At 65.4% G+C, this 91,917-nt stretch carries 88 protein-coding genes, 2 tRNA genes and 1 pseudogene (1 of these 91 only partly in view); 53 read left to right on the top strand and 38 right to left on the bottom strand.

The annotated features are described in order from the left end of the window. Positions 1-433 precede the first annotated feature (433 nt). The gene (locus CXY78_RS18155; protein WP_104090510.1) at positions 434-727 is read right to left on the bottom strand and encodes a hypothetical protein; all 294 of its coding nucleotides are present in this window, start codon (positions 725-727) and stop codon (positions 434-436) included. A gap of 39 nt (positions 728-766) precedes the next feature. Then, positions 767-1,186, bottom strand: a complete 420-nt coding sequence (locus CXY78_RS18150) for a hypothetical protein (protein ID WP_140425492.1) — start codon at positions 1,184-1,186, stop codon at positions 767-769. A 228-nt stretch (positions 1,187-1,414) separates the two neighbouring features. On the opposite strand from CXY78_RS18150, the gene nadE reads away from it, so the two are divergent. Further along, positions 1,415-2,236, top strand: a complete 822-nt coding sequence (nadE, locus tag CXY78_RS18145) for an ammonia-dependent NAD(+) synthetase (protein ID WP_092339888.1) — start codon at positions 1,415-1,417, stop codon at positions 2,234-2,236. Positions 2,237-2,302: 66 nt separating this feature from the next. Here nadE and CXY78_RS18140 read toward each other — a convergent pair whose 3' ends face one another. Both CXY78_RS18140 and CXY78_RS18135 read right to left on the bottom strand, forming a co-directional pair. Then, positions 2,303-3,052, bottom strand: a complete 750-nt coding sequence (locus tag CXY78_RS18140) for a hypothetical protein (RefSeq protein WP_092339889.1) — start codon at positions 3,050-3,052, stop codon at positions 2,303-2,305. Positions 3,053-3,138: 86 nt separating this feature from the next. Beyond that, on the bottom strand, positions 3,139-3,414 hold the full coding sequence (locus CXY78_RS18135; RefSeq protein ID WP_104090507.1) for a DNA mismatch repair protein: 276 nt from the start codon (positions 3,412-3,414) through the stop codon (positions 3,139-3,141). Positions 3,415-3,570: 156 nt separating this feature from the next. Here CXY78_RS18135 and msrA point away from each other — a divergent pair, with 156 nt between their 5' ends. From msrA to CXY78_RS18100, 7 genes are all read left to right on the top strand, one after another. After that, positions 3,571-4,095, top strand: coding sequence for a peptide-methionine (S)-S-oxide reductase MsrA (gene msrA / locus CXY78_RS18130; protein WP_092339891.1), 525 nt, complete (start codon positions 3,571-3,573; stop codon positions 4,093-4,095). 207 nt (positions 4,096-4,302) lie between these two features. Further along, positions 4,303-4,833, top strand: a complete 531-nt coding sequence (locus CXY78_RS18125; RefSeq protein ID WP_134505303.1) for a single-stranded DNA-binding protein — start codon at positions 4,303-4,305, stop codon at positions 4,831-4,833. A 71-nt stretch (positions 4,834-4,904) separates the two neighbouring features. Further along, on the top strand, positions 4,905-5,417 hold the full coding sequence (locus tag CXY78_RS18120) for a hypothetical protein (protein WP_233197298.1): 513 nt from the start codon (positions 4,905-4,907) through the stop codon (positions 5,415-5,417). A 5-nt stretch (positions 5,418-5,422) separates the two neighbouring features. Further along, complete coding sequence (gene ettA / locus CXY78_RS18115; protein ID WP_104090504.1) at positions 5,423-7,105, top strand: energy-dependent translational throttle protein EttA; 1,683 nt, start codon at positions 5,423-5,425, stop codon at positions 7,103-7,105. 20 nt (positions 7,106-7,125) lie between these two features. Next, positions 7,126-7,596, top strand: a complete 471-nt coding sequence (locus CXY78_RS18110; protein WP_092339895.1) for a thioesterase family protein — start codon at positions 7,126-7,128, stop codon at positions 7,594-7,596. Between the two features lie 92 nt (positions 7,597-7,688). Further along, the gene (locus CXY78_RS18105) at positions 7,689-8,198 is read left to right on the top strand and encodes a sigma-70 family RNA polymerase sigma factor (RefSeq protein WP_092339896.1); all 510 of its coding nucleotides are present in this window, start codon (positions 7,689-7,691) and stop codon (positions 8,196-8,198) included. Next, positions 8,195-8,899, top strand: coding sequence for an anti-sigma factor (locus tag CXY78_RS18100; protein WP_104090503.1), 705 nt, complete (start codon positions 8,195-8,197; stop codon positions 8,897-8,899). The genes CXY78_RS18105 and CXY78_RS18100 overlap by 4 nt, the downstream gene beginning before the upstream one ends. Positions 8,900-8,904: 5 nt before the next feature. On the opposite strand, the gene CXY78_RS18095 is transcribed toward CXY78_RS18100, so the two are convergent. Next, positions 8,905-9,780 (bottom strand): acyl-CoA thioesterase II, encoded by an 876-nt coding sequence (locus CXY78_RS18095; RefSeq protein WP_174774980.1) that lies wholly within the window; start codon positions 9,778-9,780, stop codon positions 8,905-8,907. A gap of 68 nt (positions 9,781-9,848) precedes the next feature. Between CXY78_RS18095 and CXY78_RS18090 the strand changes: the two genes are divergently transcribed. Next, positions 9,849-10,526: a hypothetical protein gene (locus tag CXY78_RS18090; protein WP_104090501.1), complete on the top strand. Its 678-nt coding sequence runs from the start codon at positions 9,849-9,851 to the stop codon at positions 10,524-10,526. Here CXY78_RS18090 and CXY78_RS18085 read toward each other — a convergent pair. Beyond that, on the bottom strand, positions 10,516-12,099 hold the full coding sequence (locus tag CXY78_RS18085; RefSeq protein ID WP_104090500.1) for a PucR family transcriptional regulator: 1,584 nt from the start codon (positions 12,097-12,099) through the stop codon (positions 10,516-10,518). The genes CXY78_RS18090 and CXY78_RS18085 overlap by 11 nt on opposite strands. A 138-nt stretch (positions 12,100-12,237) precedes the next feature. On the opposite strand from CXY78_RS18085, the gene gabT reads away from it, so the two are divergent. The 8 genes and pseudogenes from gabT to CXY78_RS22210 form a co-directional block, all read left to right on the top strand. Continuing rightward, positions 12,238-13,617 (top strand): 4-aminobutyrate--2-oxoglutarate transaminase, encoded by a 1,380-nt coding sequence (gene gabT / locus CXY78_RS18080; RefSeq protein ID WP_104090498.1) that lies wholly within the window; start codon positions 12,238-12,240, stop codon positions 13,615-13,617. Next, positions 13,614-15,101, top strand: a complete 1,488-nt coding sequence (locus tag CXY78_RS18075; RefSeq protein WP_104090497.1) for an NAD-dependent succinate-semialdehyde dehydrogenase — start codon at positions 13,614-13,616, stop codon at positions 15,099-15,101. Before gabT ends, CXY78_RS18075 begins: the two co-directional genes overlap by 4 nt. A 23-nt stretch (positions 15,102-15,124) precedes the next feature. Next, positions 15,125-16,492, top strand: a complete 1,368-nt coding sequence (locus CXY78_RS18070) for an NAD(P)/FAD-dependent oxidoreductase (RefSeq protein WP_092339902.1) — start codon at positions 15,125-15,127, stop codon at positions 16,490-16,492. Then, positions 16,489-17,361 carry a universal stress protein gene (locus tag CXY78_RS18065; RefSeq protein ID WP_104090495.1) on the top strand — a complete coding sequence of 291 codons (873 nt, stop codon included), beginning with the start codon at positions 16,489-16,491 and terminating at the stop codon, positions 17,359-17,361. Before CXY78_RS18070 ends, CXY78_RS18065 begins: the two co-directional genes overlap by 4 nt. 7 nt (positions 17,362-17,368) lie before the next feature. Continuing rightward, positions 17,369-18,919: an APC family permease gene (locus CXY78_RS18060; RefSeq protein WP_092339904.1), complete on the top strand. Its 1,551-nt coding sequence runs from the start codon at positions 17,369-17,371 to the stop codon at positions 18,917-18,919. A 163-nt stretch (positions 18,920-19,082) separates the two neighbouring features. Then, positions 19,083-19,730: an FMN-dependent NADH-azoreductase gene (locus CXY78_RS18055; RefSeq protein WP_104090494.1), complete on the top strand. Its 648-nt coding sequence runs from the start codon at positions 19,083-19,085 to the stop codon at positions 19,728-19,730. A 380-nt stretch (positions 19,731-20,110) separates the two neighbouring features. Further along, entirely contained in the window at positions 20,111-20,485 is a 375-nt protein-coding gene (locus tag CXY78_RS18050) for a hypothetical protein (protein WP_104090492.1), read from the top strand. A gap of 1 nt (position 20,486) precedes the next feature. Next, positions 20,487-20,966: pseudogene (locus tag CXY78_RS22210) on the top strand (DUF222 domain-containing protein); the annotation flags it as partial. Between the two features lie 104 nt (positions 20,967-21,070). Here CXY78_RS22210 and CXY78_RS21775 read toward each other — a convergent pair. Continuing rightward, positions 21,071-21,331, bottom strand: coding sequence for a hypothetical protein (locus CXY78_RS21775; RefSeq protein ID WP_233197299.1), 261 nt, complete (start codon positions 21,329-21,331; stop codon positions 21,071-21,073). An 89-nt stretch (positions 21,332-21,420) separates the two neighbouring features. Here CXY78_RS21775 and CXY78_RS18040 point away from each other — a divergent pair, with 89 nt between their 5' ends. Both CXY78_RS18040 and CXY78_RS18035 read left to right on the top strand, forming a co-directional pair. Next, positions 21,421-21,732 (top strand): hypothetical protein, encoded by a 312-nt coding sequence (locus CXY78_RS18040; RefSeq protein ID WP_104090489.1) that lies wholly within the window; start codon positions 21,421-21,423, stop codon positions 21,730-21,732. A 136-nt stretch (positions 21,733-21,868) separates the two neighbouring features. Next, positions 21,869-22,858 carry an NAD-dependent epimerase/dehydratase family protein gene (locus tag CXY78_RS18035; protein ID WP_092339909.1) on the top strand — a complete coding sequence of 330 codons (990 nt, stop codon included), beginning with the start codon at positions 21,869-21,871 and terminating at the stop codon, positions 22,856-22,858. Positions 22,859-23,219: 361 nt separating this feature from the next. On the opposite strand, the gene CXY78_RS21110 is transcribed toward CXY78_RS18035, so the two are convergent. The 4 genes from CXY78_RS21110 to CXY78_RS18005 form a co-directional block, all read right to left on the bottom strand. Then, positions 23,220-23,840 (bottom strand): META domain-containing protein, encoded by a 621-nt coding sequence (locus tag CXY78_RS21110; RefSeq protein WP_158252795.1) that lies wholly within the window; start codon positions 23,838-23,840, stop codon positions 23,220-23,222. 1,382 nt (positions 23,841-25,222) lie between these two features. Continuing rightward, on the bottom strand, positions 25,223-25,591 hold the full coding sequence (locus CXY78_RS18015) for a VOC family protein (protein ID WP_092339911.1): 369 nt from the start codon (positions 25,589-25,591) through the stop codon (positions 25,223-25,225). 94 nt (positions 25,592-25,685) lie between these two features. Further along, on the bottom strand, positions 25,686-26,087 hold the full coding sequence (locus tag CXY78_RS18010) for a hypothetical protein (protein WP_104090485.1): 402 nt from the start codon (positions 26,085-26,087) through the stop codon (positions 25,686-25,688). A gap of 229 nt (positions 26,088-26,316) precedes the next feature. Then, on the bottom strand, positions 26,317-26,997 hold the full coding sequence (locus CXY78_RS18005; RefSeq protein WP_104090483.1) for a hypothetical protein: 681 nt from the start codon (positions 26,995-26,997) through the stop codon (positions 26,317-26,319). Positions 26,998-27,192: 195 nt separating this feature from the next. On the opposite strand from CXY78_RS18005, the gene CXY78_RS18000 reads away from it, so the two are divergent. Next, the gene (locus CXY78_RS18000; protein WP_092339914.1) at positions 27,193-27,834 is read left to right on the top strand and encodes a DNA-3-methyladenine glycosylase; all 642 of its coding nucleotides are present in this window, start codon (positions 27,193-27,195) and stop codon (positions 27,832-27,834) included. 12 nt (positions 27,835-27,846) lie between these two features. On the opposite strand, the gene CXY78_RS17995 is transcribed toward CXY78_RS18000, so the two are convergent. The 5 genes from CXY78_RS17995 to CXY78_RS17975 all read right to left on the bottom strand — a co-directional run bounded on the left by CXY78_RS17995 (position 27,847) and on the right by CXY78_RS17975 (position 31,032). After that, positions 27,847-28,425: a DUF488 family protein gene (locus CXY78_RS17995; protein ID WP_233206236.1), complete on the bottom strand. Its 579-nt coding sequence runs from the start codon at positions 28,423-28,425 to the stop codon at positions 27,847-27,849. Between the two features lie 48 nt (positions 28,426-28,473). Then, positions 28,474-28,944 (bottom strand): DUF1772 domain-containing protein, encoded by a 471-nt coding sequence (locus CXY78_RS17990; RefSeq protein ID WP_104090482.1) that lies wholly within the window; start codon positions 28,942-28,944, stop codon positions 28,474-28,476. An 81-nt stretch (positions 28,945-29,025) separates the two neighbouring features. Beyond that, positions 29,026-29,217, bottom strand: a complete 192-nt coding sequence (locus CXY78_RS17985; protein ID WP_092339916.1) for a hypothetical protein — start codon at positions 29,215-29,217, stop codon at positions 29,026-29,028. A 73-nt stretch (positions 29,218-29,290) separates the two neighbouring features. After that, positions 29,291-30,334 carry an LLM class flavin-dependent oxidoreductase gene (locus CXY78_RS17980; protein ID WP_104090546.1) on the bottom strand — a complete coding sequence of 348 codons (1,044 nt, stop codon included), beginning with the start codon at positions 30,332-30,334 and terminating at the stop codon, positions 29,291-29,293. A gap of 17 nt (positions 30,335-30,351) precedes the next feature. Then, a complete protein-coding gene (locus tag CXY78_RS17975) occupies positions 30,352-31,032 on the bottom strand; it encodes an NADPH-dependent F420 reductase (protein ID WP_233206233.1) in 681 nt (226 codons plus the stop codon). A 91-nt stretch (positions 31,033-31,123) separates the two neighbouring features. Here CXY78_RS17975 and CXY78_RS17970 point away from each other — a divergent pair, with 91 nt between their 5' ends. Continuing rightward, positions 31,124-31,654: a MarR family winged helix-turn-helix transcriptional regulator gene (locus CXY78_RS17970; RefSeq protein ID WP_092339918.1), complete on the top strand. Its 531-nt coding sequence runs from the start codon at positions 31,124-31,126 to the stop codon at positions 31,652-31,654. Here CXY78_RS17970 and CXY78_RS17965 read toward each other — a convergent pair. From CXY78_RS17965 to pepN, 5 genes are all read right to left on the bottom strand, one after another. Further along, positions 31,632-32,609: an epimerase gene (locus tag CXY78_RS17965; protein ID WP_092339919.1), complete on the bottom strand. Its 978-nt coding sequence runs from the start codon at positions 32,607-32,609 to the stop codon at positions 31,632-31,634. The genes CXY78_RS17970 and CXY78_RS17965 overlap by 23 nt on opposite strands. Positions 32,610-32,659: 50 nt before the next feature. After that, positions 32,660-33,082, bottom strand: coding sequence for a GNAT family acetyltransferase (locus CXY78_RS17960; protein ID WP_104090479.1), 423 nt, complete (start codon positions 33,080-33,082; stop codon positions 32,660-32,662). Positions 33,083-33,258: 176 nt separating this feature from the next. Further along, positions 33,259-33,666, bottom strand: coding sequence for a globin (locus tag CXY78_RS17955; RefSeq protein ID WP_369827350.1), 408 nt, complete (start codon positions 33,664-33,666; stop codon positions 33,259-33,261). Between the two features lie 93 nt (positions 33,667-33,759). After that, positions 33,760-34,896 (bottom strand): mechanosensitive ion channel family protein, encoded by a 1,137-nt coding sequence (locus tag CXY78_RS17950; RefSeq protein WP_092339921.1) that lies wholly within the window; start codon positions 34,894-34,896, stop codon positions 33,760-33,762. Between the two features lie 224 nt (positions 34,897-35,120). After that, positions 35,121-37,664 carry an aminopeptidase N gene (gene pepN, locus CXY78_RS17945; protein ID WP_104090545.1) on the bottom strand — a complete coding sequence of 848 codons (2,544 nt, stop codon included), beginning with the start codon at positions 37,662-37,664 and terminating at the stop codon, positions 35,121-35,123. Between the two features lie 90 nt (positions 37,665-37,754). Here pepN and CXY78_RS17940 point away from each other — a divergent pair, with 90 nt between their 5' ends. The 4 genes from CXY78_RS17940 to CXY78_RS17925 all read left to right on the top strand — a co-directional run bounded on the left by CXY78_RS17940 (position 37,755) and on the right by CXY78_RS17925 (position 42,543). Continuing rightward, positions 37,755-38,813 (top strand): DUF2332 domain-containing protein, encoded by a 1,059-nt coding sequence (locus tag CXY78_RS17940; protein ID WP_104090477.1) that lies wholly within the window; start codon positions 37,755-37,757, stop codon positions 38,811-38,813. Positions 38,814-38,817: 4 nt separating this feature from the next. Beyond that, a complete protein-coding gene (locus tag CXY78_RS17935; RefSeq protein ID WP_092339924.1) occupies positions 38,818-39,495 on the top strand; it encodes a metalloregulator ArsR/SmtB family transcription factor in 678 nt (225 codons plus the stop codon). A 71-nt stretch (positions 39,496-39,566) separates the two neighbouring features. After that, complete coding sequence (locus CXY78_RS17930; protein WP_104090476.1) at positions 39,567-39,929, top strand: DUF2249 domain-containing protein; 363 nt, start codon at positions 39,567-39,569, stop codon at positions 39,927-39,929. Between the two features lie 469 nt (positions 39,930-40,398). Further along, the gene (locus tag CXY78_RS17925; RefSeq protein ID WP_369827349.1) at positions 40,399-42,543 is read left to right on the top strand and encodes a multicopper oxidase domain-containing protein; all 2,145 of its coding nucleotides are present in this window, start codon (positions 40,399-40,401) and stop codon (positions 42,541-42,543) included. 89 nt (positions 42,544-42,632) lie between these two features. On the opposite strand, the gene CXY78_RS17920 is transcribed toward CXY78_RS17925, so the two are convergent. Both CXY78_RS17920 and CXY78_RS17915 read right to left on the bottom strand, forming a co-directional pair. After that, on the bottom strand, positions 42,633-44,192 hold the full coding sequence (locus CXY78_RS17920) for an ATP-binding protein (RefSeq protein ID WP_092339927.1): 1,560 nt from the start codon (positions 44,190-44,192) through the stop codon (positions 42,633-42,635). A 33-nt stretch (positions 44,193-44,225) separates the two neighbouring features. After that, a complete protein-coding gene (locus tag CXY78_RS17915; protein WP_104090474.1) occupies positions 44,226-45,338 on the bottom strand; it encodes a hypothetical protein in 1,113 nt (370 codons plus the stop codon). A 32-nt stretch (positions 45,339-45,370) separates the two neighbouring features. On the opposite strand from CXY78_RS17915, the gene CXY78_RS17910 reads away from it, so the two are divergent. Next, positions 45,371-45,706 (top strand): YlcI/YnfO family protein, encoded by a 336-nt coding sequence (locus CXY78_RS17910; RefSeq protein ID WP_199181899.1) that lies wholly within the window; start codon positions 45,371-45,373, stop codon positions 45,704-45,706. Between the two features lie 2 nt (positions 45,707-45,708). Next, positions 45,709-46,008: a type II toxin-antitoxin system PemK/MazF family toxin gene (locus CXY78_RS17905; protein ID WP_092339930.1), complete on the top strand. Its 300-nt coding sequence runs from the start codon at positions 45,709-45,711 to the stop codon at positions 46,006-46,008. 3 nt (positions 46,009-46,011) lie between these two features. Here CXY78_RS17905 and CXY78_RS17900 read toward each other — a convergent pair whose 3' ends face one another. Both CXY78_RS17900 and CXY78_RS17895 read right to left on the bottom strand, forming a co-directional pair. After that, positions 46,012-47,559, bottom strand: a complete 1,548-nt coding sequence (locus tag CXY78_RS17900; RefSeq protein ID WP_092339931.1) for an SDR family NAD(P)-dependent oxidoreductase — start codon at positions 47,557-47,559, stop codon at positions 46,012-46,014. 81 nt (positions 47,560-47,640) lie between these two features. Continuing rightward, the gene (locus tag CXY78_RS17895) at positions 47,641-49,215 is read right to left on the bottom strand and encodes an MFS transporter (protein ID WP_092339932.1); all 1,575 of its coding nucleotides are present in this window, start codon (positions 49,213-49,215) and stop codon (positions 47,641-47,643) included. A gap of 162 nt (positions 49,216-49,377) precedes the next feature. Here CXY78_RS17895 and CXY78_RS17890 point away from each other — a divergent pair, with 162 nt between their 5' ends. From CXY78_RS17890 to CXY78_RS17835, 12 genes are all read left to right on the top strand, one after another. Further along, positions 49,378-49,998 (top strand): DsbA family protein, encoded by a 621-nt coding sequence (locus tag CXY78_RS17890; RefSeq protein ID WP_092339933.1) that lies wholly within the window; start codon positions 49,378-49,380, stop codon positions 49,996-49,998. 9 nt (positions 49,999-50,007) lie between these two features. Further along, positions 50,008-50,499, top strand: a complete 492-nt coding sequence (locus CXY78_RS17885; RefSeq protein ID WP_092339934.1) for a ribose-5-phosphate isomerase — start codon at positions 50,008-50,010, stop codon at positions 50,497-50,499. A gap of 6 nt (positions 50,500-50,505) precedes the next feature. Continuing rightward, a complete protein-coding gene (locus CXY78_RS17880; protein ID WP_092339935.1) occupies positions 50,506-51,489 on the top strand; it encodes an Fpg/Nei family DNA glycosylase in 984 nt (327 codons plus the stop codon). Positions 51,490-51,536: 47 nt separating this feature from the next. Continuing rightward, on the top strand, positions 51,537-53,129 hold the full coding sequence (locus tag CXY78_RS17875) for a multicopper oxidase family protein (protein ID WP_104090473.1): 1,593 nt from the start codon (positions 51,537-51,539) through the stop codon (positions 53,127-53,129). Positions 53,130-53,282: 153 nt separating this feature from the next. Next, positions 53,283-53,474 (top strand): Flp family type IVb pilin, encoded by a 192-nt coding sequence (locus CXY78_RS17870; RefSeq protein WP_092339937.1) that lies wholly within the window; start codon positions 53,283-53,285, stop codon positions 53,472-53,474. Positions 53,475-53,535: 61 nt separating this feature from the next. Next, on the top strand, positions 53,536-53,988 hold the full coding sequence (locus tag CXY78_RS17865; protein ID WP_233197302.1) for a TadE/TadG family type IV pilus assembly protein: 453 nt from the start codon (positions 53,536-53,538) through the stop codon (positions 53,986-53,988). Continuing rightward, complete coding sequence (locus CXY78_RS17860; protein WP_104090470.1) at positions 53,976-54,995, top strand: pilus assembly protein TadG-related protein; 1,020 nt, start codon at positions 53,976-53,978, stop codon at positions 54,993-54,995. Before CXY78_RS17865 ends, CXY78_RS17860 begins: the two co-directional genes overlap by 13 nt. An 8-nt stretch (positions 54,996-55,003) precedes the next feature. Continuing rightward, positions 55,004-55,729 carry a Flp pilus assembly protein CpaB gene (locus tag CXY78_RS17855; protein WP_092339940.1) on the top strand — a complete coding sequence of 242 codons (726 nt, stop codon included), beginning with the start codon at positions 55,004-55,006 and terminating at the stop codon, positions 55,727-55,729. A gap of 41 nt (positions 55,730-55,770) precedes the next feature. Further along, positions 55,771-56,664, top strand: a complete 894-nt coding sequence (locus CXY78_RS17850) for an AAA family ATPase (RefSeq protein ID WP_158252796.1) — start codon at positions 55,771-55,773, stop codon at positions 56,662-56,664. After that, on the top strand, positions 56,661-58,115 hold the full coding sequence (locus CXY78_RS17845; RefSeq protein ID WP_198412807.1) for a CpaF family protein: 1,455 nt from the start codon (positions 56,661-56,663) through the stop codon (positions 58,113-58,115). Before CXY78_RS17850 ends, CXY78_RS17845 begins: the two co-directional genes overlap by 4 nt. After that, entirely contained in the window at positions 58,112-59,068 is a 957-nt protein-coding gene (locus CXY78_RS17840; RefSeq protein ID WP_092339943.1) for a type II secretion system F family protein, read from the top strand. The genes CXY78_RS17845 and CXY78_RS17840 overlap by 4 nt, the downstream gene beginning before the upstream one ends. A gap of 10 nt (positions 59,069-59,078) precedes the next feature. Further along, positions 59,079-59,957, top strand: coding sequence for a type II secretion system F family protein (locus tag CXY78_RS17835; protein WP_092339944.1), 879 nt, complete (start codon positions 59,079-59,081; stop codon positions 59,955-59,957). Positions 59,958-60,354: 397 nt separating this feature from the next. On the opposite strand, the gene CXY78_RS17830 is transcribed toward CXY78_RS17835, so the two are convergent. Then, positions 60,355-60,425, bottom strand: a tRNA-Gly gene (locus tag CXY78_RS17830). Positions 60,426-60,608: 183 nt separating this feature from the next. Between CXY78_RS17830 and CXY78_RS17825 the strand changes: the two genes are divergently transcribed. The 5 genes from CXY78_RS17825 to clpX all read left to right on the top strand — a co-directional run bounded on the left by CXY78_RS17825 (position 60,609) and on the right by clpX (position 65,022). Beyond that, positions 60,609-60,682, top strand: a tRNA-Pro gene (locus CXY78_RS17825). Between the two features lie 43 nt (positions 60,683-60,725). Continuing rightward, a complete protein-coding gene (gene tig, locus CXY78_RS17820; RefSeq protein ID WP_158252797.1) occupies positions 60,726-62,132 on the top strand; it encodes a trigger factor in 1,407 nt (468 codons plus the stop codon). A gap of 165 nt (positions 62,133-62,297) precedes the next feature. Continuing rightward, positions 62,298-62,900, top strand: coding sequence for an ATP-dependent Clp protease proteolytic subunit (locus CXY78_RS17815; RefSeq protein WP_092339946.1), 603 nt, complete (start codon positions 62,298-62,300; stop codon positions 62,898-62,900). A 27-nt stretch (positions 62,901-62,927) separates the two neighbouring features. Beyond that, a complete protein-coding gene (locus CXY78_RS17810) occupies positions 62,928-63,611 on the top strand; it encodes an ATP-dependent Clp protease proteolytic subunit (RefSeq protein WP_092339947.1) in 684 nt (227 codons plus the stop codon). Between the two features lie 133 nt (positions 63,612-63,744). Beyond that, positions 63,745-65,022 (top strand): ATP-dependent Clp protease ATP-binding subunit ClpX, encoded by a 1,278-nt coding sequence (gene clpX / locus CXY78_RS17805; RefSeq protein WP_092340195.1) that lies wholly within the window; start codon positions 63,745-63,747, stop codon positions 65,020-65,022. Positions 65,023-65,138: 116 nt separating this feature from the next. On the opposite strand, the gene CXY78_RS17800 is transcribed toward clpX, so the two are convergent. Then, positions 65,139-65,903 carry a hypothetical protein gene (locus CXY78_RS17800; protein ID WP_140425733.1) on the bottom strand — a complete coding sequence of 255 codons (765 nt, stop codon included), beginning with the start codon at positions 65,901-65,903 and terminating at the stop codon, positions 65,139-65,141. Positions 65,904-65,976: 73 nt separating this feature from the next. Beyond that, the gene (locus tag CXY78_RS17795) at positions 65,977-68,040 is read right to left on the bottom strand and encodes a M3 family metallopeptidase (RefSeq protein ID WP_104090467.1); all 2,064 of its coding nucleotides are present in this window, start codon (positions 68,038-68,040) and stop codon (positions 65,977-65,979) included. A gap of 62 nt (positions 68,041-68,102) precedes the next feature. On the opposite strand from CXY78_RS17795, the gene CXY78_RS17790 reads away from it, so the two are divergent. Further along, positions 68,103-68,936, top strand: coding sequence for a methyltransferase domain-containing protein (locus CXY78_RS17790; RefSeq protein WP_104090465.1), 834 nt, complete (start codon positions 68,103-68,105; stop codon positions 68,934-68,936). A gap of 14 nt (positions 68,937-68,950) precedes the next feature. Here CXY78_RS17790 and CXY78_RS17785 read toward each other — a convergent pair whose 3' ends face one another. The 9 genes from CXY78_RS17785 to CXY78_RS17745 form a co-directional block, all read right to left on the bottom strand. Further along, positions 68,951-69,343 carry a GntR family transcriptional regulator gene (locus CXY78_RS17785; protein WP_233197303.1) on the bottom strand — a complete coding sequence of 131 codons (393 nt, stop codon included), beginning with the start codon at positions 69,341-69,343 and terminating at the stop codon, positions 68,951-68,953. Further along, positions 69,318-70,271 (bottom strand): hypothetical protein, encoded by a 954-nt coding sequence (locus CXY78_RS17780; RefSeq protein WP_140425732.1) that lies wholly within the window; start codon positions 70,269-70,271, stop codon positions 69,318-69,320. The genes CXY78_RS17785 and CXY78_RS17780 overlap by 26 nt, the downstream gene beginning before the upstream one ends. 78 nt (positions 70,272-70,349) lie before the next feature. Beyond that, positions 70,350-70,619: a hypothetical protein gene (locus tag CXY78_RS17775; protein WP_104090462.1), complete on the bottom strand. Its 270-nt coding sequence runs from the start codon at positions 70,617-70,619 to the stop codon at positions 70,350-70,352. A 3-nt stretch (positions 70,620-70,622) separates the two neighbouring features. Next, the gene (locus CXY78_RS17770; protein ID WP_104090461.1) at positions 70,623-71,069 is read right to left on the bottom strand and encodes a GNAT family N-acetyltransferase; all 447 of its coding nucleotides are present in this window, start codon (positions 71,067-71,069) and stop codon (positions 70,623-70,625) included. 8 nt (positions 71,070-71,077) lie between these two features. Then, entirely contained in the window at positions 71,078-73,687 is a 2,610-nt protein-coding gene (gene valS, locus CXY78_RS17765) for a valine--tRNA ligase (RefSeq protein ID WP_104090459.1), read from the bottom strand. A gap of 122 nt (positions 73,688-73,809) precedes the next feature. Continuing rightward, complete coding sequence (locus CXY78_RS17760; RefSeq protein ID WP_199182634.1) at positions 73,810-75,498, bottom strand: ABC transporter ATP-binding protein; 1,689 nt, start codon at positions 75,496-75,498, stop codon at positions 73,810-73,812. Continuing rightward, on the bottom strand, positions 75,495-76,373 hold the full coding sequence (locus tag CXY78_RS17755; protein WP_092339957.1) for an ABC transporter permease: 879 nt from the start codon (positions 76,371-76,373) through the stop codon (positions 75,495-75,497). Before CXY78_RS17755 ends, CXY78_RS17760 begins: the two co-directional genes overlap by 4 nt. Beyond that, positions 76,370-77,311: an ABC transporter permease gene (locus tag CXY78_RS17750; protein ID WP_104090456.1), complete on the bottom strand. Its 942-nt coding sequence runs from the start codon at positions 77,309-77,311 to the stop codon at positions 76,370-76,372. Before CXY78_RS17750 ends, CXY78_RS17755 begins: the two co-directional genes overlap by 4 nt. An 80-nt stretch (positions 77,312-77,391) precedes the next feature. Continuing rightward, complete coding sequence (locus CXY78_RS17745) at positions 77,392-79,050, bottom strand: ABC transporter substrate-binding protein (protein ID WP_092339959.1); 1,659 nt, start codon at positions 79,048-79,050, stop codon at positions 77,392-77,394. A gap of 394 nt (positions 79,051-79,444) precedes the next feature. Between CXY78_RS17745 and ileS the strand changes: the two genes are divergently transcribed. The 4 genes from ileS to ndk all read left to right on the top strand — a co-directional run bounded on the left by ileS (position 79,445) and on the right by ndk (position 85,155). Further along, positions 79,445-82,852: an isoleucine--tRNA ligase gene (gene ileS / locus CXY78_RS17740; RefSeq protein WP_104090543.1), complete on the top strand. Its 3,408-nt coding sequence runs from the start codon at positions 79,445-79,447 to the stop codon at positions 82,850-82,852. 70 nt (positions 82,853-82,922) lie between these two features. Then, positions 82,923-84,293, top strand: coding sequence for a folylpolyglutamate synthase/dihydrofolate synthase family protein (locus CXY78_RS17735; RefSeq protein ID WP_092340197.1), 1,371 nt, complete (start codon positions 82,923-82,925; stop codon positions 84,291-84,293). Then, positions 84,290-84,736: a DUF4233 domain-containing protein gene (locus tag CXY78_RS17730; RefSeq protein ID WP_233197305.1), complete on the top strand. Its 447-nt coding sequence runs from the start codon at positions 84,290-84,292 to the stop codon at positions 84,734-84,736. The genes CXY78_RS17735 and CXY78_RS17730 overlap by 4 nt, the downstream gene beginning before the upstream one ends. After that, positions 84,733-85,155, top strand: coding sequence for a nucleoside-diphosphate kinase (ndk, locus tag CXY78_RS17725; RefSeq protein WP_092339961.1), 423 nt, complete (start codon positions 84,733-84,735; stop codon positions 85,153-85,155). Before CXY78_RS17730 ends, ndk begins: the two co-directional genes overlap by 4 nt. A gap of 59 nt (positions 85,156-85,214) precedes the next feature. Here ndk and CXY78_RS17720 read toward each other — a convergent pair whose 3' ends face one another. Then, positions 85,215-85,814, bottom strand: coding sequence for a vitamin K epoxide reductase family protein (locus CXY78_RS17720; protein ID WP_233206231.1), 600 nt, complete (start codon positions 85,812-85,814; stop codon positions 85,215-85,217). Between the two features lie 339 nt (positions 85,815-86,153). Between CXY78_RS17720 and CXY78_RS17715 the strand changes: the two genes are divergently transcribed. The 4 genes from CXY78_RS17715 to CXY78_RS17700 all read left to right on the top strand — a co-directional run. After that, positions 86,154-89,096, top strand: a complete 2,943-nt coding sequence (locus tag CXY78_RS17715; protein ID WP_369827348.1) for an Rne/Rng family ribonuclease — start codon at positions 86,154-86,156, stop codon at positions 89,094-89,096. Positions 89,097-89,187: 91 nt separating this feature from the next. After that, on the top strand, positions 89,188-90,162 hold the full coding sequence (locus tag CXY78_RS17710; RefSeq protein WP_233197307.1) for a permease: 975 nt from the start codon (positions 89,188-89,190) through the stop codon (positions 90,160-90,162). Then, positions 90,152-90,925, top strand: coding sequence for a TIGR03943 family protein (locus CXY78_RS17705; protein WP_104090454.1), 774 nt, complete (start codon positions 90,152-90,154; stop codon positions 90,923-90,925). The genes CXY78_RS17710 and CXY78_RS17705 overlap by 11 nt, the downstream gene beginning before the upstream one ends. Beyond that, positions 90,915-91,917 carry the 5' portion of a hypothetical protein gene (locus tag CXY78_RS17700; RefSeq protein ID WP_140425731.1) on the top strand. It continues 485 nt past the right edge of the window, so the window shows 1,003 of its 1,488 coding nt (coding positions 1-1,003); it begins with the start codon at positions 90,915-90,917; its stop codon lies beyond the right edge, outside the window. The genes CXY78_RS17705 and CXY78_RS17700 overlap by 11 nt, the downstream gene beginning before the upstream one ends.

Raw genomic sequence — 91,917 nt, 5'->3', positions numbered from 1 at the left:
CCCTGCGGCATCGAGCCGGCTGTGGCGGGCGGGGCGGTGAGGGTCATGGCGTCGGTGCCTCCTTCACCCACAATTATAGCCGAAATCGCCCCTAAAGGCGAGAGAATCTCAGTAAAATATAGATGAGACTTCAAAAGTTTCTTCTTATCCGCGAGAGTGAGTGAACGGATACTTCAGCAGTCCTGAAACAACCGTTCACCCGCTTTCGAGACCAGTCCGGACGGCGCAGACGGTTCTGCCGCGCGCTCTCCGCATGGCCTCCATCGAGGCGCTCAGAGATACCCGCCCCGTCATCGGCGGGGCCTTGGCGCTCTGCATCGAACGGGCTAGGCGATGACGTCGAGGCCCTGGTTCGTGTAGAGCTGGATATTTGAATTCATACCGATGACCTGATCGTTGCTGTCCAGGCCGAAACCCAGAACGGTGTTCCCGGTCATGATGAAGAACGAGTTGTCCGCCCGTCAAAGAGTTCGGGGTTGGAGGCTCGCAGAGCATCTGCGCTCTTGACGGGGTCGGCCGCGAGCACCAGCGCGACAATCTGGGCATCCGTCGCAACGAACGTGCTCGTTGAGCTGAATCTGAAGATGAGATTCAGCTCGCCTACGTCTGGCTCTTCGGCGTACACCCGATCCAGACGTACGACGGTGCTCGACGCGCGGGCGCCTCCGTCACGCGCAAGCGGGGCCGGCAGAATGTCGGTGACGACGAAGGCTGCCCTGCCGAGCACGGCACCGTCGTTCTCGATCGCATTCTGAAAATTGGGTTGTCAATCGGTGGTGATGTAATCGGAGTTCGCCGCAAACCACTCGGCCGGGGCGACGCTGTAGTTGTCGAGCCGACTGCTGTCCAGAACCTCTTCGGTGAGAATGCGCAGGGCGGCCGGCAAGGCTTCCCTGGCGTCGTCCTCGGTGAAGCCGAATTCGGCCAGGGTCTCGAAGTCGGTCTTGGTGGAGTCGTAGACGGCTGCCTCAGCGGTGGGGCTAATCGTGGTGTGGCAGTAGGTGCCGAACTCGTCGGTCACGTTTTCCAGGCCGACCACGTCGCCGTAGTCCAGTGCGAGTTCGGAACTGCAGCCTGCGCGTGCGGCGGCAGTCGGCTGCGCGATCTGCTCAGCAGGTGTGGCATCCGTTTCGTCGTTCGTGACGGCGGCGCACCCGCCGAGTCCGGCTAAGAGAATACCGGACACAGCGATTGCCAGTGCAGACCGGCTGATTCCGCGAACCGTTCTGCCGGATCGTGCTTCGCTGAACTCCTCGTGCATGCTGTACCTATTTTTAACAATCATTATTGCGTCCCCCCCCCGAGCGGTCTTTGTCCTACCGTACGGGAAGATTTCGCCACGATTCGCCGGTACCCTGGTGCTGATCTCGAGGCAGGCCGCAGCGCAAATTCTCGAGGATTGCTAGATTCAAGTATGCGAGAACTCCAGGCGCGAATCATCGCGGAACTCAACGTCTCACCAACCATCGACCCGGCCGCCGAAGTACGCCGCCGGGTGAAATTCCTCAAGGAATATCTCAAGCACACGGGTGCCCAGGGGCTCGTGCTCGGCATCAGCGGCGGCCAGGACTCTACCTTGGCCGGTCGGCTGTGCGCACTGGCCGTCGACGAACTCACCGCAGAGGGGTATCCGGCCACTTTTGTCGCCGTGCGCCTGCCCTACGCGGTGCAGCGCGACGAAGCGGATGCCCAACTCGCGTTGGAATTCATCCGCCCGCCCTCGCAGGCCACCTTCAACATTGAGCTCGCCGTCGATGGATTCGAGAGCGAATTCCTGGCGAGCCTCGACGTGGCCATGACCGACTTCACCAAGGGCAACGTCAAGGCCCGCTCCCGCATGATCGCGCAGTATGCGGTGGCCGGCCAGCTCGGCCTGCTCGTGGTCGGAACCGACCATGCGGCAGAGGCCGTCACCGGCTTCTTCACCAAGTACGGCGACGGCGGAACCGACATTCTGCCGCTCACCGGACTCACCAAGCGCCAGGGCCGCGCCCTGCTGATGGAGCTGGGTGCGCCCGGACAGCTCTACCTGAAGGACCCCACCGCTGACCTGCTCGACCACACTCCCGGCCAGACCGACGAGGCCAATCTCGGTCTGCAGTACGAGCACATCGACGATTTCCTGGAGGGTCGGCCCGTCGACGACGAGGTGGCCGAGGCCATCGAGGCGCGCTACCTCAGCACCGAGCACAAGCGACGGGTGCCGGCCTCACTGTTTGATGAGTGGTGGCAGTAGGCCCAACATAAAGAACGAGCCGGTCAGCGCTGGGAAGCGCCGACCGGCTCGTTTCTTGTGTCGCGACTACAGGGTCGGGGCCGCCGAGGAACGCGTGAGCGGGTCGGTGCCGCGAACCTCGAGCTTGTTGACGTCGTCGAGCAGACGCTGGGTTTCCGCCCCGGCGTCCGACGCGGATGGCGGCGTGCGATTGACGGCTGCCGGGGTGAGCGGCGCGACCCGCACGGGCGCCGGTGCCGAATCGGCGGCGTTGTACTGGTCGTGGTGCTGCTGCGCCACCCACGCTTCCTGCTCGGCGAGCAGGCTCTTCTCGGTGGAGGAATTCTGCGACTTCCAGCGATCGAGATCCCCCTGGAAGATCTTGCGGGCGCGAGCCGGCTTGTTCTGCCACTCGACCAGGCGGTCACGAAACTCGACCAAGGCCGGTTCCAACTGGTAGCCGAAGGTAGCTGAGGTGCGCTTGAGCTCGTAGAGCTCGTGAGCAGCCCAGTTGGCGGCAATTCCCGATCCGCGAATCGGCAGCAACCGCACCTGAATGTCGGCCTGGCCGACCGCCCGGTCGCTCATGACCTGCTCCTGCGGTGTCAGCGAATTCCAGACGGATGCCTCGGTCGCGGCATCGACGAGGGTCGCGATCGCCGCCACTTTGATCTCGCGATCTCGCTGGGTGATGAGCCGTTTGACGGCCCCGCGCGAGATCAACGCGGCCAGCACGCTGGCAATGACGATTGCGCCGATGAACACGACCGCGGTAAAAACCATCGGTTGGGTGCTCACGTCGGTAAACCAGGCTACGAAGTTATTCCACCATTCCATGTGCTGGATTTTATCCGCGCCAACCCCCGTTTTCGGGGATCAGACACGGCGTGCCCCCAACCCACTCTCTGGAACACGTAGCCTCGTCACCGGAAGCAGTCCACAGCATCGTCGATGCGACAGAACACACCGAGTTCGCGCGTGCGGGTCGCGAAGACGACGCGCCTGGCGCTGAACCGGTCGCCGTCAGCGCCGCTGGTATCAGCACCGCCTTTATCGGCACTAACCTCGCGTTCGATATAGCCGACGACAGCGCCGACCGGGTCGACGATGCGCCACAGCCCGTCGCGCACGAGGACGAACCGGCGGCCACGTACTGCTGGAAATGCTGAGTGAGTAACGGGTGCGATGAGAGTGGTCATGAGTGCTCCTTACGTACTGGTTCAGCGGTAACCCGGCGGGCCGCGGGTATTTCTCTTACCGTATGGACGACCACCGACATGCGCTTTCGGCGAACAGACGGCCAGGGTGCCGGATCAGCCTGTGGCTGCGGCGGGGGGAGGAGATAGGGTGGACGGGTGCAAACTTATGTGGTCGCAGGTGGATGTTTCTGGTGTCTCGATGCTGTGTATCGGGTGCTACGTGGAGTGAGCGACGTGGTGTCGGGGTATACCGGCGGCTCGACCGCCAACCCGAGCTACGAAGCGGTCTGCACCGGGCGCACCGGGCATGCCGAAGCCGTTGCCGTGACCTTCGACCCTGACGTCATTCCGGCCAGCGTCATTCTTGACGTGTTCTTCACGCTGCATGACCCCACCCAGCTCAACCGTCAGGGTAACGACGTCGGAACCCAGTACCGGTCGGCCATGTTCTACACCGACGACGCTCAGAAGCAGCTTTTTGAAACGGCCCGCGACCGGGCGACCGAATGGTGGGGCTCCGGCATCACGACCACGATCGAGCCGCTCGGCGACTACCACGAGGCCGAGGACTACCACCAGGACTTCTTCAACAAGAACCCCGGGCAGGGCTACTGCATGGCCGTCGCCGTGCCGAAGGTCAACAAGATCCGCAAGTCGTACTCCCAATACCTGGTCAGCTAGCCTCTCCTCCCCAATCGGTGAATAGCTGAATTCTCCACGGATTTCCGCGGTTTCAGTCGGGTCGTCGTTTCGGGCGGCACACTCACTGTGTGCGACCCGGGTTCAACGAAGACTGGCACGAGTTGTTGTTCCCGGGTCGTGTGCGCCGGCGGTTCGCATGGCGCCGCGAGTGTGCGTGTTCACGCGATCACCGTGCCGGGAGAAACCATGAGCGACAGCATCACAATATCCGGCGTTATTGGCACCGTTCCCCACCTGACCTTCGGCAAGAACGGGACCCCGATCACCTCCTTTCGGCTGGCCTCCCGCCAGAGCCACCGTGACAAGGCCAAAGACGAATGGATCGTCGACGAAAGCTGCTGGTATTCCGTCACGACCTTTCGACAGCTGGCCACGAATGCGGGAAAATCGCTCAGCAAGGGCGAGCACGTTGTCGTCACCGGACGGCTGGTCATTCGCCAATGGAACAACGCCGAAAAATCTGGGACGTCCGTTGAGATCATTGCTGATTCTGTCGGCCACGACCTCGCCTGGTACACCACGACGCCGGTGCGTAGCGGGGTACCGGCCCGTGACGCCGCGGACCAGACCGAGCCGGAACCGGTCGAATCCTTCACATCGGTCGAATCGGCCACGGCATATGAGACCGATCTTGGCCCCATCGACCGGTCCGGAGACGGGTTTGTCCCCGTCGACACCGATGCCGATCAGGACGCGTATGCGCGTTTAGACTCGTAGCATCGTCCACGCGCGTGGACCGGGGGAGGCAGTTCGTGAGCGTGGCACAATCAGCACGGCAGAATATGACCGTGAGAACAGCACGGTGGTCTGCACGCCGCCCGCGGTACACACTGGCAGTGGTTGGGGCCGTGCTACTGGTCGGAGTCAGCCTGACCGCGTGCACCGGTGCCCCGGCCGAACCCCCGACCAGCGGCACGGCGCCGGCCAGCTCCTCAGCGCCGGAGCCGTCGGCAACTCCGGTGCCCGACCCGGTACTGCTGCCCGACGGCACCGCGTCCGAGAACCTCGTCTACTTCAACTTTCTCGCTGCCGCTGTCACCAAGGTCAACCCCAGCGCTGACGGGCGCGCCTACATCGACGCGCTCGTGGCCGGTGGGTTCGACCGAGCGGCCATGGAAGTGTCCTTCGATCGAACCCAGGCCGACCTGGCCGCCGACTCGATCCAGTTCTCGGTGCGATTCAATGGCGAATGCCTGATTGGGCAGATCGGGCCGGCCAGTGACGGTTTCCACAGCGTGGTCGCACCGATTCTGTCTACTGGTTTGTGTCTCGTCGGGTCCACCCGGCAAATAGACTGGTAAACATTATGGCCGAATTTATTTACTCAATGGTCCGCGCTCGCAAGGCGATCGGCGAAAAGCTGATTCTTGACGACGTCACCATGTCCTTTTTTCCCGGTGCCAAGATCGGTGTGGTCGGCCCGAATGGTGCCGGAAAGTCCACGATCCTCAAGATCATGGCGGGCCTGGACACCCCCAGCAACGGTGAGGCGAGACTCTCGCCGGGCTACACCGTCGGCATCCTCATGCAGGAGCCGCAGCTCGACGAGAGCAAGACCGTGCTGGAGAACGTGCAGGAAGGCGTCGGCCCGATCAAGGCCAAGGTCGATCGCTTCAATGAGATCAGCCTCGCCCTCGGCGAACCCGACGCCGACTTCGATACCCTCCTCGCCGAAATGGGCGTGCTGCAGGAAGCTATCGATGCAGCCGATGCCTGGGACCTCGACTCCCAGCTCGAACAGGCCATGGATGCCCTGCGCACCCCGCCGGGCGACTCCGAGGTCTCCAACCTCTCCGGTGGTGAGAAGCGCCGGGTGGCGTTGACCAAGCTGCTGCTGCAGAAGCCAGACCTGCTCCTTCTCGACGAGCCCACTAACCACCTCGACGCCGAGAGCGTGCTTTGGCTCGAGCAGCACCTCGCCAAGTACCCGGGCGCCGTGCTCGCCGTCACTCACGACCGGTACTTCCTCGACCACGTTGCTGAGTGGATCGCCGAGATCGACCGCGGACACCTGTACCCGTACGAGGGCAACTACTCGACCTACCTCGAGAAGAAGCAGGAGCGTCTGCTCGTGCAGGGCAAGAAAGACGCGAAGCTGTCACGTCGTCTCGCCGACGAGCTTGAGTGGGTGCGCTCCAACGCCAAGGGCCGTCAGGTGAAGTCGAAGGCCCGCCTGGCCCGCTACGAAGAGATGGTCACCGCCGCCGAAAGCACCCGCAAGCTCGACTTCGAAGAAATCGTGATTCCGGTCGGCCCGCGCCTCGGCGCGCAGGTCATCGATGCGAGCAAGTTGGAGAAGGGCTTCGACGGGCGCATGCTCATCGAGAACCTCAGCTTCACGCTGCCGCGCAACGGTATCGTCGGCATCATCGGCCCGAACGGCGTAGGAAAGACCACACTGTTCAAGACCATCATCGGCAAGGAACCGCTCGACGGCGGCGAACTGCGAATCGGTGAGACGGTGGATATCTCCTACGTCGACCAGGACCGCGGCGGCATCGACCCGAACAAAACCCTGTGGGAGGTCGTCTCTGACGGCCAGGACTACATCCAGGTCGGCAAGACCGAGATACCCTCGCGCGCCTACGTATCGACCTTCGGTTTCAAGGGCCCCGACCAGCAGAAGAAGGCCGGTGTGCTCTCCGGTGGTGAGCGCAACCGCCTGAACCTGGCGCTCACCCTCAAGCAGGGCGGCAACCTGCTGCTCCTCGACGAGCCCACTAACGACCTCGACGTCGAAACGCTCGGTTCGCTCGAGAACGCGCTGCTCGAATTTCCCGGTTGCGCCGTGGTGATCACTCACGACCGGTGGTTCCTCGACCGGGTGGCCACGCACATCCTCTCGTACGAGGGCACCGACGACAACCCGGCCAACTGGTACTGGTTCGAGGGCAACTTCGAGTCGTATGAACAGAACAAGATCGAGCGGCTCGGACCGGATGCGGCCAAGCCGCATCGTTCCGCCTACCGCAAGCTCACCCGCGACTAACAAAAAAATAGGGAGACCGTGTGAAGCTGCACGTACCGATTCGCCTGCGTTGGTCCGACCTCGACGCGTACGGTCACGTCAACAATTCTGAGATGCTGCGCCTGCTCGAGGAGGCGCGCATTCTGGCTTTCTGGGTGACCGAAGACGACGGTGCGATCGGCGCGAGCACGGCTGTGCTCGATGGACGCCCGGGTGCGGCAACGCTCACGTTGATCGCGCGGCAGGAGATCGAGTATCTGGCGCCGGTACCGTACCTGCGTCAGCCGCTGGACGTGCGACTCTGGCTGGGCAAACTCGGCGGCGCCAGCCTCGACGTCTGCTACGAGGTGTGCAGCCCCGACGGCGTGACACCCGAGGTTCTGTACGCGCGGGCGAACACCACGATTGTGCTCGTTGATGCGGCGAGCGAACGCCCCCGCCGCATTAACGACACCGAACGCGCCGCGTGGACTCCGTACCTCGACGCGCCGATCGAGTTCGCCCGACGCTGACAATTCCCCGACTGAGCGGCCCGAGTTGCCGCGAAACCGGGTAGTACTGAACCGAACACGCGTCCGTCGCGTGTTAAGCCGGGGAGGTAGTCATGGCTGATGAGCGTGCCGAACTTCTGCAAGCCCTGCACGACGAACACGCGCCGCTCCTGTGGCGCTATGTTGTGCGGTTGACGCACGATCCGGCCTTTGCCGACGACGTCGTGCAGGAGACGCTCCTGCGCGCCTGGCGACGCCCCCGCCTGCTCGACCAGACCGAGGTGTCAGCTCGGGCCTGGCTGTTCACGGTGGCCCGCAACCTGGTGATCGACGATCGCCGCTCGGCCAGGGCCCGCCACGAGATCCCCACCGATCAGCTGCCCGAGGTACCCACCGACGACCAGACCGATGCCCTGCTCGACGCCTGGCTGGTCGCGGATGCCCTGCACGATCTCTCACCCGACCACCGGGCGGTCATTGTCTGCGCGTACTATCGAGGTCAGTCCGTGGCTGAGACCGCGCGGGATCTGGTCATTCCCGAAGGCACCGTGAAGTCCAGGCTGCACTACGGCCTGCGAGCCCTGCGGCTCGCACTGCAAGAGCGAGGAGTGACGGAGCGATGAACACTCCAACAGATCTGTACGCCGACTGGGACGGCGCCTACGTGCTCGGCGCCCTGTCACCGGCCGACCGCCGGGACTACGAACGTCACCTCAACGACTGTGTCGCCTGCAGCCAGGCGGTCGCTCATCTCGTGGGTCTTCCGGGGCTGCTGGCCCAGGTGCCGCTCGATCAGGCCCTGCAACTGGACCAGCCCGTTGATTCCCGAGCGTATGCTGCCCCCTCCGCCACCCCGCTGCCCCGCCTGGTGCAGGCGGCCAGGGCACACACCCGGCGCGCCCGCCTGCTCGCCGCTGGCGCGGTCGTGGCGGCCGCCGTGATCGCGGCATCCGCTGCCCTCGTCCTGCCGGGCTGGCTCGATCAGCCCGGCCAGAGCATCACCGAACCCGCCGTCGCCATGACCGCCGTGGTTCCCAGCCCGCTCACGGCCTCGTTTCGCCTGACCGGCGAAGAGTGGGGCACGCGCATCGACGCGAACTGCAGCTACGCGCGCGGCGGCGACGATTTCGGCGCTCAGCCCTACGCCCTGTTCGTGACCGACCGGGACGGCCAGGAGACCCTCGTGGCCAGCTGGATCTCCGGACCCGGCAGCACCATCAGCGCGGCCGGTACCACGAGCGTGTCCGAAAACGACATCGCCAGCGTGGATATTCGGTGGATGCCCGACGAGAAGGTGCTGCTCGAATCCAAACCCAGCTGGTAGCGCTGCTACTCGAGAACGATGGGCACGCGCAGCATGCCCTCCTGCGCCACGGTAGCCAGGAGCACGCCGTCGCGGCTGAAGATGCTGCCCGTGGCCAGGCCGCGGCCACCCTGCGCGCTCGGTGAATCCTGCACGTAGAGCAGCCACTCGTCGACCCGACCGAACCGGTGCCACCACATGGCGTGATCCAGGCTGGCAACTTTGAGACCGGGAGTCGCCCAGGCCACTCCGTGCCGGCGCATGATCGGTTCCATGATCGAGTAGTCGCTCGCGTAGGCCAGGGCTGCGCGGTGCAGGTCGGGGTCGTCGGGCAGCGGTAAGAACGTCTTCATCCACACGGCCTGGCGCGAGGTGTGCTCACCGTTGACCTTGAGAAAGATCGGCGAGGGAACGTGCCGCATGTCGAAGGGCCGCTCGTTGGCCCAATAACGCGCTACCGAGTGGTCGATGTGGGCCAGCGCTTCGGATGCCGTCGGCAGGCTTTCCGGATCGGGGATATCTTTCGGCATCTCCAGATGATGCTCCAAGCCCTCATCGGCGTCCTGGAAGGAGGCGATCATCGACAGGATCGGCACGCCGTCTTGATAGCACTGCGTGCGGCGGGTGGAGAAGGAGCGGCCGTCGTGAATGCGTTCGACCGAAAAAGTAATCGGCTGGTTGACATCACCGGGGCGCAGAAAGTAGCCGTGCATCGAGTGCACGTGGCGTTCGTCGGGCACGGTGCGCATCGCAGCGACGAGGGACTGGGCCAGCACCTGCCCGCCGAACACGCGGCCGAGCGGCATCCACTGGGACGGCCCGGTGAAGATGTCCTCGCTGGTGCGTGCACCGGTGTCGGTCAGATCGAGGACGGCCAGAAGGCTTTCCATGGGCTTGTGCATGCTGTCTCCTCGGGCAAGTTCGCGTTCGCGGCATGCGGTCGTGGCGCATCTTGGTAGTTTAGAAGACGATGAGCCAGTCATTCACTCTTACCGATTCCCAGTCCCTCAGCGATCTGATCGTATTTCTGTCACGATCCGGCCGCGTTCTCGACGGTTCCGTGCGCCTCATGGCGTCCGACGGCGTTCTGGCGGTGTACACCGCCATTTTCTATCCGCGCGGTCTGCTCGACGCGAGCCCGACCGTGCTCGGCCTGCGCACCTTCGCCCTGACCGAGCCGGTCGACCTCGACAAGGTCGTGCCGGTGCGGTCGCTGCTGGAACGCCTCAAACGCCTGGAGTCCACCGCGCGCGACCTGAGCCTGCCGGTCATCGTGACTGTTCCGCTCGAGGTGAACACCGTGACCTGGGCCGGCATCTCCCCGCCGAAGGGTGGCTGGGAACCACACGGCCAGACTCCGGCGTCGCACCTTGAAACCGCCGCTCGGGAGGGCATCGACGAGGTTGCCGCCGCCGTGCCGGAGGGCACCGGCGAGCTGATCGTGGAACGCGTGCGCTCCGAAGTGTGGGGCCGTCAGGTTGACGGGCTCGAATTCGTACCGACCGGGGCCGGTTTCGCGGCGTTCAGCCTGGGCTTTCTCTCCGATGACGAACCCGTGCAGCTGTTCGAGTCGGGCCTGTGGACCCGCCTCAGCACGAGTCGTGGCCATGTTCTGGTGCGGCGCAAGCCGTGGACGCTCACGGCCTGACCGGCTCCACAACGGCAGCGTCGGTGGCGAGCAGGGCCGCCCAGACATCCGCTCGAGCCGGAAACGACCCCAGGTCGCGGGCGAGCAGCTGCTCAGCCTGTTGAATGCGGGTGCGCACCGTGTGGCGGTGTACCCCGAGCTGCGCGGCGGCCTCGCCGAAGTGTCCGTTGCACACGAGCCACGCCCGCACGGTAGCCAGCAGCTCGCTGCCGTGTGCCCGATCGTGCGCCATCACCGGCGCGAGGGTGGCGAGGCCGACCTCGCGGGCATCCGTTCTGGCCAGCAAGGCCAGCACGCCCTGCCGGGCGACGATACTGAAATCGGTCACGCCCGATGCGCTCTCCCGTGCCCGGGCCAGCGCCTGATGGGCCTGATCGAGGGCGCGAGGTAGCTGGCGGTAACTTGTCGGCTCCGACAGTCCTGCGTGCAGTTCGAACAGTGCGCACAGATTTAAGAGGATGCCGTTGGCCGCGCGGTCGAGACACAGAACCACGGTGTCGTCTTGGCGGGCGAAGAAGAGCTGCCCGGGGGAATCGTCGACGCGTAGTTCCAGGTACTCGGTGATCGCATCCCGGCGAACGGCCGGCACATCCACGACGGCGACGAGCACCGGTGGGTCAGGGAGCGCGCCCCACATTTGTCTGGAGATCTGGTCGACCAGGGTCTGGTCCCCGGCGAGCAGGGTGTTCAGCAGGCCGGAGCGCAGCAGCCCCTGGGCACGATCCAGGGCATTGTTCTGCTCGAGGGCGAGACCGGCCAGGGCAATCACGCTCGTCACCACCTCAGTGCTGGCCTGGTCCAGGGCGAGTGCGCCGCCGAGGGCGAGTACACCGCGCAGGTGGTCGTGGCCGCCGAGGGTCTGCAGGGTAAGGGTTTCACCGCCAGCGTCAACGGTGCTGCTGGACCGCTGACCGCGGGCGAGCAGTCGCCGGGCTTCCTGCTGCACGGTGGCGAGGGCTGTGGGGGCCGCGGCGAACGTGGCGCGGGGAAACACCCGATCCAGGGTTCCGCTCGCATCGAACAGGGCCACCCAATGGCCGAGCTGGGCGGACAGCTCAGCGAGCGTCGCACTCAGGCCGTCCGGACGCAGGGCGGCGAGCGCGATCGCGCGCTGGGCCTTGAGCGCCCAGGTGGCGCGGGCATACCGATCCTCGGCCACGAGGTCGCCGGCCGCCCGCGCAACGGCGATGAACGGGGTGCGATAGGGAACCTCGAACAACGGCAGCCCGAGCGTTCGGCACGCGGCGATCAGTCCGTCGGGCGTGCCGTCCCGAACGACGTCGGTGCCGAATCCGAGCGCCGTGATACCCCGCTCGTGCAGGCGCTGCACGTAGGGGCGGTAGTCGGCATCCGCTGCCGGATCACTGCCGAACTGGGTGCCGGTCGTGAGCAGCACGTGGTCGGCGGAGAGGAACGGGGTCGGGTCGATCAGATCGGAGCTGTGTACCCATTCAACCGTGCGGTCGAGCCGTGCCGCCCGCGTGATCGGGTTGGCCTTGCCCGCATCAGCGTGCTCGAGCAGGGTGAGTCCCAGGTTCGAATCAGCGAGGAGCAGGCGCAGGGTGGGGAGCATGGGCTGACTATACAGCGTGGCGGGAAATTACGCCCCAACTATACAGCTAAGAGATAGTGCTGTCGCCGGGTTGTGCCTAGCATTGCCGCAGTGGCACCGTGGCCGCGGTACCACCCGTCGCATCGATCGGAAACACTCATGACACTCGTAGACACTCCTCGCTTCACCAGCACGCCGCTCGGTGGCCCCACGCTGGCCCAGGAACGCAGACTGGTCACGAGCATCCCCGGGCCGAAATCGCGCCGCTTGAGCGAACGCAAGGCCCAGGCGGTCTCTGCCGGAGTGGGTATCTCCCTCCCCGTGTATGTTGTGGCCGCTGGCGGAGGCGTTCTGGTCGACGTGGATGGCAACTCTCTGATCGACCTGGGGTCGGGCATCGCCGTCACCGGTGTCGGCAACAGCGCCCCGCGGGTGGTCGAAGCCGTCGCAGCCCAGCTGGCCCAGTTCACCCACACCTGTTTCACCGTTGCTCCCTATGACTCCTACATCGAGGTGGCCGAGGCCCTGAACCGTCTCACCCCCGGTGACCACGTCAAGCGCAGCGTGCTGTTCAACTCCGGCGCCGAATCGGTGGAGAACGCCGTGAAGATCGCCCGCCACTTCACCGGCAAGCAGGCCATTGTGGCCTTCGACCACGCTTACCACGGCCGCACCAACCTGACCATGGGCCTGACCGCCAAGAACCAGCCCTACAAGAACGGCTTCGGTCCCTTCGCACCCGAGGTGTACCGGGCACCCATGTCGTACCCGCTGCGTGACGGCGGTCTCGATGGCGTCGTGGCGGCGAACCGTGCCATATCGCAGATCGAGAAGCAGGTCGGCGCGAGCAACCTCGCCGCGATCATCATCGAACCCATTCAGGGCGAGGGCGGCTTCATCGTTCCCGCACCCGGCTTTTTGGCCACCCTGCTGGCCTGGTGCCGCGCCAACGAGGTCGTCTTCATCGCCGACGAGATCCAGACCGGATTCGCCCGCACCGGGCACATGTTCGCCTGCGAGTACGAGGGCATTGTGCCCGACATGATCTGCACCGCCAAGGGCATCGCCGGCGGCCTGCCGCTGTCGGCCGTCACCGGGCGCGCCGACATCATGGATTCACCCCAGGCCGGCGGCCTCGGCGGCACCTATGGGGGTAACCCGCTCGCCTGTGCTGCCGCGCTCGCCACCATCGACACCTACGAGGCCGAGCACCTGGTCGAACGCGCCGCCGCCATCGGCGCGATCATGGGTGACCGCCTCGGCGCGCTCGCCGCAGCCGATCCGCGCATCGCCGAGGTGCGCGGACGCGGCGCCATGATGGCCATCGAGCTGGTCGATCCCGCCACCGGGGAGCCGGATGCAGCCCTGACCGGCCGCGTCATCGCCGCCTCCCACGAGCAGGGCGTCATCCTGCTCGGCTGCGGAACGTACGGCAACGTCATCCGCTTTCTGCCGCCGCTCAGCATTCCCGACTCCCTGCTACTCGAGGGCCTGCAGGTTTTGGCCGAGGCCCTCGCTGCCGATTCGGCCGCAGTATGAGCACCGTGATCGAGGGCGCCGTGCGCTCCTACGGTCAGGTCGCACTCCTGGCCCGCGTACCCGACCAGCTCTACATCAACGGTCAGTGGGCGAACGGCACCGGGGAGCCGATCGTGGTGACCGACCCGGCCACCGGTCTGGTGCTGAAAACCATCCAGAACGCATCCGTCGCTGATGGCGCCCGCGCCCTCGACGCGGCCGTCGCGGCCGCGGACTCCTGGGCAGGAACTCCGGCCCGAGTACGCGCCGAGATTCTACGCCGCGCCTTCGATCTGCTCCAGGAGCGTCGGGGCGATTTCGCCACGCTCATGACACTCGAGATGGGCAAACCCATCGCCGAAGCCAACGGCGAAGTGAGCTACGGCGGCGAATTTCTGCGCTGGTTCAGCGAAGAGGCCGTGCGCATCAACGGTCGGTACAGTGTCAACCCGGAGGGCACCGGAACGATGGTCGTCACTCACCGGCCGGTGGGCCCGTGCTACCTGATCACACCGTGGAACTTTCCGCTCGCCATGGCCACCCGCAAGATTGCCCCGGCGCTCGCCGCTGGCTGCACCGTTGTGGTCAAGCCGGCCGAACTGACCCCCCTGACCACCCTGCTGTTCGTGCAGCTGCTGACGGATGCCGGAGTGCCGGCCGGTGTCGTGAACGTCATCACGACCACCGAGTCGCAGGCCGTCTCGGCCCCGATCATCGCCGACCCCCGGCTGCGCAAGCTGAGCTTCACCGGGTCGACCGCAGTGGGTCGGGCCTTGATCGCTCAGGCGGCCCAGAACGTGCTGCGTACCTCGATGGAGCTCGGCGGCAACGCCCCCTTTATCGTGTTCGCCGACGCCGACCTCGAGAAGGCCGTCAGCGGCGCGATGCTCGCGAAGTTTCGCAACACCGGCCAGGCCTGCACGGCGGCCAACCGGTTCATCGTGCACGCGTCGATCGCCGAGGAATTCGGCCGCCGACTCACCGAGCGGGTGAACGCCCTCGTGCAGGGCCCCGGCATCGACCCCGCGGTGAACTTTGGGCCGCTCGTGACGGAGACGGCCGTCGACAACGTTGACGCCCTCGTGCAGGATGCCCTCGCGCGCGGCGCCACGCTGCTCACCGGAGGCACCCGCCCCGACGGACCCGGCTCGTTCTATGCCCCCACAGTGTTGACCGATGTTCCCGCTGACAGCCGCATGGTGCGGGAAGAGATCTTCGGCCCGGTGGTCGGCATTACAACTTTCGAAACAGACGAAGAGGCTATTAAAATGGCAAATGACACCGAATATGGTCTGATCGGATACGTTTTCACCACCGATATCGCACGTTCACACCGTATGATCGACAGTATCGACACCGGAATGATGGGCCTGAATACCGGCCTGGTTTCCAACGCCGCGGCACCGTTTGGCGGCGTCAAGCAGTCCGGGCTCGGTCGTGAGGGTGGCCTGGAAGGCATCAACGAATACCTCTCGACCAAGTACACCCTCATTCCCGCGTCTTAACCCCACTCAACACAGGAGCAACCATGACCACGATTGATCGTGACGTCGTTATTATCGGCGCCGGGGCATCCGGTCTCACCGCCGCCACCGCACTGCAGAAAGCCGGCCTCAGCGTGGCCGTGCTGGAAGCCCGCGACCGCGTCGGCGGGCGCCTGTGGACCGACCAGATCGAGGGCGCCATGCTCGAGATCGGCGGCCAGTGGGTCTCGCCCGACCAGCATGCCCTCAAAGAGACCCTGGCCGAGCTGGGTCTCGCGACCTACCCGCGTTACCGGGCCGGTCGCAACGTCTACATCAATGCTGCCGGCGTGGTGAGCCGGTTCGACGGCGATATCTTTCCGGTCCCGGCCGGCACCGAAGCCCAGATCGTCGGTTTGATTGAGAAGCTCGACGCCCTCGTGGCCGAGATCAACCCGGATAGCCCGTGGGGTCATCCGCTCGCCAAAGAACTCGACGAGGTGTCCTTCAGTCGCTGGCTCGAGACCCAGACCGACGACCAGGAAGCCCGCGACAACATCGGCATGTTCATTGCCGGAGCCATGCTCACCAAGCCCGCGCACGCCTTCTCGGCATTGCAGGCCCTGCTCATGGCGGCCAGCGCTGGTTCCTTCAGCAACCTCGTCGACGCCGATTTCATTCTCGACGAGCGCGTCATCGGTGGGCTGCAGCAGGTGCCGCTACTTCTCGCCGAGAAGCTCGGCGCTGACGTGTTTCTTGATTCACCGGTGCGCAGCCTGGCCTGGAACGACAGCGGCGTCGCCGTCATAGCCGACGGCATGACGGTGACCGCTCGGCATGCCATCGTGGCCGTTCCGCCGCCCCTGATCAGCCGCATCAGCTTCGAACCACCCCTGCCGCGCCGCCAGCAGCAGCTGCACCAGCACCTCTCCATGGGCTTCGTGATCAAGGTGCACGCCGTCTACGAGACTCCGTTCTGGCGCGCCGATGACCTCTCCGGCACCGCGTTCAGCCCGTACGAGCTCGTGCACGAGGCCTATGACAACACCAACTTCGAGGACCCGCGCGGTACCCTGGTGGGCTTTGTCTCCGATGAAGAAGCGGATGCCGTCTTCGCGCTGACCGCAGACGAGCGCAAGACGCGCATCCTGGAATCCCTGTCGCACTACTACGGTGAGCAGGCCCTGCACCCGGTCGTCTATTACGAGAGCGACTGGGGTTCCGAGGAATGGACCCGTGGCGCCTACGCTGCGAGCTTCGACATGGGTGGACTGGCCCGGTATGGCGCCGAACTGCGCAGCCCCGTCGGCCCGATCTCGTTCTCCTGCAGCGATATGGCCGGCAAGGGCTACCAGCACGTTGACGGTGCCATTCGGGTTGGCCAGGAATCCGCTGCGGCGATTATCGCCCAGCGTGTCTTGGCCACCGTGTGAGGTTTCTGGTCGGCTATACCGCCACCTCGGCGGGAGCGGATGCCCTCGCCCTCGGCGTGCGCCTCGCCCGCGCGCCGGGCGCCGAACTCGACATCGTGCTCGTGCTCAATGCGGGGGAGCGTGCGACGCTCACCCCCACCGATCCCGGCCACGACCGGCTGCTGCTCGAAACGGCCGAGGTCTGGCTGGCCGAAGCGCTGACTCTGGTGCCCGAGGGTATTTCCGTGCACACCCACCTCGAACACGCCGACTCCTTCACGCGGGGGCTGCTCAAAGCGGCCGAACGGCTGCAGGCCAACCTGATCGTGGTCGGCGCGGCCACCCACGGCCTGCTGGGGCGCTTCGCCATCGGCAGTGTCGCGGGCGGTCTGCTGCACTCCTCCCACGTTCCCGTTGCGCTGGCTCCGGAAGGCAGCCGCGTGATGGGCACCGACGAACCGATCGGCCGAGTCACCTGCGCGGTCGGGACCAAACCCGGCGCCGACGGACTGCTGACGGCCGGCATCCGTTTGGCCCGTACAGTGGATGCTCCGCTAAGGCTGGTCTCCCTCGTCGCGATCGACCGCCCCGGCGCCGACGCCCAGACCATCCAGCTCGCCGCCGACCACGCCCAGGCCGTGCTCGACTACGCCACCGAACACCTGATGGACGGGCTCGAGGTCACCGCCAGCGTCGCTTCCGGCGGCAGCATCGAGCATGCCGTGCGCGGCCTGCACTGGGACCCGGCCGAGGTCTGCATCGTCGGCTCCAGCCGGCTGGCGCAACCGCATCGACTCTTTTTGGGTTCGATCGCGGCCAAAATGCTGCGCGAATTGCCGGTGCCGCTCATCGTGGTGCCGCGAGATTTCACCGAGACGGTGGGGAAGTAACCGAAACATGACACTAGAAATCAACGCCAGCGAAGCCGTTGAGAAAACGACCGGGGGAATCTCCAAGAAGGGGCTGAGCGCCGGCTCGGTCGGGCTGGTCGGGGCTGTCGTCATCGGCATCTCCTGCATCGCCCCGGCCTACACGCTCACGGGAGCCCTCGGCCCCACTGTCGCGGAGGTGGGATTACAGCTGCCGGCGATCTTCGTGGCCGGGTTCATCCCCATGCTCCTGGTCGCCCTCGGCTACCGCGAGCTGAACAAGGCGATGCCCGACAGCGGCACGAGCTTCACCTGGGCTACCCGCGCCTTCGGCCCGTGGATCGGCTGGATGTCCGGCTGGGGGCTCATCGCCGCCACGGTCGTGGTGCTGAGTAACCTCGCCGGCATCGCGGTCGACTTCTTCTACCTGATGCTCTCGCAGATCTTCGGCAACAGCGCCGAGATCGCTGGCCTCGCCGGCAATCCGTGGATCAACGTGGGCACCTGTCTGGTTTTCATTTTCGCCGCCACCTGGATCAGCTATCGGGACATGCAGACCACCCAGAAGGTGCAGTACTGGCTGGTCGGGTTCCAGCTGATCGTGCTGGTCGGCTTCGGCATCATGGCCTTCGTGCACATTGCCAGCGGAACGGCCTTCGACCCCACACCGGTGTCGCTGTCGTGGTTCAACCCCTTCGCCGTCACCTCGTTCTCCGCCTTCGCGGCCGGACTGAGCCTGTCGATCTTCATCTTCTGGGGCTGGGATGTCACCCTGACCATGTCGGAAGAGACCAAGGGCTCCCGCTCGACACCCGGCCGGGCCGCGACCCTCACCGTGATCATCGTCATGGTGCTCTACCTGTTCGTCGCCATCGCAGCCATCTCTTTCGCCGGTGTTGGCGGGGTGGGCGTTGGCCTCGGCAACCCGGCGATCCAGGGCAACGTGTTCTTCGCCCTGGCCGGCCCAGCGCTCGGCCCGTTCGCTATTCTCATGTCGATCGCTGTGCTCTCGAGCTCTGCTGCCTCGCTGCAGTCCACGTTCGTTTCGCCGGCCCGCACCCTGCTCGCGATGGGTCACTACGGCGCGTTGCCTCCGGCCTACGCCAAGGTCAGCCCGCGCTTCTTCACCCCCGGGTATGCCACCATCGCGTCAGCGATCGTCGCTGCCGGGTTCTACACGATCATGCGTTTCGTCAGCGAAGACGTACTCTGGGACACCATCACGACCCTCGGCATGATGATCTGCTTCTACTATGGCCTGACCGCGTTCGCCTGCGTCTGGTACTTTCGCCGCCAGTGGTTCGCCACCGTGCGCAACGCCTTCTTTACCCTCGTGTTTCCCCTGATCGGCGGCATTATTCTGGCGGTGCTGTTCTGCACGACCCTGGTCGACAGCATGGACCCGAACTACGGCAGCGGCTCCGAGATCTTTGGGCTCGGTCTCGTCTTCGTGCTCGGTATGGCCATCCTGTTGATCGGCGTGGTGATTATGATCGCGCAGTCGCGGGTGCGGCCGGCTTTCTTCCGCGGCGAGACGCTCAGCCTGGCCGCGCCGCGGTTCGGCGAGCACGAGGAGTAGGCGAACTGAGGCATCCGCCCGCACCCGCCCGCCACCGTCGCCGAGGTGTGAGTTTCGGGTCCTTGTAACGTTTCAATCGCGCTAAAACTCACACCTCGGCGAACGCGTGAGAACCTAAAGGCACGACACGAGTGGTTGTGCTCGCTGCACCTAGGCTGTGGGAATGCCCACACTGTTGCACCTCGACTCGTCCGCAGACCTCGTGACCTCGCGTTCGCGCGCGATCACCGCGACTTTCGCGGACACCTGGCGCAGTCTCGGCGGCGACCACACCGTCGTTCACCGCGACCTGCACCGTGAGCCGCTGCCGCACCTGACGGACGCCGCGCTGCACTTTCCGCCCCACCTCCGCCCCGAGGGTGCGAACCCCAGCGCTGAGCAGGAAGCGCTGCAGCAGCTGTTCATCGCGGAACTTCTCGCGGCCGACGTGCTGCTGATCGGTGTTCCGCTCTACAACTACTCGATGCCGTCGACGTTGAAGGCCTGGATCGACTACATCCACCTGCCAGCGGTGACGGCCCCGTTCGACGATCCCGCCCGTCAGCAACCGCTGGCCGGTCGCCCTGCCGTGCTCGTGTCGACCCGCGGTGGCGTCTACGACGCCGGAACGTCCACGGAGTTCGACGACCACGCGCTTCCTGCGCTGACGCTCATTCTGGCCAAGGCCCTGGGCATGACGGTCGAGACGATTGTCGCCACGCGCACACTCAGCGAACGATTCGGTGCCCCCGCCGACGAGGTCGCCAAGCAGCACGGGGAACTGGCCGCCGCCCACGAGTCTGCAGCCCGAGCTGCCCGCCGCCTCGGCTGACGCGCGCCGCCTTGAGTGGGCGATCACAAATGCGGTTCTGAGTCGGAGTAGGTTTCAGCCATGTCCTCGCTTACGCCGCTTGAGTGGGATGATCCCGTCGAACTCTGAATAGGAGAGCCACGGCATCCGCTTTTTCGCTGGCTGGCTGGCTGGCTAGCTGGCAGGCTCGCTCGTATTCGTGATGAAGAATCGCTCATTGCTTCGAGGTCGCAGGTTTCGCGCCGAAACGCTGCGGTAGTGAGAGTGATAGTCCCTGTCTTGTGGAAGTGGCGGTGACATAGACGAAATTGGATAAGTCGGTCAATTTCTTTCCCGAAAATAATGCTGAGTATCTCTCGCTTTTGTGTTCGATTCGAGGTAGAATCGGTGTGAAGGAGGCAATGGCGCCCATGTTCATGGAAAACCCCAGCGAGGCCAGTTCGAACACCGTCATTGTGGCGGTCGAGCAGGCGCGGGATGCGTTGTTGGCGGCGTTGGGCGGGGTGTCGTTCGGGTCGCTGGGCGATGAAGAATCGCTGAGCATGTTGCTCGCCCTGGAGAGTGTGGGCCGGGTTGTTGATGGTGCCCGGGTGCTCTCGACGACGGATGTGCTGCGCCGCTCCGAATATCTTGATAAGTCCGTTGCCGCGACTGCGGCGGAGGTGACGGCCGATCAGACCGAGCTGGCGGCCGCGGGGGCGGTGTCGCTGGCTCGTCGTCTCGGCTGCCGAAGCGGCCTCGTGCTGGTCTCTATTGGCCCGGTTGTCGCGCGGTGAAGTGCGGCAGCGTGCGTCGCTGGGTAAGAATGCCGGTGAGCGGATGCTGCTCGGTCGCCCTCTCGCGCCGACCTACCCCGTGGTCGGGGAGGCATTGCAGGGTGGGAAACTCGGTGTGGAGCAGGCCCGGGTGATCGTGAAGGTTCTCGACGAACTGCGCCCCTCCGTGTTGGTGGATGACCTTGACCGAGTGGAGCGTTCCCTGGTGGCGAGCGGGTCCGGTGCGATCACCCCCGAGACCGAGGGCCTGCCGGGCGCCGGCATCGCGTTTGCGCCGGAGTCGCTGCGACTGCAGGGTATTGCGTGGCAGGCGCGCCTGGCGCCCGACGGGTCGGCGCCGGGCGAGGCCGCGACGGAATGGCGCAGCTGGTTGGCCTTTGGTGGGCTGGCGAACGGCGGCTACAGCCTGAGTGGCTGGCTGACCACCCTCGACCGCGCCGTTATCAGCACAGTTTTCGACGCCTACCTCTCCAGCGCGGCGGCGAACCCGGTTCCGGGGCTGCGCCCCGTGCGAAAGTCGCGTTCCGTGAGACGGACCCCTGCGCCGACGGCACCGCGAGTGACGTCGCCACTAGTGGCAGCGCGTCAAGCGACAGCGACACAAATGACAGCAACACCATCGACCTTGACAGCGGCGCAGGCCTCACCGAAAGTGGAGCCTTCGGCGAGCAGGGCGAGCAGGCTGAGCAGGGCAGCGCGACCGTGCAGTACAGCCAAGCCGTGCAGGGCGCCGCGGGCGAACAGGCCGAGCCGAGCCACTGCCACGACGACGACGCACAGACCGAGCAGAACGGCCGGAGCGACGACTATGACGAGTCGGCGCGGGGCGAGAACGGCGACCTTCACGGCTCCGGCCCGCCACGCTCAGCCCGTGCCCGCAGGAATCGGCCGACGCCCGCTCCATCAGTGAGAAGCAGGCCGGAATCCTCCGCGCGGTGTTCGAAGCCGCCGCCCGGCAGCCGAGCACCCCAACCATGGGCGGGGCGGCACCGACGGTGCTCGTTCACATCAACATCAACGACCTCCTCGCCGGCCGGGGTGCCGGCTGGATCGACGACATCGACAACGCCGTTCTCCTCTGCAACCCGGCGCACGCGAGCATCGAAACATCCGGCTGGGACATCGACATGAGAGACGGCCGCCGCTGGCTACGCGGACCCCTCCTGTTCGACCCGACTCAAACCTGGCGGCCCGGCGGCCAAAACCGCGCTGCCAGTCCCGCCGAGAAACCCAACTGGGAAAAGTAGCGCCTCCGTCGCGATCCTCGCCAGATAGGAGCGGACAGATCAATTCGTCAGCACGTGCCCGGGCAGTCGTGGATACCCTCTGCGCTCAGGGCGAAACCACCGCCTTTTGAGTGGCTGTTGCGCTTGACTGGGTGCCATGACTCGCACACTCATTCTTGGCGGGACGGGCTGGCTCGGTCGCGAGATCGCCGAACAGTTGGTGGCGAACGGCGACGACGTGACGTGCCTTGCTCGAGGTGAGTCAGGAGCTGTCCCCAGTGGCGTGACGTTTATTCGATCCGACCGGCGAACACCGGATGCTTACGTCCTGGTCGCAGGCATCGCTTGGGACGAAATTATCGAGCTCGCCTACGAGGCTGACCTAGTCACCGGGGCTCTCGAGGCTCTGGCCGATTGCGCGCAGCACTGGACGCTGGTCTCCTCCGTCTCCGTGTACGCCAGTAACGCTGAAGCGGGAGCCGATGAAGAAGCCGTTGTCGTCGAGGCAGTCGACTTTGATGACTACGCGCAGGCCAAAGTTGCCGCTGAGCGCGTCACCACTGAAGCAGTTGGCGACCACCTACTCATCGCGAGGCCGGGACTTATCGTTGGGCCGGGCGACACGAGCGACCGGTTCAGTTACTGGGTCGCGCGACTGGCCCTGGCGTCGCACGAAGCCGTTCTCCTGCCGGAGGTTCGAGATCGTTCCGTGCAATTCATTGATGTTCGTGACCTGGCCGCGTGGCTGATCGGTGCTGGACATCGAGGCCTCACCGGAATTTACAACGCTGTTGGCAGCGAACGCGATCTCTCCACGGTTCTGCTGGCGGCCGCCCAAGTGGCTGGCCATACGGGCAATCTCATTTCGGTCGATGATGAATGGCTGATCGAACACAGCGTCAACTATTGGGCCGGACGTCGTTCGCTGCCGTTGTGGCTTCCCCGAAGTGACTCCGCATTTGCACAACGCAGCCGGGACCGATTCGTTGCCGCTGGAGGAACCGAGCGAAACCTGCACGAAGTCCTCGAGGACGTTCTAGCTGACGAACGAAAACGCGGACTCGACCGGGAGCGCAGATCAGGCCTCACTCGAGAGGAAGAGAACCTTCTTCTGGATGAAATCGCCCGGCAGCTGGCGAGTGTCTAGGGCTGCGCTGGTGATCGGCCGTCACGCCGTCAACGCGAAACTGGGCGCCGCACCAGTCGATAGACGAGGTATGACAGAGCGGCGAGACTGATGATCCCGATTGCCCACGCCCCGGGGATTCCCAGGAATGGTTCGCTCCTACAGGCGCTCACCGCCCCCGACTCGGCCGTGTAGTCCGTGCACTGGCCCGTGCGAGGTCCAAGAAGCACGACGTTGACGGCAATGATCAGGAGGCCCGCGACCACCCATCGAATCCGTGGTTCGGTCGTGCGCGACTTTGTGGACATGCCGAAAGACTAGGCCGCACACAATGCGACTGGTCGCGGTTTCGACCCATCGTGATCGAAACGTGCGTTACCGGCTAGTCGTGCTTGAGTTCGCCTAGCTCCGATCCGCCCGCGTCCAGTAGCCGTAGCACTCCGCCGTCGACGCTGGCCAATCGGGCCTCGGCCACCCAAAACGGCACAGGGGCGCCGTCGCACGCCATTAAGGTCGATGCCCCGGACGTCGTCAGCAGCCCTCCCGCACCGTCGGCTCCCCAGCGGCCCTGGCCTCCGTTGCAGCCGTCGGAGCCCGTCCACGTGCCGTCCGCCGCGAAAAGCACGTGCGGATCGGTTGCGCCGCTGATTGCAACGGGTAGCCACCGTCCAACCAGATTCTCGGGCGTGGCCGGCGAGGACCCTTCCGGCAGGGCAGCTGGTTGACGCAACTCCTCGCGCATCGCATCCGTGATGACGGGTGGCTCGGTGTAGAACTCGGCCGCCGTCGGAATCGCATCCGGCTTGCCATCTATGGTGAGCGTGGCGACCACCGCGCCGTTCGCATCGTTGAGTTCCCAGCCAGCACCCTGAGCCCGATACCCCGTGACGGATTCGAGCCAGGCGACGCGCGGCAGGGTCGCTCCCGTGACGCACTCACCGCTCGCGGCGTCGGTCGAGGCAAGAAACAGGCTTTCGCTCGCCCCCCACGAGCCTTGGATCATGCCGCAGTCTCGCCACAGCTGGAACTCCGGTGCGTCCAACCGCAACCAGGTATCGGTTGTCTCACCTTCGGCGCCCGAGACGCGCCAAATGTTGACCAATCCAATCGCGGCAGATTCCGCGCCGGCATGAGGGCTGGCCGGGAGAGGAGAATCCGAGCTGGGATCGACCTGTCCTCCCGGGACTTGGGCACACGCCGTTAGCACGAGCACGAACATGGCCGCCCCGCTCGATAGCCAATGCCCGCGCCGTCGTCCCATCGCGTAATCCGTTGGCCAGACCCGCTTCTGCCCCGACCCAGCCCGCTTCGAGGCGGTTGCCTTCGTAGTTCCTGACCTGATCCCCATGCCTTTGATCATGGCCGAGTGTCGGCGGGATTGTCCAGTGCAGCGGATGCTCGCGTCGGACAGCCGGCGTGGTGACACGATCGCGATTTTGGCGGTGGGCTGTTGGCTCCGGAATGCGGCCCGCAACCCATCCCGGTCAGTCGCCTCTAGGCCGCGGCCAACGCGCGGACCTGCCGCTGCTCCCGTTTGCCCGCTCCTACAGGACGTGTGCCTGGGTGTCGATGCGCCGCGTCAGACCGCGCAGTAGGGTGAGCTCCTGGGAGCTGAGTTCCACCACGAATTGCCCTGCCGTCGTCGACGGAGGCTCAGGCTCAATTGATGCGGGTGCGCCGCTGTAGTGCTCGAGAAGGAGCGCAAGACCCTCGCGCAGCAGATCGCTCTGCTTGCGATGTGTTGACTCAGTCAGCTTTCGCAGCGCGGAGCGATCCTCCTCGGGAACGCGGAATCGGAGAATCGGGGGTTCCTCGCCCGACCGTCCGAGCGCCGGCGGGCCCTCTCGCTTGGTTCGTCTGGGGGAGCGCTCCTGCTCGCCACGGTGATCATGGCGGGGCCCAATCGACGATTTCACAGATCCCCTTTGGCGGCAGAATTCGCACGATACTGTTCAGCGCGGCCCTGCTGTTCGCCTGGGGTATTCGAGGTGCCGGCAGCGTCACGGCTCGCCGTCCGCTGGGAACGGCCGCGCTGACGGGACAGGCCGCCTGGGTACTCCTGGGCTCGGTGCTGGAGGAGTTCATCGCTGAGAGCTTCTCGAATGATCCTGCGCGGCGTGCGCTGCTGGTTTTCGGCTACGTGACTCGTTCGTGCGTTCGCGCTGGCGGCATCCGCTTCATGGCTGTTTCTGTAGGCTTTGGTCGTCGGTGCCGCAGCGGACTACGGCATCTTCCCAGCGCTCCTGTTGAGCCTGAACGGTCTCGTGTGCGTCGGTGGCACCGTGTTACTCGTTGTTCTCGCGATAGTTCTCGCGGATCGGGCACAGCGCCCAACGGCGTCACCGTCGACCGGGGCGGAAGCCCGATATCGCACTGGAGGGCTCCCTAGCGCGAGATTTGCTGCAGCGCCCAGGAGTTACCGTCGGGGTCGCTGAAGAAGGCGTACCGCACGCCGCCACCCATGTCGTTGACGTCGGACACGGCAACACCGTTTTCGATGAGGGTTGCACGGGCAGCGTCGACGTCGTCGACCACGAGATGAAGGTTCTGCACCGGCGCGGCGTGGGGGGCGCTGAATCCCACTCCCATGGCGATGGAGCAGGCCGATCCCGGCGGTGTCAGTTGCACGACCCGCATGCCGTTGCCGGGTTCCACGTCGTGATCCAGGCGAAAGCCCAACTGATCGACGTAAAAGGCCTTGCTGCGGTCGACGTCCGTCGAGGGCAGCGGAACAAGTTCAAGTCGCATGTCCATGGTGCACTCCTTCGTGCCGCAGGTTGGGTGCCTGCACGAGAGTTAAGCATGCCACCACACCACACCACAACGCTCAGGCATCCGTTTGGAGCGCCTAGAAGTCGATCAGCGAGTCGAGGTCGGCGAGCGGTACGAGACCTTCGGCCGTGGCCGCCAGCGCCGGGTCGATGGTGATCAGTGCGTCGGCCTGAAGCGCCGTGACCGCGATGTATTCAGCCTCGTAGGTTGTCTCCCAGGCGTGGTCGCGGGCGAGGCGCCACGCCGTGCGGCGCGAGACCCGGTCGCCGAGCAGCCTCATCTTCAGCGCGGTAAGGCGCTCGTACTGCTCGAGGGCCTCGCCGTCGGTGAGGTCCCCGGCACGCACGGCCGCAAGCAGCAGGGCCAAAGCCTGCGAGCGGATGGTGCCCGGCGCGACGATCTGATGGCTCGGGTCGACACGGATGCCGGTGGCTACGATGTGCAGCAGGGTCGATGCGTCGATCACGAAACGAGTCATGCTGCACACCCTAGACCGGTCGATCTCGATCCCACGGAAGAGAACTGCGTGAGACGTTGCTGACGTTCATTTGGCGCACGTACATGCACCGAAGGAGCTTGGCCCGATGAAGCCCACGATTGGAAGACGGTGGCACCGGCCAGGCGGCCCTCGACCGCGACGTGGAGAGTCACCGCCGCACCGCGCTGGAACTCGTAATCCTCACGACTCCGTTATGCGTGGGAATGAACTAGGCCTGCGAGAAAAGAAAACTCGGCGCGACGATTTTGGTGATAGCGCTTGATCCCTGATCGGATTGGCCAATGACGCCGTAGGGCATTTCGATCCCGGGATCAACGACGATGCCCGGGAACGACGTCGTGAGGTCGAGCGCCACCGAGCGCTGGCCGAATGCGTCGTCCAGGTGCACTCGGTTCGCGTCCTGACCGGCAGAGACAGCGTCAAAGGCATCTCCGACGCTGGTGCCGTCGACCGAGGCGTTGGCGATGCCACCGGCTGTTGTGGCCGCCGTGGCCTGAACACTGAATGCCGGCAGGTATGGGATGGCCTCATCGGTGGACGGTCGCTCGCTCCGGTAACGGTTCACCACGATGTCGAACCCGCCCCAGGATGTCCCATCCATCTCGGGGTAATGATTCGAGCCGTCCTGATGATGCGTGGTCTGTGGCTCGCCGAGAATGTCGATGGCGGAAGCGACGGCTTCATCGCCGTTCTCGGAATAGCGGAGTGAGAGCAGCACGTTTCCGCCGTCGTCCACGATGTCGGCGGTCTCAGCTCCGATGAGGATGCGGGCTAGCTCTGGTGCTGGGGCCGCTGTTTCGGACGCTACCGGTTCGACGGTCGGTGGTGCTTGGGGTGATGCGGCGGGGCAGGCCGACAAGGTGCCGGCCAGAATGATCATGGCGATCACAGCACGTGGTTTACGGATATGAGCCCCCAAAAACAGTCGAGGTGACCAAGCCCGCTTCACCAGACTCCACGCTATGGTGCCCAGAACAGCCCTGGCCAGCTGCGACAAACGGTGAATCACGAGGTCGATGTACGTCGCGAATGCTCCGAACGTCGCGATCGAGCTCGGCTCGCGGGGAGTCGATAGACTGCGTGCGTGAACGTGCTGGAGGGGTTTCATCTCGCCGACCGGGCATTTTTTGCCCGTGAGGTGCTCGAACTCGCACCCGAAGTTCTCGGCTGCATCCTGCAACGCACGGATGACGATGGCACTGTGGCCCTTCGAATAACCGAGGTCGAGGCGTATGCGGGTGAACGCGACCCCGGCGCGCACTCTTATCGGGGCCAGACAAATCGGAATAAGACCATGTTCGGCCCCGCTGGGCACCTCTACTGCTACTTCACCTACGGAATGCACCACGCGCTCAACCTCGTCGCCGGACAACCAGCCGAGCCCTACGGTTGCCTTATCAGAGCAGGAGACGTGCTGGAGGGAGCCGACATCGCCCGCAGCCGTCGAGAAAGCAAACCACGAAAATTTCCCCTTCTCGATCGGAGTTTGGCGCGAGGCCCTGGCTGCGTCGCTCAAAGCTTTGGGGCAACCCTGACCAACGATGGTGATGATCTTTTCGGCGGACAGTGGACGTTCTTCGTGCCGGACGGTGGATTGGCGCTACCGTATCTGACCGGACCACGCGTCGGCGTCAGCGGACCCGGCGGCAGTGCGACGAACTTCCCCTGGCGATACTGGCTAGCGGATGCCTCGTCGGTCTCGGCCTACAAACCGGGCCGCCCGTAACCTGGCCCAGCATCATTCTTCGGGCGGGTACCAGACGCGGATGCCGTCGACCTTCGCGAAACTGGTCAGGGTGTGCGGCGTGGTGGAGATTCGGCTCATCACATTGGCAACCTGCAGTCCTCGAGCGAGCAGCGCGTCTCCGATCAGCGATCGGTGACAACGCCAGGGCACGGCCTCTGCGCACATGATCGCCACCGTCTGCGTGCTCGCCAGCGCAATCAACTCGTCGACGCCGTGAACGAATTCGGGGGTTTGCATGTAATCGGCGTAGTCACGAAAGCTCTTGTTGCGCCACGCTCCGTTGATCGTTGCGTCTGCCACCGGGGTGTGCCGTAGCCCGCCGAGCGCACTCAGCCGCTGATAGTCGATACCGGCGGCAGGCATGCTGGTGAGGAGCTCGCTTTCGCCGAATTGCGGGTTGTGACGAGACCCCGGCACGGTGCGCACGTCAATGAGCCGTTCGATACCATTTGCTCTCAACATTTCGACGAACTCATCAAGCGGATGAGTCGAATGCCCAATCGTGTACACACAGGTTCCTGCCATGGTTCCATTAAACGGCATCACGAATTCATGTCGAATCTGTTCCATGACCAAGGTCGTGTCCAAGCGGTGTCGACGGGTGGCGACCACGGCGGGTCAGGTGAGCGAAAAGATCAGAGCGACAGCGGCACCGACGGACACAGCCGCACGCGCATAGTTGGCCCGAGACCAGCTCCGGTCGAAGGACTGCCAGGCAACCGTCAGGCCGGATGAACTGGCGTCGGCGCGCACGAGGGCATTGTTCAATGGCACGTTGCGCACCACGGTGATCACGACCGCGGCCAGGGCGAGAACTGCTCCAAGAATACGGGTGGGTCCGGCAGGCGCCTCTGACGTGAGTTGCAGCACGATCACAACAACGGATGCTGCGGCGCCGCCAAAAAAGACCGTCATGAACGGCGCCCGAACCGCGCTCACATTGATGCGCTGCATGGCGGCCACTGCGGCGGCATCGGGAAGGGTGCGAAAGGCGGGCAGGACCAAAAAGGAGAAGGCCAGATAGACGCCCGCCGTCAGGCCGGCCCCGAGTGCTGCCGTGATAGTCAGGGCGATTTCGACCGCGCTCATCGGATGATCGCTCGGTGGTCGCTAGCCTTATGGCACCGAGTGTCCTTCACCGGGCGGGGAAGCGTCACGTAGTACCCATTCCTAATGGGATCTGCGCGACCGCATGGCCACGCCCCCGATGGGCACGAGAACCAGTCCCACAGCACAGAGGATGGCGATCCACTCGCTGGTCACCAGGCTCACCCACAGACCTATTCCGAGAATCACGACGCTGTACACGATTCCGAAAAACCAGATCCAGCGTTGTGATGGGTTGATCTGCGCCGTTGACATGACTTCAGGCTATCCGGCCGAGACCACGTGCCGACAGCCCCTCCCCGGAAAGGGGTGTCGGTGCTTCCGGTTACTACTTGGCGGCGAGCAGGCGCGCGACGCGCGGCTTGACCTCGGTGGCCAGCAGCGTGAGGGATTCGAGCAGGTGTTCCTGGGGGAGGCCGCCGAAGTCGCCCTGCAGAAAATGACGCATGTGGCCAAGGTGCCCGTGCAGGTCGACGATGCGTTGTGCGATTTCGTCGGGGGCGCCGACGAAATAGGCGCTGGGCGCGTCGACCTGGGCGAGAAAGTCGCGTCGCTGTGGCGCGGGCCAGCCGCGCAGCCGGCCCATTTCCACGTTGAGCCTGACCCACCCCGGGTACATCCGGTCGATCGCTTCCTGTTTCGTGGGCGCGACCAGCCCCAGGGTCGCCACCGACACCTTGATGTTGTCGCCGGTGTGCCCGGCCTGCGCTGCAGACTGCCGGTAGAGGTTGGCGAGCGGTGCGAACCGGTGCGGCTGCCCGCCGATGATGCCGTAGGAGAGGGGCAGGCCGAGGCGGCCGGCGCGGGCCGACGACGGCGCGCTGCCGCCGGTGGCGATCCAAATGAGAAGCGAACCGGTGACCGGGCGCGGCACCACGGCCAGGTCGCCGATCGCCGGGCGGGTGCGGCCCGACCAGGTGACGTTCTCGGTCGTGCTGTTGTTCAGCGTCAGCAGCAGGTCGAGCTTCTGGGCGTAGAGCTCGTCGTAGTCGTTCAGGTCGTGCCCGAACAGCGGAAACGTCTCGACCGAGGAGCCGCGGCCGGCCGTGATCTCGATGCGACCGCCGCCGGAAATGGCGTCGGCGGTGGCGAACTGCTGGAACACTCGCACCGGGTCATCCGTTGAGATGATGCTGGCCGCGCTGCCGAGGATGATCTGCGACGTGGCGGCGGCTGCGGCCGCGATCAGGGTGCCGGGCGAGGATGCCGGCATCGACACGGTGTGGTGTTCACCGACGCCGAAATAGTCGAGGCCCACTCGGTCGGCGTGCACGATGGCGTCGAACAGGTTCTTGATCGCCTCCGCGGTGGCACGCGTCGTGCCGTCGGGGTTGAGTTGCGTGTCGCCAAAGCTGTAGGCGCCAATTTGCATGGAGTTCTCCATTGTGTTTAGGCCGCGTCCGCGAGCGGACGGTTCTTCTGGATGAGGGCGCGAAGCTGGTTCGCAGTGTGGCTGCCGGTGAAAATCTCGGTGGCGGGCTGGAAGGCGCGGCCGGCGGAGAGCGGTCCGGCATCGACCGCGTCGTAGCCGAGGCGGTCGATGAAGCTCGAGACGAATGCCTTGGCGTCGGCGTCGTCACCTGCCAGCGCGAGCGCGCGCCGCGTCGGCACGCCGGCGGCCTCGTCGTCTTCTTCGAGCTCGTGATAACCGATGTGGTTGAGCGACTTCACGACCCGGGCGTACCGCAGAAACTCTTCGACGACCTCGCTGGAGGTGCGCGGATCGCTCTCGAAGTCGTCGAATACGCCGTCGACCGGCGCCCAATAGTTCATCGCGTCGATGACTATTCGGCCGGCGAGTTCGCTCGGGTGGAGCGTGCGGAACTTGTGCAGCGGAATCGCCAAAACCACCAGATCGGATGCGGCGGCCTGGCTTGATTCCACCGCTACCGCCCCTGGGGTCACAATATCGACCAGCAGGGCGTTCTCCGCCGCGGGTTTAGCAGTCGCGATCAGCACCCGGTATCCGGCTTTAACCGCCTGCCGGGCCAGGGCCGTTCCGACCCGCCCGGCTCCCAGAATGCCGATGGTGGTGTCGTGGTGACTGCTCAAGACATGTTGACCGCTCAAAGCGCTGCTCCCGTCGAAATATGATGCTCTGCAGATCATATGTTGAAAAGAATATCTCTGCCACATCACGCTCTCAGGTAAGCTGACCTGCATGACTGCCGAATTACGCCCGACCTCACCGGTGCCCGGTGACCTCGGGTGGAACCTCGCGATGGTTCTGCGCGGTTATCAGCGCCAGCTGGAGACCGCCGTCGAGGGGCTGCCCGGGGGAGTGCGCTGCTATCAGGTGCTCTCCACCGTCATTCACCGCGACCTGCCATCCCAGCAGGCCATCGGGGCGCACCTAGCCATCGATCGCACGGTGTTGACCTACCTGCTCGACGGCATGGTCGACGCCAAGCTGGTCGAACGCATTCCCGACCCGACCGATCGCCGGGCCCGAAAGATTCGGGCCACGGCGGAGGGAACCAGCGTTCTCACTCGATACGAGGCGCGCGTTGCTGCCGTGGAAGCCAGCATCCTCTCGGGCATACCAGCGGATGCCGCCTACCAGCTCGCGGGGCTCCTCGGCACGCTGGCCACGAGTGTGCACCGAGCCCACCCCACGGCCAGCCCCTGCGAGGCCGTCGAGTTGCTCGGGCGCCCTGACGCGCGCCCGCTTAGCGCTTCACAACATCGTTGATCGCCGGCTCGAGATCGGGCCAGGCAAATGTATATCCAGCTTGAAGCAGTCGCTCCGGTGTCACCCAGCGGCTTTTTAGAACCAATTCGGGTTCGGTGCGCAGTATCCACATGGCTGGTTCGAGCATCCACCTGAATGCCGGCAATCCCACGACAGCCCCAACGCGTCGTCGTAACGTCGACATGAGCGTGCGGTTGTCACTGATCTGCGGTGCCGACAGGTTGACCGGCCCGTCAAGAGCAGCGTTGTCGACGATGAACTTCACGGCGTTGACAACATCGTCGATGTGAATCCAGCTGAATTTCTGGCGTCCGTGGGAGTGGTGGGTTTGAGCCCCAGTGCTGGTCGGTTTCGTGCCGATCCCGCGATACCGCCGATGCGGGAACCACCAGCCGTCGAGCTGAGGACCTCCGAGCCCAAACCGTGCCAGCCGCACCAAGGCAGCCGTTGCGGGACCGTCTCCCAGCACGATCGCCATCCGCAGCGCCACCCGGCGGGTAGCGGGCAGCTCTCCAGCGAAGAACTCCACTTCCCACGCCTGCGCGATGTCCGCGGAGAATCCTGTGCCCAGGTCGCCGTTGGTTTCGGTCATCGGCCGGTCTAGGGAATAGCGGTAAATGGTCGCGGTACTCGCGTTGAGCCAGACCCGTGGGGGATTCGCGCTCGTTGCGATGGCCTGGCGGAACGCACGGGTGGTGTCGATGCGTGAGCGCAGGATTTCGTCGCGGTTCCGGTCGGTGTAGCGACAGTTGACGCTTTTCCCCGCCAAGTTCACCACGAGCTTGGAACCATCAATCAACGTCCTTACAGCGGATGCATCGTCCCACCGGGCATCCGGCCCGTTCCGACCGATGCGGGCAATGTCGTAACCCTGGTCGCGAAGCTCGCGAACAAGTCGCTGCCCGATGAATCCCGTTGCCCCGGCTATTACTGCGCGTCCTCGAATGTTCCCCACTGGTCAAGCATACGAGGCAACGGTCACGGGATGCTCGCGGCCGGCGTTTTCTATGACGTTGGCTGGACGAGCCATTTGGAGCGCACCTGCACGCTGGCGTCCTCGTAGCCGAGGTGCTCGTAAAATCCCAGAACGGAGTCGTTGCCCGCACGCACCATGAGCTGAACCTTCACAACACCGTGCGTGCGCAGCCAGTTTTCTGCGGCAGCCATCATGCGCTTGCCCAACCCGGTTCCGCGCTGGCCCTCGTCAACTGCAAGGTAGTGTACCCACCCGCGATGGCCATCGTGGCCGACCATGACCGTGCCGACCAGCCGCTCGTCGTCGACTGCGCCCAGAACCGTGGAGGTGTCGCCGTCGAGGGCGCGCTGCGCGTCAAGCCCGGGTGAATTCCACGACCGGGTCAGCCCGGCCCGGTGCCAGAGCGCAGCCACCGCGTCGATGTTGCCCGGGGTCAGGTCGCGGATTGTCATGTCTTTAGTATCGGCGGTTCTGACACACGCCGTGAGATTGCGGTTCCGCGGCGATGGGGCCGAAGATGGCATCTCGCGGTGTGGGTGTGGGTGTGGGTGTCATCGGCGACACGACATCTTCAGCCCGATGGGTCTGTGCGACCAGCCACCAGACGATTTCAAGGGCTGCAGTAGAGCTACTCGTCGAAGCTGTTCACCATGGCGAAGGCGGCGCGTTCCAGATAATCCCAGAGGATGCCCCGCTGCAGCGGCGGCAGGTTGGCTGCGTCCACGGCGACTTTCATGTGTCCGAGCCACCGGTCGCGGGCATCCGGATTGACCTTGAACGGCACGTGCCGCTGGCGCAGACGCGGGTGACCACGCTGTTCGCTGTAGGTGCCTGGACCACCCCAGAACTGCTCGAGGAACATGACCAGTCGGTGTTCGGCCGGGCCCAGGTCGTCTTCGGGATACATCGGCTTCAGCACCGGGTCGGTGGCCACGCCGACATAGAAGTCGTGCACGAGCTTCTCGAAGAACGGGGTTCCGCCGACCTCGTCGAAGAACGTCGGCACCACGGCTGGGCCGTTTTCGGCCTCGCGCAGGTGGACGCCGGCGCGGACGGTCGGCTGGTCGGTCGGGTGTCGTTCAGAGGTCACGTGGTGCGGCTTTCTACTGTGTGCTGGAGTTATTTCAGGCTAGTCAATGCCGTCGCTGCGGGTTTCAGGGTCTGGCGTCTTCATCGGAACAGGAACGTCCTTGGGCTTGGGCTTGGCCTTGCGCGGTCCGCGGGGCTTGCGCACCGAGACTGGACCGGTGCGCACACCGGCAACGACGTCGGGCACGGCGGCCGCGGCCTCTTCGGCTGCGTCAACGGCTCCCTCGATTGGTTCAACGGTCGAGCCGTCGATGGTGCCGTCGCCGGTGGTCATGACGACGCTGTTGAGTGGGGTGAGCGGCACGCCCATGCCGTCGAGGGCCTTCTTCATGTGCAGGCGCAGGTCACGGGCGAAGTCCCACTTGGCCGAGACCCGGGTCTTGACCACGAGACGGGTGACGAGGGCTTCAGCGCTAATCGACTCCAGGCCCCAGATTTCGGGCTTCTCCAGAATGAATGCGCGCCACTTGCGGCTCGAGGCGAGGGCGCTGGCCACGCGCAGCAGCTCGTCTTGCACGGCTTCCACGTCTGAACTGTACGGAATGGCGAGGTCGATGATGACGCGCGCCCAGCCCTGCGACATGTTGCCAACGCGCAAAATCTCACCGTTGCGCACGAACCAGAGGGTGCCGTCGACGTCGCGCACCTGCGTGATGCGAATTCCGACCGTTTCTACGACACCGGATGCGAATCCCACGTCGACGATATCGCCCACACCGATCTGGTCTTCCACCACCATGAACAGGCCGTTGAGAATGTCCTTGACGATGTTCTGCGCGCCGAAACCGAGGCCGGCACCGATCGCCGCCGTGAGCAGGGCGAAGGAACCAAGGATGTCTTTGTTCAGGGTAGTGACGATGAGCAGCAGGGCCGTGATCAGAATGAAGACGTTGACGATGTTCGCCAACACGGCCCCGAGGGTACGGGAGCGCTGCACGACGCGAACGGCGGCCATCGGCGACACGTTCAGCGCCTGCGTGTCATCGACCTTCTGGGTTTTCTTCACGCCGGAGACGATCTGCTGCACGACCCGTCGAATCACGTATTGCAGGGCCCAGCGCACGGCGAAGGCGACGGCGATGATCATCGCCACGGCGAAGATTTTCTCCAAGTAAATGGTCCACGTAATTTGAGCGAAGTAGGCGCCGAGGTCGGCCCAGAAAGTATCCCAATTCATATCCAAGCCAGTCTACCGAGGGGTCTCAGCGGCACCCGGAAACCGGCCACGGTCGCTGGCATTGCGCCCAGGCTGCCGGGGCACTCAGCCGGGCCCGGGCAGGCAGGCAGTGGCATACCGGCGGTTTGTGTGGAGTTTGCTGTGAACGTGCGGGGTGCTCGGGCGGGCAGACGCGAAAACCCCGCGCCCAGGGCTGGGTGCGGGGGTTTGCTGTCGCTGACTACTTAAGCGTCGCGCGCCTGCACCTTCAGGGAACGCTCAACCCCGGCCAAGTTCTCGACCACCAGGCGGCGCAGGGCGGCCGGCTCGGGGTTGGCATCGAGCCAGGCCTGCGTCGCGTCGGCGAGGGCCTGGTTGTTCAGCGGCGCCGGGTAGAGGCCGATGACGAGCTTTTCGCCGATCGAGAAGCTGCGTGCCGCCCACACCGACTGCAGCATGTCGAAGTAGTTCGCGACGAACGGCTCGAGGAGTTTCGAGTCGTTCACGCGCAGGAACCCGGCGGCGGTCGTGCGCACGATTGTCGTCGCGGCCGTGTCCACGTCGATCAGTGATGACCAGGCGGCGAGCTTGCCCTCGGCCGTGGGCAGGGCAGCCCGGGCGAGGGCGGCGGACTGGGCGCCGGTGGCGGTGTTGTCGGCTTCGAGCGCCGCATCGATCTCGGTCGCGGTGGCACGGCCCCCGGCCACGAGGGCGGTGAGCAGCTCCCAGGCCAGGTCGGTGTCGACCTCGAGGCCCTGGAGTACCGTCGCGCCGGAACGCAAAGCAGCCACGTTATCGAGCTGCGCGGCGGTGGCTGCGATGGAGGCGAAGAACTTTACGAATTGGAACTGGGCATCGCTGCCGCCCGCCGCGCCCTGTGCGAGCGTCCAGAGTGCGTCGGCGACCTCGGTCGCGACCGCCTCGCGGTGCGGCTCGGCCACGTAGTAGCTGGCGGTGAGCACGACCTGGCCGAGCACCGTGCGCAGCGTGGTCGACTCGGTTTCCGTGGCGACATTGTTCAAGACCAGGCGCACGAAGTCGCGTGCCGTGGTTTCGGCGTCCCGGGTGGCGTCCCAGACCGAACCCCAGACCAGGGCGCGGGCGAGCGGGCTCTCGATCGCGGCGAGGTGCTGGAGCGCGACGGCCTCCGAGGCCGGGTCGAGGCGCACCTTGGCGTAGCTCAGATCGTCATCGTTGAGCAGAATCAGGTCAGCGCGTTCGCGGCCGACGAGAGCGGGGACATTCGTTCTGGGGCCGTCAACGTCGAGCTCGACCCGGTGGGTGCGCACCAGCTTGCGGGCGTCGTTGAAGGTGTAGAAGCCGATCGCGAGGCGGTGCGGGCGAATGGTGGGCCAGGAGGGCGCCGCGCTCTGCAGCACGGTGAAGGCGGTGATGACGCCGTGGTCATCAACGGTGATCTCGGGGCGGAGGGTGTTGACGCCGGCCGTTTCGAGCCAGAGCGCTGCCCATTCGCCGAGGTCGCGGCCGCTGGCGAGTTCGAGTTCGACCAGCAGGTCGCGCAACTCGGTGTTACCCCATTGGTGCTTCTGAAAGTAGGAGCCGACGCCGGTGAAGAAGGCGTCGATGCCGACCCAGGCGGCGAGCTGCTTGAGCACCGAACCGCCCTTGGCGTAGGTGATGCCGTCGAAGTTCACGAGAACGTCGTCGAGGTCGCGGATAGTCGCGACGACCGGGTGGGTCGAGGGCAGCTGGTCCTGCTTGTAGGCCCAGCTCTTCTCCATCACGGCGAAGGTAGTCCACGCTTCGTGCCACTCGGTGGCCTCGGCCGTGGCAATGGTCGACGCCCACTCGGCGAAGCTCTCGTTGAGCCAGAGGTCGTTCCACCAGGTCATGGTGACCAGGTCGCCGAACCACATGTGGGCCAGCTCGTGCAGAATCGTCACTACGCGGCGTTCCTTGATGGCGTCGGTCACCTTGGAGCGAAAGATGTACGTTTCGGTGAAGGTGACCGCGCCGGCGTTCTCCATGGCGCCGGCGTTGAACTCCGGCACGAACAGCTGGTCGTACTTGTCGAAGGGGTAGGCGTAACCGAACTTCTCCTCGTAGTAGGCGAAGCCCTGGCGGGTCTTCTCCAGGATGTAGTCGGCGTCGAGGTACTCGCTGAGGCTCTTGCGGCTGAATACCCCGAGTGGAATGGTGCGTCCGTCGCTCGACGTGAGCTCGCTGCGCACGACGGCGTACGGGCCGGCGATGAGCGCAGTGATATAGCTCGAGATGGTGTGGGTCGGTTCGAACGCCCAGGTGCTGGCACCATTGCCGGCATCGATCGGGGTGGGCGTGGTGGAGTTGGAGACGACCTGCCACTGGCTGGGGGCAGTGACGGTGAAGGAGAATTTTGCCTTCAGGTCGGGCTGCTCGAACACGGCGAACACGCGGCGGGAGTCGGGTACCTCGAACTGGCTGTACAGGTAGACCTCGTTGTCGACCGGGTCGACGAAACGGTGTAGTCCCTCACCGGTGTTGGTGTACAGCGCGTCGGCGACGACGACGAGCTCATTGTCGGCCTGCAGGCCGTCAAGCGCAATGCGGATGCCGTCACTCACGACGGCCGGGTCGAGCAGGGCGCCGTTGAGGGTGACCGAGTACACCCGCGCCGTGATGGCGTCGATGAAGGTCGAGGCTCCGGGGGTGGCGGTGAAGTGCACGGTGGTGGTGCTGCCGAACGTGGTGGGACCGCTGGTGAGGTCGAGCACAACGTTGTAGCTCGCTACGGTGACCAGCGCAGCGCGCTCGGTCGCTTCAATGCGGGTGAGATTTTCTCCAGGCAACAGATTCTCCAATTCGATTCACGATTGTGAAGCTTTGGCACTCGTGGCGCCATCGCACCCCGCAAGCCTAACCATGATTACGATGTGGGCATGAGAGCAAGCACCGACCCACTGGTCCCCACCGCCGAACGCTACCGAGCCTTCGCCGAAGTGGAAGCTCGCGGAATGAGCGCCTGCTACGAGGCCTGGGCGGCCGGTGTCGCGGCCGATCCCGCTACCGTTGCCCTGATCGACCAACTGCCCGCGGTCAAGCGCCAACCGAACCTGGTGTTCAGCGCGGCACGGCTGCACGGTGCGTCGGTGGGGAAGTACCCCGAGTTCGCGGCCTGGCTGCGTGAGCACTGGACCGACGTGGCCGCGACCTGCTTGACCCACGCCACCCAGACCAACGAGCCCGGTCGTTGCGCCGTGCTGTTGCCGGCCCTGGCGGCGCTCGCCGGGCCGCTCGCGCTGATCGAGGTGGGGGCATCCGCTGGTCTGTGCCTGCACCCAGACCGGTACAGCTACCGGTATCGGTTGGCTGATGGCAGTGAGCGGATGCTGCACCCATTCGACGGTCCGAGCCCGGTCGTTCTGGACTGTGACGTCACCGGCCCGGTTCCGTTGCCCGAGCGGATGCCCGAGATCGTCTGGCGCGCCGGCATCGACCTGCACCCGCTTGACGTGTCGAGCGAGACGGATGTGGCCTGGCTCGACGCGCTCATCTGGCCGGAGCACGATGACCGGCGGGCCCGACTGGGCGCCGCGGTTGCCGTGGCCCGCCGGGAGCCGGCCCCGATCGTGTCGGGTGACCTGGGCGAACAGATCGAAGCACTCGTTGCCCGGGCTCCAGCCGGGGCGACCGTCGTGGTGTTCCACACCGCGGTGCTCGCCTACCTCAACGAGGCTGATCGTAACCGGTTCGCCGAGCAGATGACCCGGCTGCCGGTGCGCTGGCTGTCGAACGAGGGACAGAGCGTGGTGCCCGGGGTGCTGGAGCGACTTGCGGAGGTGCCGGCGCTGTTAGAACACATGCCGGCATCCGCCTTCATTCTTGCGCTGGACGGCGAGCCGATCGCCCTGACCCAGCCGCACGGCCGGTCACTGCACTGGCTCACGCCGGCGGACGAGTGCCACAACCGCAGGTTTAACCGCACGCTGCTACTCTAAAATCATGGTTCCGCCCACGCAGAATGAAGCCAGGCACGCTGCCCTGGCCAGTGAGCCGCGCCGTCGTGCCCTGGCGCTGCTCACCGAATCCGCTGTGCCGCTGGGCGTTGCCGCCGTGGCCGACGCCCTCGGACTTCACATCACGACGGCACGGTTTCACCTTGAGCACCTCGAGGCGGCCGGGCTCATCGAGCGCCAGGTCGCCCGGGCCGGGCAGCGCGGCCGCCCACACGTGTTGTTCAGCGCGGTCGCGGCGCCGCTGGCGGCAGAGAACGCCCAGCAGCAGCTGATCGAGACTCTCGCCGGGGTCATTGGCGAGGATGCCGACGGCGGCCGCGCCCGTGCGATACGGGCCGGCGATCGCTGGTCGGCGCAGTACGCGGCCGCGGCCGCTGGGGTGGCGACCGATGGGCCCGCTGCCGACGTGGTGCCTCCGCTGTTGAGTGTGCTCACCGAGATCGGTTTCGAGCCCGAACTTCGAGCTGATGAAGCCGTAATCGCGCTGAAGGCCTGCCCGTTCCGGGCCGAGGCGCGATCGAATCCCGATGTGGTCTGCTCGGTGCACCTGGGCCTGATGAAAGGCCTCGCCCGCTCACTTGGCCACGACGCCGAGGACATCAGCCTGGAGCCCTTCGTGCAGCCGACGCTCTGCCTCGTGCACCTGTCCCCACAGCACTCGTGAGCTGATTGAAAGGAATAAAGTCCTCTAAACTGGTCACGAGGGTCATTCGACCCGGTGAAAGGGGATTTTTTATGACTGCCGAACCGATCAACCTGTCTGCCAGCCGGCCCGGTGCCGCAGATGTCGACGCTCCCGCCGCGCACGCGTGCGCCTGCGGTCACGACGACACCGAGACCATCGTTCTCGACACTCGCCCCATCCCACACGCCATTCGCCACGCCACGATCTTTGGCGCACTCGGTGTTATTCAGCCCGGCTTCGCCCTCGACCTGGTGGCCTCGCACAACCCGCTGCCGCTGCTCGGACAGCTCGAAGCCAGCCGCCTCGGCGACTTTGCCGTTTCCTACCTCGAGAGCGGACCCGAAACCTGGACCGTGCGCCTCACCCGCACTCACTCGTCCGACAGCCGGGTTGATCTGACCCAACGCCGCTGATGACCACCCTATGAAAGACAAGCTCTGGCACATCGTCTCCGGCAGTTTGGTGCCTGCCTGGCTGGCCGCCGCGGTGATTCTCACTCTGCTGCACCGCCAGGTGCCGTCGTCGGGCTGGCTGCTCGTGCACCTGCTGCTGCTCGGCGCGGTGAGCACGGCAATTCTGATCTGGAGTCAGCACTTCGCCGACACCCTGCTTCGCCACAAGGCCCTCGGGGACCGCCGCTCACTCGGCCTGCGTCTGAGCGTGCACACCGGGGGCGCGATGGCGGTTATGACCGGCATGGTCGCCGAGTGGTACCCGCTCGTGCTGGTCGGAGGCAGCCTGGTCGGACTGAACGCGCTGGTCCACGCCGTGGTGATCGTGAGCCAGACCCGTGGAGCGATGCCGGGTCGGTTCGCCCCGCTGGTGCGCTACTACATTGTCAGCGCAGTGATGCTCTCCGGCGGCGTTACCCTCGGCATTCTGATGGCCAGGCTCGACGGCGGAGGCGAGGCCTACGAACGCCTGTTCATCGGCCATCTCGGCCTCAACCTGCTCGGGTGGGTGGGCCTCACCGTCATCGGTACCGTTGCGTTGCTCTGGCCCACGGTGCTGCATACCCGTGTCGAGGGCGCCACAGTGGCGGCCGGAAGCACCCTTCCGGTATTGGCGGGCGGCCTCGGGCTGCTCCTCGTCGGTTGCCTGGCCGACCAGCGGATGCTCGTGGCGCTCGGCGTTCTGATCTACCTCGTTGCCCTGGGTCGAGTGCTCTGGGAGGGTATCGGGCACCTGCGCCGGGCGCCCGCCGTGACCTTCGCCGCCTGGAGCCTCGGTGCCGCCCAGATCTGGTTTGCCCTCTGTACCGCCGGTTTCGGGTTGCTGGTGGCTCTCGCCCCCAGCTGGGCGGCCGCGGCCGCCGGCGTCGAAACCCTCGTGCCGTACTTCGCGATCGGCTTTGCGGCCCAGATTCTACTCGGGGCCCTCAGCTATCTGGTGCCCGTCGTGCTCGGTGGAGGCCCGGCCGCCCTCAAGGCAACCGCGGCCGAGCTCGACCGTGGCGGCCTCTTTCGGGTCGTGGTCGTCAATGGCGCCCTCGCCCTGTCGTTGCTGCCCATCTCCAGCACTCTCACGGTGGCATTGTCGGTGCTGATCGTGGCCACCCTGGCCGGTTTTCTGGTGCTGTTCACCAGGGCCCTGCGGGTCAACCGGCGGGTGCGCGTCCTGCCGCTCGTGCGCGTGGTGCCGGGAGAACGAACGGCCGTCGATCGACCGCGTGCCGCCGGGCGGATGCTCGCGGCGGCGAGTGTGCTGCTGCTCACGGTTACCGTCGGCATCGTGCTCGATCCGGCCTCGGCTGGCCTCTGGACGGTGTCGACCCAGGCGGCCGGCTCCTCCGCGGCCGGCGCCGCCGCGACCGGACACACCACCACGGTGGCGGTCGACATGGTCGACACCCGCTTCGTGCCCGACCGCATCGAGGTGCCGGTCGGTGATGAACTGGTCATCACCCTCACGAATAGCGACGAGATGGTGCACAACTTGGTCCTGCAATCCGGTCTGGTGTCGGGCTCCCTCGAGCCGGGCGCCTCCGAGACCGTGAACGTTGGCGTGATCGGCGCGAGCGTGGCGGGCTGGTGCTCCATTGCCGGACACCGGCTGCAAGGTATGGAGATCAGCATCGTCGCCGGGGGCGCCGCGAGCGGAACCCACTCTGACCACGGTGCGGCCGCAGCCGGGGCATCCGCTGCTGAGGATCTCGACCCGATGGCTGAACCCGACGCCGGTTTCGAGGCGAGGGACGCCGTGCTGCCGCCCGCCTCGTCCGCCAAAGTCCACCGGCAGACCTTGACCGTGCAGAACATCGAGACCGAGGTGACACCCGGCGTCACCCAGATGCTCTGGACGTTCAACGGCACCGCGCCAGGGCCCACCCTGCGCGGCACCGTGGGCGACGTATTCGAGATCACGCTGGTGAACGAGGGCACGGTCGGGCACTCGATCGACTTCCACGCCGGCGATATCGCGCCAGACGCCGTGATGCGCACCATCGCACCCGGAGAATCCTTGTTCTACACCTTCACCGCCACACGGTCGGGCATCTGGCTCTATCACTGCTCCACCATGCCCATGTCCGTGCACATCGCCAACGGCATGTTCGGCGCGGTGATCATCGACCCGCCGGGCCGGGCGGAGGTGGACCGCGAGTACCTCCTCGTACAGTCCGAGCTGTACCTCGGCGCTCAGGGCGGTGAAGTGGACGCCGTGAAGGTGGCGACGCAGATCCCCGACATCGTGGTCTTCAACGGCTACGCGAACCAATACGCTGCCCGGCCGCTAGAGGCGACGGCGGGCGAGACCGTGCGCGTCTGGGTGCTGGCGGCCGGGCCCAATGTGGGCAGTGCCTTCCATGTCGTGGGCGGTCAGTTCTCCACCGTGTATAAGGAGGGCGACTACCTGTTGAAGCACGGCGGCAGCACCGGTAGCGGCGGCTCCCAGGTGCTCGATCTCGCCGTTGCGCAGGGCGGGTTCGTCGAGCTCAGCTTCACCCAGCCGGGCGACTACCCCTTCGTCAGCCACATCATGTCGGATGCCGAGAAGGGTGCCCGCGGTATCTTCGAGGTGCTGCCGTAATCGCCACCGGGCATCCGCTTTAATCCGGCGCTGGACGGTAGGGCGCTGCCCGGGCGGCCATCGTCGTGACGTCTACGAGCGCTGACCGGTCATTGGGGCTCGTCGGTTTGCTCGGGGTCGCCTTCAGCGGCGTCCACTGCTGTGACCGGCCCTGTCGGGCCGCCCCACCCGAAGGAGAATTGGCGCGTCACCACGGGCGCCGTCTCCTGCATCGGAACGTAGCTGCCGCCATTCGGCCCATGGCCCGGCTCCTCATCGGGTTGCCAGCGCGGGATTTCACCACTGCTCGTGCCGAGGAGCCGTCGGGTGAGGGATGCGCCCGCCGACAGCAGATCGTCGAGGGACGCCTGCAGGTCGGTGTCGTTGACGGTGCCGGCACGGAGGGCAGCGCGGAGCACGCCCCGACGAATGAGCTCCTTGGCGAAGGATCCGGTCACGCCCTCCGCTCGGCCGGCGGCGGCATCGAGGGCGGCCGGGCTGAACGGCAGCCCGCCCGCATAACGCCGGAACAACCGCTCGCGTTCAGCCAGCGCGGGCAGGGGCACTTCCACGGCGAGATCGACCCGGCCTGGCCGTTCGGCGAGGGCACTTTCGAGTACCTCGACCCGGTTGGTGGTCATGACGAAGGCCACATCGGCGTCGCCGTCGAGCCCATCGAGGGCGTCGAGCACCTCGAATAAGAGTGGCTGCGGAGTCGTGTTGCGTTGCATCGCGACCAGGTCGATGTCTTCGAGCACGACGATGGACGGCGCGAATGTGCGCGCGATTTCGGCGGCGGCAGCGATGTGCACGATGCTGGTGCCGGTCAGGAGCACGGCGGTGATGCCCGGGGTAACGCTCAGCAGGTGGCGTACGGTGAGGGTTTTGCCGGTACCGGGAGGACCGTAAAGCAATACGCCGCGCTTCAAGTGTTGACCGGCGGCGAGCAGTGCCTGGCGCTGCTCGCCGATTCCGATGACGTGGTCGGTGATCGTGCTGAGGATGCCGTCCGGTAGCACGATGGCGGCCGCCGGAACGACGGGTCGTTCCAGAAAACTGATTCCGGCACCGGCCCCGTATTCGGTCTGCACGAACGAGAGCACCTGCCCGCGCAGCACGCTGTGCTCGATCATGAGCGCGCGCAGGTGCTCGAGAAAGCCGGTGACCGCCTGCGGTGATGTGGCCATGATCTCGAGTTCGGCCGTGTTGCGCCCGAATTGCGGGTTCGCGGCGCGTTGCAGCACCGCAATCGGCTCACCCTCAAAGCGGATGAGCCGCAGGCCGAATGAGACCACCTGACGGGTCGATGTCGGTCCGGTCGCCCGGGCCGAGTAGTCCACCGGCCCGGGAGCGAAACCCTGGAACGGGCTGGCCACCAGTTCGGACAGGCTTGAGTGAAAACGCTGCTGCCCGCCAGAGACGCCGAGAAGCGCGGCCGGATCAGTTCCGGCCAGGGCAGTCAGGGCAATGTCCGCGTCGACCAGGCGATGATCGGCGAGAGTCTCGGATACGACCGGCAGGGTCGATGCGTTCGCGCCGAGAAACTCGGTGATCGCGTCGCCGAGCGGCGACTGGCCCGACGGGTTTTGGGCATCCGCCGTTGCCACGACGCGTTCCATGAATTTCTTGAACGAGCGCATGACGTCGCGGTCGAAAGTATCCTCGGTCATCTCGTGCTCCTGTCGTTGTAGCGCAGTAGGAGGTTAGCGGGCCTGGGCGATGATCGCCTCGGCGACAGCCACAGCCTGGGAGACAGATTCGACCGAGTAGGCCGATTCGCCGAGCGAGAAAATCACGGTGCAGTAACCGGAGGGGTCGGCGCAGACCTGCACGGCGTGCTCACCTTCGACGGCTCCCTCGAGCACGATCGGCGACAATGCGGCCTGACTGTCCGGCTCCGTGATCATCGTGTCAACGATCCCGGCGAGACCATAGCCGACATGGATCGAGGTGCCCAATACGCCGTCGGCACGCACGTCGCACCGAAACAACCCGGCGGCCTGCGACACGAAGCCGTCGAAGTAGACCGGGTTCATGTTTGACGAGTCGAAGATTTCGTACTCGAGCGAGTCGACGCCGAGGGCCATGGCGATGCCCTGCGGCTTGAGCGCGCCGGTGCAGGCCGGTTCACGCGGGGTCAGGGCGACCGCCGGCCAGGCTACCTGGCTGGGTTCGGCATCCGTCAGAGTGGAATAAACGGATGCCGCGAGCGGCGTCATCTGCGCTACGATCGCGTCGCTCGTCATGCCGTCAAAGCGCACATCGCGGGTACCGAATGAGTTCGTGCTCAGCGTGATTTCGACCCAGGCGTCACCGACGGGTGCTGAGATGAAACACCCGGGGTCGCCGCATCCGGTGGCCGCTTCGATGCCGCCGATGCTGGTGAGCGGGTCGGCCGGACCGGCGCCGGAATCGTTTGGCGCCCAAGTGTCGGCCGCGCCGGGCAGTACCTTGACGCTCAGGTAGGCCCAGTCGGAGTCGGATTGGTGATCCATCGGATTGCCCGCTGCCGCGCCGACTCGCCAGGAGCAGGACAGCCCGCCGAGGGCTGGAACGGAGTACTCGACCAGGAATGTCGACGGCTGCATCGCGGCAACCGGGGTTGGCACGGTGCCGGCGGGATCCGCGAAGACGTTGGCAATGTCGCCCGGGGCCGCGATATCGTCGCAGCTGAGCGGGCTGGTGGCTGCGGCAGGCGTTGCGGTTGGCGAAGTCGTTGACGTGGCCGACGGTTCCGGCACGGGTTCGGCTGCGCATCCGCTGAGGGCGACGAGAGCGAGAGAAACGATCGGCAGGATCAGGGTGCGGCGCAGCATCCGGTCAGCCTAGCAGGGGAGATTTTTGTCCCGTGACCTTTGCTTTCCTCGCTATCGCGCTGCTGCTGCTCGACGTCGCACAGCCCGAGAATCGCATACCAAATCGGGTTCTAGAACGGTATGCTGCAGGTATGAGTCGACAAATTGCGGTGCGCCTCCCCGACGACATCGTTGATTATCTTGACCTCGCCGTAACGGAGGGCCGCGACAGCAGCCGCGCCGCAGTGATCACGCGGGCCCTCGAACGAGAACGTCGTCGCGAGGTTGCACTGCGTGACGTTCGTATTCTCTCCGAGAAGTCGACAGACGTCGATGACCTGGACGAACTCGCACGCTACGGCGCGACCCTCCCGACTGACGTCCCGTGACGATGCGCGCGATTCATATTGCGCACCTCGACAAGGCACGGCCGGTTCTTGTGCTCACCCGCGAGCTCGTGCGCCCGTACCTCACGCGGGTCACGGTCGCACCGATCACCAGTTCGGTGCGGGGGCTGTCCACCGAAGTGCCGGTCGGCCCGTCGAACGGCCTCGACCAGGACTGCGTCGTGAGTTGCGACAACATCGTGACCATCCCGGTAGCGAGCCTCGGCCGCCATATTGGTTTTCTGCTGCCCAGCCAGGAGTCACAACTCAGCGCCGCCATCCAGACGGCGTTCGAGCTCGACTGACGACTACCAGGCGCCGGGCTGGTAGTCCTTGAGGAAGACGCCGTAGAGGTCTTCGCCGGCCTCGCCGCGCACGATCGGGTCGTAGACCCGGGCCGCGCCGTCGACCAGGTCGAGCGGAGCGTGAAAGCCTTCCTCGGCCAGGCGAACCTTCGTGGGGTGCGGGCGTTCGTCGGTGATCCAGCCGGTGTCGACGCTCGTCATGAGAATTCCGTCTTCGAGCATCTCCTTCGCGCTCGTGCGGGTGAGCATGTTCAGCGCGGCCTTGGCCATGTTGGTGTGCGGGTGGCCTGGCCCCTTGTAGCCGCGACCGAACACCCCCTCCATCGCCGACACGTTCACGATGTAGGTGCGCCGGGCAGCGGATGCCGTGAGCGACGCCCGCAGACGGCTCACCAATAAAAATGGTGCGGTCGTATTGCACAGCTGTACTTCGAGCATCTCGAGCGGATCGACGTCCTCGACATTGGCCGTCCAGCTATTCACGTCGTGCAGGTCGGGAACGAGGCCGCCGGCGTCGATCGCGGTGCCGGCGGCGAGCTTTTCGAGCGAAGAGGACCCGGCGGCGAGGGCCAGCCGGGTGAGGTCATCCGCTGTGAGCGCACCCGCGCCGGAGGCGGCCGCGAGTAGCGGATGCCCCGACACCGACGCCGCCAGGGCCAGCGGATGCGCGTCGTTGGTGTGCCCGAACGACACGATCTCCGGCAGCGGGCCATCGGGCAGCGGCGAATCCTCGGCCTCGACCAGGGGGGAGTACGAGCCGCGTGATCGACGCACGGTCTGCGCGGCGTTGTTGATGAGAATGTCGAGCGGGCCCTGGGCGGCGACGGAATCGGCCAGGGCGATCACCTGGGCCGGGTCACGCAGGTCGATGCCGACGATGCGCAGGCGGTGCAGCCAGTCCGTGGAGTCGGGCATGGCGGCGAAGCGGCGTACGGCATCGCGCGGAAAGCGGGTGGTGACGGTGGTGTGGGCTCCGTCGCGCAGCAGACGCAACGCGATATACATGCCGATCTTGGCCCGGCCGCCGGTGAGCAGGGCACGCTTGCCGGTCAGGTCGGTGCGGGCGTCGCGCTTGGCGTGGCTCGACAGTGCGCAGCTCGGGCAAAGCTGGTGGTAGAACGCGTCGACCACGGTGTACTTCTGTTTGCAGATGTAGCAGGCGCGGGGGACGAGTAGTTCTCCGGCGGTGGCCGCGCTGGTGCCGAGTGACAGCTGCGCGCCGCGGGTCTCGTCGTCGATGCGGGTGGGCGCGCCGGTGGCGGTGGCGGCGATGACGCTGCGATCGGCGTCGGCGATGACCGCACGCTTCTCCAGGCGGCGCGCCATTTTGACCGACTTGAACATCTTGGCGGTGGCCTGGCGCACGGTGACAAAGTCGGCGCTGTCCGGGTCGACGTCGCTGAGGGAAGCGAGAACCCGCAGGGTCACCGCGAGGTCGTGCGGGTCGATGTCGATGAATTCCGGATCGGATGATTCGAAGTCAGCGGTCGACACGCCCGATTCTTCTGGTGCCGAGCCGGTGGGCGCAGTGGTGGAGGGCGCGGTGGTCATTCGAGGATTCTACGCGGGGTGACTGTGAGCATCCGTTTGTGGGTGCGTGACCGAAAGCCGGCCACGCACTCACGCGAGACGTTAGATCTTCGCCGGCTCCTGAATGGGGATGGCGTAGGTCGGCGGCTCGAAGGTATGGTCGAACGGCATTTCGTCGGTGTCGAGCAGCGGGTTGTCGTCCTGGGTCTTGACCAGTTCGTGCGCCTCTTCGTGGGTGTTCACACTCGGCATGGAGCCGGGCAGCGGACGGTTGGCCGATTCGCGCAGGAAGAAGATGGCGATCGCCCCGATGAACGAGGTACCCATGAGGTAGAACGCCGGCATCATGTCGTTGCCGGTGCCCACGATGAGGGCCGCGATGATGAACGGCGTGGTACCGCCGAAGATGGCCACCGCGAAGTTGTACGAGATGCCCATGGCGCCATACCGGCTCGCCGTCGGGAACAGGGCCGGCAGGGCCGAGGCGAGGTTCGAGACGTAGAACGTGACCGGGAATGCGATGAGCGCCAGGCCGAGCAGGGTCGACCAGATGTCGCCGATACCGATCAGCAGGAACGCCGGGGACGACAGCACGACCGTGCTGACGGCTCCGATCCAGAGCACCGGGCGACGCCCGATGCGGTCGGAGAGCCGGCCGGCCAGCGGGATGCACAACGCCATGACTACAAGAATCGGAATGGTCAGCGCCGTACCGTGCAATTCGTCGTACCCCTTATTCTCCGTGAGGTAGGTGGGCATATACGAGGTCAGCGCGTAGCCGACGGTGTTCGCGGCGGCGACCAGAATCATCGCGATGATGATGTTGCGCCAGTACGCCTTGAAGATGGCGATCGGGCCCTTGGGAGTGTCGGCCGTGGCACCGATGGGGTTCTTCTGGGCTTCCTCCTGCGCGTCGAGCGTGGCCTGGAAGGCGGGGGACTCGTCGATCTTCATGCGGAAGTAGATGGCGATCAGGCCGAGCGGCCCGGCGATGAGGAACGGCACACGCCAGCCCCACGCCTCCATCACGTCCTGGCCGAGGGTGAGCTGCAACACAGAGACGAGTGACGCGCCGATGGCGAAACCGAGGTAGCTGCCCATGTCGAGAAAGCTCGCGAAGTAGCCGCGCTGCTTGTCGGGCGCGTGCTCGCTGACGAAGGTCGTCGCCCCGGCGTACTCGCCACCGGTCGAGAAACCCTGCACGAGCTTGACGAACACCAGCAGCACCGCCGCCCAGACCCCGATCTGCGCGTAGCCGGGCAGCAGCCCGACGGCGAAGGTCGACGCGGCCATCAGAATCAGCGTGGTCGCGAGCACCTTCTGCCGACCGATGCGGTCACCGAGCCAGCCAAAGAACACGCCGCCGAGCGGGCGGGCGAAGAAGGTGGCCGCGAAGGTGCCGAGCAAAAACAGGGTTTGAACGGATGCGTCCGCCTCCGGCAAAAAGACCGGACCCATGGTGGTGATGAGGTAGCCGAAGATTCCCACGTCGTACCACTCCATGGTGTTTCCCACGATCGTGCCGCCGAGGGCGCGCTTCATGATGGGCTTGTCGACGACGTTGACGTCGGACACGGCGATACGGCGGCGGCGAAGAGACTTCAGGGGCTTTGCCCGGGCTGCCGAGGCGCTCCGGGCGCTGGACGTCGGGTTGGATGTGCTTCGGTCAGTGAGCATAAGAATTTCTCCCGTGGAGATATTGTGCTGCGAAGACACAGCTGTACTGCGTGGTGCAGATTTTTTTCAACCCACCCACAATACCCCCTCACGGGGGGGCATCGCCCAAATGTTGGGTCTAACTTTCGGGGATGACTCAGGAGTGCTGCTTAGGCTGGGGGCATGACTGATTCTGTAGATTTCTGGTTTGACCCCTCGTGCCCCTGGGCCTGGATGACGTCGCGCTGGGTTGACGAAGTGGCACACCTGCGCGAATTTGACGTGACCTGGCACGTGATGAGCCTCGCCGTTCTCAACGAAGACCAGGACGTCAGCGAGGAATACGCCGCCTTCTTCCCGCGGGCACTCAAGTACACCCGACTCGTGGCCGCGGCCAACGAATTGCACGGCCAGAAGATAGTCAAGGCGCTCTACGACGCGCTCGGCACCCAGATTCACCTTGGCGGCAACCGCAATCCCGACGAGGTCATCCCCGCCGCGCTCGCCGAGGTGGGCCTTCCCGCGAGCTTCGCCGCCTTTGCGGACAGCGACGAGTACGACGCTCAGATGCGTGCCAGCCACTTCGACGGCATCAACCGGGTCGGCCAGGATGTCGGCACCCCGGTCATCGCGGTCAACGGCGTGGCCTTCTTCGGACCCGTCATCTCCCCGGCACCCATGGGCGACGACGCTCTCACGCTCTGGGACGGCGTGGTCGCGCTCGCGAGCTACGACGGGTTCTTCGAGCTCAAGCGCAGCCGTACCCGCGACCCAATTTTCGCCGAGGTCGTCGGCACTAAATAGGATGGTGACATGCGCATCCACATCGCCACGGACCATGCCGGTCTCGACCTCAGCCACCACCTGATCACGCACCTGCGTGCGGCGGGCCACGAGGTCATCGACCACGGGCCCCAGACCTACGACGCCCTCGACGACTACCCCGCGTTCTGCATCAATGCCGCGCAGGCCACCGTCGACGACCTTGAAGGAGGCATTGAAGCGCTCGGTGTCGTGTTCGGCGGCTCCGGCAACGGCGAGCAGATGGCCGCCAACAAGGTGACCGGCGCCCGCGCCGCCCTGGTCTGGAACCTCTCTACAGCCAGGCTCGCCCGAGAACACAACGACGCCAACGTCATCTCGATCGGTGCCCGCGAGCACACGATCGAGGAGGCCACCGGCTTTATCGACGCGTTCATCGCCGAACCGTTCAGCGACGAGGAGCGCCACGTGCGTCGCATCCGTCAGCTGGGTGAATACGAGATCACCGGAACCATTGCCGGCAAGAACGTCGACGGCAAGTGAGCTGAGGTGCCCGAAGGTCATTCCGTTCATCGCATCACCCGACAATTCCAGCGCAACTTCGTCGGGCACCGCGTCACCGTCTCGTCGCCGCAGGGCCGTTTTGTGGTCGGCGCCGCCCAGCTCAGTGGCCACACCATAACGGATGCCCGCGCCGTCGGTAAGCAGATGTTTCTGGAGTTCGACCACGGACTGTGGTTGCGCATCCACTTAGGAATGTACGGCGCCTGGGACTTCAGCGGCGAGATTCTGATGGATGCCACGATGGCCTCGGCCAACGGGAGGATGGGTCAGACCAACCAGCACGGCACCGACCTCGCTACGTATGACTCGGCCGGGGAAAACTCGATCTTCAGCATCGGAGCGCCCCGCAGTACCCGGGTGCGGATGTCCGAGCAGGAGAAGGAGATCGACCTGGCCGATGCCTTTCCGCCTGAGCCGGTCGGACAGGTGCGGGTGCGCCTCTTGAGCGACACGGTGTGCGCCGACCTGCGCGGCCCGACCGCTTGTGAGGTTCTCGACCCGGCCCAGGTCGACGCCGTGATCGGTAAGCTCGGCCCCGATCCGGAACAGGGCAACACGCCCGAGGCCGAGGAACGTTTCGTGAGCGTCGTGCGCAAGAAGCCCACGCCGATCGGCCGGCTGCTAATGGACCAGAGCGTGGTCAGCGGCATCGGCAACGTCTACCGCGCCGAGATGCTCTTTCGTGCCGGCCTCAACCCGCACGCCCCCGGCAAGTCGCTCAGCGATGACACCGTGCGCGCGCTCTGGCAGGACTGGGCGCACCTGTTGCACATCGGCGTCGCGACCGGTCAGATGATGACCATGGACAAGCTCGAGGGCGACGAGTATCGCCTCGCCATGAAGAGGCGCGCCGACCGGCACTGGGTCTACAAGCGCGAAGGCCTGCCCTGCCGGGTCTGCGGCACCCACATCGTGCTCGAAGAGATGGCGGCTCGCAAACTGTACTGGTGCCCGCGCTGTCAGGCCTGAGCACCGCCGTGGTGTGAGGGCGCCCGGCACACTGCGAAAATAGGGTAATGATCCAGAGTCGACTTGCCCGGCCGCGCCGTCGTGTGGCAACCATCATCAGCGGCACGGTGGTCGCCGCCGTGACACTCGCCGTGGGCCTGACCGCCTGCACCAGCGACACCGGTGCCGGCGTGATCGATACCGTCGGTACCATCGATTTCGTGAACCCGCTCGCCATCCCGCCATTGGCGGAAGCGACCGTGAATGCTGCCGGGGAGCGAGTCTTCGACCTTACGGCCGAGGAGGGCACGACCGAGTTCACTCCCGGCGTCGCCACTGACACCTGGGGTTACAACGGCAGCTATCTCGGCCCGACCCTCGTCGCGAAGCGCGGCGACGACGTGCGCATCAATGTCGGCAATGACCTCGATGAGGCCACGACCGTGCACTGGCACGGCATGAACCTGCCCGCCGAAATGGATGGCGGCCCGCACCAGACGGTCGAACCCGGCGCCAGCTGGAGCCCGAACTTCACGATCGACCAGCCCGCAGCGACCCTCTGGTATCACCCGCACCCCACCGAAAAGACCGAACACCAGGTTGAGATGGGGTTGGCCGGCCTGTTCCTGCTGCAGGACGACGAGGAGTCGGCGCTCAACCTGCCGCGCAGCTACGGGGTCGATGACATTCCCGTCGTCGTGCAGGACCGCCGCTTCGACGACAACGGCCAGTTTGTCACTGACGTGCGTGGCTACATCGGGCCGATCGGCGACCAGCTGCTGGTCAACGGCACCCTCGCGCCCTATCTCGACGTGACCAGCGATGTCGTGCGGCTGCGACTGGTCAACGGGTCCACCGCGCGCCTGTACGACTTCGGGTTCAGCGATGGGCGCTCGTTCGACCTGATCGCAACCGACGGGGGACTGCTCCGCGAGGCGGCACCGATGGACGGCATCCGCTTGTCACCGGGGGAACGTGCTGAAATTCTCGTGAAAATGACCCCGGGTGAGACCGTGAAACTGCAATCCACCCCGCCCGATCTCGGCACGTCGGCCAGCGCAGCGACGCGCAACGCCGGCGACGACACCCTCGACGTCATGGAACTGCGCGCGGCCGACGCGCTCAGCAGCATCGGCGCCACGCCGACCACCCTGGCCAACATCGTGCCGCTGGACAAAGCGGATGCCACCACCGACCGTTCCTTCACCCTCAACGGCTACACGATCAACAACCGGCTGATGGACATGACCCGCATCGACGAGACCGTCGAGGCCGGCGCCACCGAGGTGTGGACCGTCGACAACGCCATGCCGCTTCCGCACAACTTTCACGTGCACGCCGTGCAGTTTCAGGTGTTGCGGGTGGGGACCGAGTCGCCGCCAGCCGAACTCTCCGGGTGGAAGGACACGATCTATCTCGAACCCGGCGTTCGCTACGAATTGATCATGCAGTTTGCGGAATATACCGATCCGAACTTTCCGTATATGTTCCACTGCCACATGCTCGCGCACGAAGATGCCGGAATGATGGGCCAGTTCGTGGTCGTCGGGCCGGGCGGGCAGGCCGGAACGCCACCGACCGCTCACGACGCGATCATTTCGCGGGAGAACCTGGCCGTCGGAAATGGCCCGCGCGTACTGACGCCAGACCACGGGCATTGACGTAACGCACTCTCTTTCGGACCCATGAGTATGGTCTACGGCCCAGCGCCTGACCAGCCCCAGTTTTGGTATTTGTGAGCAAAACTCGTGTCGAATATATTTCAGCTACCGATCGGCACTCAGGCTGATTTCTCACAGAATGGACTACCCGACATGAAGTTCTTCACCCAGATTTCCGCATTCGTCAACAGCCTGCGTTCAGAAGAAAAGGGTGCTACCGCGGTGGAGTACGGCCTCATGGTCGCGCTGATCGCCGTCGCCATCATCGTCAGCGTCACCCTGCTCGGGACCAACCTTGGCACGCTCTTCACCAGCGTCGCCGGCAAACTGCCCGTCATTAAGTAGCCAGCGATAGAACTCGGTCGGCCGGTCGGTCGACCGAACGGCACAGTGACAGCGGTAAAAGGTGGCGGCTTCCGCAGGGAAGCCGCTGCCGCTCAAGCTGAAGGGACCTCCGATGTTGGGGTTACGTCGACGACTGATGCGCCTGCACTCTGGTGAACGTGGCGCGGCAGCGGTGGAGTTCGCGCTGGTACTGCCAATTCTCATCATTCTTATCTTCTTCATCATCGAGTTCGGTCGGCTGTACAACATCCAGATCTCCATCACCGGAGCCGCCCGCGAGGGTGCCCGGTCGATGGCGATTCACAACGTCGTGGACGACGCGAAGACGGCCACCCTTAATGCCGCCCCGTCAGTTCCACTGACAGCTGGGGAAGTCACAGTCAGCCCGACCATCTGTGCGACCGATTCGACCATTACGGTTACGGTCAAACACACGGTCGATCTCATCTCGGGCTACCTTCCATACACATCAATGGTGCTCACCGGAAAGGGAGTCATGCTGTGCGGTGGCTAAATCATCTGCTCCGCGCCGAGCGCGGCGCCAGCGCCGTCATGGTCGGCATCCTCATGATTCCCCTGCTGGGATTCCTGGCGATCGCGATCGACGTCGGCGCCCTCTACGCCGAAAAAGCGCAACTGCAGAACGGGGCGGATGCAGCAGCCATTGCCATCGCCCGCAACTGCGCCGTCGACGGCCTGTGCAACTCCCCGACCACGGTCGCGAACCAGGCTCGAGACTTTGCGAATGTCAATTCAAACGACGCAAAATCCAATGCCTCAGCGGTCGTGCCCGCGCCGTCACCCGCGCCTCCCAACAGCGTTCAGGTTGTAGCGACGACTTTGGAGGCATCTGGAGCGTCCGCGATTAGGCCGTTCTTCGCCATCGGAGCTGCTCCAACGACAATGAGCGTGGTAGCGCAGGCGGAGTGGGGTTCGCCCGAAGCCGCCAACGTGTTGCCACTCGCTATTTCTTACTGCGAATTTCGGCCGGCTCTCGACGGCAAACTACAGCTCATTCGCTACGATCGGAATCTGGAGTGCGCTGGCCGCGACGGGCACCCTATTCCGGGAGGTTTCGGCTGGATTGACCCGATCGCCGACACCTGCGAAGCTGCCGTCAGCCTTACCAGCGAGACCGTACCCAGCGACCCGGGAAACGACCCGCCGACGAGTGACTGCGACACGTACTTCAACGCCATGCTGAACACCACGATCTTGGTGCCCATCTTCGATCGCGCCTACGCCAGCAACGGCAACGACGCCGTGACGGGAGCCGTGGGCAGCTACCACATCTATGCCTTTGCCGCCTTTCGCATCACCGGGTGGAAGTTCAGCGGAAACAATAATCTTCCGATGACCAGCCTCGATCCAGTTGCGCAAGCCTCGCCGGCGACGAAATGCACCGGAAATTGCAGGGGCATTCAGGGATATTTCGACCACTGGGTGTCGGTTGACTCGGCAGAAGTACAAGAGCTCGGCGGACCGAATCTCGGCGCAGAGTTTGTCAGACTCATCAAATAGGAGATCCCATGAAAACCCGACTTATCGGTGCGATCGTCGCGATTATCTTGGCCCTCGTGGGCACCTTCGCGCTCACCGGCTACGTGCGCGGTGCCGATGCCCGAGCGGCAGACGGCGCAGCCTTGGTCTCCGTGTTCGTCGTGACGACTCAGATTCCGCAGGGCACCAAGGCTGAAGACATCACCACGTTCATTGAACAGAAGCAGATTCCTGCGGTAGCCGCCGTTCCGGGTCGGGTGACCAAACTGAGCGCGCTTGCTGGCACGGTAGCGGATGCCGCGCTCGTACCCGGCGAGCAGCTGATCAGTTCTCGTTGGGTCGAAGCGGCCGACCTCGCCGCCCGCGGTGACGTCAAGGTTCCCGACGGCATGCAGGTGCTCACCCTCGCGTTACCGCTGGAACGAGTCGTGGGCGGCGTGCTCAAAGCCGGCGACACCGTGGGAGTGGTGATCACCGCGACCAAAACCGTCGACGGAACGGAAATGCTGCTGAGCAAGCAGGTCTTCCACAAGGTGCTGGTCACGGCCGTGCAGGCCGGCACCACGACGACGCCCGACGCTGGCGCCGATGCCACCCCGGTGAGCGTCATTATGGTCACTCTGGCCCGCACCACCCCCGACATCGAGTCCCTGGTCTGGGGCCAGCAGTTCGGAACGGTCTGGCTCACGATCGAACCCGACAAGGCTACCGAGGCCGGCTCCCGGGTCGTCGACGGGTCGGAGATGTTCCGGTGAGGCAAATGCAAAGTTTCGGGCCCCTGCCGCAAGGTAGCCCAGTGGGGGCAAACCCCGTATCCGACCAGGTGATTGTCGAAATGCCGGATGGACCGGTCGGCCTGGCAGCGGCGACGAGTACCCAGCCAGCGGCACAAGACCTTCCTCCGACTGGCAGCCCACCAAGACGTCGCATCATCGCGGTCGTCGCGGCGAAAGGCGGCCTCGGCAAGACCACCGTCGCCACGAACCTCGCCGTCGGACTCGCCCGGCTGGCCCCGCACTCCGTCGTGCTCATCGATGCTGACGTGCAATTCGGAGACGTTGCAATGGCGCTTTCCCTGGAGCCGGCGCTGACCCTGCCCGATGTCGTCTTGGGGAACGCCGTCGACGATCTCATGGTGCTCAAGTCCTCGCTGACCGCACATTCGAGCGGCTTCTACACGGTGTGCGGTTCCGACCAGCCGGATGCCGGCGATCGCGTCACCGGCGATCAGCTCGGTCATCTCATCAATCAACTCGCCGACGTCTTTCAGTACATCATCATCGATACAGCGCCGGGGCTCGGCGATCATGCTCTCGCTGCCTTGGAGCTAGCCACCGATGCCGTCTTCCTCTGCGACATGACTGTACCCAGTGCCAGGGGGTTGCGCAAAGAGCTCGCCGTGCTCGATCGCATTGGCATCATGCCGCCCGCGCGTCACGTCGTGCTCAACCTCGCCGATCGGCGCAGTGGGCTGAGCGTTCGAGATGTCGAGGCGACCATCGGTGTGCCGGTCGACGTAGCAGTGCCCCGTTCCACCCTGGTCTCGGTGTCGACAAACCGGGGCGTACCGGTGTTGCAGGAGGGCGGACGAAGTCCCGTCGCCCGCGCCCTCGACAGGCTGGTCGCCCGGTTTGACGCCGGTGCCCCCAAGAAAACCTTTCAGCTGCACAAGAGGGTGGATATCTCATGAGACTCAATGAACGAATGGACGCCGCACTGCGCGACGGTCCGCTGGCCCGCGTTGACCGCACCGCACCGCTGCATCCGCTGCCAAGCGTGCCTGACGACGGCGTCGTACCGGCAGCCCGTACCGCCCCACCAGCGGCGGCGCCGCCGATCGTCGTCGATCCGCTTGCCGACATTAAGGAGCGGGCGGCCCAGGAACTGTTCGAGCGCATCGGGTTTCGCCTGAACGACTCAAGCCTGACCGAGGAACAGCTGCACAGCTACGCCAGAACCGAGCTGGGCAACATCGTCACCGACGAGCAGGTGCCACTCAATTCTGACGAACGGGCGCGCCTGATCAATGAGATCGGCGACGACGTGCTCGGCTATGGTCCGCTGGAATCGCTGCTCGACGACGACACCGTGACCGAGATCATGGTGAACGGCCACGAGCAGATTTGGGTGGAACGCTTCGGCCGGCTGTCCCGCAGCGATACCCACTTCACGAGCGAGGCCCAGCTTCGCCGGGTGATCGAGCGCATCGTGTCCAAGGTCGGTCGCCGCATCGACGAATCGTCTCCGCTCGTCGATGCCCGCCTGGCCGACGGTTCCCGGGTGAACGCCATCATCCCGCCGCTCGCTGTGGACGGCTCCTCCCTGACCATCCGCAAATTCGCCCGGGAACCGTTCACGGTGACCGACCTCATCCGCTTGGGAACGATGAGCATCGAAATGGCACAGGTGCTCGACGCCTGCGTCAAGGCACAACTGAACATCATCGTGTCGGGTGGAACGGGGACTGGTAAAACGACCCTGCTCAACGTACTGTCCGGGTTCATTCCAGAGCGAGAGCGCATCGTGACCATCGAGGATGCGGTCGAGCTGCAACTGCAGCAGGAACACGTCATCCGCCTCGAATCCCGCCCAGCCAACATCGAGGGCAAGGGCGAGGTCACCATTCGTGACCTTGTGCGCAACTCCCTGCGCATGCGGCCCGACCGCATCGTCATCGGTGAGTGCCGTGGTGGCGAGACCCTTGACATGCTTCAGGCCATGAACACCGGGCATGAGGGGTCGATTTCCACGGTGCACTCCAATTCGCCGCGCGATGCGATCGCGCGCATGGAGACACTCGTGCTGATGGCGGGCATGGACCTGCCGGTGCGGGCGATCCGCGAGCAGATCTCTTCCGCCATCGACGTGATCGTGCAGATCAGCCGTATGAAAGACGGCTCTCGGCGCATTACCCATGTCACCGAGGTGCAGACCATGGAGGGGGAGATCGTCACCCTTCAGGAGGTGTTCGTGTTCGATCACCACGCCGGGGTCGATCCTGCGGGAAACCTGCTCGGTCGCGCGATAGCCACTGGCGTTCGGCCACGTTTCGCCGATCGCTTCGCCGACCTCGGTATCGTTTTGGACCCGAGTGTGTTCCAGGCCGACCTGCTGACCCGCAGCGCGAAGGCACTGCGATGAGTACCGCGATCTTTGCGTTCGGTGTGCTGTGCGTTGTTGCCGCACTGCTCGTGGTCGTGCTTCTTGTCATTGCGCCGCCGATGCTTCGCGTGCCGCTGGATCGTCGCCGCGCTCCCGGCGCGGTAGAGGTGTCCGGGCTGACCCGGCTCACCGACCGCACCGTCGGAGCAATCGACCGAGTGATCCGGCGACGCAACGTGGTGCCGTTCACCGCAGCCGAGCTGGAGCAGGCTGGGATCCGAATGCAGCCATCCGCTTTTGTGCTCATGGTGATTTCCGCAGCGGCGGTGGCAGCCCTGCTCGGCCTGCTTCTCGGTGACGGCACCGTTTGGATGGTGCCCCTCATGATTTTGTTCGCGGCACTCGCCGTCGTCGGCGCCAAGGTCTGGCTCCGGTTGCGCACAGGGCACCGCCGCGCCAAATTCGCCGATCAGCTTGACGAATCACTCGGGCTGCTGGCCGGCGGACTGCGCGCCGGGCACAGCCTGATGCGGGCAGTGGATGCCGTCAGCCACGAAACCGAACAGCCCACGTCCGATGAATTTGCGCGCATCGTGAACGAAACACGCATCGGCCGTGACCTGAGCGACTCGCTCGAGAGTACGGCAGTGCGCATGCGCAGTGAGGATTTTCAGTGGGTCGCCCAGGCCATCTCGATTAACCGCGAGGCTGGTGGCAACCTCTCAGAGGTGCTCGACCAGGTGGGTCACACCATTCGGGAACGCAATCAGGTTCGGCGTCAGGTCAAATCCCTCGCCGCTGAGGGAAAGCTCTCGGCTTGGGTGCTCGTGCTCCTGCCGATCGGAGTGTTCGCGTTCCTGCTCATCAGCCAGCCCAATTATTTCAACGGGTTCCTCGGCAACATCATCGGAATCATCGCGATCATCGTGGCCGCCGTTCTGCTCATCGTCGGTTCGCTCTGGATGATGGCCGTCGTCAAAGTGAAATTCTAAGGAGAAGCGGATGCCCCCGATACTCACCTTTTTCGCCGCCCTTGCTGTGGCCGGCGGCCTCGCCGCTGTCGTAGCCATTCTGGTCGGAGCCCGCCGAACCGACCCGGTCGCCGACGCGGTCATTGTGCTGCCCGGATTGGGTCGGCCGGGCCTGCTGCCTCATCGCTCGGGACTGCTCGCGGCCAGTCGTGAGTTGGCACCAAAGGGGTACGTGGGCTTTCTTGACCACCGCCTCGCCCTGGCCGGCCGCCCCGCCGCCTGGACCATCGATAAGATCTTCATCGCCAAACCAGCCCTGGCCGGAGCCGGCCTGCTGCTCGCGGTGCTGTGGATCACCAACGACCCCGTTCCGCTGCGCATCCTGGTCGGAAGCCTGCTCGTGGTGATCTGCTTCTTCGTGCCCGACCTGCTGCTGTACAGCCGTGGTCAGGAACGCCAGGCAGCCATGCAGAACGCGCTCGCCGACACGCTTGACCAGATGACCATTTCGGTCGAGGCCGGCCTCGGCTTTGAGGCGGCGATGAGCAAGGCCGGAACCAATGGGTCCGGGCCGCTGGCTGAGGAGCTCATCCGCACTCTGCAGGACATGAGCATCGGCCGCAGCCGCAAGGATGCCTACCTCGCGCTCGCCGATCGCACCGATTCCGCCGATCTGCGCCGCTTCACACGGTCGGTCATCCAGGCCGACACCTACGGCATCGCAATCGCCGACGTCCTACGGGTGCAGGCGGGGGAGATGCGTCTGCGCCGCCGTCAGCGTGCGGAGGAGCAGGCGATGAAGGTGCCGGTCAAGGTCATCTTCCCGCTCGTGTTCTGCATCCTGCCGGTGCTGTTCATCGTGCTGCTGACGCCCGCGGTGATCAACATCATGAAGGTCTTCTCGCTCTGAGCCCGGGGAGATCGTGACCAGGCGTGGACAGAACCGCCTCCGCTGCAGCAGGGGAGGCGGTTCTGTGTGGGTGGGCCCTGGATCAGGCGAGGTTGCAGGTCACCTTACTGTTGCCGGGGTAGACCGTGGCGAGATAAGTTGCCGCCGGTGCCGTCCAGTTGGTGAAGTGCCGAGCGGCCACGACGATTGTGAAGCCGACGCCACGTAGCCGTCGTCGGTGAACAGCGCAAAAGTCATTACGGCGCTCAGCCCAAGAACGGCGCCAGCCGTGAGAACGGCTTGGGCACGTACCGGGGACTTCTTGGGTGGAAAACTACGGTGCTAATCACGGGTTGCGCCTCACCTTGCGGGAGACACGCAGAACCGAAGCCATCTGGCTTCGGTCCCTTCAATTGGGAGGGGTCGACGGGAATCGAACCCGCGTCATAAGTTTGGAAAACTCAGGCTCTACCATTGAGCTACGACCCCACGCCCAACATTCGGACACTGGAACAGCGTAGTACAAGAAACCGGGCACCGGATGCCAGTGCGGGCGTATCCGCTCGAATGCCGTGCATTAGACTGACTGAGGTCAATCCGGCTGTCGCAAGCTTCTGCCTGCGCCGACAGATTGATTCCCCAACAAAAGCAGTACCAGCGGATCGAACGATCCGGGGCGTAGCTCAGCTTGGTAGAGCGCTCGTTTTGGGGGCGAGAAGTCGCAGGTTCAACTCCTGTCGCCCCGACATTACCCGCAGCACACCGTTTCAATACACAGGAGAGTCTCGAGTGAAGTCCACGGTCGAAAAACTGAGCCCCACGCGCGCCAAGCTCACCATCACGGTGAGCCCCGACGAGCTGAAGCCAGCCATCACCCACGCCTACGGCCACATTGCCGAAGACATCAACATCCCCGGTTTTCGTAAGGGAAAGATCCCGCCCGCGATCATCGACCAGCGCGTCGGCAAGGCTGCCGTTCTGGAACACGCCGTCAACGAGGGCCTCGACGGTTTCTACCGCGCCGCCGTCGAAGAGAACAAGCTGCGCCCGCTGGGTCGCCCCGAAGCCGACATCGTCGAATGGCCGAGCAACACCGACTTCTCCGGTGATCTGCTTCTCGCCATCGAGGTTGACGTGCGCCCCGAGATCGACCTGCCCGACTACGCCGGCCTCAAGCTCACCGTCGATGCTGTCTCAGTCTCCGACGAAGAAGTCGCGGAAGAACTCGACAAGCTGCGCAGCCGTTTCGGCACGCTTATCACCGTTGACCGCCCCGCCAAGACCGGCGACTTCGCCCAGATCGACCTGAACGCCGCGATCGACGGCGACGAGGTTGACACCGCCAGCGGAATTTCCTACGAGGTCGGCTCCGGCGACCTCATCGACGGCATCGACGAGGCGCTCGATTCGCTCAGCGCCGGCGAGACCACCACCTTCAACTCCGACCTCATGGGCGGAGACCACGAGGGTGAGACGGCCGAGATCACGATTACGGTCATCGCTGTCAAGGAGCGCGAACTGCCAGAGGCCAACGACGACTTCGCTCAGATCTCGAGCGAGTTCGACACGATCGCCGAGTTGACCGAGAGCCTCAAGGTTCAGGTCGAGAATTCCAAGGCCTTCGGCCAGGGCAGCCAGGCCCGCGAGCGTCTCATTGAGACGCTGCTTGGTTCGGTCGACGTTCCGATCCCCGCCGCGATCATCCTCGACGAGGTGAACCGTCACCTCGAGGGCGAAAGCCGACTCGAAGACGACACCCACCGCGCCGAGGTCACCGAGGCTAGCGAGAAGACGTTCCGTCAGCAGATTCTGCTCGACACGATCGCCGAAGCGGAGCAGGTCAAGGTCAGCCAGGACGAGCTGACCCAGTACCTCATCCAGGGCGCCAGCCAGTACGGCATGGACCCGAGCGAGTTCGTACAGACGCTCAACACCAACGGTCAGATTCCGTCGATGGTCGCCGAGGTTGCCCGTAACAAGGCCCTCGCCATCGCCCTGGGCAAGGCCGAGGTCGTTGACTCCAACGGCAAGCCGGTCGACCTGAGCGAATTCACCGGCCCGGTCGCTGATGATTCCGCCGACGACGCCGCTGTCGAAGCGGATGCCGCCACCAGCGACGACGACGCCCCCGTCGTCGAAGCCGACGCCGAGGTTGAAGAGAAGCCCAAGAAGAAGAAGGCCGCTGCCAAGAAGTAGCGGTTGTTTGCGTGAAAGGGCCGGCTGGAATCTTCCCAGTCGGCCTTTTGCATGCTGAGGGAGCCGTGTGCGCGGCCCGGTAATCTGCCGAGGGCGAACAGAGCCGTTTTCGCTCGCGCGCTCCGATAGATTCATTGAGAAGCGACAACTGAAACGGAGCACGACATGGCCGACCCGACACCCACCAACGGTGTATTTGACCGACTGCTGAAGGACCGCATCATCTGGCTCGGCTCAGAGGTCCGTGACGAAAATGCCAACGAGATCTGCGCCAAGATCCTGTTGCTGGCAGCCGAAGACTCGAAGCGAGACATCTACCTCTACATCAACTCACCCGGTGGTTCGATCACCGCCGGAATGGCAATCTACGACACGATGCAGTTCGTACCCAACGATATTGTCACCGTCGGTATCGGCATGGCCGCCTCGATGGGGCAGTTCCTGCTGACCAGTGGAACCAAGGGCAAGCGGTACATCACCCCGAACGCCCGGGTGCTGCTGCATCAGCCGTCCGGAGGATTCGGCGGCACGGCTGCCGACATCCAGACCCAGGCGCGCCTCATTCTCGACATGAAGCAGCGACTGTCGGAGATCACGGCCGCGCAGACCGGCAAGACGCCAGAGCAGATCAACGCCGACGGTGACCGCGACAACTGGTTCAGCGCTCAGGAAGCCCTCGAATATGGTTTCGTCGATCACCTCCGCGCATCCGCTTCGGATGTCATCGGCGGCGGCGGCACTGACCCCGACGCGGCAGTCACCAAGTAGTCCACCGAAACTGAACAGGAAGAAATCATGACTATCCCCACATTCGGTGGAACGGCCTACAGCTCGATGGGCGGCTCGACCAAGAACGCTCCTGAATCTCGCTACATTCTCCCCACCTTCGAAGAGCGCACCGCCTACGGCTACAAGCGCCAGGACCCTTACGCCAAGCTGTTCGAAGACCGCATCATCTTTCTCGGTGTGCAGGTCGACGACGCCTCGGCCGATGACGTCATGGCCCAGCTCCTCGTGCTCGAGAGTCAGGACCCCGACCGCGACATCACCATGTACATCAACTCGCCCGGCGGTTCGTTCACCGCTATGACGGCGATCTACGACACCATGCAGTACATTCGCCCGCACGTGATGACCGTGTGCCTCGGCCAGGCGGCATCCGCTGCCGCAGTGCTGCTTGCCGGTGGTACAGCGGGCAAGCGTCTCGCCCTGCCGAACGCGCGCATCCTCATTCACCAGCCCTCGGTTGGTGGCCAGGGCGGCGGCCAGGCCTCGGACATCGAGATTCAGGCAGCCGAGATTCTGCGCATGCGCGTTTGGCTTGAAGAGACCCTCGCTCACCACTCCAACCGGAGCGTGGAGCAAGTCAACAAGGACATTGACCGCGACAAGATCATGAGCGCGGCCGAGGCCCTCGAATACGGCCTGATCGACCAGGTTCTGACCAGCCGCAAAAACCTTCCGATGCTGGTCAAATAGCCTGTGACCTGAACCGGTACGACCGGCGCGTCGCCTGCGGGCGGCGCGCCGTTTCGGTTTATGGCGTGCTGCACGTAACTGTCACACGCACAGGCTAGGCTCAATTGCAGCGAGACCAATGGAGGAGGCTGACATGGCCCGAATCGGTGAAAGTGCCGACCTGCTCAAATGTTCCTTCTGCGGAAAGAGCCAGAAGCAGGTGCAACAGCTCATCGCCGGCCCCGGCGTGTACATCTGCGACGAATGCGTCGAGCTGTGCAACGAAATCATCGAAGAGCGACTGGCTGAAGCCGGCTCTGAAGCCATCGCCGGCGAGTTCGACCTCCCCAAGCCCAAAGAAATCTTCGGCTTCCTCGAGGAATACGTCATCGGGCAAGAACCCGCCAAGCGTGCCCTCGCCGTCGCCGTGTACAACCACTACAAGCGCGTGCGGTCACGAGCCACGCTCACCGCCGCTGAGGCCATTCACGACGACGTTGAGATCGCCAAGTCCAACATCCTGCTGATCGGCCCCACCGGCTGCGGCAAAACCTATCTCGCCCAGACTCTGGCCAAGCGCCTCAACGTCCCCTTCGCCGTAGCGGATGCGACGGCCCTCACCGAAGCTGGCTACGTCGGTGAAGACGTCGAGAACATTCTGCTGAAGCTCATTCAGGCCGCCGACTACGACGTCAAGCGGGCCGAGACCGGCATCATCTACATCGACGAGATCGACAAGATCGCGCGCAAGGCCGAGAACCCGTCCATCACCCGCGACGTGTCGGGCGAGGGCGTGCAGCAGGCGCTGCTGAAGATTCTCGAGGGCACCATCGCGTCGGTCCCCCCGCAGGGCGGGCGCAAGCATCCGCATCAAGAGTTCATTCAAATCGACACCACGAACGTGCTGTTCATCGTGGCCGGTGCGTTCGCCGGGCTCGAAGACATCATCTCGTCCCGCGCCGGCAAGAAGGGCATCGGCTTCGGGGCACCCCTGCACATCAAGGGCGACGACATCAACCTGTTCAGCGAAGTGCTGCCCGAAGACCTGCACAAATTCGGGCTGATCCCCGAGTTCATCGGCCGACTTCCCGTCGTCACGACCGTCACCCAGCTCGACCAGGTGGCCCTCATGCAGATTCTGACCGTTCCCAAGAACGCCCTGGTGCGTCAGTACCAGCGCATGTTCGAACTCGACGGGGTGGAGCTCGAGTTCGAGCAGCCGGCCCTCGAGGCCATCGCCGACCTCGCCGTGCTGCGCAAGACCGGTGCCCGTGGGCTGCGAGCCATCCTCGAAGAGGTACTCGGCCCGGTCATGTTCGAGGTGCCGTCCAGCACCGACGTGGAGCGGGTCATCATCACCCGCGACACCGTGCTGAACAACGCTCCGGCGGAGATGGTGCTGCACAAGACCCGCCAGGTCAAGTCCGCCTAGCAGCGTACGCGTTCAGGTGCGTCAACCTCCGGGTTGAGCGAGGCCGGCACTGTCCTGCCGCCGCGGTGGGCAGGGCATAGTGCATTCGGTGTGTGTGCCGTAGTCTGCGGGGGTGCTCAGTCGACATTTGAGGTGTTGCGGCGTATCTGGCTGACCTCGAATCGGGTACGCACGACGATGCCGGCCGTGGTGCGTTCGATACTGAGCGCGGCAAGAGTTGCGGCGAGGGCCAGCAGCGCTCCGGCTGCCTCAAGACTCTCCTCAACGCCCAGCAGGACGTGGTATTCGAGGCTCGCACGAGCGAGGTCATCCTGGCGCCCGCCAACGATGTACCCGCTGAGTGCTTCGATTCCGACCGCGCCGAGCAGGTAGATCGTGCCCGCGACGATGAGCCGCCGCCGAAGACGGCGGTCAAGTCGTCGAGCAATCCACAACACCACCAGGCCAGCGGAAATGGCGAGCGGCACCCCGAGGGTGAGCCACGCGAACGTGAACGACGAACCGAGATTGAACCGGGCCAGCTTCTCATGCAGCTGGGCGATCTCATCGGCAGACATCTCAAGTGCGACAGCGCCGAGGAGGAAGTACGGCAGCGCGGCCCTGCCCTCGTGTCGTGCGGTGAATCCGACGACGCCGAGGGCGACGCCGACGCCCGCCAGGAGAAGGCCGGAAATCCAGGCCCACAGGTTGGCTTCACCATCGGCGTAGAGCAGAATCGCCGTTCCGCTCAGAAGAGCCCAGCCCGGTGCGGAGCTGTCGATGTTCTCGCGGATGAAATGCAGCACCAGTCCGGCCAGCAGTATCCCGGCCAAAACGATGGCGGCGATCCACAAGAAGCGCCGCCGGCCCGCGCCCTGGCGTGACGGTTCCGGAGTGTCCATGGTCATGGAGCTTACGGCCAGACCGAGCCGGGCACATCCTCAATCCTGAGGGTGCAGGGTTCACCTGCAGGCCCTAGTTGAGGCCGCGGCGGTCGAGCAGCGGCTGCAGCTCGGCATCGCGGCCGCGCCAGTGCCGGTAGGCCTCCAGCGGGTCCTTGGTGCCGCCGACTCCGAGAAGTCGGTCCCGAAAACGATCACCATTGGCACGAGTGAGGCCGCCGTTCTCCTTGAACCATTCCACGGTGTCGGCGTCGAGGACTTCACTCCAGATGTAGGAGTAGTACCCGGCGTCGTACCCGCCCGAGAAGGTGTGGGCGAAGTAGGTGCTGGCGTAGCGGGTGGGAACTGCGGGGTTGTCGAGACCGACGGAAGCGAGGGCATCCGCTTCGAACCTGGCAACGTCAGTGACGGTCGTGTCGGCATCGATCCGGTGCCAGGCCTGGTCGAGCAGCGCTGCGGCCAGGTATTCACTGGTGAGGAAGCCCTCATTGAAAGCCCACGACGCCTGGATGCGGTCAACGAGCTGCTGCGGCATCGCCTCACCGGTCTGGTAGTGGCGAGCGTAGTTGGCCAGCACCTCGGGCCAGAGCATCCACATTTCGTTGACCTGGCTGGGAAACTCGACGAAGTCGCGGTACACATTGGTGCCGGAGAACTTGGGGTAGGTGGCCCGGGCGAGCAGGCCGTGCAGGGCATGGCCGAATTCGTGGAATAGGGTCGTGACCTGGTCGTAGGTGAGCAGGGTCGGCTGCCCGGCGGCAGGCTTGGAAACATTGAGGTTGTTACAGACCACGGTCGTCTCGGTGCCGAGCAGGGTGGACTGCGCGACCAGGGCGTTCATCCAGGCCCCGCCACGCTTGGAATCGCGGGTGTAGAAATCGCCGATGTACAGCCCGAGGGCCGAGCCATCTTCGGTCGTGACCTCGAACACCCGCGATTCGGGGTGCCAGCCGACCAGATCGGGCCGAGCGGTGAAGGTGAGGCCATAGAGCTGGTGGGCCGCGTAGAAGACCCCGTTGGCCAGCACGCTCTCGAGCTCGAAATAGGGACGCATGGCGGCAGTGTCGACGTCGTACTTGGCCCGGCGTACCTTCTCGGTGTAGAACGCCCAATCCCAGGCGGCCAGCTCGAAACCGCCGCCCTCGGCGTCGATCACGGCTTGCAGGTCGGCCTGCTCCACGCTGGCATTGCGGGCAGCGGCCGGCGCGAGACGCCCGAGCAGATCCCAGACCGCGCCGGGAGTCTTGGCGGTCTCATCGGCGGTCACGTAGGCGGCGTGGCTGTCGAACCCGAGCAGGCGGGCGCGCTGGGCCCGCAGGTGGGTGATCTCGATCACGAGCGGCCGGTTGTCGCTCGCAGTTCCCGCATCATCTGAGCGGATGCCGCGGGCCCGGCTCGCTGCCAGCAGCCGTTCGCGCACCCCGCGGTTGGTGAGGCTCGCCAGGTAGGGGTGCGAGGTGGGCAGCACGAGGCTGATCAGGTACTTACCGTCGAGCTGGCGTTCCCGCGCAGCCTCCGCGGCGGCCGAGATCTCGCCATCGCTGAGCCCGTCGAGCTCGGCCAGGTCGGCAATGACGAGGGCGAGCTCGTTGGTGTCGGCCAGCAGGTTCTTTTCAAACCGGGTGGTGAGGGTCGACAGCCGCGAGTTGAGATCACGCAGAGACTGCTTATCGTCGTCGCTCAGGCCGGCCCCGGCCAGTGTGAACTCGGTGAAGTACCGGTCGAGCAGGTAGAGCGACTCGGCATCGAGTTCGAGATCGGAGCGCTGGGCATGCAGAGCGGCGATGCGGGCATACAGGGCGGGGTCGAGCCTCATGGCATCGGCGTGGGCGGCCAGCAGCGGCGCAAGTTCTTCTTCGAGGTCGTTGGTGAAGTCGCTGGAGTCGGAGGAGCTCTTGTTGAAGAAGACCTCGGCCACCCGCGACAGCGTCTGCCCGCTGCGCTCGAGCGCGACAAGCGTGTTTTCGGAGGTGGGGGCATCCGCTGTGTGGGTGATTGCCCCGACCTCCGCGAGCTGCTCGGTCATGCCCTGCAGAAAAGCCGGGCGGTAGTGCTCGTCACTGATCGACGCGAACGGCGGCAGCTGGTAGGGCAGAGTACTGCGGGCGAAAAAGGGATTGTTCACGGTGGAAGCCATGCCTCCACCCTAGCCAAACCCGCCGGCCCGGCCCGGTCACCGGCTGCGCGTAGGATCTCACCATGACCCACCTGACCGGCAGTTCAGAGTCCGCTCCACGTGACGAATACACCCACGGGCACCATGAGAGCGTGCTGCGCTCGCATACCTGGCGCACGGTCGCGAACTCGGCGGCCTACCTCATTCCAGAATTGCAGGCCGGGAGCGTGCTGCTCGATGTGGGCTGCGGCCCCGGCACGATCACGGTCGATCTGGCCCATCGGCTCGCTCCGGGCCGCGTGGTCGGCATCGACGCGTCGAGCGATATCGTCGCGCGCGCGACCGGCCTGGCCGCCGATGAGGGGGTACACAACGCGAGTTTCCAGGTCGGGGACGTCTACGCACTCGCCTGGCCCGATGCGACGTTCGATATCGTGCACGCCCACCAGGTGCTGCAGCACCTGGCCGACCCGGTCGCGGCGATGGCCGAGATTCGCCGGGTGCTCAAGCCGGGCGGCGTGTTCGCCGCCCGCGACGTCGACTACGGCGGAGTCATGATCGCACCGAACATCGACGGCCTGGTCGACTGGATGCGGGTCTACCGCGAGGTGCACTCCTGGAACGGCGGTGACCCCGATGCCGGTAGGTCGCTGAAGGCCTGGGCCCGGCGGGCCGGATTCACCGCGGTGACCAGCAGCGCATCCATCTGGTGCTTCGCGTCGGATGCGGAGCGCGAGTGGTGGGGCGAATCGTGGGCGGTGCGAGTGACCGAATCAAGTTTTGCAGCGCACGCTATCGAGTCGGGGGTGGTGGACCTCGCCGATCTCAAACGGATGGCCGTGGGCTGGCGCGAGTGGGTACGCGACCCCAACGGCTGGTTCGGCATGCCGCACGGCGAGATTCTGGCCCGAGCCTGACGCGAGGCCGCGAATCAGGGGAGGCGGGGCCACTCGGCGCGCACCGCACTCAGCGCGTCGTCGAGACTGACCCCGCGCCGCTGCAGGGCGTGCACGAAGCGTCGAGCGCTGGCCCGGGATTCGTCGTCGAGGCCCTGATCGGCGCGAACCCGGGTGCCGCTGCCACGGCTGGTTGAGATAAGCCCGGCCGCTTCCAGCGCCGCGTAAGCGCGCGCGATGGTGCCGGTCGCCACGCGCAGATCGGCCGCGAGCTGGCGCACCGACGGCAGGCGCTGGTCGGCCGCAAGTGTTCCGGCCCGGATCTGATCCGCCAGCTGCGTGCGAATCTGTTCGAACGGAGGTGTGGGGTGCTCGTCGTCGAGGGTGATCATGCGCGGGCGGTCATGACTCGCGAGCGGATGCCGCATCCACTGCCGGGGTGCCGACGGCGGCAACCCGGCCGAGTGGCTGCCTGGTCGCATCAAGAATAGACAGGATGACCAGAACCCCGCCGAGCAGAGCGACCACCAGCCCGGCGATGACCTCGGTGAGGCCGATGGCGGCGGCCGGCTGCACGGAGGAGAGAGCAACCCCGCCCGGGGCGAAGACGGTCGCGGCGTTGCTGGTGGTCCAGCCGGCGAACAGCAGAACGCCCCCGAAGTACAGAAACAGCGCTCCGGAACTGAGCTGCATGACCACCCGCGTGGCCAGAATGCGCACGGCACGATCGAGGTCGCTGAATTGTTCGGAGCGTGCGGCCGAGGCGATGCGGCCGAGCGCGAACAGAGTCGCTGCGGCGAGCAGCACAGTCAGGCCGATCAGCGGCAGACCGTAGTACCAGCCCGGGTACGGGCCCGCGGTGCTGGACCCGATAGTGATCGAACGAAAGGCGCCGTCCGGCTGTGGGCTGGAGGCCAGGCCGGCGATGATCGCGAAGGCGACCACGGTGGCTGCGGCAGTCAGCGGCAGCAGGAAGCCCCAGGCCGGGCCGTAGCTCCACACGCGTCGCGGCATCAGGTCGGCCGAGCGGCGGCTGGCGCGGTCGGTGACGATCCTGGTGGGGCAGAGCGCGAAGACCAGCAGTCCGAGTGTCGCGGCGAGGCCGGGTGCAATCATCAGCGGCAGGCCGTACCAGCCGGGGTGGGCCTGGTTGACCAGGTCGAGCGCCCAGAGCACCACGCCGCCGGCCGCGAGGGCGCTGATGTTGCGCACTATGATCGAGCGGGCGAACCGGCGCGCTCTGACCGTGCCAATGTTGTCAACCGTCACGACCAGGCCAGCCAGGCGTTTGCGGCTGCCCACCCGAACAACCCCGACAACGATGAAGACGAGGACGAAGTAAAGGAGAAAGAGCACGCTGGCCACCTTTCGTGTATCACTAGGATAATACACAGACGGTAGCATGTGTATCACCGAGAGGCTACACGGGCGAAGCTAGATCCATTCCTCGTCGTCGTCATCGTCGGTGGTCGACGGCTGCGTGATGGTGGCGCTGTCGTCCACCGGGTTGTAGCGGATGATGGTGCCATCGTCGAGCTCGATCACCGGCTTGGACTCCAGCCAGGTCAGCGTCCAACGCCAGGTGCTGGTGTCGACGGCGAGAGCTGTGGAGTCTTCCTCGACGGCGCGCACGGCGATTTCGACAACGTGCGGAAGACCGGTCGGCAGGGTGCCGCCGAGGGTCCACCGGGTACCCAGTTGCATGGTCTAGACGTCGATTTCGTAGGTGACCCAGTCGGTACGCGTGCCAAGCTGGTCATAGAGCACCTGCGCGGTCGCGTTGTCGGCCGCGGTCAGCAGCTGAACCTGGGCGAGTTTGTGCTGTCGGGCGTAGTCCTTGGTGAACTCCATCAACTGGGTGCCGACGCCTTGGCCGCGGGCGTCCTCGGCGACGTAGAGGTCGTCCAGGAACAGTGCGAGGTCACCGCTGAGCGTGCGCGGCACGCTGCGGTAGTGCGCGAAGCCCACGAAGTCACCGTCGTCGTTGACCGCGACGGCGCCGTCGAGCTCGTTGTTCGCGTCGATGATCCAGCTCCAGACCTGCAGGGCTTTCTGATCGGTTAGTTCGCTCTCGTAGAACGCGCTGTAGCCCTCGAACAGGCCCAGCCAGGCGAAAAAGTCTTTATCGCCCAGCGGGCGCACGGTTACGGACATCTGGTCTCCTAGCTTTCCAACACGGTGGCGAACACGATATCGGTCACAGCGAGTTCGCTGCCGTCGACAAAGGTTAGTTCTTGAATCCGACCGACCGCTTTGAGATCAGCGGCGGCCAGGGTGAGCAGTGCGATTTCGGCGGGTGTACCGCATATTACTGCGGAATCCACCTCGGACTTCTGCGACGCTTTCGCATCAGTCTTGGCACGACGGATACCGGTCAGCGCCCGGCTGGCCAAATCAAGCAGGGCGATGTTGCCGGTGGCGACCTCGTCGCTGCCGAGCAGGTCGGCCGCGATCGGCCACGGAGCGGTGTGCACCGAGCCCGCGTTCGACCACGACCACGCCTCTTCGGTCGCGAACGGAACAAACGGTGCGAACAGGCGCAGCAGGGTGGCCAGCGCGGTGCGCAGCGCGGCAACAGCGGATGCCTGCGCCGGGCCGGGCTCGCCGTAGGCGCGTTCCTTCACCAGTTCGAGGTAGTCGTCGCAGAAGGTCCAGAAGAAGCTTTCCGTGGTTTCCAGGGCGCGCGCGTGGTCGTAGTTCTCGAACGCGGTCGTGACCTGGGCGACTACGGCGGTGAGACCGGCGAGCATGCTCTGGTCGACCGGCTCGGTGATCGGGGCATCGATGCTGCCGGCAGACATGAAGACGAACTTGCTCGCGTTGAGAATCTTGATGGCCAGGCGTCGGCCGATCTTGATCTGCGTCGGGTTCTGCGGGTCGAAGGCCGCGTCGGTGCCTAGGCGAGAGGATGCGGCCCAATAGCGCACCGCGTCGGAGCCGTGCTTTTCGAGCATGTCGGCCGGGGTGACCACGTTGCCCTTCGACTTCGACATCTTCTTGCGGTCGGGGTCCACGATGAAGCCGCTGAGCGCGGCGTGCTGCCATGGGGACGTGCCGTGCTGCTGCTCGGCGCGCAGCAGGGTGGAGAACAACCAGGTGCGAATGATGTCCTGGCCCTGCGGGCGAAGCGAGTACGGGAAGACCAGCTTGAACAGCTCCGGGTCGCGTTCCCAGCCGCCGGCGAGCTGCGGGGTGAGCGAGGAGGTGGCCCAGGTGTCCATGACGTCGACCTCACCGACGAAGCCGCCGGCCTGGCCGCGCTGGCTTTCGGTGTAGCCGGGTGCGGCATCCGATGACGGGTCCACCGGCAGCAGGTCGCGGGTGGCGACGATCGGCTGGTCGAAGACGGGGTTGGCGTCGGCGTCGAGCGGGTACCAGACCGGCAGCGGCACGCCGAAGAAACGCTGGCGGGAGACGAGCCAGTCGCCGGTGAGACCGTTGACCCAGTTCTCGTAGCGCACCTTCATGAATTCGGGGTGCCAGGCCAGCTCGGTGCCGTGCTCGAGCAGGCGCGAGCGCAGCTTCTCGTCGCGAGCACCGTTGCGGATATACCACTGCCGGGTGGAAACGATTTCGAGCGGCTTGTCGCCCTTTTCGAAGAACTTCACCGCGTGCACGATCGGTTTCGGGTCACCGATCAGGTCGCCGCTGGCTTTCAACAGCTCGACCACGGCGGCCTTCGCGCCGAACACGGTCTTGCCAGCGAGTTGCGCATACGCTGCACGCCCGGCTTCGGAGGTGATCGCCTCTGGCACGTCGGCAATGATTCGGCCGTCGAAGCCCATGATCGCACGATTGGGCAGGTCGAGCTCGCGCCACCAGACCACGTCGGTCACATCGCCGAAGGTGCAGATCATGGCGATGCCTGACCCCTTGTCCTTCTGGGCGAGGTGGTGGGCGAGTACCGGAACCTCGACACCGAACACGGGGGTCGTCACCGTGGTGCCGAACAGGTGCTTGTAGCGTTCGTCATCCGGATGCGCCACCAGGGCCACGCAGGCCGGCATCAGTTCGGGACGGGTCGTCTCGATCTCGATCGTCGTTCCGTCGGGCTTTGCGAACGACACCCGGTGGTATGCGGCCGGCATGTCTTTGTCTTCGAGTTCGGCCTGGGCCACCGCGGTGCGAAAGGTGACGTCCCAGAGGGTGGGCGCCATGGCCTGGTAGGCCTCGCCTCGTTCGACGTTGCCGAGAAAGGCGAGCTGTGAGGTGAACAGGGCTTCCGGGCCGATGGTGCGGTAGGTCTGGGTCCAGTCGACACTCAGACCGAGGGTGCGCCAGAGGGCTTCGAACTGCTTCTCATCTTCTTTGGTGAGGGTTTCGCACAGCTCGATGAAGTTGCGGCGGCTGATGGGCAGCTGATCGGCAGCCTTGGTGCTCTTGCCGTCGCCACCCTCGAACGGCGGCACGAAGTTCTCGGTGTAGCCAAGCGATGGGTCGCAGCGCACGCCGTAGTAGTTCTGCACGCGCCTCTCGGTGGGCAGGCCGTTGTCGTCCCAGCCCATCGGGTAGAAGACGTTCTTGCCGCGCATCCGCTGAAACCGGGCGACGACGTCGGTGTGGGTGTAGGAGAACACGTGCCCGATGTGCAGCGAACCGGAGGCGGTCGGCGGGGGAGTGTCGATCGAGTAGATCGTTTCGCGGGTGGCGTTCTCCCGGGCGAAGCGGTAGGTTCCATCGGTGTCCCAGCGGGATTCCCACTTGGCTTCGAGCCCTTCGAGGGCGGGCTTTTCGGGAACGTTGGATGCGGGGGCGCGATCGGTGTTGGTCATACTTCTCCGGTTCGGTATTCGGCACCGTGTCGATGGTGAGGTGCCTCGTGTGCCCATCTAATCTACCTGATCGGTTCTTTTCCCCCGAACGGGGGCTTCCGGTACGGCTTGTCGGCGTGGGCTCAGGCCGACAAACGGGGCACGGCGGCGAGCAGCTGTACTGAATACGGATGCTGCGGCTCGGCAAACACGCGCAGCGCTGGACCGAGCTCCACGATGCGGCCCGCACGCATGACCGCGATCTGATCGCTGACGTGCGCCACGACACCGAGGTCGTGTGAGATGAAGACGAGGCTGAGCCCGCGTTCCCGCTGGACGTCGTCGAGCAGGTCGAGCACCTGGGCCTGCACGGTCACGTCGAGCGAGGAGACCGGTTCGTCGCAGATGAGAATCTGGGGCTTCCCGGCCAGGGCACGGGCGATACCGACCCGCTGCCGCTGCCCGCCGGAGAGCTCGAGCGGACGTCGGAGCAGCACCGTGGCGGCGAGGCCGACCTCGTCGAGCAGGGTCGCGAGCCGCGCCGTCGTCTGCGGCGTGAGGCGCTGTCGGCCAAGGCTCAGGGCGTCACTGAGGATCTCGGCGACGCTCCAGCGCGGATCGAACGAGCCGAGGGCATCCTGATAGATCGCCCCAACGCCGGGGCGCAGAGCACGCCGCGTCTTCTCGCGGGCCGTGCTCCAGGGCTGGCCGAACACCCGAACCTCGCCGTGCTCCGGCGTGAGGAGCGCGAGCAGAAGTCGCGCCGTCGTGGTCTTGCCGGAGCCGGATTCGCCCACAATTCCGAGGGTGCTGCCGCGGGGCAGGGCGAACGAGACCGTATCCACGGCGAGCTGCCGGGTACCGTCGGGGTGTCGAAAACTCTTGGACAGGCCGATGGCTTCGAGCACGATGGTGTTGTCGGCGGGAGTCTTTCGAACAGAGTCGATCGCGGTATCGGGAATGTTCGGGGTGTCGGCCTCGCTCAGCCTCGTGCCGCGCGGCTTGTCGGCGGGGATCGCGGCGACCATGCGCCGGGTCTGTTCCTGCTCGGGCCACCCCAAAACCCGCTCGGTACGGCCGGTCTCCACCAGCACGCCATCGTGCAGGACTGCTACCCGGTGCGCGATGCGGCTGACCACAGCGAGGTCATGACTGATCAGCAGCACAGCGGTACCGGCACCGGTGATCTGCTCGAGCAGCGCCAGGATCTGGGCCTGAACGGTCACATCGAGGGCCGTCGTCGGTTCGTCGGCAATGAGCAGCGGCGGGCTCAGCGCTATCGCCGCGGCAATCAGGGCGCGTTGGCGTTCCCCGCCGGAAAGCTGCCCGGAGAGCTTCTGCACCTGCAACTCGGGGTCTGGCAGACCGACGGCGTCGAGCAACTCGAGCACCCGCTCTGCCCGCGCGGAGGCGCCGAGACCGGTGTGCAGACGGAGGGAGTCGGCGATCTCCCGGCCGATCGGTCGCAGCGGGTCGAGCGAGACCAGGGCATCCTGCAGCACCAGTCCGACGTCCTTGCCGCGGCGGGCCTGCCAGGCAGGCTCGGTCAGGCCGAGCACGCTGTGGCCGCCGAGCTCGAGCCGGTCGGCGCTGACCCGGGCGTTCGCACCGGCCAGACCGAGCAGGCTGCGGGCGGTCACGCTCTTTCCCGAGCCGGATTCGCCGACGATGGCGAGGCACTCGCCCGGCGCGATATCGAAGGATACGCCCCGGACAACCGGTGCGGCTGCGCCGAATCCCACCCGCAGATTACGTACGGACAACGCGGCAGCGCGCTCACTCCGAGATGTGTCGCCGTTCCGGCGTGCCGCGCTCGTGTCTGCCTCGCTCATGCGTGCCTCATTCGACGGTCGATGCTGCGGCCGAGCACAGTGGCGGTGACGGCGGTCAGCACGATGAACAGACCGGGAAAGAAGCTCATCCACCAGGCCGACGTGATGTAGGTGCGTCCGGCCGAGAGCATGGCGCCCCATTCCGCGGTCGGTGGTTCGGCTCCGAGCCCGAGGTAGCTGAGAGTGGCAGCCCAGACGATGGCCTGGCCGATGCCGAGGGTCGCGAGCACGAACAGGGGAGCAAGGGTGTTCGGCAGGATGTGGCGCAGCAGAATCTGCCAGCGGGTGCGTCCGAGCACGGTCGCGGCCTCGACGAAGGCAGCGGAGCGCACCGAGATCAGCTGGGCCCGAATAATGCGGGCATACCCGGGCGCGGTCGACAGCCCGACGGCGATCGTGGCGGTCGCCACGCCGGGGCCGAAGATCAGGATGAACAGCAGGGCCAGGAGCAGTCCGGGAAAAGCGAACAGCACCTCGAGAACTCGGTTCACGGTGAAGTCAACGACGCGGCCGAGCATTCCGGCCAGGGTGCCCAGCACGATGCCGAGCCCCAATCCGATCGCGGTGGCGGCGGCGCCGATCAGGAGCGAGTACTGGGTGCCGTGAACGACCCGGGTGTAGATGTCTCGACCCGATTCATCGGTGCCGAAGCCGTGCGCGCCGGAAGGCGGCTGAAAGGCCGAAAGTGGGTCGATGCCGAGCGGGTCGCCCGGGGCGAGCAGCTGCGGCACCACGGCCGATGCCAGCAGGAACAGGGCGAGCACTGCGGCCGCTGTCTCGGCGACGCCGAAGCGTCGTCGTCGACCAGACTGTGCCGCCCGGTCGGGCTGGCCGGCCTGCGCGGCCAGCCCGACCTGCACCTCCAGGTCGCTCATGAGAGGCGCAATCGGGGATCGACCAAGCGACTGACGGTATCCGTCAGCAGGGTCATGAGAATGTAGGCGACCGCGACGATCATCACGACGCCGATCACCACGGGAACGTCACGCAGGGTGACCGCGTTCAGCAGGGTGCGGCCGAGGCCGGGGCGAGCGAAAATGGTTTCGACCACGACCGCGCCGCTGATCAACGAGCCGAAGGCCCAGCCGGACAGGCTGATCGCGGGCAGGGAGGCGTGGCGTAGCGCGTGGATCCAGCGCACGCCGCTCTCGCTTTCGCCGCGGGCACGGGCCGAGAGCACGAACGGGCTCTCCAGGGCGCGGAGCAGGGATTCGCGCATGATCTGGCCGAGAAATCCGGCCAGCGGTATGGCCAGGGTGAGTACCGGCAGCACCAGGCCGAGGGCGCCGCCGGTGCTGATCGGCGGCAGCACGCCGAGCCAGATGCTGAACACGACGATGAGCGAGGTGGCCAGCCAGAAATGCGGCAGCGCTGCCGCGACGATTTCGAGCGCCGACCCCACCCGGGAGGCGATCCGGCCGCTCTGGGTAGACCAGGTCGCCAGGGCGAGGGCGAGCAGCCAGGCCAGGGCCAGAGCGAGCACGGCCAGCAGCAGGGTGCCGCCGAGCTGGCTCAGCATGAGCGACCCGACGTCCTGGTTGAGGGCGTAGGACCGGCCCAGGTCGCCGGTTGCGAGCCGGCCGAGCTGGGCGAAATACTGCACGATCACGGGCTGGTCAAAGCCGTACTCGGCGTTGACCGCGCCGAGGGCTTCCGGGGAAGCCTGCGATCCGGGGCCGCCGAGCACGGCCTGGGCCGGGTCGCCCGGAATAAGGCGCACCGCGAAGAAGGTGACGGACGCCACCGCCCACAGCACGAAGATCGCTCCGCCCAGGCGGGCGAGCACGCGTCTCAGCAGGCGGAGCACAGGCATCCGCAGCACGGCCCGGCGTCGACCGGGAGCGCTGCCAGAGGCCGGTCGAACCGACCCCGCCCCGGGCCGATCGGGCGGCGCTACCGGTTCAGCCACGTGTCGTAGAGCGTGGGCACGGCCACGGTCGGCAGGGTGCGCAAGCCTATGACATCGCTGCGCAGCAGGTAGTGGTTCTGCTGGTCGTAGAGCGGCAAGATGTAGAAACCCTCCAGAATGCGGTTCTGGGCGTCGGCGTAGAGCGAGGCGCGCTCGGCGACATCCGTGGTGCGCGCCGCGGTCGTCAGCAGCTCGTCGATGGCGGGGTCATTGACCTGGGCCAGGTTGGCGAAGTACCCGCTCGGCGCTGGCACGATACTGGCGGAGTGGTACAGAATGCGCAGCACGTCGGGGCCGACCTTGGTGTACGGCGCGCTCACCGCGTCATAGTCGTTACTGGCGAGGGCGGCGTACCAGCTCGAGAGGTCCATCGGGGCCAGCTTGACCTCGAAGCCGGTCTCCTTCGCCGTGGCCTGAATCTGTTCGAACACGCTCTGCTCGGCCGGGATCGACTGGTTCGTGCTCACCGGAAACTCCACGCTCAGCCGCACGCCGTCTTTGATGCGGTAGCCGTCGGCATCCGTTTGGCCCCAGCCGGCCGCCTGGAGCAGCGTAACGGCGGCGGCCGGGTCGTAGTCGAACAGTGCGGGGTTCGAGACGGCGGTGCTCTCTGCGCTCGACAGGGCCGAATACGACCGGGTGGCGGTGCCCTGGAAGAGGCTCGAGACGGCGTCGTCGACGTTGGCTGAGCGGATGAACGCCTCACGAACGCGCACATCGTTGAAGGGGGCCTGACCCGAGTTCAGTTCAATGCGGTTGGAGGCACCGGGTCGCGGAGAGTCGAGCTGCTCGATCGAATCGCTCTGCTTCGCCTGCACGATGGTGTCGGGCTGGGCGTTGTCGATCACGTCGACCTCACCGGACTGCAGGGCGGCGTAGCGGGAGGCGGAGTCGGGGATGAACCGCCAGATGACCTTGTCGAGGTAGGCGGGGCCGGCGTGGGCGGCATCCGCTGGTGGGGAGACGTAGTCGTCATTGCGCACGAGGGTGATCGCGTTCTGCTTCACCCAGCTGTCCACGAGGAACGGGCCGGTGCCGACCGGGCTCGCGCAGTTCTCGTCCTGGCTGCGCTCGAGTGCGGTCGGCGATTCCATGGCGAGCCAGGTCTGGGAGAGCGATTCCAGCAGGGCGCTGTCCGGTTCGCTGAGGGTGAAGCGCACCACGGTGGGGGAGACCGCTTCGGTGCCGGTGACCTTACCGAGCCCGAGATAGCCGGTCGACGACAGGGTTGTCGGGTCTTGCAGGTGGGCGATATTGGCCTGCACGGCCGCCGCGTCGAACACGGTGCCGTCGGTGAAGGTCACATCAGAGCGCAGGGTGAAGTCCCAGGTCAGGCCGTCCTCGCTCGGGATCCAGGACTCGGCCAGCCAGGGGATGATCGTGCCGGCGGTGTCCCGGGAAACGAGGGATTCCAGGTATTGGGCGCTGACCAGCGCCTGAGGAAAGTTGCCGCCGACGTGCGGGTCGAGGCAGGTCGGTTCGGCGTCGCCCGAGGCATAGGTGAGCGTGCCGCCGGTTTTCGGTTCCCCGACCGGTTCGTTCGAGCCGGCCGGGGTGCAGCCGGCGACGAGCAAGCCCAGGGCAATGATGCCGGTGGTGGCGGCGAGCAGACGACGGGTGCGCCAGGGGTGCCGAAAGGGCATGAAGAATCTCTTTTCCCGGCGGATGCGCGCCGAGTTTGCGTTCACAGGTATGCCTTGCGGGGCACCCCTCAACGTTAGGCTACGTCGGGCCAACGGGGGACAGTCATTACGCGCATCCGTTCTTCTGCCGACATATCAGTCACGAGCATTCATCCGGTACGATTAAAACGAATGACAGTGACCCGGCCATCACCGGGAAGTCTTCGGAAGAACAGTTGGAAGCCCTCGGGCAGCCAGCTCAGTAGAACCGAACGAGTCGGGCCCGTTACAGCCTGTGAACAAGCGGTCATCCGGCAGTTTCGGGTGGCAAGCGAGGTGGTACCGCGGCGATTTCTCCAGAATCGTTCGTCCTCGTGGAGCAGGGCGCCCAGTGACCCGTCCCGGTAGGAGAAGCATTTTGTACCCCAAGAGCCGCAATACCCAAAACGGTGCCACACCCGGCGAAGCCATCGTTCCGTCGCCGAATTTTCCGGCCGTCGAGACCGAGGTGCTGGAATTCTGGAAGAACGACGACACCTTCCAGGCCTCCATCGACCAACGCGCCGGCGCCGAGGAATGGACCTTCTACGACGGCCCGCCGTTCGCCAACGGTCTGCCGCACTACGGCCACCTGCTCACCGGCTACGCCAAGGACCTGTTCCCCCGTTTTCAGACCATGCGCGGCAAGCAGGTGCACCGCCGGTTCGGCTGGGACACCCACGGTCTTCCCGCTGAGCTGGAGGCGGAGCGCAAACTCGGCATCACGGACAAAAGCCAGATCGAAGAGATGGGCCTCGCCGCGTTCAACGCGGTCGCCCGCGAGTCGGTGCTGGAATACACCAAAGACTGGGAAGAGTACGTCACCCGCCAGGCCCGCTGGGTTGACTTCGAGAACGACTACAAGACCCTCGACATCACCTTCATGGAATCGGTAATCTGGGCGTTCAAACAGCTGCACACCAAGGGCCTCGCCTACGAGGGCTACCGAGTGCTGCCGTACTGCTGGCGCGACCAGACCCCGCTGTCCAACCACGAACTGCGCATGGACGACGACGTCTATAAGATGCGCCAGGACCAGACCGTCACCGTGACCTTCCCGCTGATCGGCGCCAAGGCGGAGACGCTCGGCCTCACCGCCGTGCGCGCCCTGGCCTGGACCACGACCCCGTGGACCCTGCCGACGAACTTCGCGCTCGCCGTTGGCCCCGAGATTGTCTACGCCGTCGTTCCGGCCGGCCCGAACGGCACGCCCGACGCCGAGGTGCTGCGCGAAGGCACCGATACCGCAGCGACTGTGCTCGGTGCCGAATACCTCATCGCCATCGATCTGGTCGGCAACTACGCGAAGGACCTGGGCTACGAGAGTGCCGCCGAGGCATCCGCTGCCGTGTCGCGCACAATTATCGGCAGCGAGCTCGAGGGCGTCAGCTACGACCGCCTGTTCGATTATTACGCCGACGAGTCGGTCTGGGGCACGCAGAATGCGTGGCGCATCCTCGTGGCCGACTACGTCACCACGAGCGACGGTACCGGCATCGTGCACCAGGCTCCCGCTTACGGCGAGGAGGACCAGAAGATCGGTGAGGCCGCCGGCATCCCGGTGATCCTCTCGCTCGACGACGGCGGCAAGTTCCTCAGCGACGTTCCCGACGTCGCCGGAGCGCTCTGGAGCGACGCCAACAAGCCGCTCACCGCGCTGCTCAAGGCCAACGGCCGGCTGCTGCGCCAGGCCAGCTACGAGCACTCCTACCCGCACTGCTGGCGCTGCCGCAACCCGCTCATCTATAAGGCCGTCTCGAGCTGGTTCGTGCGCGTCACCGACTTTCGCCCGCGCATGGTCGAGCTCAACCAACAGGTGAACTGGGTACCCGAGAACGTGAAGGACGGCCAGTTCGGCAAGTGGATTGGCAACGCCCGCGACTGGTCGATCAGCCGCAACCGTTACTGGGGCTCACCGATCCCGGTCTGGAAGAGCGACAACCCCGATTACCCCCGAACGGATGTCTACGGCTCGCTCGACGAGTTGGCCGCCGATTTCGGGGTGCGCCCCACCGACCTGCACCGCCCTTACATCGACGAACTGACCCGTCCGAACCCGGACGACCCCACCGGCCAGTCGACGATGCGCCGCATCACGGACGTGCTCGACGTCTGGTTCGACTCCGGATCGATGCCGTTCGCCCAGGTGCACTACCCGTTCGAGAATCGGGAATGGTTCGAAGCGCACAACCCGGCCGACTTCATCGTGGAGTACATCGGACAGACTCGCGGCTGGTTCTACCTGCTGCACGTGCTCTCCACCGCCCTGTTCGACCGGCCGGCCTTCAAGAACGTGGTCAGCCACGGCATCGTGCTCGGCAACGACGGCCAGAAGATGTCGAAGTCGCTGCGCAACTATCCCGACGTCAATGAGGTCTTCGATCGCGACGGCGCCGACGCCATGCGCTGGTTCCTGATGAGCTCGCCGGTACTGCGCGGTGGCAACCTGGTCGTCACCGAGGAAGGCATTCGAGAGGGTGCTCGCCAGGTCATGCTGCCGCTCTGGAGCACGTACTACTTCTTCACCCTGTACGCGAACGCCTCGGGTACTGACGGTGCCACCGGCTATGAGGCCACCTGGCGCACCGATTCGACCGACGTGCTCGACCGCTACCTTCTGGCCAAGACCCGGGACCTGATCGTCGGCGTCACGGCCGACCTCGAAGCACTCGACAGCACGGTCGCCGCGGCGCGCCTGCGCGACTTCGCCGACGTGCTCACCAACTGGTACGTGCGCCGGTCGCGCGACCGGTTCTGGGGTGGCGCGGCTTTCGGTGCCACCGAGCACGAAGCCTTCGACACCCTGTACACCGTGCTCGAAACCGTCTGCCGGGTGACCGCGCCGCTGCTGCCCCTCGTCACCGAGCGCATCTGGCAGGGCCTCACCGGCGGTCGCAGCGTGCACCTCGAAGACTGGCCGGACGCCACCCTGTTTCCCGCCGACGAGACCCTCGTCACGGCGATGGACCAGGTGCGCCTGATCAGCAGCACCGTGCTCTCGCTGCGCAAGCAGGCCGGCCTGCGCGTGCGCCTGCCGTTGACCAACCTCACCGTCGTCACCGGCAACACCGCGGCGCTCGGAGCCTTCAGCAGCATCCTGCGCGACGAACTCAACGTGAAGACGGTCACCCTGATCGAGCTCGAAGACGACAGTGCCGCTGCATACGGAGTCACGAGCAAGCTCGTCGTGAACGCCCGCGCCGCCGGTCCGCGCCTCGGCAAGCAGGTGCAGCAGGTCATCAAGGCCGCCCGCGCCGGCGACTGGAGCGAGACCGACGGCCGTGTCACGGCCGGCGGCATCGTCCTGGAACCGAGCGAGTACGAGCTGACCCTCGAGGCGAACAGTGACGCCGACGACGGCGGAGCCGCACTCGCCCTGCTGCCCGGCGGCGGATTCACGCTGCTCGCCACGAATACCACGTCTGAACTCGAGGCTGAGGGGTTCGCCCGTGACCTGATTCGCGCCGTGCAGGACACCCGCAAGTCGGCCGGTTTTCAGGTGAGCGACCGCATCCGTCTCGATCTGGTCTTTCAGAGCGAAGCGGATGCCGATTCGTTCGACCTCGCCCTCGGCGTCGACGTCGCGGCGGAAACTCTCGCCACGAGTTTCACAACGCACCGCCCGTCAACCGGCGAATTCTCGGCCGAGCTGCCGTCGGAGTGGCTGGAAGCCCGGGTCGGCGCGCCCGTCGAGCACTACGTCCGCTTTGAAGCCGACCACTATGTCAATCTGGGCGCCGTCATCGTGGCCGTCGCACGCGTGAACGGAGCAATCCTTGTCTGACAACGACAATCCCACTGACGACACCGCTGACTGGAAGAACATCACCGGTCGCGGCGACGACGAGGAGCCGATGAATCAGCCGGCCCCGCTCGACGCCTTCCGCGAAGCCGGAGACGCCGTCTTCGCCGAGCTTCTGCAGCGGGTGGGGGAGGCCCAGCCGCAGCCGCGCCTGGCGCCCACCCGGCGTGCCCTCGACTTTCTCGGCGACCCGCAGGGCTCGTATCCGATCATTCACGTGGCCGGCACCAACGGTAAAACCAGCACGAGCCGCCTGGTCGAGAGCATCGTGCGGGCGTACGGGCTGCGCACCGGCCTGCTGACCAGCCCGCACCTGGTGCGTCTGAACGAGCGCATCGTCATTGACGGCGAACCGATCAGTGACCAGATCCTGGCCGCGAACTGGGCCGATATCAAGCCCTACCTGCAACTCGTCGACACAGAACTCGAAGCTGCCGGGGATGTCCCGCTGACCTTCTTCGAAGCGCTGACCGTGCTGGCCTTCGCCTGCTTCGCCGACGCACCGGTCGACGTGGCCGTGATCGAGGTCGGCATGGGCGGTGAGTGGGATTCCACCAACGTCGCCGACGGCCAGGTCGCGGTGTTTACCCCGATCGCGCTCGACCACACGCTGCGCCTTGGCAACACCGTCGCCGAGATCGCCCGCACCAAGAGCGGCATCATCAAGCCGGCGGCATCCGTTGTCTCCGCGGCGCAAAGCGCCGACGTGCGGGCCGAGCTGGATCGTGCGGCAAAACTGAGCGAGTCGACCCTGGCCCACGAGAATGAAGGCTTTGAACTGCTTTCGAGCACCGTGGCCGTTGGCGGCCAGGTCATCTCGGTGCGCGGTCTGGCCGGCACCTACACCGAATTGTTCCTGCCGCTCTACGGTACCCATCAGGCGCAGAACGCCGCGGTGGCCATCGCCGCCGTCGAATCGTTCCTCGGCGCTGGCAGCCAGGCCCTGGTCGGTGACCTGCTCGCCGAGGGCCTCGCCACGGCGACCTCGCCCGGCCGCCTGCAACTCGTCGGCATTGAACCGACGGTGCTCGTGGATGCCGCGCATAACCCGCACGGAGCGATGGCCCTCGCCGCCGCGCTCGAGGCCTACTTCGACTTTGACGAGATCGCCGTGGTCGTTGGAGTCCTCGCCGACAAGGACGCCGAGGGCATCGTCGCGGCGCTCGCCCCTCAGGTCGACCGCTTCTACGTCACGGAGCCGCACTCCGAGCGGGCCGTGCGCATGGACGACCTGGCCGACAACATCGCCGAGTGGACCAGCGACGAGGTCACCTTCCGCTTCGACGATCTGGCCGCTGCGCTCGAGAGCGCCCGCGAGTGGGCGGCCGAGGCGCCCAAACGCGCTGTGCTGGTCACCGGCTCGATCGTGCTCGTCGGCGAAGCGATCACGCTCGCCGCCGCCGGGGAATGGATGGAGAAGTGAGCCTCGTGGCCGACGGCGCTGACGAGTCTGGCGCAGGCAGGTCCGGCGCAGGCCGGCCTCGCCGGTCGTCGGGGCCGCGCTCGGTGAAACGGTCGCTCGCCACGATTTTGCTCGGCTTCGAGACGATCGTTGTCTTTCTCGGTGCCGTCGTCACCCTGGGTCTCGTGTCGGTGGCGACCGAACCCACACCGGTCTCGCCGCTGGCCGTCATCATCGGAGGCGTGTTGCTCGTGCTGGCCATGGTCGGCCTGATCGGACTGCTCCGCTACAGCTGGTCCTACCCGATCGGCTGGGCGCTGCAGGCGATCATCATCGCCACCGGGTTCGTCACCCCGGCCATGTTTTTTGTCGGCGCCCTCTTTGCCGCCATGTGGGCCTACTGCATGATCACCGGCTCTCGAATAGATCACACGAATCCAGATCAACCCAAGGAGATTGCATGAACACCCCGATCGAAGAAACCCTCGTCTTGGTCAAGCCCGACGGCGTTGCGCGCAACCTGACCGGCGAGATTTTGCGCCGCATCGAGGCCAAGGGCTATTCCCTGGTTGACCTGAAGCTGGTTGAACCCGACCGCTCGCTGCTGGCCGCGCACTACGCCGAGCACGAGGGCAAGCCGTTCTTCGAACCCCTCGTCGAATTCATGGAAAGCGGCCCCATCGTCGCTTTCCGCATTGCAGGCAACCGCGTCATCGAGGGTTTCCGAGCCCTGGCCGGTACCACCGACCCGACAACTGCAGCTCCCGGCACCATTCGCGGTGACCTCGGTCGTGACTGGGGTTCGAAGGTTCAGCAGAACCTCGTGCATGGCTCCGATTCGCCCGAATCCGCCGCTCGCGAGCTCGCGCTCTGGTTCGACTAACCAGAGCGTCACGAAAGGCCCCGTCTCGTTTTCGAGGCGGGGCCATTCTGGTTTCGCAACTAAAGGCGGTTGAGCACGTCCATGTTGACCTGCGCCACGATGAAGAACACGATGTAGCAGACGATCGTGATGACGAAGATCCAGGAATACGCGGCTCCGGCGAACCGGCGAACGGATGCCCCGCCCGGCAGATTCCCGACCTTGAAGTTGTAGAGGGTCACGGCCAGAAAAGCCGGAATGGTCACCGCCCAGGTCACCATGCACCATGGGCACAGCACATCGAGCACGAAAATGCTCTGGCCGATCAACCAGATCACGAATATGATCGCGGCGAGCATACCGATGTTGAAGCCCACCCAGAACCAGCGGGCGAATCGGGCCCCGGCCAGAATGGCCACGCCGATCGTGATGACCACGCTCCAGGCGGCGAGTCCGATCAGCGGGTTCGGAAAGCCGAGGATGGCGCCCTGTGGGGAGGCGAGATTGGTCGCGCAGCCGATGAGAACGCTGAAGCTGCAGCTCAGTTGAGCGTTCTTGTCTTCCAGCAGGTGGAGCTTGTCGAGCGTGAGCGCGAATGCCGCTGTAAACGCGATGATCCCGGCGATGATCAGGAAAATAGCCAGGCCGGTTGGACGCTGAGAACGCTCTGTCGTTGGCACTCTTGTGATTATGCCACTCGCGCTGCACGGCTTTGTGCGATTACATGCGATAATCGTGGGTAGTCGTTGAGCCGCGCTCAAGCAGACGCCACTGAGCTTAATGAGTCTTAATGAGTACAGAGCTTGCCTGGGCAACAGTCGCCCGGAATTAGGGTCCCACGATCCGAAGTATTTGCAGCCAGAGCACAGTCCCCGAGCACAGTTTCGACCAAGACCGGGGGGCAAAGCCGGTTGCCGCAGTAAAAAATTCGCGGGGTTTTCACGAAGGTGACAACCTCGCACGAGAGAGTAACCGGTGGGTGGCGCGGTCATCCACAGCGGTCAAGGAGCGCACCAGTGATGGTGGAAGACAACGAAAACAAGAAACGCAAGAGCCTGTTCGGCACTCGCAAATCAACCCGGAAGGCGCCGGTCACCCGGTCGACCGCCGCCCCAGCAGCCGAGGCACCCGCAACGCCGGTCGTCGCCGAGCCAGAGCCCGCCAGGGTCACCATCGCGGAGTACAACAACGTCACCGGAGCGCAGCAGATGACCGACGTCACGCCCGATCTCGCCGCCGACGACAAGGCGACAGCACCCGTGCGCCGGTCGTTCTCCCTGCTGTTCCAGGCGCCGGAGATCCTGCCGATGCCGGCGCGCACCGGCATCCGCCAGTCGCATCAGGACGATGACGACGACGAAGAAGAAACCACGACGGTTCGTCGTCGTGCCCGTCGTCGCACCGGCGACGAGAGCCGCTCAGGCACCGACGACCCGGCCAACACCGTCGTCAAGGTGCGCGCCCCGCGCGAACCCGAGCTCATCACCGAACCCCAGCGCATCAAGGGATCCACACGGCTTGAAGCCAAGAAGCAGCGCCGCCGCGACGGCCGTGATGCCGGGCGCCGTCGCCCGGTCATTACCGAGGCCGAGTTCCTCGCCCGCCGCGAGTCCGTCGACCGTCTCATGGTCGTGCGCGCCAAGCACAACAAGATCCAGATCGGCGTCCTCGAAGACGGCGTGCTGGTCGAGCACTACGTGGCCAAGAATCAGGACGCCTCGCTCATCGGCAACGTCTACCTCGGCCGGGTGCAGAACGTGCTCCCGAGCATGGAAGCCGCGTTCGTCGACATCGGACGCGGCCGCAACGCCGTGCTCTACTCCGGTGAGGTCGACTGGGACGCTGCCGCCGAGAACTCCGGCAGCAGCAACCAGGCCCGCCGCATCGAGCTGGCCCTCAAGCCCGGCGACAAGGTCCTTGTGCAGGTCACGAAGGACCCGATCGGTCACAAGGGCGCCCGCCTCACCAGCCAGGTGTCCCTGCCTGGCCGCTACCTCGTTTACGTGCCCAACGGTTCGATGAACGGCATCAGCCGTAAGCTCCCCGACACCGAGCGTGCGCGCCTGAAGAAGATCCTCAAGGAGGTTCTGCCCGACAATGTCGGAGTCATCGTGCGCACCGCCGCCGAGGGCGCCACCGACGAGCAGCTCACCGTCGACGTCAACCGACTGCGCGAACAGTGGGCGCACATCGCGGAGCAGGTCGAATCGGCCCAGGCCCCCGCCGAGCTGCACAGCGAGCCCGACCTGCTGGTCAAGATCGTGCGCGATGTTTTCAACGAAGATTTCCAGCGGATGGTCGTGGCCGGCCCCGACGTGCGCGCCACTATTGAGACCTACCTCAGCCAGGTAGCTCCCGACCTGCTCGAGCGCGTTGAAACCTACGAGGGCGAGGTCGACGCGTTCGACGAGTTCCGCATCTCGGAGCAGATCGAGAAGGCTCTCGACCGCAAGGTCTGGCTGCCGTCCGGCGGGTCCCTCGTGATCGACCGCACCGAGGCCATGACCGTCGTCGACGTCAACACCGGCAAGTTCGTCGGCAGCGGCGGCAACCTCGAAGAGACCGTCACCAAAAACAACCTCGAAGCGGCCGAGGAGATCGTGCGCCAGCTGCGCCTGCGCGACATTGGCGGCATCATTGTGGTCGACTTCATCGACATGGTGCTCGAATCGAACCGCGACCTCGTGTCGCGTCGGCTGATCGAATGCCTCAGCCGCGACCGCACCAAGCACCAGGTGGCCGAGGTCACCTCGCTCGGACTCGTGCAGATGACCCGTAAGAAGCTCGGCCTCGGACTGCTGGAGTCGTTCAGTGAAAACTGCGAGGCCTGCGCAGGTCGCGGCATCATCGTGCACCACGACCCGGTGATCAAGCACCGCCAGACCGCGCAGCCGCCGCAGGAGCGCCGACCGCGCGCCAAGGCCGGCAGCTCCGCCCCCAATAACAGTGGCGGCAGCAACGCCTCCAGCACTGGCGGCTCCGGCAGCAACCGGGACAACGGGCACAACTCGGGTCAGCGCGACAGCGCTTTTGACGCGCCGAAGAGCGGCCAGGGCACCCACGGCATCACCGAGGACGCCAAGCAGGCTCTCGCGCTGATCGCCGCGCGCACCATCACCCGCACCGGCTCGATCTCGATCATTCCGCTCGAAAGCAGGGAAGCGGACGCTGACGCAGCGACCTTAGCGCCGGTCACGACCGAATCTGCCCACACCGATTCAGCCGGTACTGAGCAGGTCGGTACCGAGCAGGTCGGCACCGTGCAGGTTGGCACCGAGCACGCCGACGCCGAGCACGCCGACACGGCGAACGTCGAGCAGGCCGGACCGGCAGGCGCCGAACCGGTGAGCACCGAGCGTTCACGCGGTCGGCAGTCGCGGTCGCGCNCCGAGCGTTCACGCGGTCGGCAGTCGCGGTCGCGCGGCCAGAACGGGCGCACCCAGCAGTCGCGGTCCGAGCAGGCCCGCGCCCGCCAGGCCAGCACGGAACTGGCCAACGCGCAGCAGGCCAACACGCAGCAGGCCGGCACGGAACCGTCGAGCACGCAGCAGGCCGAGCCCGAGGCATCCGCTGCCCCCGTCACTGAGCAGTTCGTCGCGACGAAAGCAACGGATACCGCACCCCGCACCCGCGGTGGGCGCAGCACCCTCGCAGCCGGAGCGCCGACCGTTTCAACACCGATCGTGCCGACCCCCGCCCCCGACACATCGGAGTCTGTTGACATCCTCGACATTCCGGTGAAGAAGTCCACACGCACCACCCGGCGCCCCAGCAAGCAGGTCACCGACCAGCTGCTGGATTCGGTGCTCGACTCGCTGCCGGAACCGAAACTTCCCGGTCAGGGACGCGCGCGCAGCCGTCGCGTCACGACCGCCGGCGGTTCCGCCGGCCAGGCCATTTTGACCGCGACCGGTTCGGCGACCTCCGCGTCGACGTCCAGCCAGCCGCCGCACGGCGACTAGGCCCAAACAGAAGTTAGACGGTAACGCAATCGGCGGGCAGCTCCCTCTCCTGCGGCGATGGCCTCTCGGCCTCACCGCGGGGGTGTTGGTGGTGCTCGCCGTTTTCGTCGTGCGGGCGCTTTCGCCCGCCTTCGTCGACGAGCAGCTGAGCGATTTCCAACTGCCCGACCGGGTGCAGGACACCCTGACCCTGGCGATCAGCGTCATCATCGAGTCGGTGCCGTTCGTATTTCTGGGCATCCTACTCTCGGCGGTCGTGCAGGTCTGGCTGCCGCACGGCGTTCTGGCCCGGCATCTGCCACGCAACCCCATTCTGCGGCGCGCCACGATCTCGCTGCTCGGCATGTTCTTTCCGGTCTGCGAGTGCGGCAACGTGCCGCTCGCCCGCGGATTCATGGTCGGTGGGTTCACCGTCTCCGAATCGATCACCTTTCTGCTCGCCGCGCCGATTCTCAACCCGATCACCATAATCACCACGCACCAGGCCTTCGGCTGGGACGGCCACATTCTGGTCGCGCGGCTGGTCGGCGGATTCCTCATCGCCAACGTCGTAGGCTGGCTGTTCAGCAAGCACCCCGACCCGCAGAGCCTGCTGACGACCAGGTTCGCGGCCGCCTGCGCGGTCGGGTCCACGAGCGGGCACGATCATGCACACCACAGGGAGAGCCGGTTCAGCCAGACCACCGAGATCTTCATTCGCGAAACGTCGGTCATCATGCCGGCCCTGTTCATCGGCTCCGCCGTAGCCGCCCTCACTCAGGTGTTCGTGCCGCGGTCGGTGCTGCTCGCGCTCGGCAGCAACCCGGTCTGGTCGGTGCTCGCCATGATGGCACTGGCTTTCATCGTGGCGGTCTGCTCCAACGTTGACGCGTTCTTCGTGCTGTCGTTTGGCAGTACCTTTCTGCCCGGCGGAATCGTGGCGTTCCTCGTGTTCGGTGCCCTGATCGACGTCAAGATGCTCGCCCTCATGCGCACGACCTTCACCAGTCGCACCCTGGTGCAGATCACGGTCGTGGTGGGCCTCATGAGCGCCGCGCTCGGATTGCTGGTGAACTATGTTGCCTGACCGAAAGCTGTCCGGGGCCCTCCGCTATTGGGCTGAGCGCTGGCAGGGTGTGCTGCTCAGCCTCGTGGTCGTTGTCGCGACCCTGTGGCTGGCCCTGAGCGGCCAGCTCGGCCTCTATATCCACCCTCGCTATTTCGTTTTCACGATCGCCATGGCCGTGGTCGGGCTTGTGCTCGTCGCCGCCGGGTTCGCCCGTCGACGCGGTTTTGAGGTCGAACGCAGCGGTCGGGTCCAAACGACTCTGACCGGGGTCGGAGTCGGGCTGCTGCTGATCATGGGCGTCGCCATGGTCGTGGTCCCGCCGACCACCCTGACCAGCGCCACGGCAACCCAGCGCGAGGTCAATTCCGGCGGGCTCGGCACCGACGACGACGCCGACCAGGCCGCGGCGCTCATCGGCACCGGCGACTTTGAGCAGCTCAGCGTGCGCGAGTGGGTCTCTCTGCTCGCGCAATCCTCTGATCCGGCCTTCTACGCCGACAAAACCGCTCAGGTCACCGGGTTCGTCACGCCTGACGCCAAAGACCCCGATAACGTGTTCTATCTGGCCCGGTTCGTCGTCACCTGTTGCGCGGTCGACGCCCAACCGATCGGCGTTCCGGTCTACCTGCCGGGCTGGCAGGCCGAGTACGAGGTCGATGACTGGGTGCAGGTCACCGGCCGGTTCGAGCTGAGCGTGAGCGCATCAGCGAGCGATCCACTCGCGATCACCCCGGTCGAGATCCTTCCCGTCGACCAGCCGAATGACCCCTATGTCTACTGACCCCTCTGCTGACCTGTTGACCGGGCAACCGCTCCCGGCACGGTCGACCCGCCCATTCCGCCGTACCCTCTGGATACTCGTCGGCGGCCTGGTCGCGGCCTGCGTTGCCCTGGTCGCCGTCAACCTGCTGACCGGCCCCCGGCTCACCGGCGTCGACGTCGACACCACCGCCGTGGTCTCTTCCGCGAACGCGCGCCTCGTGCTCGCGACGAACCGTCAGTTGACCGACATCACCCCGGAGCAGGTGAGTATCGAGCCGTCCGCAGCCTTTCAGGTCACCACGAGCGCGAATTCCGTCGTGATCTCCTTCCCGCAGCCACTCGCCTACAACACCGACTACGCGGTCTCCGTGCGGGGCATTACCGGCACGGCCGTCGACCGAGAATCGACAGTCAGGGCAGCCTTCAGCACGAGCGAACCCTCGCTGTACTACCTCAGTCGCGCGGCGTCGGCCGCCGAAGCCGGCACGCGCGGCACGGACCGCATCCTGCGTACCACGACCGGCAGGGCTGACACCGAGGTAGCCTTCGAGTCGGCGAACATCCAGCAGTTCGTGCCGATGGGCAGCGAACTCGCCGTGGTCACGGTGAACCCCGATCTGGCCAACGCGCTCTATCGCGTTGATGCCGACGGTACCGCCGAAGCTCTCAACCTGCCCGGTGTCGGCCTCGTGCAGGATCTGCAAGCCGCGCCCGGCCAGTCCCTGCTCGGTTTTCGTTTCACCAGCGCAGCGGATGCCGCAGGCCCGTACTACGACAACGTGCTGTTCGTGCTCGACCTGCGCACCAACAATGCCACTGCGGTCCCTGCCCTCGAGGGTGGCCCGCTGAGTGTTACGACCTGGGGATTCATGGCCAATCGCGCCGACATCGTTGCACAGCAATACGATTCGACCTTGCTGCTGATCAATCCGCTAAACCAGTCCGGCGGCAACCCGCTCGAGAATGAACCCGAATTCGACCCGCCGGTACCGCTCGGGCAATTCGCGAACC

Source organism: Cryobacterium sp. N19, from assembly GCF_002929595.1.
Taxonomy (GTDB): Bacteria; Actinomycetota; Actinomycetes; order Actinomycetales; family Microbacteriaceae; genus Cryobacterium; species Cryobacterium flavum.
The sequence above is the reverse complement of the archived record's forward strand: the minus strand, read 5'-3'. Positions and strand labels throughout refer to the sequence as shown.

Coding starts and splice junctions, on each gene's coding strand:
- CXY78_RS17985 (WP_092339916.1), bottom strand. CDS start 29,217: ATGTCAACGGCGCAGATCAACCCATCACAACGCTGGATCTGGTTTTTC.
- CXY78_RS18055 (WP_104090494.1), top strand. CDS start 19,083: ATGCCCACACTGTTGCACCTCGACTCGTCCGCAGACCTCGTGACCTCG.
- CXY78_RS18070 (WP_092339902.1), top strand. CDS start 15,125: ATGACCACGATTGATCGTGACGTCGTTATTATCGGCGCCGGGGCATCC.
- CXY78_RS18135 (WP_104090507.1), bottom strand. CDS start 3,414: ATGACCACTCTCATCGCACCCGTTACTCACTCAGCATTTCCAGCAGTA.
- CXY78_RS17760 (WP_199182634.1), bottom strand. CDS start 75,498: ATGAGCGAGGCAGACACGAGCGCGGCACGCCGGAACGGCGACACATCT.
- CXY78_RS17895 (WP_092339932.1), bottom strand. CDS start 49,215: ATGCTCACTGACCGAAGCACATCCAACCCGACGTCCAGCGCCCGGAGC.
- CXY78_RS17915 (WP_104090474.1), bottom strand. CDS start 45,338: ATGCTGCGCCGCACCCTGATCCTGCCGATCGTTTCTCTCGCTCTCGTC.
- CXY78_RS17785 (WP_233197303.1), bottom strand. CDS start 69,343: ATGCGGCATCCGCTCGCGAGTCATGACCGCCCGCGCATGATCACCCTC.
- CXY78_RS17885 (WP_092339934.1), top strand. CDS start 50,008: ATGCGCATCCACATCGCCACGGACCATGCCGGTCTCGACCTCAGCCAC.
- CXY78_RS18075 (WP_104090497.1), top strand. CDS start 13,614: ATGAGCACCGTGATCGAGGGCGCCGTGCGCTCCTACGGTCAGGTCGCA.
- CXY78_RS18015 (WP_092339911.1), bottom strand. CDS start 25,591: ATGGACATGCGACTTGAACTTGTTCCGCTGCCCTCGACGGACGTCGAC.
- ndk (WP_092339961.1), top strand. CDS start 84,733: ATGAACACCCCGATCGAAGAAACCCTCGTCTTGGTCAAGCCCGACGGC.
- CXY78_RS17815 (WP_092339946.1), top strand. CDS start 62,298: ATGGCCGACCCGACACCCACCAACGGTGTATTTGACCGACTGCTGAAG.
- CXY78_RS17940 (WP_104090477.1), top strand. CDS start 37,755: ATGAGAGCAAGCACCGACCCACTGGTCCCCACCGCCGAACGCTACCGA.
- CXY78_RS17950 (WP_092339921.1), bottom strand. CDS start 34,896: ATGAATTGGGATACTTTCTGGGCCGACCTCGGCGCCTACTTCGCTCAA.
- CXY78_RS18100 (WP_104090503.1), top strand. CDS start 8,195: ATGAACACTCCAACAGATCTGTACGCCGACTGGGACGGCGCCTACGTG.
- CXY78_RS17875 (WP_104090473.1), top strand. CDS start 51,537: ATGATCCAGAGTCGACTTGCCCGGCCGCGCCGTCGTGTGGCAACCATC.
- CXY78_RS17735 (WP_092340197.1), top strand. CDS start 82,923: ATGAATCAGCCGGCCCCGCTCGACGCCTTCCGCGAAGCCGGAGACGCC.
- CXY78_RS17775 (WP_104090462.1), bottom strand. CDS start 70,619: ATGCAACTGGGTACCCGGTGGACCCTCGGCGGCACCCTGCCGACCGGT.
- ettA (WP_104090504.1), top strand. CDS start 5,423: ATGGCCGAATTTATTTACTCAATGGTCCGCGCTCGCAAGGCGATCGGC.
- clpX (WP_092340195.1), top strand. CDS start 63,745: ATGGCCCGAATCGGTGAAAGTGCCGACCTGCTCAAATGTTCCTTCTGC.
- CXY78_RS17995 (WP_233206236.1), bottom strand. CDS start 28,425: ATGGAACAGATTCGACATGAATTCGTGATGCCGTTTAATGGAACCATG.
- CXY78_RS17870 (WP_092339937.1), top strand. CDS start 53,283: ATGAAGTTCTTCACCCAGATTTCCGCATTCGTCAACAGCCTGCGTTCA.
- CXY78_RS17970 (WP_092339918.1), top strand. CDS start 31,124: ATGACTGCCGAATTACGCCCGACCTCACCGGTGCCCGGTGACCTCGGG.
- CXY78_RS21110 (WP_158252795.1), bottom strand. CDS start 23,840: ATGATCCAAGGCTCGTGGGGGGCGAGCGAAAGCCTGTTTCTTGCCTCG.
- CXY78_RS18050 (WP_104090492.1), top strand. CDS start 20,111: ATGGCGCCCATGTTCATGGAAAACCCCAGCGAGGCCAGTTCGAACACC.
- CXY78_RS17920 (WP_092339927.1), bottom strand. CDS start 44,192: ATGACCGAGGATACTTTCGACCGCGACGTCATGCGCTCGTTCAAGAAA.
- CXY78_RS17770 (WP_104090461.1), bottom strand. CDS start 71,069: ATGTCCGTAACCGTGCGCCCGCTGGGCGATAAAGACTTTTTCGCCTGG.
- CXY78_RS18140 (WP_092339889.1), bottom strand. CDS start 3,052: ATGGAATGGTGGAATAACTTCGTAGCCTGGTTTACCGACGTGAGCACC.
- CXY78_RS17905 (WP_092339930.1), top strand. CDS start 45,709: ATGCGCGCGATTCATATTGCGCACCTCGACAAGGCACGGCCGGTTCTT.
- CXY78_RS17980 (WP_104090546.1), bottom strand. CDS start 30,334: ATGCAAATTGGCGCCTACAGCTTTGGCGACACGCAACTCAACCCCGAC.
- CXY78_RS18125 (WP_134505303.1), top strand. CDS start 4,303: ATGAGCGACAGCATCACAATATCCGGCGTTATTGGCACCGTTCCCCAC.
- CXY78_RS17840 (WP_092339943.1), top strand. CDS start 58,112: ATGAGTACCGCGATCTTTGCGTTCGGTGTGCTGTGCGTTGTTGCCGCA.
- nadE (WP_092339888.1), top strand. CDS start 1,415: ATGCGAGAACTCCAGGCGCGAATCATCGCGGAACTCAACGTCTCACCA.
- CXY78_RS17745 (WP_092339959.1), bottom strand. CDS start 79,050: ATGCCCTTTCGGCACCCCTGGCGCACCCGTCGTCTGCTCGCCGCCACC.
- CXY78_RS18010 (WP_104090485.1), bottom strand. CDS start 26,087: ATGACTCGTTTCGTGATCGACGCATCGACCCTGCTGCACATCGTAGCC.
- gabT (WP_104090498.1), top strand. CDS start 12,238: ATGACACTCGTAGACACTCCTCGCTTCACCAGCACGCCGCTCGGTGGC.
- CXY78_RS18090 (WP_104090501.1), top strand. CDS start 9,849: ATGAGCCAGTCATTCACTCTTACCGATTCCCAGTCCCTCAGCGATCTG.
- CXY78_RS17960 (WP_104090479.1), bottom strand. CDS start 33,082: ATGACAATCCGCGACCTGACCCCGGGCAACATCGACGCGGTGGCTGCG.
- CXY78_RS17855 (WP_092339940.1), top strand. CDS start 55,004: ATGAAAACCCGACTTATCGGTGCGATCGTCGCGATTATCTTGGCCCTC.
- CXY78_RS17990 (WP_104090482.1), bottom strand. CDS start 28,944: ATGAGCGCGGTCGAAATCGCCCTGACTATCACGGCAGCACTCGGGGCC.
- valS (WP_104090459.1), bottom strand. CDS start 73,687: ATGACCAACACCGATCGCGCCCCCGCATCCAACGTTCCCGAAAAGCCC.
- CXY78_RS17750 (WP_104090456.1), bottom strand. CDS start 77,311: ATGCCTGTGCTCCGCCTGCTGAGACGCGTGCTCGCCCGCCTGGGCGGA.
- CXY78_RS17935 (WP_092339924.1), top strand. CDS start 38,818: ATGGTTCCGCCCACGCAGAATGAAGCCAGGCACGCTGCCCTGGCCAGT.
- CXY78_RS17800 (WP_140425733.1), bottom strand. CDS start 65,903: ATGGACACTCCGGAACCGTCACGCCAGGGCGCGGGCCGGCGGCGCTTC.
- CXY78_RS18060 (WP_092339904.1), top strand. CDS start 17,369: ATGACACTAGAAATCAACGCCAGCGAAGCCGTTGAGAAAACGACCGGG.
- CXY78_RS17925 (WP_369827349.1), top strand. CDS start 40,399: ATGGCCAGGCTCGACGGCGGAGGCGAGGCCTACGAACGCCTGTTCATC.
- CXY78_RS18105 (WP_092339896.1), top strand. CDS start 7,689: ATGGCTGATGAGCGTGCCGAACTTCTGCAAGCCCTGCACGACGAACAC.
- CXY78_RS17790 (WP_104090465.1), top strand. CDS start 68,103: ATGACCCACCTGACCGGCAGTTCAGAGTCCGCTCCACGTGACGAATAC.
- CXY78_RS18035 (WP_092339909.1), top strand. CDS start 21,869: ATGACTCGCACACTCATTCTTGGCGGGACGGGCTGGCTCGGTCGCGAG.
- CXY78_RS17900 (WP_092339931.1), bottom strand. CDS start 47,559: ATGACCACCGCGCCCTCCACCACTGCGCCCACCGGCTCGGCACCAGAA.
- CXY78_RS17795 (WP_104090467.1), bottom strand. CDS start 68,040: ATGGCTTCCACCGTGAACAATCCCTTTTTCGCCCGCAGTACTCTGCCC.
- CXY78_RS17845 (WP_198412807.1), top strand. CDS start 56,661: ATGAGACTCAATGAACGAATGGACGCCGCACTGCGCGACGGTCCGCTG.
- CXY78_RS17810 (WP_092339947.1), top strand. CDS start 62,928: ATGACTATCCCCACATTCGGTGGAACGGCCTACAGCTCGATGGGCGGC.
- CXY78_RS17930 (WP_104090476.1), top strand. CDS start 39,567: ATGACTGCCGAACCGATCAACCTGTCTGCCAGCCGGCCCGGTGCCGCA.
- CXY78_RS17890 (WP_092339933.1), top strand. CDS start 49,378: ATGACTGATTCTGTAGATTTCTGGTTTGACCCCTCGTGCCCCTGGGCC.
- CXY78_RS17755 (WP_092339957.1), bottom strand. CDS start 76,373: ATGAGCGACCTGGAGGTGCAGGTCGGGCTGGCCGCGCAGGCCGGCCAG.
- CXY78_RS17835 (WP_092339944.1), top strand. CDS start 59,079: ATGCCCCCGATACTCACCTTTTTCGCCGCCCTTGCTGTGGCCGGCGGC.
- CXY78_RS18085 (WP_104090500.1), bottom strand. CDS start 12,099: ATGCTCCCCACCCTGCGCCTGCTCCTCGCTGATTCGAACCTGGGACTC.
- CXY78_RS18095 (WP_174774980.1), bottom strand. CDS start 9,780: ATGCACAAGCCCATGGAAAGCCTTCTGGCCGTCCTCGATCTGACCGAC.
- CXY78_RS17705 (WP_104090454.1), top strand. CDS start 90,152: ATGTTGCCTGACCGAAAGCTGTCCGGGGCCCTCCGCTATTGGGCTGAG.